The following is a 115,343-nucleotide window of genomic DNA, read 5'->3' as shown; positions in this document are numbered from 1 at the left end:
TCCAGTTAATAGTGCGGGCCGACCGGATCTTTTCCGCCGCGTTACAACGGCTGCATAGGGTGCTTCAGGAGATGAGTTTCTTCCGTAACGAGTGAGCCAGCATCAGCCCGAACGTTTTCTCCCGAAGATGACGTTCGAGGATACCGTGAAGCGGGCGACCTGGATCGGACATGCCGGTGATCGTGCCGTCGGGTAAGCTATTGAAGCATTCATAGTCGCATGCGCGTCTAGGAGGCGAACTGGGCAGACAAGCTGATTACACCGGTCGCGGTCACCGGCAGCGCGCTCATGAGCTTCCACTGAACGGCATTGATCTGGCCGGTCGACAGCAGGACATTAACTATATCGACTGCGCCAGCCTCTCGACTGCCGCGCGATATGGACCTGCTTCGCGATGTCATTGCGCTGTCGGACAAATTGAAGCGTGACTGACGCCATCTGTTTGCTACGATTATGGCTGACGGAAATGGCAACGCGATCGCTGCCGCTGGCAAAAATTCGATGCCACCATTTGGGGATCCGACGCAACATGCCGAGTGCGGGAGGCTGCGCTCGCTGCGCGCAGTCATTCGCCGGCGCAGTCGTTGAGGAGCACGTTCTATACGAACTTGCAAACGTGCGCCATGTGCTTGAGCGCCATCTATTGGCGTAGAAAATGGGGCGCGTGGTGTATGCGATGTTGGAAACGCGGTTACTTGTGATTACCGAGAATTTAACGTTATCGTTCTCGTGGCCTTGCAGAGAAGTTTCTGCAGCAGGTCAGCGAGCGGCAAGGTGATCGGCTCGCTGATCGAAGACGAAGCGGCTGTCGTGCATGTATATTCAAGCGCTAGCATGCTCGAGTGTTTGCTTCGCGCGGACACCGGTCAACCCTATGGATATTAAGCAGGCAACGCAAAGATTCCCACTGCCTCGCGCAATCCATCGACCTGATCTTTCAGCGAATGCGCCGCTGCTGCGGCTTGCTCGACCAGCGCCGCATTCTGCTGCGTCACCTGGTCCAATTCGCCCACGGCCCGGTTAACCTGTTCGATAACCGCGCTTTGCTCGCGAGAAGCGTTACTGATTTTATTGAGGATCTCGTTCACGCGGCGTACCGATGTCGAAATCTCCGTCATGGTCGATCCCGCATTCGTCACGAGCGATGCGCCTTCCTGGACTGTATGCGTCGAGGTCTCGATCAATGCCTTGATCTCCTTGGCCGCCGTCGCCGAGCGTTGCGCGAGACTCCGCACGTCGGACGCGACTACTGCGAAACCGCGCCCTTGCTCGCCTGCGCGCGCGGCTTCAACTGCCGCATTCAGCGCAAGGATGTTAGTCTGAAAAGAAATTCCATCGATCACGCCGATGATGTCGCCAATCTGCTTCGAGCTCTCGGTGATGCGCGTCATGGTGAGGATCACTTCCTCGACCACGCCGCTGCCGCGTTGCGCCACGTCAACTGCCTGGCTCGCGAGTTTTGCGGGCTGCGTCGCGCTCTCCGAGTTGTGCTTCACGTTCGCGGTCATCTCGTCCATGCTCGATGCCGTTTGCACCAGCGCGGCGGCTTGTTTTTCCGTGCGTTGCGACAAATCGGTGTTGTCGGCAGCGATCTCGGACGCGGCCACGTAGATGTTTTTGGCGCCGCTGCGCACGCGCGTGAACGTATCGACAAGACCTTTCTGCATTTGGCCAAGTTCGTAAATCAAGCTGGTTACATCGCCAACGACCGCCTGGACGACCTTGGTCAGGTCGCCGCGAGAGATGCGTTGCGCGGCGTGTACAGCGGTCGCCGGATCACCTCCAAGCTCGCGCTTGATGCTGCGCAAAATCATCATCATGACCAGCGATGCCAGCCCCAGCACGCCGGTAATAGCGAACCGGTGCCACGAGCTTGCCCGGAAAGCATCGTCGATGTCGTCCGTGTACATGCCCGTCGATATGTACCAGTCCCACGGCGCATAGTGTTTTGCAAAACCCATCTTGCCTACGGACTGTCCGCTGCCCGGCTTCGCCCACAGGTAGCTCACGAATCCGCCGGCCTTCTTATTACCTGCTCGCCGGCCGGCTTATTACCTGCTTTCGCGATGTCGAGGAAAAGCTTGTTGCCGCCTGAGTCTACAAACGAGGACATGTCCTTTCCGACCATCGCGGGCTTGAACGGATGCATTAGTATGATCGCGTGCGAGTCGCTCACGGAGATATAGCCATCGGGCCCATATCGCGCGGCTATCAATGAGTCGAGCGCGAGACGCTTTGCTTCGTTTTCGCTCATCATCTTGTTTTTAACGAGGTCGGCGTAATGCTCAGTCGTCATATAAGCCTCGTCGATCAAAGTGCTGAGCTGGTCGCGTCGATCATTGATCATGGAGGTGCGGTTTTGCCATGCTCCAAGGATGCCGATCGCGATCAAGCCGAGCCACAACATGGCGATCACCGACGCCAGTTTCCTATTCAATGTCATATTTTTCATTTGCCGCCGGCAGCCTTTCACAAAATATGTGGGATTGATAGCGTCATGGGCGCACACACTAGACTACATCGTCCGAGGCTGTTCCCCATTACGGCAGTTCGTCATGGGACTAGAAGCGCACTCGGATGCCAGATTCCAAAGCTGTTTGGCTATGTGATGATGAGCGCGACAGACTGTAGATCTGCGCATACGACGCCGATCCCCCAGCTCGCTGAAATATCGCTGCGGCAAATAGATCGGTTTTGACGCTCAGCGCATAATCTAGGCCGATGTTGACTTGTTGATAGTGTGGCTTAATATCAGTTGAATACTTGCCCCATGTGTACAAGTAGGCCGCGCCAACCAGCAAAGCGGGGGTAAGGCGCTTGGAAATCCCAAGTTCGGCGTTCTCAAGCCGCAGGGAAGACGCGTCGGCATAATTGAACAATACGTCGGTGTAATTGGCGTTGAACAGCACCGTACCAAGTGCATATGTCGCGCCGGCGCCAATGATCCGCTGCTGTAACACTGCGGCCTCGTTCAAGCTTTTTACGAACGGCGAGGAGAGACCGTAATTTGAAGAGTCCACCGCACCATTGGCGTTTGCGGCCAGCGCCGGCCCACTCATTTCGGTCATTGCCACCGCCATCTTGAGCGGTCCGTTCTGATAGGTTGTCCCGCCACTGTATGCACGGTTTTGTGCGAAGTTATCAGCGTTCGAAAAGGCATATTGCGCAGCAAACGACAAGCCGCGCCAGCTCGGACTCATATAACGTGCGGAGTTATTCAGGCGCACCGTGAGATACATATTGTCGTTGTCGCCGATGTGCGTACCTATTGAGCCAAACGTATTGCCGGACTCCGAAAATGACATCTGTGTGGACATCTCATCTGGCTGGCGGCCTAGTGTAACTGTACCCAGTCGCGCGTCGGACAAACCCACATATGCGTAACGACCAAACATTCGGCCGCCCTGACTGAGGCTACCATTTGTTATTGAAAAACCGTTCTCCAACCGAAACACCGCTGCAAGCCTCCCCCCCAAGTCTTCGCGGCCCAACAAGCCCCAACGCGGCAGCTGATAGGTGCCACTCGCAAGTGCATACTGCCGGTTGCCGCCCGAGTTACTCGCGTACTGCAGGCTGGTCGAAATGATACCGTAGAGGGTAACGCTACTTTGAGCTTGTGCATGACTGGCACCCACCATAATCAGCGCTGCAGCCGCTCGAACCACGTTACTTATACGTCGTGTACGAACCATTTTCCTTCTCCTTGAGGGAGTGTTCGCCTGAATTTTTTTAATCGGTCGGCGACCTTACTAAACAGCTTTTATGTTGATTCGGGGTACTACCTATTTGTGGTAGTTACATTCCTCTACTAATCGACACCTTACGGCCATACATAAAAAGCACTACGGTCCCAAATCCGCACCACGCTTTGGGCTCGGTTCCGCGCAGAACTGTAGAGCCGAGTGACTGCAAGCGCAACTGCAGCGGACCCGCAAGCACGCATGCAATCTTTCCAGTAATTAGGGTTTTGCTTTTTTCAAACGGGTGCTTGTTCGTCTAAGAACGCCTGCACCGCAGCGAACACTTGCCAGCGGTTTTTTTCCATCAATACCGAGTGGGTGCCCTCGCCAATCTCCACCCAACGCCTGTAGGGTGCGTTAGTGAGCTTGGAAAACACAGTGCGTGACATCTCGATTGGGCAATCACGATCCCAATCGGCATGCACAATCAGGACTGGCACTCTAATCTCCGCAGGGTTATAAAGGGCCTTGCCGGCAGCCCAGTACTCACGGCTGTCTAACACCGTGCCATTCGGCGCCCGCAGTTGGGTCGCCCCGTTCGTGTCACCAGGCGTGGGCTCGGTGAAAGTGGCGTCGGCCCAAGTGTTAAACCACGCAGTGGGCAGCAAGGTCCCACGCGCGTGCTCAGGTACCCCGTTTAGCCAGCGCGCGCGCGCTGCAGTCCGCTGAACCACGCGATAGGCCCCCAGCGGACCACCGCTGTCGGCCATGCTAGGTCCCTCACGCAGCCACTGAGGAGCAAGCAGCGTCAGTTTATGGACACGGTCGTTGTTCTCTGCGGTATAGCTCGCCATTAGCGTGCTTCCCCACGACCAGCCAATCAGGTTAATCCGCATCGCCCCGGTGCGCGCCTGAACATAAGCCACAGCAGCGCCTACGTCGCGCACTGCTATCGATGTACGTACCGCCGGCGGGTTCTGTTCAGCCGGTTGGCTCATCTCCGCCGGGCAGTCCGAGCGGCCATAGCCGCGCACGTCGACCAGATACGTGTCATAGCCTTTTGCGGCAAGTTGGTCCATCCACGAGACGCCATCGAGACGTAAGTCGAACGAGGTCGAGGCCGGGTAGGTTGATCCCGACACAAAGAGTAGGATCTTCTGACTGGGGAAGTGTTTCACATCATCGCGCCGCTTATTACGCACGAACAGCCGAACGTTACTGGTGTCACTTTGAATCATTGTCTCCTCAGAGACTATGTTCGTTATAGTGGCAAATGGCATATAGCGCTCCTTTGTATTTAGATAAAGGTCCAATCGAACAGATCACCACGCCGGCTGACGTTGCCAGCCGAACTGTTGCCGAAATGACTGGTGAAAATTGTGGTTCCGTGCTCCAGCGCATACTCCAGCAACCATTGCCGCGACACTCTCGCCATTGCAGGATCATCGCAAAAGCGGCTGTTCCAGTTGGGTTGGAACACTTGTAGCGGCTGGTGCATGATGTCGCCGCTAAAAATGCCGCGTCCCCCGTCGCTCACCAATTCGATCGAGATGTGCCCAATACTGTGGCCTGGCGTCGGATGTATGCGTAACTGGTCACCCACGGCGGCTGTCCCATCGATGATGTCTGCTTGCTGGCTTTGGATTACCGGCAAAACACTGTCCTCGAATACGTTCGCATTAAAGCCGCTCTCGCCAACCGTTCGGCTCCAGAAATCGTACTCAGCCTTGGAAAAGATGTACCTGGCATTGGGAAAGGTCGGAACCCAACGCCCATCCACAAGTTGTGTATTCCAGCCGCAATGGTCCACGTGCAGATGCGTACACATCACATAATCAACCGATTCCGGCGATACCCCGGCCTCAGCCAACCGCTCGAGAAACGGGTAATTTTGTTGATGAAAGCGCGGCAATTCGGGGCGGTTCTTGTGATTACCACCACAACTGTCGATCAGGATGGTGTGATGGCGCGTCTTAACCACCCAAGTGTGAATGCTGGCGATAAATTTATGTTGAGCCTCATCGAAACAGTCAGGCACCATCAGTTGTCGATGGGCAGCCAGCACTTCCGGATCCCAATCAGGAAACAGGAAGTCGGGCGCGAACCCAGCACCGTGTTGCTCCACGACCCGAGTTACCGATGTGTCGCCGAAATGATGTCCAAACATAGATGCAAATTCCTGTCGTTTTTAAAAGCGACTGCGTGAAAAAAAACCGGCCGGCCTCTTTGCCGTCCCGGCACCAATCTCTGGGAAGGCTGCTGACCTAGATCCGTGACACGAGCGCTTCTTTCGCAAGCGAGTGTTGCGAAGGCAGGAATAGCAATGCAACAAAGAAGGTCACCCCCACTACAGCCACCGTGTACCAAACGCCGCCATAGATATTGCCCGTGCTGATCTGGATCGCGGCCGAAATCGCGGGCATTAACCCGCCGAATAATCCGTTGCCGACGTGATAGCTGAATGACACCGAGGTATAGCGAATCCGAGCAGGAAAGAAAGAGGTCATTGCCGAGGCGAGCGGCCCAAAAATCATTCCGGCGATGCTGCTCAGGCACGCCAGAATCAAGATAATCATCGGGTAGTTCATTGCGCTTTTGTCGGCATGCGCCGGGTAACCGGCCCGAGTCAAAGCGCGCGTCAGACGTTCACCAAAGGCGCGAGCGTCGGACTGCTTACCGGGTACAGCCAATGCAATTACCTGGCCTCCGACGTAGACGATTGCGACGCTTCCTGGTGCCGCTGCACGGTTCGAGTAAGGTGCGCCAGTGCGCACCAACGCGTCTTTGACGATGTCGCACCCCGACGTGCGTTTGGACCTACCTATCGGATTAAACTGAAGCGAGCATTCTGCGGGGTCGGCCACGACTAACACTGGCACGGTTTGCTGAGCTACGTACAGCGCGGGGTTTGCATAAAATGTCAAAGCCTTATAAAGCGGTAAGTAGGTCAGTGCTCCGAGCAGGCATGCACCTACGATGAAAGGTTTGGTGCCGAGTCGGTCGCTTAGCTTGCCGCTCCATATAAATGACGGTAGCCCGAGCATCAGTGCCGTAAGTATCACGAAGTTTGCGATCTGTACGTCGACCTTTATAGTGTTAACGAGAAACACAAGTGAATAAATCTGCGCGCCGACCAGCAGGACGCTTTGCGGCGCTACCATTCCAAACATGGCGATCAAGATGCGGCGCGCATTTGGCCATTGGCCAAGAGTCTCCCGGATCGGCGCCTTGGACAACGTGCCTTGCCGCTTCATCTCGAGGAACATTGGGGACTCCTCCAGCTTTAGCCGAATCCAAACAGAGATTGCTAGCGGCACGATGGAGATCAGAAAGAGCACTCGCCAGCCCCATATCGCGTATTGTTCTTCGGTAAGCAGCGTCCGAGTGCCAAGCACCACCAGCACCGACAAAGCAAATCCCAGCGTTGCCGAGATCTGCAGCCATGCAGTGCTTGCTCCGCGTTGGCCAGCAGGTGCATGCTCGGCAATATAGGTAGCAGCGCCTCCGTATTCGCCGCCTAAGGCAAGCCCCTGCAGCATGCGCATTCCAGTCAGCAGCGATGGTGCGAGTATGCCCACCGTCGCATACGTGGGCAGCAGGCCTATCGCGATTGTGGAACAGCCCATGATCAGAATGGTAGCCAGAAAGGTATGTTTGCGACCAACCAAGTCCCCAAGGCGCCCGAAAAACAAGGCGCCGAACGGCCGCACCAGGTACCCCGTAGCAAACGTCAGGAGCGCAAAAATTTCGGCCGATGCGGGATTGTTGTTGGAAAAGAATTTGGTAGCTATGACCGAAGCTACAGAAATATAAAGGAAAAAGTCATACCATTCGAAGATGGTGCCTACCGTAGCTCCTATAATTACTTTTCGCTGGTGGCCGATACCTCCAATCTTTCCTGTCGTGCCCGCATCACTAACCTGGCTCACTTGTATCCTCCTGTCTCAAATTCTGTTTCAATGTGGGGCCGATGCTAACTAGCTATTTTTTTTCAGAGAAATCGAAAGTCATGATGGGGGCATAACCGGCATGAATATCACACGGTATAACCTAGCCCTGCTTGCTTCCCTGAGCGTCATCCTCGACGAAAAGAACGTGACGCGCGCAGCGGCCCGACTGGGGATCAGCCAGCCCGCCTTGTCGGCACAGCTGGCGACCCTCCGCGACATCTTTGGCGACTCTTTGCTTCTGCCGGGCACACCGGGCAAGGGCATGGTGCTCACGCCGCGTGCGGATCATTTGAGGGAGCCGCTACGTCAGGCCTTGCAAGCGCTCGAACGCGTGATTAGTACCGAGCCCGGCTTTGATCCAGTCTCCGCGCAACGGGTATTTACAGTGGGGGCCAATGACAATGCCAGCGCCATCGTCGCACCGCCGTTAATCCGGATGATCGGAGAGGCGGGTTATGCAGGGATACGGCTTGCGTTTCGCACTATTGATTTCAACCGACTTCCCGAGCAAATTGAGAGCGGTGAGATCGACGTGGCGCTTGTATCGCGCGTGCTTCCGAGCGCGTCGCACGTGCCGTTGCTCCAGGAAGAGTTCAGGATGGCACAGCGCAAGGATCATCCACGTGGCACCGAACCACCTTCGCTAGAAGAATACGCCGCGTTGACGCATGTGATCGTCTCCGGCGACGGCGGCAGCTTTCGCAGTGCAATAGACGACTTGCTGAAGGAACTAGGCTATGCGCGCCGCGTTGGGATGTCGGTCCAATACTATAGTTTGGTGCCGCTGATTCTGCAGACCACCGACCTAGTGTGTACCCTGCCGGCACTTTTTCTCGCGCGCTACGCCGGGTCGCTGTTATCCACGCCACTTCCGTTCGAGGTCAATAAATTTCGGTTGTACGCGACTTGGCATCCGCGCTTCAACGAAGACCCCGGTCATGCGTGGTTGCGCAAACAAATTGATTTGTGTGTAATGATCTAGACACAATGTATTGGACCTGCTGTACCTCAAGCGACGCGGGTTAAGCTTGAGGCTCCGAAGAACCGAAGGCTCAGAGCCGCAATTGAGGAGAGCAGGTCGTGAAGAAGTTTAGCAAGTTCGTTGGGATGGATGTTCACAAGGCGACGATTGCGGTTTCTGTAGCCGATGCGAACGGAGGTGAAGTTCGCTATGTTGGGGAGATTGCCAACACACCGGAGGCGATCGAAAAGCTGGTTCGGCAGTTGAGAAAAGGAGACGCGCATCTCTCGTTTTGCTATGAGGCAGGCCCATGCGGATATGGAATCCAACGGCAGCTCAGTGACCTCGGCTGGGATTGCCAGGTTGTCGCACCGTCTCTTATTCCAAGGAAAGCAGGCGAACGGGTCCTTCGGTGCTCGCGTTGTTGATGGCGGCATCAATGCGCCCAAGGCGCTCGATGGTGAAAGCGACCAGACGCTCGACATCCGCTTCATGGCGCACGTCGGCACAGAAAGAGGAGCGCTCCACCCAGTCCCTGCACCGCACGCGACGCGATCAAGACGAGCGGCGTACCGGCAAGCCGCCCGCGAGCAATGCACCACCATACAACGGCAGTGCTGCGATAAACGCGCGACGCCGGCCAAACGCATCGCCGAGTCTGCCGCCGAGTAGCAACAGGCCACCTAACGCCAGGGCGTAGGCGCTCACCACCCATTGCAGGTGATGCGGAAAAAGGCCAAGCTGCTTTCCAATCGAAGGCAACCCGACATACACAATGTTGTAATTCACCGCGATGAAGAACTGGGCGGTCGCGAGCACCGCGAGCGTCAGGGCGGGATAACGCGGGTGCGTGGTCATGGGGGACCTCGTGGGTCAGGCTGCGTCGGTTTCGGTGACGGCGATTGGGTAGTCGATATAGCCGCGCGCATCGCCGCCGTAGAAGGTGGTGCGATCGTACGGCGTGAGCGGAAGGTCATCGCGCAACCGCGCCGGCAGGTCAGGGTTCGAGATGAAGTGGCGGCCGAAAGCGACGAAGTCCGCGTCGCCGTTGCGCACAATCGCCTCGGCACTGGCCCGGTCGAAGCCGCCCGCCGCGATGATCGTGCCGTGAAAGCGCTTGCGCAGATGTTGGGCGGCGAGCGGCGGCACATCGGCCTTGACGGTTTCGGTGCCCCTGATGCGCGGCTCAACAATATGAAGGTACGCGAGCCCGAAGCGGTTCAACTCGTCTGCGACATAACCAAAGGTCGCTTGCGGGTTACTGTCGTGCATGGAGCCATAGGTTCCGCTCGGGCCGATGCGCACGCCGACGCGCCCCGGTCCCCACTCTGCCACGGCGGCTTCGGTAATCTCGAGCAGAAAGCGCGCGCGGTTCTCAATAGGGCCGCCGTAGATGTCGGTGCGCAAGTTGGTGCCGTCCTGCAGGAACTGGTCGGGCAAGTAACCGTTTGCGCCGTGGATCTCGACGCCATCGAAGCCGGCTTCTCGAGCGCGCTGGGCACCTTGACGGAATTCATCGATAACGCCGGCGATTTCGTGCGTTTCCAGTGCTCGGGGCATGGAGAACGGCACGGGACCGCTTTCCGCATACGCGTCGCCCTCCGCTTGCAGCGCTGACGATGACACGGGCGCCGCGCCATTCGGTTGCAGCAACGGATGCGATTGGCGACCCACGTGCCAGAGTTGCAGGAAGATCAGGCCGCCCTTTGCATGAACGGCGTCAGTGACCTTTCGCCAGCCATCCACTTGCGCCTGGGTATAGATGCCCGGCGCCTTTGCGTAGCCATATCCGCGCGGTGAGACGGGCGTTGCTTCCGAGACGATCAGGCCGCCATCGGTCGTACGCTGAGCGTAATACGCTGCCATCAGGTCATTAGGGACGTTGCCATCGCTTGAACGCATGCGTGTGAGCGGCGCCATCACGACACGATGCTTGAGCGAATACGGGCCAATTGCAGCGGCTGAAAAGAGTGAGTTCATGACAGGCTTCCTGGTAAGTGCTGAAGAGTTGTCCTTCGGTGAACGGACTATGGGCGTCAAATCCTTCGAGCGGCAGACCGGTAGCGGCGATATCATTCATTCCCGGAGGGAATAGCCTCACAAGCTGGTGTCACAAGCGCACGCACATCATCGAAAGAGGAACAGCATGGACAGACTGACAGCGATGGAAACATTCGTAACTGTGATCGAGGCGGGATCGTTCTCAGGCGGCGCACGGCGGCTCAACGTCGGGCAACCGGCGGTGTCGAAGTCGATCGCGCAGCTCGAGGACCGGCTCGGCGTGCGTTTGCTGCTGCGTTCGACGCGCGGATTGTCGCCGACGGATGCTGGCCAGCAGTTCTACGAGCGCGCTAAACGGGCAATAGAAGAAGCGGATGAAGCGGAGAATGCGGCACGTGGCTCAGGCGCAAGCCTGTCGGGGCGTCTGCGCATTTGTGCGGCTGTGACGTTTGCGCGGCTGCATATTGTCCCTTCCATGAAGAGTTTCTTGTCAGCGCATCCTGGTCTAACCATCGAAGTGATCCTTGATGACCGAAACGTCGACCTGATGGAAGAAGGTATCGACGTGGCGCTGCGCATGGGTGCGCTCGCGGATTCGAGCATGACCGCGAAAAAGGTGGGACAAAGCCGGCGCCATGTTGTCGGCACGCAGGCTTACTTCGACGAAGCCGGAACGCCCGTGGTGCCCGCGGACCTGATCGCACATCAGGCCATCGTGTATGAACAACGCGGTGGCGGGACGGCATGGTCGTTCAAGCGCGATGCGTCGGAAGTGGCGGTGGCCGTTTCGGGACGCATGCACGTGAATGCGGCCGAAGGCGTACGCGCGGCGGTGCTCGCCGATATGGGCGTCGCGATTACGTCCGAATGGATGTTCGCGCCCGAGTTGGCAAGCGGCGCGGTGACTGCTGTTCTTGAGGACTGGGAATTGCCGCCCGTGGATTTATGGGCGGTTTTTCCGACGGGGCGAGTCGTTAGCGCCAAGGCGCGAGCGTTCGTCGCTTTTGTCGAGGCTACACTCGCCGAATAGGCTATTGCCTAGGTCACTGTAGGATACCTTCGCCTTGCCGTGCGTCGGTGATCAAGCCTAGCGTGATGGCCGAAAATGGTTAGCGCTTGCTTGCATCTAAAATCGGCGTTGATTTCAGCGATTCAGCGAGCCTCAGACGAGCGCCTTGCCGATCGATGCGCCGCCATCCACATACAATGTTTGACCGGTCATGAAGGCCGCATCGTCGGACAAAAGAAATTCGATGGTCGCGGCGATCTCATCGGGCTTGCCGAATCGATTCATTGGAACTGACGCAAGGTATCGGCGTTCACCGGCGCTTCCCGGACGATTGTTGACGCGAAACAGCTCTGTCTCGGTCGGACCGGGCGATACAGCGTTGACCGTGATGCCCGTTGTCGCCAGTTCCAGCGCCCATGATCGGGAGAAGCTGACGAGCGCCGATTTTGCTGCCGCATACGCTGTACGTTCGACCATGCCGAGCACGGTCAGGCTTGATATATTGACGATGCGGCCCCAACCCTGCGACTGCATGTGCGGGAGAAGCGCCTGCGCTGCCTGCACCGCCGGATGCAGATTCAATGCAAGGACTGCGTCAAGATCATCAAGCTCAATGCTTCCCAAAGCTTGCGGGCGAACGAGACCGACGTTGTTGACCAAGCCATCGAACTCGTACTGCCTGATCAGTTGCTTCAAGGCTTTGTCGGTGGCAGTGTGATCCGACAGGTCGACGGGGATCAGCTCACCGGGAAAGCTCGGTTCATCCCCGTGACGCGCCAGGCCGACAACTGTGTGGCCGTTGCGGGAAAGGCGCTCTGCCAACGCCCGGCCAATGCCCTTGCTTGCGCCAGTAATCAGGAAAGTACGGGATGTCATGTTCGCCCTTTTTTAAAAGATGGTCCGACGCTCATGGGCACGAGCGTCGAATACGCTTGTCTCTTCGTTCAGAGGGCCGCGCCAGCACGGGTACGCAACGCCGGCAACATGTCCTGCGGCTCCGGCCGATGCGTGTAGTCAGGATTGACTTCGGAATACAGAATCGTGCCTTCCTGGCCAACTACGTAGCGAGCAGGCATGGGTAGCGTCCAGCTGTCGTCGCCGTTGAAAGCCGGCAGGTCGTTCTTGAGCAGCTTGTACAGGTCGACCAGATAGTCTGGCAACGCGAAACGGATACCGAAGGCTGCGGCGACGTCGTTACGTGTGTCGCTCAGGATTGGAAAGCTCAAGCTGTTTGTGCGAACGGATTTACGGCTGTTAACCGCGTTCTGCGGCGAGATCGCGACGAGGCTTGCACCGACCGCCTTGAATGCCGGCAGCGCTTCTTCGAGGGCCTGCAATTCGAGATTGCAGTACGGGCACCATACGCCACGATAAAAACTGATGACGAGCGGCCCTTGCTCCAGCAGTTGAACTGATGAGACCGGGTTGCCTTCGGGATCCAAGAGTGTGAATTCGGGCGCGGCGTCGCCTGCCTTTAACGCACGGCCGGCCTGGCCAGAAGCGATCAGCTCGGCCGTGGCGCGAGCCATGATCGGATGAATCTCCGCGGGGGCGAAGAAGGGGGCCTTACCGGCCTTGAAGTCCGCCTTGAAGGCGTCGAGTTTCGCTTGGAGGGACATCACTTTTCCTTGAATTGAGTGACGGCGGGAGCCTGGGCTCCTGCGCTTGAAGATCAGGCTGCGACCGCAACCGGCTTGGTCCACTCGTTGCCTGCCATGAACGCGTCGAGCTTCGTGTGGACAATGTGGTTCGTGTAGTTGCTCATCACCTTCGTCGCCACGCCGAGTACCACTTCCAGCACGTTCTGACGGGTGTATCCGGCTGAAATGAACGTGGCGACGTCGGCATCGGCGACAAAACCGCGTTCGCGAACAACAAGGGTCGTGAAGCGATGCAGCGCTTCGAGCTTTGCATCAGGGATTTCAGTGCCGGCGCGAAGCGCAGCGATGACGCCTTCGTCCACCTTGATCATCTTGGCAAGCGTGGTGTGCCCTGCCATGCAGTAGTGGCAGTTGTTCTCGAAGTTAGACGTCAGATACACGACTTGCTGTTCATGCGGCGTCAGCGTGCTTTTAGAAAACAGGTCCCACAGCGCGGAGTAACCGGCGAGAAGTTCCGGTGATTCGGCCATGTTCGCTTGCAGGTTCGGAACGAAGCCGAACGCGCCCTTGACAGCGTCAAGAACGGGTTTCGATGCTGCCGGAGCGCTTGCGTTCGTATATACGGTGAAGTCGGTCATTTTTTTGTTCCGGTGGGTAAGACGCTGGATTGCGTATGGCTGATAGTGTCTTAGCGATCCGGAAATAAGAAGGCGGCCCGCGTTCATAACAGTCATTCCCGTGGGGAATGGTCGGCGAGCGTTAATTGGGGAAACCTTGACAACTGCGGATGCCGAACGGCTTGGTGGGTGTTTTCGCCGAGGGCGACACTTATGCCGGAAAGCGAGTTGCGACGGCGTCGCTTTGCGACTCGCGCGGGCATGTCCCACGAAAACAGTTCGGGCGACCCAGCCGCCAAGTGACGCGTTCAATGGATCCGGCTCGCGGATAGTTTGCGCTGACTTAGAACCTGCCTTTGGCGATAAAACGGATAGGTTCGAAAGTCCGTTATCGGGGACTGCGAATGTCTCTAGAAGGTCGTCAAGAGGCATTCGCTCTTCCTGACAACAGCCGTTCGACAAGTTCGCCTCGCGCTGAAAAACAGAACTGCGGATGCGTAGCAGACCACGCTGTTGAGATAAGCCGGGCGGGCTCAAAACTGAAGCGCAACACCAAAGCGTATAAGGTGTTGTAATGCACAAAGCGAATCAGTACGAGCAGTTGCAAGCCGAGGAGCGTCTAGAGATCGCAAGCCTGCGTCAACGGGGCTCGAGTATCCGGGCCATGGCCCGCATACTCGGACGCTCAGCCTCTACCCTCAGCCGTGAACTGAGGCGCAATAGCTCTGTGCTCGGTTATTTCCCAGCGGCGGCGCACGCGCTCAGTTCGGCCCGACGAGCGGACACGGTCACCACGCCCAAGCTTGGGCCTCACAGCGCCTGCTGGAGGGTCGTCCTCACGCTGCTCGAGTGGCGTTGGTCACCTCAGCAAATCTCTGGAGTTCTCAAGCGTATGTTTCCGACCGATCCAACTTTGCAGGTCTCGCACGAAACGATTTACACGACCATCTACGCTCACCCAAGCGGAGAATTACGGCGCCAACTCATTGCTTGTTTGCGTCGTGCTCACCGCGCCCGTATGTCGCGCACGCGGGGTAATGATCGCCGCTGGCAAATTCCCAATATGGTCAGCATTCACGTGCGCCCACCTGAAGTCGAGGATCGCGTTATGCCCGGGCACTGGGAGGGCGACTTCATCAAAGGCGAAGGCAATCGCTCCTCAGTTGGCGTGTTGGTGGAGAGGACCAGCCGTCTGGTACTGCTGGCCAAGATGCACGATGCCACAGCCGAATCTGCGCTGGCCGGCTTCTCGGCCAAGCTCAACTCGATTCCCGAACACTTGCGTCAAAGCTTCACTTACGACCAGGGGCGTGAACTCTCACGACATCAAGAACTTGCCGCTCAAACTGGCGTGAACGTCTAATTTTGCGATCCACATAGCCCGTGGCAGCGCGGAACTTGTGAAAATACCAATGGCCTGTTGCGCGAGTATTTGCCCAAAGGCACCGATCTTTCCGTGCATAGTCAGGCAGACCTCGACATCATTGCCGACAGCTTGAACAACCGACCTCGTTCCACACATGCGTTTCATTCTCCCTTCGAGGTATTCGCCGCGACGCTACAAGCAGCGGATCTAGCAACGTCATCTAAACATTAACCTAGCTGTTGCACTTCGACTTGAGACCGCACTCGAAGGGGTTCGACTTTCTGGGGCAGAACGTTCGGAAGTATCGTAACAAGCTGCTTATCAAGCCATCGAAGAAGAACGGTCATGCGTTTCTGAGGAAAATTCGCTCGATCATCAATGAAAACCGGACGGCCAAGCAACAGAACCTGATTGGCCTGCTAAACCCGGTGACCAAAGGATGGGCGGACTATCATCGACATTTCGTCTCCAAGAGAGTCTACGCGCGCGTCGATTCAGAGATATGGCGGGCGGTGTGGCAATGGTGCTGTCGCTGGCATCCCAACAAGGGACGTCGATGGATCAAGCATCGTTATTTCGATGCATTGGAAAACGGGATTGGATCTTTGCTGCGCAAACGGGTGAGTAACGCCCAGATGGCAAGCCAACCGTGACGACGCTTCGTTATGCGGCAGAGATACCCATCCGGCGGCACATTAAAATCAAAGCAGAGGCGATCCCTTTCACCCGGCTTGGGAAGGTTACTTCGAAGATCGTCAAGGTTTCAAGATGTTCAACTCGCTCATGGGTCGGAAGAAGTTGATTCGGCTTTGGCCTGCTCAATAAGGCATCTGCTGTGTCTGCGAACAACGCATAACCAAAGACGCAGGCTGGCACGTTCACCACATCGTCCGTCGTGTTGACGGCGGAGGTAGGGGTCTGGGGAGCAATTAAACAGGGAAGTCAGTTAAGTCCGGCGAACTCACCTGACGTAGAGTTCGAGGGCAATGTCCTGTCGAGGCCGCGCTATGTCCCTTCTGGCTGATGAGCGAGAGTCCAGTACACGGTTGGGCGGGAAACCGAAAACAGCTTTGCTAGATCTGCAACTTTCAGCGATACATGGCGGGGAAATTCGAGCGCGATCTGACGCCGATAACGCGTGCTGCGGGTGGTTTCGACGCGTATCTAAGGGCAGTTCACGACGGTTGTTTATCAAGTCCACCACTGATCATCTTGCGGTTGCAAGTGCGCTAATCGTGGGCGCCGGGCGCCCGACCCGGACCCGCAACGCATTCCGCTTAACACGCAGCGTCTTCTGCGCTGATTCTTTCATTTTTCTTTTTTATCCAAATAAGAGATTACTGAAATTATGACGGGCCTTATGGAAACGCTGATCAATGCGTCTGCGGTCCGCATTAAGGACGACGCATGCTGCAATTGTTAATTGACGAACAAATTCGAAGGTAAGAAGAGAACTGCGCCCGTATTTGGGCCTTATTTCCTCCATTTTTCACACACTTGACGGATTGCTCCCGTGCGTCGACAGCAGCTGTTTTTTTGCGATCACCAAATTCGCGAGCGCAAACAGACTGAACAGTTGCGCGGTGTTCTTGGCCAGTCCTTTGTAGCGAACCTTGCGATGACGAAACAGGTTCTTCACGACATGAAACGGATGCTCGACTCGCGCGCGGATCTGTGCCTTGGTGCGTTCGAGCGCGATCACCAGGTCCTTCAGCGGACCTTCTTGCATCGCTTTGATCTTTCCGAGTTTGGCAGCCACGCGCCAATTCACCGTCGCGCCCTTCATCTCGTCGCGTTTGTCTACTCCAAGGTAGCCCGCGTCGCCGAACGCGTCTTCTTCATGCCCGTGCAAAAGGGCGTGGGCCTGCGATACATCCGACACGTTGGCCGCCGTGCCCACCACGCTATGTACAAGTCCAGAATCGGCGTCGACTCCGACGTCGGGTAGCGGCAGCGCATTGCTGCGCCACCGCCCCCTAAGAACCGGACGTGCGGATCGCCCCGCATCCGGCTCAAGCCATTCCCCAGCCCCGATAGTAGGACCGAGCAATCAATCATCGATCACGGCTGCACGACGAGCAAAGTAAGACGACCACGCAGGATCAAAGGGATTTGCCTGCCCACGTATCTTCACGTGGCGAACAATTGAAATCATCGTGGCTCGGAACAACCGAATTACGCCGCGATCTGTAGTCCGCGCCGTAAATGCCCAAGTACGATTTCCCTCTACCCTGAAGTATCTGTTCTTCACCCACCCCGTGCCTTTATTGGGATGCCGACGCATTGCCCATTTCCATAAGAGGCGCCAAATGTGAGCATCTATCGACGTGAAGCGAGACTTGGAAACCACATGACGGTGATACATGGCCCAACCTCGAATCACGGGGTTGAGTTGTAAAATAAGATTCGTCTGTGTGGAGCTTCTGTTCTGCTTCACGATTTCCCTAACCTTTTCCAACAAGGCTTTCACGTTCTTGTTGGCCGGTTTGATGAGCAGCTTACCGCTGTACTTACGTACATTCTGCCCAAGGAAATCGAACCCATCGGCGATGTGAGTGACTCTGGTTTTCTCTTCCGAGAGTTCCAGACCCCGAACGATCAGGAACTGCTTGATCGCAGGGAGTACGTTTTGTTCCAGAATCTCTTTCGATACTCCGGTTACGACGAAGTCGTCAGCATACCGATTGACGTTGACTTTGACTTTGCGGCGCGCGCGTGGCGTCGGCCCTATGCTGGCATCTACTGCCGCCTCAAGTCCGTCCAACGTCATATTTGCGATGACCGGCGAGATGATGCCCCCTTGCGGAGTTCCCGCCTCAGTCGCGAACAGGGTGCCTTTGTCGATAAACCCGGCCTTAAGCCATCGCCGTAAGACCACCTTATCCATTGGTATATGTTTGAGGATCCAGTCGTGGCTAAAATTATCGAAACAGCCACGGATGTCTCCCTCTAAAATCCACTCTGGCGACTTGCGCTTTGCCAGCGTAGTAAAACAATATTCAATCGCGTCGGCGGTCGAACGTTTGGGCCGAAACCCATACGAGTTTGGATCCGCCAAGCTCTCCGCAATGGGCTCCAACGCGAGCTTCCATAGCGCCTGCATGGCTCTGCAAAGCATGCGGGGAATTCCTAACGGACGCTTCTTGCCGTTGCTCTTTGGGATGTAGATGCGTCGAAGCGGCAACGCACGATAACCGCGGTGTTGCATCGCCTCCATCCCTTTCCATTTGGCCGCCGGAGTTGGCCAAATCTTGCCGTCAACTCCCGGCGTTCTCTTGCCGCGATTTTCTGTCACCCGTTTCACGGCTAGCATTTTGCCGCTATGCGAGCGGGTCAGCAGACGCTGCAAGGCACCTACTTTGCCCCATCTGCCTTCCTTGGTTGCCTGAGCGATACGTGCCTGGAGTCGTTTCACCTCGTCCTTGATGCGAGGCCAATCAGCCTGACTCCACATCCTGGTGGGGCGCGAGGGTGCACCAGCGCCGAGCGACGTTGCTTGCGCAGTATCGTCGATTGCCGTCATCTGCTTTCCCTCGTATAACGATTGATCAAGTTCTCTCGCCATGAATGACCACACGGAAGTCTGCCCGCTTTCGCGTCCGGCCATCGTGCAGCCGGTATCCATCCCATTACAGGAGGGCGTTCGCTTTTTCCGCAATCCTTTACCCGCAGCACCAACAGCGTTCCTTGCGGTTCGCCTGCCGTCGCCGGCAGCACTACGGGCTTACCCTGTTCCGCAAGAATTTCAGAGCGGGGCGGACCCCTCCTATCCGCCGACGGCATACTGTCCATGATGGCTCAGCCCACAGAGGCCATACCTTGCCGCGTGCCATTTTGGCTCAAGCCTGTCAGCACATTTGGCTTGTTCAATGATGACGACGTTTGTAGAGGTTCACTTATGTTGGTCGTTACCGCTCGTTCCTAGTTCCTCACCGCCCTTGTGCTGGCAGATTCTGCTTCCCCTCGCGGGTCTGCGTACCGATAATATCGGTGGTTACATTGTCCCCAGAGCTTCACACCGAGCCGTTACCAGCTCCGCATGTCTGGGTAGGAAACGGCTGATGGAACAGCCGGTTCAATCGCAACGGATCACGTTACGTCGAACAGAAATTCAAGCGACTTTCAGGTCGCACATGGGCCTTCATGCCAAAATGCCACTCGTTTCCCTTCTTTGTCTGGTGCATCTCCGGGTCACGGCTCTTCTGAGCGTTCTTGGTCGACGGCGGCGCTTCGATGATCGTCGCGTCGACCAGCGTGCCTTCCTTCATCATCAGTCCGCGCTCACACAGCGAGATGCCGATCTCGTCGAACAACTTGCGCGTAAGCTCATGCGCGATCAGCAGACGCCGGAATTTCAGCAGCGTAGTCGCGTCGGGCGCGTTCTCGACAGCCAGATCAATGCCGGCGAACGCGCGCATTGCAATGCTGTCGTACAGCGCGTCTTCGAGAGCTTCGTCCGACAACCCGTACCACTGCTGAAGGAAATAGATTCGAAGCATCCGCTCAAGGCCAATTGGTGGGCGGCCTCGCTCGCCCTTCGGATAGTACGGCTCAATGACCGACAGCAGTCGCGACCACGGCACCACCTTTTCCATCTCGCCCAGAAAGCGTTGGCGCTTGGTCACGCGTTTCTTGCCCGCGCTTTCCGCTTCTGCAAAACCGATTTGCCGCTTCATCGTCGTGGGTCCATTCCGTGAAGTTCCTTCTACAACGTCCACGGCTATGCCGTCGATGACCACTCAGTGAAATTAATCAGTGTTTCCTTAGAATTCCCATTTTTGAGATTTAATGACGGCTGCTTGTGTAGTAGACTAACTTCACTATTTGTTGCGAGCCGTCCCCATGTCCACGTCAGACCGCGCCTTCGGTGCCCTTAAGTTGTTCACGCTTGAAAAACCGTCCTGGACCGCAGAGTAAATAGCCAACGCGATGGACGTCTCGCCTGCGACGGTCTACCGGTTTATTCGCGCGCTTGAAGAGGCGGGGCTTATCGCGCCGACCGGGGCAGGCGTGTATACGCTGGGACCGGCAATCATCTAGCTCGATCGTCAAATCCAACTAACGGACCCATTGCTGTCTGCGGCCGCTCCCGTCATGGAGGACTTACGTAAATATGGACCTGACGGATCGGCCGTTTTGCTGTGCTGTTCATTCGGCGAAACTGTTCTCTGTATGCGTCAGGTCTTCACGGCAGGCCCTCAGCCGCTGGTCAGCTACGAGCGCGGCAGGCCGATGCCTCTTTTTGCCGGGGCCACGTCCAAAGTTATCCTAGCAAACCAGCCACCGCGCTGGCTGCGCGCCCTTTACGAGAGTCACCGCGACGAGGTGTCAGCGGCGAATCTCGGAAACACGTTCGAAGAATTTCGTCGCGTGCTTGGCAATATTAAAAAAGCGGGCTACGCGATCACGCGGGCCGAGATCGATCGTGGGCGAATAGGCATCGCGGCACCGATCCTAAATGAGGATCGCCGCGCAGTAGGCAGTTTGAGTTATGTCGTGAGTGACGAGGTTGAAATGCGGGCGTGTCAACGGCTCGCGACGATCGCGCAAAGCGGCGCGCAAGAAATCGAGGCGACTCTAAATGCTGGTGGCCACGACAACCCGGGAGAACAACGGCGACCGCCCGCCGGTAGCGATCTGAGTTTGAAAGCGACCGTTCCGGCCGATGCCCTTCTCAGTTCAGATTAACGACGGCCGACAGCTCGTGCAAACCGCGACTGCCCGAATCATGACCATCCCGGCCGCTCTACAGGCATTGCGTAGCCTGCGCATTATTAGATGTGCTCGCCGGCGCCATTTTTACGGCCATCGTGGCTTCGCCTGGCAACCGTGATGTCTTAACAGCACGAATGCAAGCGCTGCTATCCGGCCAACAGCGCGGAGTACTCGCGGCGCTCATCGCCCTCATTGCGGTGGGCCGTCGTCAGGCGCTCACCAGCACCGCACCCACGACTGCCTTGCGTGAGTTCGCCGATTCGCTCATAGAAGCCACTGTCAACTACCAGATGACGAGCGATGTGACGGCGTTCGCTCGTAGCTTGTCGACTTGTGCAGCCGCGGCGAGAACCGATCCGCCGGGGTCGCCGAGAGCAATTAACGCGAGTTGAATGAGATGGACGCTCCCCACCTAACGGGTATTTGAGGTTAAAGGCACCGCCGCGACGGAATTGCAAAATAGGAAGATCATATTAGTTTCGCCGGTTAATCAAAGGGGATCCGTCATGACACATACCGCCGTTGGTGTGGATATCGCAAAGAACGTGATGCAAGTTCACTGGGTTGATCCTCGGACTGGCGAGGTCGTAAATCGACCGGCGGTTTCAAGGGTGAACTGCAACAGGGGGTCAATGTTTAGAGCTTGGAGGTCGGCTTGCTGAAGCAAGGGTCGCAGCGAAGACCTCGAATGGGGAATGGAACGCGTGAGTGGCGCGCGGGCGGCTGTTCAGGCTGTCGGCGATCGCGTCGAGTTCGTTCTGACTGTAGACCGATAGGTCCGAGCCTTTAGGCAAATACTGGCGCAGCAACCCGTTGGTGTTTTCGCAAGTACCGCGTTGCCAGGGACTGTGCGGGTCGCAAAAGTACACGTTCACGCCGGTGGCGGCGGTGAGTTCCTGATGGCGCGACATTTCTTTGCCTTGGTCGTAAGTAAAGCTTTGCCGTAACGGCGCCACAATCGAATTGAGTTTGGCGGAGAAGCCCGCTAGCGCTGACGCGGCGGTGGCGTCCTCCATCTTGGCAAGCAGCACCAGACGGCTGGTGCGCTCGACCAGAACGCCGACAGAGGATTGGTTGTTCGCACCCTTGATGAAGTCGCCTTCCCAGTGACCTGGCAGTAGTCGGTCTTCAATTTCGGGCGGTCGCACGTGGATACTGACCATGTCGGGAATCTGTCCGCGCCGGTCTGTGCCCCGAGTGCGTGGCATGCGCGTGCTGTGGCCGTGGCGCAGGCAGGCAATGAGTTGGCGGCGCAGTTCACCGCGCGGCTGAGCATAGATAGCCGTGTAGATGGTTTCGTGCGAGACGTGTTGGGTCGAGTCGGTTGGATACATGCGCTTGAGTGTGCCCGATATCTGCTGGGGCGACCATTTCCACTCAAGCAGGGTGAGAACAATGCGCCAGCAGACGCCTTGCAGGCAAAGCTTGGCGGGGCGGCGGGACGCACTGCGGCGTGCGCTGCTAAGCGCTGCAGCGGGCACCGATGCGTAGCCAACAGAAGAGCTGTTTCGCATTAGCTCACGGCTGATAGTTCCCGGTGAGCGCCCGAGTATGCGAGCCATGGCTCGCATACTTGAACCCTGCAGATGCAAGCTTGCAATGGTCAGGCGTTCTTCAGGTTGCAGTTGCTGGTATGAAGTTTTTTCGGGCATTGCGACACCTTATACGAGACAGGTGTTGCAGTTCAAATTTGAGGCCGCCACCGATAAAGCGAGCTGCTTTTCTCGAGTATTTTGCCAATCGCTCGCCCTGTCTGAATGAAATGAACGCGTCCCACCCCGTGAGCCAGTAAGCGGAGGAAGGTGGATCCTCATGGGCTAATGGCATCGATACGCCCAAGGTGCAAAATGCGAGTTTTCACAAGCAACCGGAGGATCCAATCATGAACTGTACGGCAGTGGGTGTGGATATCGCCAAGCACGTGTTCCAGGTGCATTACATCGATCAGGAAACTGGAGAGATAGTGAACAAGCCGATCAAGCGGGCGCAGTTTCTCGAGCACTTTGCAAACCGTGCTCGTTGCCTCATCGGAATGGAAGCGTGCGGTGGTGCGCACCACTGGGCCAGGCAGCTTGTAAAGATGGGCCACGAGGTCAGACTGATACCGGCGGAATTTGCCAAGGCGTTTAACATTCGCAACAAAAACGATGCTGCAGACGCACGGGCGATCTGGCTGGCCGTGCAGCAACCAGGCAAGCCGGTAGCGGTGAAGACCGAGACGCAGCAAGCGATGCTTGCACTGCACCGGATGCGTCAGCAGCTCATCAAGTTTCGCACGATGCAGATCAACAATCTGCGTGGGCTATTGACGGAGTACGGCGAGGTAATGGGCATGGGTCGTGGGGCTCTGGACAAGGCGATTCCGGGGTACTGGCGCGGGTTGCCGAGCGACTGCCTGCGGTGGTGATCGACACGCTGCGCGAGCAGTGGAACGGGTTAACGAAACTCGATGAGCAGGTTGCGCAGATCGAGCGTCGGATGCGCGAGTGGAAGAAAGAGGATAAAGCGGTCAAGGCCATCAGCGAGATTCCTGGCGTGGGACTGCTGACAGCAACCGCAGCCGTCGCGATGATGGGCGATCCGAAGGCATTCAGTTCGGGCCGGGAATTCGCTGCGTGGGCCGGTCTCGTCCCAAAACAGACGGGGTCAGGCGGCAAGATAAACTTACACGGCATATCGAAGCGCGGCGATGCGTATCTGCGCACACTGTTGATCCACGGTGCACGAGCAGTATTGAGGCATGCAAAGGAAGCCGGTACGTGGGTCGACCTAATGATCAAGCGGCGACCGAAGAATGTCGTGATCGTGGCGCTAGCCAACAAGATGGCGCGGATGATCTGGGCGGTACTGGCCCACGACAGGCCGTACCAGAAGAATTATGTGAGTGCGAAGCTCGCCTGATTGGCGCACGTGACATCAGAGATTAACGTTTAACCCAGAGTGAGCGTCAAAAGGTTGCGCAGCAATCGAGTGTGATGACTAGTCAGGTAGGACCTGGGACTCGCTAAACCTGTATCCCAATCCGAGCTTCGAGCTCGTTGCCTGAATGAGGAGCGAGTCAGCGAATTTCATACGGGCCCGCGGCGGCAGTACCGGCTGCATGAAGGCCGGATAGAGAGCTGCAACCCATCCTGTCAGCCTGAACACACGAAAACTGTTGCAAAACGGGACGCGTTCATAGAGATTGGTATGGAGTCGTGTAGCGGGTCACAGCATTGGGCGCGACAACTGGTCCAGATGGGTCACCAGGCAAAGTTAATGCCGGCAAAATTCGTGAAAGCATTCAATATTGGAAACAAAAACGATGCTGCCGACGCACGTGCCATATGGATGGCAACACAGATGCAAAGCAAGCCTGTGGCAATAAAAACGGAGGCTCAACAAGCTGTCCTAGCGTTGCATAGGATGCGGCAGCAGCTCATCAAGTTTCGGACGATGCAAATCAATAGTCTGCGAGGCTTGCTCACCGAGTACGGCGAAGTCATTGGCACCGGCCGCGCTGCTTTGAACAAAGGCATAATCGGAGTTTTCGCCCGACTATCAGATCGGTTGCCTATGATGTTGATCGACACGCTTCGCGAGCAGTGGAACGGGGTTGATGAGATCGATCGGCAAGTCGCGCAGATTGAACGGCGCTTACATGAATGGATGAAGAGCAACGAGGCCGTCAAGGCGATTGCAGCCATCCCGGGCGTCGGATTGCTTAGCGCGACGGCGGCGGTGGCGACGATGGGCGACGCAGGGACATTCAGGTCCGGCAGGGAGTTCGCGGCTTGCCTTGGTCTTGTTCCCGCGCAAAGCGGCTCCGGAGGCAAAGTGGCGTTACTCGGCATAAGTAAGCGAGGCGATACCTATCTTAGAACTTTACTCGTGCATGGCGCTCGAAGCGTTATCTATCATGTCAAAGAACCCGGGTTGTGGGTGGAACAGATGAAACTACGGCGTCCACTGAATGTCGTCATAGTAGCCATGGCAAACAAATTGGCTCGAATAATATGGGCTGTGCTGGCCCATCAAAAGCCTTATCAGAAAGGTCACGAGAGCGTTCGACCCATCTGATCACCGTGTGTAAAGGCACAATACTGTAGGAAGGGATGGAGTGTCCAAAGTTGCGGCGGTATTTGAGTGTAATGACAGAGCAGGTCGGACCTGGGATTCACCAAGCCTGAAAAATCGTTTGAGTCACTGAGCTCGTGAGTTGAATGAGGCGTGAATCCGCGAATTTCATAGGGGCCCGCAGCGAAACAGGCTGCAATAAGGCCGTATGTAGAACTGCAGCCCATCCTGTCCGTCACGCACTAAAAGGCCTGGCGCAAAGGGGGCGTCCATGTAGACGATTTTAAGTCGTTCGGAGTGTGCTTAACAATGTCAACTCGAATCAGCGCTTCCTTGCTGTACATGGTTTCCGGATTGACAGAATTCCGTCGAACGACGCATCCCTCACTGCATGCGCCCCTTTCCATACTGTCGCGATGTCGACAAGCCCGACGCGACGATTGGTTTGCGCCTGTAGCACACGCACAAGGTTCGGGTCGGTCATCGGGGTGAGCGGATGATTGCGCATGCCGAATTCACTCAACAGCGCATCACCGACGTACAGATATCCTTTATAAAGTCCGCTTGCTCTCCGGGAGCGCTGGACACGCGATCACGAAGTCGACGTTTAAGGCATCAGCGAGCGCATCTGCGACCGGACCGAGTTTGCCTTGGGGGGGTGAATCGAACGTTGAGTCGTACTTGAAAAAAAGCTGTTCGCACCCTGCCATTTTCAGCCACTCGAATGTTTCCAGTGACTCCCGGACCGCATGTTGAGGGTCGACCGTGCGGGTTTTCAACGCATTACAATCGCGTCCGTGTCAAAAAGCGCCATGTCAGCGGGCACGCCGATCGTCTGCACTGTACGCATTCCACCACGCACCAGCGTGGTGGAAAGATCCGTCCCACCGATGAAATCATCAGCGATGCAACCAAGTAGTGTCTTGCTCAATTTCGTCTCCCTAACTGTCTACCTGCCTTATCCCGCAGCGAAACCAAAAAGCTTCGTTGCGTTATCGACCAGGAGCTTGTGACGCAGTCCACTATCCGGCGCCCAGCGTTTGACCAAAGAAAAATTGCGCCCTTCGTCTTCTGCTCTAAACGCCTCGACGTCGGTCGGCTTGGCGTTAGCCGGCCGTTCGCTGCCTCCGGTATGCGGCCAATCACTGCCCCAGATGACTTGATCGGGTGCGCCCTCCACCAGGGTCCGGCCAATCGCAACGGTATCAGCATAGCCAGGCCCAAGGAGCGAGATCTGATAAGGACCTGACAACTTCACGAAGACCTTTCGAGATTGCATTAGACCGATTAGCGAAGACATACCTTCCTGCTCTGGTCCATCCGCACTCTTCGCCAATCCGAAGTGATCAATGACGACAGCGTGAGGCTGTGTTTGAATGCGTGTGGCAAGCTCCGCAATGATCGGCAATGCCGCGTAAATCTGGATGATGAGATCGCGGTCATCCAGAGTCTGAACCGTCTCTTCGAGGCGGGAAATGGCGCTGTTGAAGTTGCGGTCCTTCCCCACCTCGAGATTGATTCGAACGCCGACGACTCCACCACCCATCAAATCGTCTAGTTGTTGCCCTGAAAACCCTTTGTCGATAACGGCTACACCACGCGCGTCAGGGCCCAACTGTTTTAGGGCATCGAGGAGGCACGCGTTGTCAGTGCCATAGACACTAGGTTGCACACACACCGTGAACCTTGCTTGAATTGCCGCGTGGAATTTCCTTAAGTCCTCACCTGTAGCCGAGGCCGGGGTGTACCGTCGCTTGGACGAATAGGGAAACTTCACCGGGTTGAAGATGTGGCAATGGGAATCCACAACATTCGCCGGCACCTTGAAGCTAATGGGCGACATGTGCCCCAGTTCTTTGCCCATGACTTTCTGAACACCCATTAGCGATGTTGCACCGAGTACCGCACCGGAAGCAATTAGCCATTGCCGGCGATTGACCATGCCCCGTCTCCTGAGCTTGCTTCCCCGGAGGGTCAGCCATATTTTTGATAGTTCTTGTCGGCACCTAAACGCCGCGCCCGCCCCTGCTTCTAGCCAGCGATGACCTTCGCTACTTCGTCGCCAAACGCCTTACAACCAAATTCGCCGCCTAGGTCAGGGGTGCATGTCTTGGGGTTTTCGAGGACCTTGTCGACCGAGGCATCCATTGCTTTGCCAGCCTCAACAAAAGCCGGCTTGCCGTGGTGCTCCCCCATCCATTGAATCAACATAGCGACAGACAGGATCATCGACACCGGATTTGCGTTGTCGGTGCCTGCAATATCCGGGGCCGAGCCATGTTGTGCCTGGGCACAGCAATGCGTGTCGCTTGCCATCACGGACCCGGCCAAACCGAGGCTGCCCGAGAGTTCGCTCGCCAGGTCGCTGATGATGTCGCCGTAGAAATTGGTTGCAACCAGAACATCGAATCGCTCCGGACTACGTACGAGATGTGCCGTCGACGCATCAACCAGCAGGTCATCGAGCTGGACTTCGGGAAAGTCCTTGGCGACCGCGCGCACGCATTCAAGGAACAAGCCGTCCGTCATGTGAAAGCTATTTGCTTTATGTATTGCCGTGACTTTTTTTCCGCGCTTCATTGCCAGTTCGAACGCACGACGCGCAATACGCTCGCTGCAATGACGCGTGATCTTACGCACCGAGAGTGCCATGTCCGGGCTAGGCATCATTTCTCCCCAGCCTTTGCTCATGTTCCGATCCGGATAGAACCCTTCAGTCGCCTCACGCATGATGACAAGATCCATGGTCTTGCCTTCGCGCATGTTCGACGTCAGAAATGGGCGAGTGCGAGCCGGCCGCACATTCGCATAAAGATCCAGCCCAATGCGAAAGCCCGCCGACACATTACGGCCGCCCTTTTCTGGAACGGGATAGTCGGCGTGAGATTGCGTACCGAGAATGATGCCGTCGTAGGTCTTGGCCTTTTCGAGCACTTCTTCCCGAAGCGTGGTGCCGTATTTTTCAAGGCTGACAAAGCCCACTTCCTCGAAGTCGAAACTCAAACCCAGACCGAACTTCTTGTCGGCAGCCTTCAGGACTGCCATGGCAGCTGCGGTAATCTCCGGGCCAATGCCGTCGCACGGCAAAACCAATATACGCATTTGATTCTCCAGAAAAGTTGGCCTTACATCAGAACAGCAAAGCATTTATCATGAAGTAATTGTACTTTATATCCTCACGATACAATCTAGGGGTTTGTGCTTACCCACCCAACAAACCATGCCAGACGCGGAGCTGGCGATCCTGCGCTTGAGGAGAATTCATGCTGAAAAGACCATGCAAACCGGACTATCGCAACCGATTGAAAAACCGTTTGCCTTGAGCCGACCCGACAATAGATCGATGTTGAAGCCGACTATGCTGTCATTGTCCTCATTCAAGGCAAAGAGCACGCGATTGTCCTGAGCGAGCGCCAAGAAACGAGGCGTTCGACCTTGCGATGTAGTGACTTCAAGAAAACGTAGTCATCCCGACGAATCGTCATTTTCGAACGCAGCAATACTGTCCATACCGCGGTTCGACGCGCCAATTTCGGATGCACGGTTGTTGCCGGTGAACGTATCAGGCAAGGTTGATAACACCTGCAAGGGATCCAGGTTGCCACTCAATTCATCGTAGCGATACGCGGTAACGGTTGAGTCAAGTTCGTTCACCGGATAGACAAACGGCGCATGAGGATGAAACGAGGCATGTCGCGGCCCGGATCCGTTGCGGGCAACGGCAAACGGCACGGCCGCAGGTTCCGGTTTTCCGTTAACAAAACGGAATACGTTGGTTCGATCCGTACCCTTGTCCGGCACGATCACAAATCGGCCGGCGGGATCGAACAAGTTGAAATGCGGCTTGGATTGCCTTTGTTCAACACGATGCGGTCCGACGGGACCTTCGATCTCGACCAATTGAGAGAGCGACTCCAATCGGCCATCGGCTGCGACGGGTACTACTGCAAGGCTTGCACCAATGTGATTGGACACGACCAGATAGCGCCCGGAGGGATCGAAGGCAAGATGCACCGGGTTCTTTCCTCCTGTGCTTTGTTGATTTAAGAATGTCAACGTGCCGCTATCGTGATCGATGGCAAAGGCACTTAGCTCGTGCTCGTCCCCGTGAACGGTGTAAAGAAACCGCCCATCCCGACTGAGCGACAGAAACGAGGGGTTCATGAGGTCTTCGACGACCTGCACGAGTTCAAGCGTGCCCCAGAGCGAATCGAGCCTGAAGACGCTAATTCCCTTTCCGCGAGCGTTGCGTTCTTTGGAGGTACGCGAACCAACATAGGCATACATGGCATCGTCCAGTCAGCATCAATGTTCCCCTCGTCCTATGCATTTTCCCAATGCACTCCGCTGGACGCGGGTTGAGCAGATATTGTATTTTACAGTTTAATGATGCAACAAGAACGGCATCGGAGTCGGCGATCTTTTACGCGTCGAACAGGCCTGCAAACTTACGTTTCCGGGCCAATCGGTATGAGGCGTTTCGATACGGTTGAGCCCTTCGCCAGCACCGACGTCTCATCGGCTTTTCGGTTCTGCACTCCGTCGCCTGGCTTCTTACGTCCGACAATGAGAATGACCACGCCGCTCAATGCGAGCCACCCGCCAAGCGCGGCCAATGCCCAGACATACGAATGCGTCGCCTCGCGAATCCACCCGGTCATGTAGGGACCGACAAATCCGCCGAGATTGCCCACTGTATTGATAAAAGCAATACCCGCTGCTGCGGTTGAACCGGAGAGCATGGCTGCCGGCAACGTCCAGAACACCGTGTTGGATACCCAAAGGCCTGCCGCAGCAACACAGAGGCCGGCCATGGCAAGCCACGGGTTGCCTGCGATGGCCGCGACTACGAACCCAGCGGCGCCCAGGAATGCGGGCAACGCAATATGCCACTTCCGTTCCCCGGTTTTGTCGGAATGTCGACCGATAGCGATGCTTGCCAGCGCAGAGAAAACATAAGGCACCGCAGACACAATTCCCGCTTCGACCGTACTTAACGACCCAAGGCTTTTGACAATCTGCGGCAGCCATAAAGTGATGCCGAAGAACGCAAGCAAGACGCAGAACTTGGAGAATGCGAACGCAAGCGTGGGACCATGAGTGAACACGTCCGCCACGCGAACCGGGCTGCCCTTCTTACCGTCCTTCGCTCGCATTTCCTCGCCTATCTTGTTGATTAACCAGTCTCGCTCATCCGTCTGAAGCCACTTCGCGTCATGGGGTCGCTCGGTCAACCAAAACAAAGTGACAAGCCCAATGATGACCGCTGGAATTCCTTCGATGATAAATAGCCATTGCCACCCGGCGAAACCGCCAAAATGATGTGAATAGTGCAAGATGGTTACCGAAAGCGGACCACCTAAAACAACCGAGATCGGATTCCCAAGCATGAACACAGTGATCGCTTTCCCGCGTTCCTCGGCCGGGAACCAGCGCATCATGTAGAACAGCAAGCCTGGAAAGAAACCGGCTTCAGCTACTCCAATTAATGCGCGCAGCGAGAATAATGTCCACGCGTTAAACACGAAGGCCATCAACGTTGCCAGGATGCCCCAGGTGATCATGATTCTCGCGAGCCAGACGCGTGCTCCCACTTTCTGAAGAATCAGGTTGCTTGGAATCTCGAACGCAACGTAGCCAACAAAAAGGATCCCGGCTGCTAACCCATAGACGCTTGGACTTAGCCCCAGATCCTTGTTCATCTCCAGAGCTGCAAAGCTGATGTTCACACGATCCAGAAAATTGATTAAAAACATCAATATCATGAACGGAATGAGCCGCCGCGAGACCTTGCTCATTGTCCTCTGATGAATCTCCGACTTCATGTCATCTCCTTGCATGTATCTTGGCTTTCCCGTTGCACACGGGGCAAGCCAGTTTAGAAATAATGCTGGACGCCGACGGCGATCACGCTTTGGTGATTGGTTGCCGCATCGGTTGGCGAAAGGCTGTAGATCTGCGCGGCGTAGCCATGCTTGGCACGTTGATAGTCGCAGGCCAGATAAACATCGGTTGTCTTGGAAAAGGCATAGTCCGCCACTGCTCCTACCTGGTTTCGCGTTCCTTTCAAAATGACGTTCTTCGCCTCGTTGTTGGGCTTTGAGTAGTAGTACGCAGCAGCTAATGAGAATGCGGGAGTGATGAGGTACTGCGCACCGAACTCGACCGTATCAACACGATCGCCCCTCGCGGTCCATTCCGCGTTGGTGTACACCGCCGCCAATCGAACCGGACCGATGTGATAGCGGGCTCCGCCACCGTAGACCCGATAGCTGCTCGAAGCGTCGGCTTCCTTGAGGTTGGTCCAGGCGGCAGCGACTTGCAGGTTGCCCTGCGCGTACTTGACGCCGGCACCCTGGGTGCTGCCATTTGAAAAAGCACCGGCTTGGCCGCCGAAACCGTAAATCCCGCCCAACGAGAAGCCACCGAGCGACGCGCTGCTGAGCTTGACCGAGTTATCGACGCGCGCACCACCGATCCGGTCGAAGTCGGTCGTACTGCCGTTGTTTCCAAGGAGAGCGTTTGCCGTCCCGGGGCGATGCATGTAAGACGTCGCATAGTTTGATGCGGCGATCGGCGCCAGGTCATACATGAAATCGTACTGGCGTCCCAGCATCACTGTTGCCCATGGCGACTTGATACCGACCCAGGCCTGGCGTCCAAAAAGTCTCGTGACCGCGGCTGTCGCCATGGCGCCGGTAGTGCTGGTTGTCCCTTGCCCGAACGTGCCATTGTTCGCGCTGAACCCATCTTCGAGTTGGAACACCGCGCTTAAACCGCCACCGAGATCCTCTAGTCCTTTGAAGCCGAAGCGATTGCCGTTAAAGATCCCACTCTGCTCCTGAGCTTGAGCGTGGCCGCCCACATTGCTCGCGTAGCTGATGCCAACATCCACAATTCCGTACAGCGTCACACTGCTTTGCGCGAATACGCTCGGTGCCATTGCGCATCCTATTCCTGCAACTACCGTGACCGATAACTTCTTCATCGCCGCGTCTCCTGTACTTTGTTGTTGCTGTTTTGTGTGCCGCTCGGTCAAGTGTTTATATCAATTTGTATCTTATTGACTCACGGTACAATTATCGACGTGATTCTTTACCTGGAATCTGCATCCGAGGTGGCCTCAGCGCTACGGCAGATATTTTCGCCAGATGCAGATCGGCTGTGCCTCACAATGTATCTAAATGCGATGAAATACAATGTAAGCGACAAACTTATGAAATGTCAGTCTCGTTAACCCGCAATGATGCAGCTGAAGTCAGGCGTGACGTAGCGCGTGGCAACCGGTGATTGAGATTGGTATCGCCTAGCGAAAGATCGGCGAAATTGGCCGACAAGGCGAGCTCGTGGAACACCGAATACCCGTTTCAGTCCAACTTCATCCGGCGCGTAGCCGGGCTCTACGCAGGTGTAGCGACTTGGCTCATAAATGCGCTTCAGGCTGGAGGCGATGACTCGCCTCTTGTTCCTCTTTTGCTTCCGCCCGAGCTTTGATCTTGCTCACAATGTCCAGATGCCGCCGTAAAAACGCAGCGGCATGATCCCTTGCTCCGCTTTCGATCATGTCAAGCAGTTCCAAATGCTCCTGACATTGCCGGATCAGCCGCGGCCGGTCAGTCGCTGCCTTGTACTCCATGAACCGGCGCAGCTGATTTTGCCGCTCAATGGCTTCGATGAAGAAACGGTTTCCCGAGCAACGCACCAGCATCTCGTGGAACTCCGAGCCATTCTTGAACAGCATGGACCTGGACAACTTGAAGATGTCGCCTTCCAGCATTTCCTGCTGGATCTTGCGCGCCTTCGCGAACGCGGCTTTGTCAACGCGGAAGCCCGTCTCCATGAGCGCGGCAGGCTCGATAGCCATCCGGAAACGATAGCTCTGTATATGCGCTTCGGTGTTATGCAAAAAAGGATTGATACGCCATCCCTGGCCCGGCTTTCGAGCGATCATCCCTTCGTTCGACAGGCGCGAGAGAACCTTGAGCAATTGGCCGCGCGGGATGTCGTACTTGCGCAGCAAAGCGGCCTCATAAAACTCTTCTGCGATATCGCCGTTTAGGCAATCGTCTGAAACGCGCAAATAGAAATCTTCAAGGGGGTCGACACCGAAGGGCAGTTTGCCGATGTCGATCCCATGCGCGTCGACCGCAAGAAAAATCCCGCGATTCGGCTCTTTCACCACGATTCCGAACGTTTCCAACAGCGCGAGCCCTCGCCTGACAGGCGTCCGGGAAAGCCCAAGTTCCGCCGCAAGGGCTTCTTCGCGCAGATGCTCGCCCGCAGGAAGCGCGCGAGTTCTCGCGATATCAATAATTTTTGCCGCCACTTGGTCGGCCAGGGCGCTAGTTGTCTCGTTTTTCATCGTAGAACAATTTCAGTGTTCACTGATAATTACCACAAACAGGGCTCAGATACGAGTCTCGCCATCTTCTGGCTGATATTTTAGCCGAGGGGGCGAGAGATAACATGGGCCTGCATCGGGTCTTCCCCGAGCCCTAAAAGTCTCTTAATGTACTAAAGTGCAATTAAATACAATTTAAGGTCGCTTCCTTATGACTAAACCAACACGTGTTTCATTGATCCACGCGACACCGCTCGCCATCGCCCCGATCGCCGAAGGTTTTAAGCGACTGTGGCCGCAGGCGAGCGTTTTCAACATCTTAGAAGATTCGCTCACGGCAGACCTCAAGGCGGCCAACGGAAACATCGCAGCGCTGGTCACGCGATTTTCTGCGTTAACGCGCTACGCGGTCGATTCCGGCGCGGATGGTGTCCTGTTTACCTGCTCGGCGTTCGGCCCTGCTATCGATGCGGCACGAGCGGGAGTCTCCGTGCCGGTTCTTAAGCCGAACGAGGCAATGATTTCTCAAGCGCTCGAACTGGGCTCGAAGATAGCGTTGATCGCGACCTTCGCTCCTTCTATTGCACCAATCACGGCGGAATTCGAAGACCTCGCACGACAAGCTTCAAAGACCATCGACTTGCGGAGTATCTGCGTGCCTGAGGCATGGGCAGCGCTGCAACAGGGCGACGCCGGAACACATGATCATCTGATCGCCCAGGCTTCTGCTGAAGCGGTGGATTGCCACGTCATTTGTTTCGCCCAATTTTCAATGACTAGCGCTTCGCCTGCTACACAAACCGCGTCGGGCCGACCGGTCCTCACCACTCCGGATAGCGCCGTGGCGAAGCTGAAAACGCTGCTCGCACCACACAGCTACTGATTCGAATTGATTCGAGCGTGCGCCCAAAATGCTATCAGGAGACAGTAGTGAGCTTTTCAATCCGCAAAGCGGTGAGTCCGCTCTATATTCAAGTGCTCATCGGGGTAGCGCTCGGTATCGCATTTGGTGCGATCGAGCCGAAGCTTGGCGTCGAAATGAAAATCTTTGCCGATGCGTTCATTAAGCTCGTCAAGATGATTGTGGCGCCTGTAGTCTTTGCGACGGTTGTCACCGGCATTGCGAAAATGGGCGACATCAAGACAGTGGGCCGCGTTGGACTAAAATCGCTGATCTACTTTGAGGCAGTGACAACCGCAGCGCTCGCGATCGGTTTGATAGTGGCTCACATGATGAACCCCGGCGGCGGCATGAACGTCGATCCGAGAACCTTGGACACCTCATCCGTGGCCGGATACGCAAAAGTCGCCAGGGATCAGACCGTTCAGGATTTTTTCATGCGCATTATCCCGGAGAGTTTCGTCGGCGCATTCGTGCACGGAGAGATTCTCCCGGTCGTCTTTATTGCGGTCCTGTTTGGTCTCGCGCTTGCCAATGCAGGAACAAAGGCAGCACTGCTTGTGAATATCGTCGATGAATTTCTTCACACCCTGTTCGGCGTGGTCGGCTTCATGATGAAGTTCGCGCCAATCGGCGCTTTCGGTGCGATCGCTTTTACCGTTGGCAAATACGGCCTTGGCAGCTTACTTGCGCTGGGGCATTTGATGCTGGCTTTTTATGTCACTTGTTTGATATTCATCTTCGTTGTGCTGGGGACAATACTGAAACTCTGCGGAATCAACGTCTTCCGCTTTCTCGCGTACTTGAAAACAGAAATATTGATTACGCTCGGCACATCGAGCGCGGAACCCGCCTTACCTCGCTTATTGGAGAAACTCGAGCGAATGGGATGCGGAAAATCGATCGTAGGCCTGGTAGTGCCAACCGGTTATGCGTTCAATCTGGATGGGGTATGCATCTACCTGACCATGGCCGTCGTGTTCATCGCTCAAGCCACGAATACGCACTTGACGCTGGGCCAGGAATTGGTCGTGCTTGCAATGGGGCTGTTTACGTCGAAAGGCATGAGCGGCGTTCCGGGCGGTGGATTTATAGCGCTCGCCGCCACCCTTTCCAGCGTCCACGTTCTGCCTTTGAGCGCCATTGCCCTGCTGGTCGGCATTGATCGGTTCATGGGCGAAGCGCGGTCAGTGACTTCCATTATTGGCAATGCGGTCGCCGCCGTGGTTATCGCAAAATGGGAGCATGCATTCGATCCGTCAAAAATGCGTGAGGCGCTTTATCATCAGAACGATGTGGAGGCTGAATTTTCTGATACATCAGTACCCGGAACGCCAATTCAATCGCCCATACAACGCGACATTGAGAGCCACGGCGTTGTGTCCGAAAAACCGCTTTGATAGTGTCGTCCGAAATAGCAACGTCAGGCTACGCTGCAAAAGTCAGAGGCTTCTCCAAATCTGGGACCCACCAAGTCTTGCCCTTGAACGGCGTCGCAGCTTAAAAGTCGGACGCGCTAAACTGCAGGTGCTGACGACTCGCAGAGAACGACAGTGTGGCGCGGTGCATTAATGGACAACAGTTGCCTGCTTTGATACAGGTGTCGATACCAAACCCAAAAACGGTAGTCTTCGGAGCGTGCGACCAGCAAAACTGAACTACCGTAGACGGGTGCAGTCAAATCCGGAGGCAGGGTTAGGCATCACGTTGGCAGCGATCGTCACGTTTCCGCTCTGCGTAGAATTGCAGCGGTTCCGGCATTTCTCGCATTTTTAGATCCCCGTTTAGCACGGCGACCCGAACCTGAACGAGCAGGTGCGCACCTTTATTGGTCCAGCGCATCTGCCGCTTCTTCGCACAGCGCAAGCTCACGATTTCATTGACCGCCGATTCCGCGATGCTGCTGATTGGCATGCCGCGCTGATAGCGCCATCCGTAGTTGACTATGTATCGACCGTGGACTCCAGGTACCAATACGTCCCACGGAGATTCCACCACAACGCCATGTGCGCCGAGTCTTCAGGTACAAGTCCGAACATGTCATGAATTTGCTTGAGCCTTTCGACGGCTTTGAAACCCTTGCCGTGCCATGTCAGCCATTCGGCGCGTGTCAAGGTACTTGTCGCCTCAGTCATGCAGCCAAAGGCTGTTTAAGTGTGGCGTGCGAGGCTATCGTGACGACTGACTCGCGCTCCGGATTGAGGGTGACGGCGCCGATTGGTGTCCAGTCTCGAGTGCAGCGTGACCAGCGTGCCGGGTTGCGTTCCCGCGCCTGGACATACACCTCGTGACGCGCCGCGAGGATCACGTGATCCTCGCCGTCGTGACGCTGCGCCGGGCTGACGTAGCGGATGCTGCTGTGGCGGTGGTCGAAGTTGTACCAATGCACGAAGTCGCTCGCCCAGTCGCGTGCAGCATTGAGATCGGCGAAGCCCGTGTTGGGGAACTCCGGGCGGTACTTGGCCGTGCGGAACAGCGCCTCGGCATACGGGATATGTGATCGATCACATATCCCCTACGCAGAGTCGCTGTTCCGGACCTGCAAGTACCGGCCCGACTATCCACGCAGGCCGTTCGGCAGCGTGGATGAGGCCCGTGCCTGGACGCAGAAATTCGTGCGTTGGTACAACCAGGAGCACAAACACAGCGGCCTGAAATTCGTCACGCCGGCGCAGCGCCACAACGGCGTAGCCGCCGCAGTGCTCGCGCAACGTGAAGCCGTTTATGCAGAGGCCAGGCAGCGCAATCCACAGCGTTGGTCCCGATCGACGCGCAACTGGAAATTGAAGGATGAAGTCTGGCTCAATCCGGAGCGCATGCATCTGGAAGAACTAAAGCAGTCCGCTTGAAGTGACGCGACAACTACGTTGACAACCGCCGCTAGCCGCACTCGTACTCTGACGTCGATCGCTAAGACTATGTGGCCTGGACTTGCGTAAGCCGACTTAATTTTGTCAACATTGTGCGTATAAAAGCGTCAATTCACATTTTCAGATTAAATTCCGGATTCTTGCCCTGGGTTTCCCCTAAGATCCTATTGGGCGAAAGCAAGGGACAGAGCCTTATCTTCGACGCTTTGCGTGATGTTCCAGAGAGTGATCGCCATGCGCCCTACTTTCCGGAACAGAGTTGGATTTCATATAGAAACGGGGCCGCAAGCAACAAACATTTACCCCGTGTTGACAAAGCATCTTTGATGGTCTTCGACAGACTTACCAATTGCTTCGTTATACGAATTACCTCGTAACGGTAGAGCCGGATGCGAACATCGCGTGATGCTCGCGGTTGTTCTACGTAAAAATGTGGGATACAGGTTGTCCAAAAATGAAAAATTATCTGTGTTATGAATAACGGTTACGTTTGATACGGTAATATCACTGTTCGGTATTTCCGCATTATTCGCGTCGGAAAATGCCGTTTGCTGCATGCCGGATTAGGCCGCTTAAGCTCTAAATTTGAATATCAAGCCGCTCCGATTCTCGCTCGGCCCGCTACGCCAGATGCGTGCTATCCGCATGGTGATACACGCCTACTAGCGATGACAATTTAAATTGTTGCCCCCACTGACTTCGGGGTTTGCAATGAACGCCAACTGACAGATTTGCGTCGCACTGATGCGAATTGATAGAATCATGTCGGTCCGAGTGGGCATAAATCTGTCTACATGGACGCCCCCCTTTGCGCCAGGTCTTTCAGTGCGTGACGGACAGGATGGGCTGCAGTTCTACATACGGCCTTATTGCAGCCTGCTTCGCTGCGGGCCCCTATGAAATCCGCGGATTCACGCCTCATTCAACTCACGAGCTCAGTGGCTCAGACAAATTTTCAGGCTTGGTGAATCCCAGGTCCGACCTGCTCTGTCATTACACTCAAATACCGCCGCAACTTTGGACACTCCATCCTTTCCTACAGCATCGTGCTTTTAAACTTGGTGTCAGATGGGTCGAACGCTCTTGTGACCCTTCTGATAAGGCTTTTGATGGGCGAGCACTGCCCATATAATTCGAGCCAATTTGTTTGCCATGGCTACTATGACGACATTTAGTGGACGCCGTAGTTTCATCTGTTCCACCCACGCCCCGGGCTCTTTGACATGATAGATAACGCTTCGAACGCCATGCACGAGTAACGTTCTGAGATAGGTATCGCCTCGCTTACTTATGCCGAGTAACGCTACCTTGCCTCCGGAGCCGCTCTGCGCGGAACAAGACCAAGCCACGCCGAGAACTCCCTGCCGGACTTGAACGTTCCTGCGTCGCCCATCGTTGCAACCGCCGCCGTCGCGCTAAGCAATCCGACGCCCGGGATGGCTGCAATCGCCTTGACGGCCTCATTGTTCTTCATCCATTCATTTAAACGCCGTTCAATCTGCGCGACTTGCCGATCGATCTCATCAACCCCGTTCCACTGCTCACGAAGCGTATCGATCAACATCATAGGCAACCGATCTGATAGTCGGGCGAAAACTCCGATTATGCCTTTCTCTAAAGCAGCGCGGCCAGTGCCGATGACTTCGCCGTATTCGGTGAGCAAGCCTCGCAGACTATTGATCTGCATCGTTCGAAATTTGATGAGCTGCTGACGCATCCTATGCAATGCTAGGACAGCTTGTTGAGACTCTGTCTTTATTGCCACAGGCTTGCTTTGCATCTGAGTCGCCATCCATATGGCACGTGCGTCGGCAGCATCGCTTTTGTTTGCAATATTGAACGCTTTCACGAACTTTGCCGGCATTAACTTTACCTGGTGACCCATCTGGACCAGTTGCCGCGCCCAATGTTGTGACCCGCTGCACGACTCCATTCCTATCAGACAAGGCGAGCGGTTAGCAAAATATTCGAGAAAAGCGGCTCGCTTTATCGGTCGATTCACGACCTCGCCAGTCCGAGGATCAACCCAGTGAACTTGCATCACGTTCTTTGCGATATCCACACCAACGGCGGTATGTGTCATGACGGATCCCCTTTGATTAACCGGCGAAGCTAATATGATCTACCCTATTTTGCATTTCTGTTGCGGCAGTGCCGTTAACGTCAAACACCACGTTAGGTGGGGAGCGTCCATATCATTCAACTCAAATCGCCCCCCATTGCTGTACATGGATTCCGGATTGACAGAATTCCGTCGAACGACGCTACCCGACGCATGTTGAAAGACCCCCGCGAGGTAAAGGTCGGTCCGCTTGGATAAAAAGTAGCACGCCCCCAGCGCTGCCTGATGGTATTGCACACTGTTCACGCCGTACCCCTTCGTAAAGTCATAGGCAATTCTAAAAAGCAAGGCAGGGATAACCTGATACTTTAAATTGAGTTCACGTTGGGGAATTTCGCGGATCCGCCTGTATATTCAACCGGATTCAAACCGACGCCAGCCTCGCCCCTCAATTTCTTGAATTGCGTGTTGCTGTAGGTCCCACCGATTGTCGCCGCCCCGATCGTATAGGCTCCCCCCGCTGCAAATACTTTTTGGCTCTTCGCGGACGCGTATCCGCTAATCACCACATTCGATCCAAAATTCGAACCGGTGGCGCTTGACTGAGCGCTGTTGCCAACAGCTGAAAAATTCGGGTCGATGATGTCCAAATAGCCTATGCCTAGCGTCAGCGGGCCTTGAACATAGCCCGCCCCCAATGACCATATCTCGTTGCGCGAGTACTGACCGGCGATTCCGCCCAAGCTATACAAGCCGCCAAATTTCAGGCCGGAATAGTTTGCGCTCGTGTATTTAATCGCATTATTGATGCGGTTCGAGTTGTTCATGTTGTCGAGGTCGCCAGGGTGCGCGGCAAAGTAGGTTGCCCACTGACTCCCGGCTTCCAGGCCACCGATATAGTCGACGACCGAGTCGTACTGACGACCGAGCGTGACGGTGTCATAGGGACTTGACAAACCCACATAGGCGGAACGGCCGAACTCGTCTCCCGCTTGGGATAACGAACCCTTCATCACGTTAAATCCATTCAGTCAACGCGAAATAGAGCTCCACTTCGAATTCCGATAATCGAGCGGGCAGGCGATCCTGTCCAAAATGACGAAATTCCAGGCCTGGCATCTCCGCCTCCCGTCAAGGTGGCGCAACCTGTAATCGGGGGGCGGTTATGTCATCGCAGACGCTTTTTGAGCATTTGGACAAAAGTCGGAACCCCTTGGCAGCCTATAAATTAAGGTGCTTCAGAGAAAACCGCCAGATTTAGCACGAAAAGGACGAATACCCCATGATCTCGACCAGCATACAGGAAAATACACACCCGCCGCCTTTAATGACTCCGGGCGCGGAAATGCCCCCTTCAGTCCGCTAAGAAGACCGGACTCCGGTGACGTCTTTCCCACTATCTACGCAGCTAGCACAATGCGCGGCGCCATCATGGAGACCGTCCTGCACGACGTGCCGGTTCCGGCTTCAAGATACATACACGATATTGAGCGTGATCTCGTCTCGAACCTTCACATGAGTTCGATCGAAGTACAGGAGCTCCGTCTAATAAACCTCACCTCGGCCGGTTTGCGGACGGCAGGTCTGAAGCATTCGGAGCTGTTCGATGGCAACAAGCAGGACTACCCACGCACGCGTGAATGGGCGGCGTGGTTCTGGGCGCACTATCCGGACGCGCAAGGTCTTATCTGGATATCGAAGCAGGATAACTAGTCGAAGGCGGTCATGTTGTTTGGTGACCGGATGAGCGAGCCTATTGCAGACCTGGATAACTCGTCGCACATCAGGGACAACGAGAATTTGATCATCGAACTGCTCGTGGAGATGGCGCTTCGGTGTCGCCGACCGCGTAGATAGCCCGGCTTTCGCTTACCCGCTCATATCAGGACGCCGCCAATGCCCGCAATGCAAACCGCTTCAGCTTGCCCGTCTCGGTGCGAGGCAATGCGTCAATAAACTCGATCGCGCGCGGATACTTATACGGCGCGATCTGTTCCTTCACGAAGTTCTGCAACTGGACCACGAGCGCGTCACTCGCTACAAATCCTGCGCTAAGAACAACAAATGCCTTGGCAATTTGTCCGCGCTCGTCATCGGCCACGCTAACCACGCCGCACTCTGCCACCGCTTCATGTATCAGCAGCGCGCTTTCTACTTCCGGGCCCGAAATGTTATAGCCCGCCGAGATAATCATGTCGTCGGCACGGGACTGATAATAGACGTAACCATCGCCATCGATTCGCACTGAATCGCCCGGAAGATTCCATCCATCGCGGACAAACTTATGCTGCCGCGGGTCGCTCAGATAACGGCAACCGGTCGGACCTTTGACCGCGAGCATGCCGACCTCGCCAATGGGCACGGGCTGCATATTGTCATCCACTGCCTGCACTACGTAGCCTGGCACAGCGCGCCCGATCGCCCGGTCGCGCGCCTGCGCTTCGGCGGTCGACACGAAGATGTGGATCATTTCAGTGCTGCCAATGCCATCGATCATTTGCAAACCCGTGGCTTGCCGCCAAAGCTTGCGTGTGGCGTCGGGCAACGCCTCGCCCGCGGAGACACTTTTTCCGAGCGTCGATAAATCAAAACGCGAAACAAGTCCCGCCATTTGCCGATAGAACGTCGGTGCCGTGAACATGATGGTTGCGCGAAAACGCTCGACCACTTGCAGCAGCGTCTCCGGCGTCAACTTCTCGATCAATACCGTCGATGCGCCTGCGCGTAACGGAAAGCACAACAAGCCACCCAGCCCAAACGTGAACGCGAGCGGCGGCGTGCCGCAGAATATATCGTCGGCGGTGGGCTTTAGGATATGGCGCGGAAACAGATCGCCCATCGCCATCACATCGCGGTGAAAGTGCATGCAGCCCTTCGGCATTCCAGTTGTGCCGCTAGTGAACGCGATCAGGCAGACGTCGTCCGCAGCGGTATCGACCGCTGTATAGTCGGCAGGTTGAAGCGCGGCGATGGTATCGACGGAATCGGGGCCATCGTCGTGAAAGAGCTTTGTTTGCAGTAGGTTTTCGCAAAAGTATGTGCTCGATGGATCGCTGCATTGCGTGAGCTCATCGACCAGACGCGCGTCGCATAGCGCCGCCGAGACCTGTGCTTTATCGATGATCTGCTTCAGCTCCTTGGCACGCAAAAGCGGCATGGTGGGCACCACCACGAGCCCCGCCTTTAACGACGCAAGCCACGCGATCGCCATGTGCAGCGTGTTCGGTCCGCGCAGCAGGATACGGTTACCCGGCACCAGTCCCATCGCTCCGGTCAGCACGTGCGCGGTCTGGTTCACGCGCGTCCGCAATTCGCTATAGGTGGTCGCGTGCGGAGCGCCATCGAAGTCGGACCAGATCGCAGGTCGCGCGCCCTGCTCGCGCTCCGGATGGTCATCGATGATCCGGTCGAGCAATTCGACCGCGCAATTCAGGCGCACCGGATAAGAGACGTCGGGGTTGTCGAGCAGAAACTCCGGCCATTCGCTGGACGGCGGCAGGTTGTCGCGGGAAAACGTATCGACGTGAGCCGATAATTCCATGATGAGCTCCGAGTACAACGAAGTAAGCGACTAGCTTAACGACAAGACAAGCGGCGTTAGTCAATCCGGAATAACGGCGGTGGCTTCGATCTCCACCTTGGCTTCGTCTTCAATGAGCGCGACCACTTGCACAGCGCTCATCGCGATGTCGTAATTGCCGATCAGTTCCCGAAACGCACTGCCTACGTCCCTCAGCGCAGCGACGTATTCACGCTTGTCGATCACGTACCAGGTTAAACGCACAAGATGTTCCGGGCGCCCGCCTGCCGCGTCGAGCACCGCAACTATGTTGGCCAGCGCCTGGCGCGCTTGTGCTGCGAAGTCGCTGCTCTGGAAGTGGCCTTGCGCGTCCCAGCCAATCTGTCCTGCTACGAAGACCTGCGTGCCGCGCGCGGCAACCCCATTTGCATATCCGCGCGGCTTGACCCAGTTGGCTGGGAGCAATGCTTTTTTCATGACCGCGTCTCCTTGAGTTCGTCCTTAAGTTCGTCTTTTACTTCGGCTAGCGCTGCGGGGTTGAAGCGCGTCAACGCGGTGCGTATGTCGTCGGGAATATCGATCGACGTTCCGGATTCAAGCGAGGTTGTCACCAGCACCTGACGCGCAATAAAGCGCGTTTCACCATGCAACCGTGCGTCAATCACAATGCCGACAGAACGAGCACCAATCCGATCAAGTGTCAGCGACAGCACAAGCGTGTCGCCCATCTGACTTGGCTTTGAAAACGTGCAATCGAGCTTCACGATCGGCAGGCCGACGCGGCGCTTACTCATCATCGCCCCGTAGTCGATGTCGAGTGCTTCGTTGAACCAGTCCTCGACAAGCGCGTTGGTCATCACAAGGTACTGCGGGAAAAATACGATGCCGGCAAGGTCGCAATGCGAAAAACGGACGCGCACCGGCCGCTCGAAATGGGTCGATGTTTCCATCACGCGTTCCTTGCCGCATGCGCCTTGAGCAGGTCGCGCCCGACAATCAACTGCTGCACTTCGGTCGCGCCTTCATAGATGCGCAGCGCGCGGATCTCCCGATACAGCTGCTCGACCACCGCACCGCTTTGCACGCCGCTGCCACCCCACAATTGCACGGCCGCATCGATAACCTGCTGAGCGCCCTCGCTCGCATGCCACTTCGCCAGCGCAGCTTCACGCGTAACCGATTTACCGGAATCTCGCATCCACGCCGCCCGATAAACAAGCAACGCGGAGCTGTCGATAGTGAGCGCCATGTGCGCCAGTTTCGCCTGCGTCAATTGAAAGTCGCCCAGCGTCTGCCCGAACATCTTGCGCGACGCCGCGCGTTCGATCCCTTCGCTCATGGCTCGCCGCGCGAAGCCTAGCGACGCTGCCGCAACGGACGTGCGGAAGATGTCGAGCGTGCGCATCGCAAGCTTGAAACCTTCGCCGCGATTTCCCAATAAAGCGGTTTGCGGCACGCGCGCGTTTTCGAACGAAAGGCGCGCTAAAGGATGCGGCGCGATCACATCGAGGCGCTCGGCAATGCGTAGTCCTGGGGTAACCGCATCGACGATAAATGCGCTGATGCCACGCGCGGCCGCCGCCTCGCCGGTACGCGCAAACACCACGTAAAAGTCCGCGATGCCGCCGTTTGAGATCCACGTCTTCTCGCCGTCGAGCACATAAGAATCATTTTCCTCACGCGCACTGAGCGCGAGCGCCGCAACGTCAGAGCCGGCGTCCGGTTCCGTCAGTGCAAACGCCGCGATAGCCTCGCCGCTTGCCACCCGCGGCAGATAGTGCTGTTTTTGCGTTTCGTTGCCGGCAAGCGAAATGGCGCCAGATCCAAGTCCTTGCATCGCGAGCGCGAAGTCCGCGAGACCACTATGGCGGGCAAGCGTTTCGCGCAGCAGGCAAACGGCGCGCGTGTCGATGGTGTCGCCGTATCCGCCATAAGCCGTGCCGCCTACGCCATAACGCAACCAGCCAGCCGCGCCGAGTTCACGTACAAGACGACGGCAGATTGCGTCGACGTTCGAATGATTGGCATGCGTATCACCGAGATGTTTCGATGCCCACGCGTCAACACGCGCGCCGAGTTCACGATGCCGTTCTTCGAAGAACGGCCAAGTGAGGGCATCGTGGAAAGCGGGAGATGACGTTTGGGGATTGGCCAACTCAGTCTCCCTCGAACACGGGTCGCGTCTTCGCAGCGAATGCGCGATACGCGCGCCCGAAATCATTCGTTGCCATGCAGATAGCCTGCGCCTGCGCTTCGGATTCGATGGCATCGTCGATGCTCATGTTCCACTCCTGATGCAGCATCTTCTTCGTGATGCCATGCGCGAAGATGGGTCCCGATGCAAGATCCAACGCGAGCGATTGCGCTTCGCGCAAAACGTCGTCGGGTTCGCATAGACGGTTATAAAAGCCCCATGCGAAACCTTCGTCGCCACTTGCGGAACGTCCGGTGAAAAGCAGTTCGGCCGCTCGTCCCTGACCAATGATGCGCGGCAAGATCGCGCATGCGCCCATGTCGCAACCCGCCAGTCCCACACGGGTGAACAAGAACGCAAGCTTGCTTCGCGCAGTGCCCAGGCGCATGTCCGAAGCCATCGCGAGGATTGCGCCCGCGCCCGCGCAGATGCCATCTACGGCCGCAATAATCGGTTGCGGGCAATGGCGCATCGCCTTGACGAGGTCGCCGGTCATGCGCGTGAACATGAGCAGCTCGGGCATGGGTAGATCGACAAGCGGCGCGATGATGTCGTGCACGTCGCCACCTGAGCAGAAGTTGCCTCCGGCGCCATGGATGACGATGCTCTTGACATCGGTGGCGTAAGCAAGCTGGCGGAACAGGTCGCGCAACTCCGCATACGATTCGAACGTCAGCGGATTCTTGCGCTCGGGCCGATCAAGCGTGATCGTGCCAACGCCTTGCTCTACGGCCCAGCCAAAGTGCTTCGCGCGATAGTCGCCAAGTGTGGTGCGGTTACCGGCAAAAAGCGAGTTGGTTGCGTCGTTCATCAACTGTCCGTTCATCGAACGTCTCCGTATTTAATTGGGTCGTCAGGCTTCACGAATCCGTGCGCTCGCGCAAGTGCTGCTTGAGCTTGCCCAGCTTCTGATGCATGCGTGCCTTGTCCGACAGCGGCAAGCAGCCGAACAATTCGACGACCCATTGTTCATGTGCACGCGCCATCCGATCGAACGACTCGCGGCCATGCGCGGTGAGGCGCACGGCAAACGAACGGCGGTCGTTCGGATCGGTATCGCGCACGACAAATCCTTCCTTCTCCAACTGGTCCGTGAGACCCGTCACGTTGCCGCCGGTGACCATGAGACGTCGCGAAAGCTCGCTCATCTTCAGGCCTTCAGGATGGCGCTCGAGTTGCGCCATCATGTCGAAGCGCGGCAGCGTGGTGTCGAATTCGGCGCGCAGGCGGCGGCGCAGTTCAGCCTGCACAAGATTGGTGGTGGTCAGCATGCGCAGCCATAAGCGCAGTCCCATGTGACTGTCGACACCGGTACTCATCTCAAGGTCGACAACGTTGCCGGTGGCCTTGGACTTTTCGGGCGCGGCAGTTTTAACCGTCCGGGCAGCAGGCTTGTTCACATTACTTCTCCACCTGAAATGGAAATGGTCTGACCGGTAATCGATCGTGACTCCGGCAAGCACAGCCACAACGCAGAACTGGCGACTTCATCCGGCGTCACGAAGCGACGTTGCGGATTCGATCGCAGCAGTGCTTCGCGTGCCTCGTCCTCGCTACGTCCGGTCTGCGCAACGATCTTTTCTATCGACTGTTCGAGTAGACCTGTTTCCGTATAACCGGGACACACGGCGTTGACGGTCACACCACGCGTGGCAACTTCCAGCGCCAGCGAACGCGTCATTCCGATCACTCCATGCTTGGCCGCGCAATAGGCGGCAACGTACGCATAACCGACCTGACCCGCAGTACTCGCTACGTTGACAATGCGCCCGCTGCGACGCTCAAGCATTGCGGGCAAGACCTCTTGCGTGCAGAGGAACACGCCTGTCAAATTCACATCAAGCATGCGTTTCCACAGCGTGAGATCGGTCTTTCCGAACGGCGCTGCTTCGGCTTGTCCGGCGTTATTGACGAGGATGTCGATAAACCCATGTTCGCGCGCAGCAGCAAACGCCGCGACGACGGAATCGGCGGACGTGACATCGACGCACTGCACATGAACGGTTCCCGCTTCGCTCAGGACTTCAGCCTGATAAGCGAGACGCGCCGCATCCCGGCCCATCAACGTGACCTGCGCACCGGCGCTCACCAGCACATGCGCTACTGCAGCGCCAATGCCGCTTCCGCCGCCTGTGACCACGGCGCGCTGGCCTGTGAGCGGCTTCGTATTCGTGTTCATCCCTGTGTTCATGCTTCGCCCTCCGCATGCTGCGCGCGCTCGCGTTCATAACCTCGCTCGAGTTGCGACTTCGCGGCGAAATATTGCTTGGGCCAGGCGATATCGACGTAACCAATCTTCGCGGCCTGATCGAGCGTCCACGAAGGATTGGCAAGATGCGGACGCGCCACCGCGCAGAGGTCGGCGCGACCCGCAGCAATGATGCTGTTCACGTGGTCCGCTTCCGAGATCGCTCCGACCGCGATGGTCGCAATGCCTGCTTCGTTACGCACGCGATCCGAGAAAGGCGTCTGGAACATGCGGCCATAGACCGGCCTCTCTTCCTTGCTCACCTGTCCCGACGATACGTCAATCATGTCCGCGCCTGCCTCCTTGAATGCTCGTGCGATCAGCACGGCGTCGTTAGGCGTGATGCCGCCCTCAACCCAATCGTGCGCCGAGATACGCACCGAAATGGGCTTGTCCTTGGGCCACGCTGCGCGGATCGCGTTGAACACTTCGATTGGGAAACGCAGACGGTTTGCGGCCGAACCACCGTATTCATCGTCGCGTTGATTGGTAAGCGGAGAGAGAAAACCGGACAGCAGATAACCGTGGGCGCAGTGCAGTTCAAGCCAGTCGAAACCAGCGCTCACCGCAAGCTCGGTTGATCGCACGAACTGCGCCTTGATCTCTTGCAGATCATCCGTGGATGCTGCGCGCGACCATTGACTGATGCCTTTCAAATACTGCTGCCGCGACGCCGACACGATAGGCCAGTTGCCCTCATCGAGTGGCTTGTCTATTCCTTCCCAACTGACGCGCGTGGATGCCTTCGCGCCGGCATGACCCAACTGAATGCCAATCATTGCATCGCTCTCACGATGCACGAAATCGACAATGCGCCGCCACGCGTCACGTTGCGCGTCGTTGTACAGACCGGGACATCCCGGCGTAATTTGGCCTTCGGGCGAGACGCAGGTCATCTCGGTCATCACCAATGCCGCGCCGCCCATGGCGCGCGCGCCTAGATGCATCAAATGGTAGTCACCCGCAATGCCATCGACCGCCGAGTACTGGGCCATGGGAGAGACAACCACGCGGTTCTTCAACGTCACGCCGCGCACGGTGAAGGGCGTAAACATTGGCGGGACGGAACGCTTGCTGCTGTCTATATCGAGTCCCGAACGCTGTGCGATCCAGTTTTCAAACTCAGCGAGGTACGCGGCATCGCGTGAACGCAGGTTTTCATGAGAGATGCGCTGCGACCGCGTGAGCAACGAATAAGCAAATTGCTCCGGTTCGAAAGACGCATAACGGTCCACGTTTTCGAACCATTCGGTGGAGTTGCGCGCGGCGTTCTGGATGCGCAGGACATCGACGCTGCGTACGTCCGTATAGTGCTCGAGCGCGGCGGGAAGATCGCACGGATGCGCCGCCATGCTGTTCGTCAGTTCGATTGCATCTTCAAGCGCGAGCTTGGTGCCGGAGCCGATCGAGAAGTGCGCCGTGTGAGCGGCATCGCCCATCAGGACCACGGGCGTCACGCTGCCATCGCCATTCGTGCGGTTATGCACCCACCTTTCATTCACGATGCGCGGAAACCGGATCCATTGCGATGAGCCGCGCAAATGTTGCGCGTTGGACTTGAGGGAGTGGCCATCGAGGTACTTGGCGAAGAGCCGTTCGCAGAATGCGATGCCGTCCTCCTTGCTCATTTCATCCAGGCCGGCTGCACGCCAGACCCGCTCGGGCGCTTCCACGATAAACGTCGACATGCGGTCGTCGAAACGATACGCATGCGCCTGGAACCAGCCGAATTCGGTCTTCTCGAACGCGAACGTAAAGGCATCGAAGAGCTTTTCGGTGCCGAGCCAGACGAAGCGGCAATCACGCAAGTCGATGTCGGGCTTGTAGGTGGCCGCGTACTTGGTGCGCACGATGCTATTGGCGCCGTCGCACGCAATGATGAGGTCGGCGTCGTAGGTTTCGTCGCTGGTCACTTGCGTTTCGAACACTAGCTTCACGCCAAGCGCCTCGGCACGCTCCTGAAGAATGTTCAACAGGCGCTTGCGGCCGATGCCGCAGAAACCGTGTCCGGAGGAGCGCTGCGTGCGGCCGTTGATATGGATGTCGATGTCATCCCAATGATTGAATGCATCGAGAATGGCTGCCGCGCTTGCCTCGTCCGCACGCTGCAGGTTGCCGAGCGTCTGGTCGGAGAACACCACGCCCCAGCCGAACGTGTCATAGGGACGATTTCGCTCCACTACCGTCACGTCGTGAGCGGGATTTTGCTTCTTCATCAGCAAGCCAAAGTACAGACCCGCGGGGCCGCCACCAATACAAACGATGCGCATAGAGCGCTCCAGGCTGAAGAGTCAGTTTTAATTTAGGCCTATATAGTTTAGGTGTCAAGTACATTTGTGAATTTTGGTGGGCGAGCGTCTGACCGAGAGATGACGGCGCGCAATCTAAAACGCTTGCACAACAAATGTTGTTATCACCGAGATATGCCGCTAAATCCTGCTTAGAGGGCCATCACACAACGCTCGGCGGCCGGTCGGCATTTCAACTAAAGTTGTTATCTAATGAGCGGTTTCAACCAAAACTGTTATCTACTAGTCGCGAATCTTTCAATTCGATTGCTGGACCAGCCAAGCGACTTGTTGTAGGTCAGAAGGCCGGTTCCCCGTCCAGCAAGCGCCCGAACGCAATCTAGATCCACGCGCCGGTGCACATGCGCCCACGCCATAGCAGTAGTAACAACTTTAGTTGAAATCTATTAACAACATTAGTTGTGTGAACGATGAAAATTGCGAGGATAAAAGACCAATTTCAATGCTATTAAGATAACTATCCTTATCCTAATAGCAGTTCCTTTACGCTAAACTCGTGCTTATGGAAATGCACGAACCTTTGATATATCCCCAATTATCGGGACAAACTAACGATTTGCCCGGTGACGACGCACTTGCCGCCTTGCGATGCTGGTATGAAGGTGTGCCCACACGTGAGGCGGTCGTTCGTTACCTTCCTCATCGGCTCACCCACGGCACATCCGCACGCGGCGTGCTAAGTATGATTCGGCGTCAACTCGTACGTTGTGCCCTCGCCCGCCATCGCGACGACCTTGCCAAACTCTTCGGTCACCGTACCGCCGAACGCGTCAAGCACGCACGGCTTGTTGCAAAGGGCATCGAGGCCCTTCGGGTCGCAACTCTGGCGATACCTTCGATCACTGACGACATTGCCCGCTGGCTGCCGCCTCGCGCTGTGCACGCGCTTCACGCTCACGGCATCACGACGCTCGCCGAACTCACGCTTCGCATCCCGCGCCGCAAGCAATGGTGGACGGTGATTCCGAAGCTCGGACAAGCCAGCGCCAAACACATCGAAGCGTTCTTTGCCGCCCACCCAGCGCTCACCGATCGCGCCCGTGCATTGATTAAGTCCACCGGCTCGCCCATCGTGGTGCCATGGGAGAACGTGCGCCTTCCGCATGAAATCGACGGATCGTGTGGCGTCTTCAGAGCACCGCGAGAAAGCTGCGCGCTCGACGCGAACAATGACTACGACGCAGTGCAAACGTGGTTGTCGCTGCACGAGTCGCCCTCGACGCAACGCGCCTATCGGAAGGAAGCCGAGCGACTCATTCTGTGGGCGATCGTCGAACGAGGCCGGGCACTCTCTTCATTGACCACCGAAGATGCCATTGCTTATCGCACATTCCTGCGCCGGCCCACGCCCCGTGATCGATGGGTCGGTCCAACGCGTACGCGAACTTCGTCACAGTGGCGGCCCTTCACGGGCAACCTGGCGCCGCGCTCGGTGGCCTATTCGCTGATGGTTCTAGGCGCGCTGTACCGATGGCTGATCGAGCAACGGTATGTGCTGGCGAACCCGTTTTCTGGTGTGAAGGTGAAAGGTACGGAGCGCGCCGCGCTCGATGCGTCGCACGCATTCACAGAAGGCGAGTGGCAACTGTTGCGCACCGTTGCCGACGGGCTCGAGTGGTCGTATGGCTGGAAACCTGCAGCGGCCCAGCGGCTGCGCTTCGTGCTGGACTTCGGCTATGCCACGGGGTTGCGCGCAAGCGAGCTTGTGAACGTGACGCTCAAAGACATCCGCACCGATGCACATGAAGATCATTGGGTCGAACTCGTCGGCAAGGGCCAGAAAGCAGGAAAAGTGGCGCTGCCGCCCCTTGCTCGCAGGGCGCTGGAACGCTACTTGGTGGAACGCGGCTTACCCGTCTCCCCAGAGCGCTGGACCCCCGGAACTGCGTTGATTGCCGGCCTGAATGAAAGCGATCGTCAAGGGCTGAGCACCGTGCGGCTGTGGGCGATTATGAAACGGTTTTTTGAGACGGCAGCGGCCCTGATCGAGGCGGAAAAACCGGCATTTGCGGTAAAACTGCGGCTGGCCGGCCCGCACTGGATGCGGCATACGCACGCGACCCATGCGCTCACACGCGGCGCGCAACTGACATCGGTTCGGGATAATCTGCGTCATGCGTCTATAACGACAACGTCCACCTATCTGCACAGTGACGAGGTGGAACGGGCTCGACAGTTCCGGGATGCATTTAAGGCGGTCTAGTCCGCATTGTTCAATTCAAAGCCTATTCTATTTATGCCGCTCAACCCACAGTCCTCGCTCACCAGGCTCTTCAATGCGCCCATCAGATCCGGAGCGCTCATATGGATCGGCGTGCGGCCCGAGCGGCGGTTGGTCATGCGCCCGGTCGATGAAACCATGCTAGACCCGCACGTCGGGCTGGAAAGCGATCACTACAGTCGCGATTCGGGAAAACGGCAAGTCACCCTCATCCAGGCCGAGAGTCTCGCGGCTATCGCAAGTCACCTGGGACTGGAAACGCTCGCGCCAGAGGTTCTCCGTCGCAATCTGGTGACGCGCGGCATTAATCTGTTGGCGTTGAAAGACCGCAAGTTTGGCATCGGTGATGCAATGCTCGAGATGACAGGCGAATGTCATCCCTGCTCGCGTCTAGAGGAAACGCTTGGCGTGGGCGGATATCACGCGACGCGAGGTTTTGGTGGCATAACGGCGAAGGTCCTAACAAGAGGGCGCATAGGCGTAGGCGAAGCCATCGCGCGTATCGACGAGTGATTCCTCAGCCGCTTGCCTAGGAGTGTCGTATTCGCGATCATTGAGCTGTATGCCAGCAACGTCGAAGGGAAAAGACAATTTTGATTTGCTGGCGGGCTCAGCACTCCGAGACGTGAGCCCTTCTCCGCCTCTTTCTCTCGCTTAGCCCGACCGCATTGCCAGCTCTTTGATGACAAATCGCCGCTGCCGACACGTCCCATTGTTCCTGTGATGAAGACACCAGCCGACCAGACCGTTAGTAGAGTTTTTTGCCCGGCTTTTTGGCAACCGGTTTCTATGATGGCCGTGATCGACCCTCAGCTGCCGCTCGCACTGAAGCGACGCCGATGGCAGGTTTCGGATGTAGACGGGTCGCTCGTCTTTTGCATAAGCCGAACAAGCGACCGGGCTTACTAACTGCCATCCGATCGCATCGAATCAGTTTTGGCAGCCGCAGCGTTTGAATTTATCTTCCAGGCACGACGCAGGATCTTGCGCCACCAAAATGGCCGAGGGTCAGCGAGCATGCTCAGCGCTCGGGAGTAGTCAAGAACCGGCCCTGGCGTCCACGCCATCGTTAGAGCGCGCTTGCGGATCTGGGCAGCAACCCAAAGTTCCGGCGTAAAGAACAGCCGCACGAAGGCGCCCCAACCAACGCTATTGCCATATAAGCGCCCGACTGCACCATCAAGTGCGGCCTCAAGCGCGTATGCAACCGAACTCGAACAGTTCCGATGAGTAAGGTTGTATGTCGTATTTTGCCGGTAGTGATCCCAGAACGCTTGCAGTTTTGCAGGGTCATAGTTGCGAATGCGAACCCGAATGGTAGGGGACACCACGCTTTCGATTCGTATGGGTAACTTGGCTGAAATACCCCCGCAACATTGTTGTCCGGCGTCACGCGTAGCAGCCTTGAGAATTCATCGGGAGACCGGTCTATTTCCGCCGCAGGATAAAGTCTCACATAGACACCTTCGGGTGTCTCCAAAGCTGCATGACCTGTCGAGATCACTCCGTTCTTATCCACTGCTGCAATATAACGATCGATCACCGGATAGTTCCGTGGTTCACCTTTGGAGGAACCTGTCGGGGTCCAGACATGCACCGTGAGAGCATCCTCGCCATCAAGCGGTGGACCGTCCCATGCGGTTTGATTAGACGCCGGCAGGACAGTGGACGGCACGGCTGCTGGACGTAACATGGACTTGTTTGAAGTTGCGAAGGCCGGATTGCGCACCATGTTGCGAACACGCGCGCCCACAAGCAATGTATTCCCACCAATAAACACAAAGAGCGCGGCAAGGCACCATGGCATTGTTCCGTAGTAGTGTGTCGGATAGGGTTGATAGACAGAGATCGCAAATAGTATTTCCAGTACTCCCCATGTAAATGCAGCGCGCCATCGACGATGGCGAATTACCCACGCGGAAGTACATTGCAGCACACCATCAGCAAGAAAAAACGTGCCGGATAGCATCGCGAGGATGAAATCGCCGTGATGGTGCCCCGCGAAAATGAGGACGGCCGCAAGCATCATTGCCGTTCCTCTTACAAAACGAAGAACGCGCTGCCCTCCAACGCCGACCGATGCGGCCGCCATCGCGATAAATCCGTCAATCAGCAGAAACCAAGCGAGAGGCGCGAAAGGGAACGAGATGGCATTGTCCAGTGCATCAATAAACAACCCGATCCCGACCAGAATCCAAATCACGCCGAGCACGAGGAAAACCGGCCAACGTTTCTGATCAAATTCACACCTAGAACCAGCAGCACCAGTCGAAACATGAAGACTTTTCTCCACGAAGATGTCAGTCTGGAGTCGAAAGCACGCTCGCTAGGCGCCGCCAGAGTTAGCCCACCCCTTCATAAGCTAGCAATTCATGCACATACAAGGTCGCACTCGCAATGGCTGTTCTCGAAGAATATCAGACGCCTGTGCGTCACCCTTCCTCGCTCGGCGGTGACCGCCTGCGGCCGGCCAAGCGTGCGCTTGCCGGCCGCCGTCGTTCAGACTTCCGTCTGCTCGGCCATCTCGAGTGCATCGTCTACCTCGATCCCAAGGTATCGCACGGTGCTTTCAATTTTTGTATGGCCCAACAGCAATTGCACGGCGCGCAGATTCTTGGTGCGTCGATAGATCAACGACGCTTTCGTGCGTCGCATGGTGTGCGTGCCATACGCGCTGTCATCGAGTCCGATCGACGCGATCCAACGATGAACGATTCGCGCATACTGGCGCGTCGAGACGTGCGCCGAAGCATGCAGCCGACTTGGAAACAAATAATCGGCAGGCTTTAATCCCCGCGCCGAGATCCAGGCAGAGACACGGCGGGCTCAAAATTGAAGCGCAACACCAAAGCGTATAAGGTGTTGTAATGCATAAAGCAAATCAGTACGAGCAGTTGCAAGCTGAGGAACGTCTGGAGATTGCGAGCCTACGTCAACGGGGTTCTAGTATTCGGGCCATGGCCCGAATACTCGGGCGCTCGGCCTCTACCCTTAGCCGCGAGCTCAGGCGCAATAGCTCAGTGCTTGGTTATGTCCCAGCAGCGGCGCACGCACTCAGTTTGGCCCGACGATCCAACAGTGCGGGTGCGCCCAAACTCGGGCCTCACAGCGCTTGCTGGAGGGTCGTCCTTACGCTGCTCGAGTGGCGTTGGTCGCCTCAGCAAATCTCTGGAGTCCTCAAGCGTATGTTCCCAAACGATCCGACTTTGCAGGTCTCGCACGAAACGATTTACACCACTATCTACGCCCACCCAGGCGGCGAACTACGGCGTCAACTCATTGCTTGTTTGCGTCGTGCTCATCGCGCCCGTATGTCGCGTACACGGGGTAGTGATCGCCGCTGGCAAATTCCAAATATGGTCAGCATTCACGTGCGCCCACCTGAAATAGAGGATCGCGTGATGCCAGGGCACTGGGAGGGCGACTTCATTAAAGGCGAAGGCAATCGCTCCTCTGTGGGCGTGTTGGTGGAGAGAACCAGCCGTCTCGTGCTGCTGGCTAAGATGGACGATGCCACAGCCGAATCTGCACTGGCTGGCTTCTCTGCCAAGCTCAACTCGATCCCCGAGCACTTGCGTCACAGCTTCACTTACGACCAGGGGCGCGAACTCTCACGGCATCAAGAACTTGCCGCTCAAACAGGCGTGAACGTATATTTTTGCGATCCACACAGCCCGTGGCAGCGAGGAACTTGTGAAAATACCAACGGCCTGTTGCGCGAGTACTTGCCCAAAGGCACCGACCTTTCCGTCCATAGTCAGGCCGACCTCGACGTCATTGCAGACAGCTTGAACAACCGCCCTCGTGCTACGCATGCGTTTCATTCACCATTTGAGGTATTTGCCGCGACACTGAAAGCAGCGGATCTAGCAACGTCATCTAAACATTAGACCAGTTGTTGCACTTCGACTTGAGACCGCCCACTTTGACGGGTCTGCTCCGTGATTTCAAACTGCACCGGTCTATGTGTTTTTTGCTGCATGAAGGTCGCGCGAGCTACGACATGACCTCCCATGTAGACGTCCTGCACTTGCAGTCGCGTCAGATCGCACGCGCGAAGCTTGCTGTCGATCGCAAGGTTGAAAAGCGCCAACTCGCGAGCGTTGGAAGACATCTGGAGCCTCGTCCGAATTGCCCAAATCTCACGGAGCTTCAACGGCGGCTTCTGACCGGTCAGCCTTCCCTTGTTCCAAGGCGCCCGGCGGGCGTCGGAGGAATTAAGCGTTTCCATGACAAACTCCTCTTCAATGAAGGGAGCTTGATTCTGCGCCTTGGGAATGGTCACCCGTGCGCGACGTGACCGGACGCACGGTGGCTGCGATCAGCGTGACCGGCACCAGCGAGTACACCGACGAAACGCTGACGAAGCAACTCGTGTCGGTGGTGCGACGCGTCGCGCGGGCGATCAGCGAGTGGCTGGGCGGGCGGCAGGAAACAGGCGGGCGCGGCCGGGCGGGCGGCATTCGCTTACATCAGGCGAAGCACGATTCTCTGAAGGAGGGCCGGCAGATCGCGCCGCGCGTCCACCACGAGGTGAATGAAAACCATGTCGCCTCGCACCTGATAAATGACTCGGTTCTTGCCGGAAAGGACCTGAGGAAAACCGTCTTCGAGCACGCCCTCAAGCTCGCAGGCAAGTGCCCGGTGTCGGGGAATCGGCGAATCTGCTGGATCACATCTTGAATCCGCGATGACGTCTGTCGCCACGTGTCCCATCCAACAGCCCGGACAAGGTAGCTTCGCAGTTCGTCGACGCTGATTCGACGCTGATACGTGCGCTCGGCAAGATCCGGTACGACAGCAGCGGAGGCTGCATTACCGAATGCTTTGCCGGGCGGTCGAGCGCGTTGAGTTCCGCGAAAAACTCGTCGCCGTCGATATGATCATCGCGCTCGATCTGCTTTGGGCCATATAGACCATTAACGGACCGACGACACGGGACCTGTTACCCCACGCTGCGTGCAGGCGCCGGGGGACGTCAGACCACCAGTTCGATCAGCGACGGCCCCGCCTCCGCAAGGCTCTGAGCAAGCGCCTTCGAGAACGCGTCGAGCGTATCCGCGCGGCGAGCCGGCACCCCGTGGCCTTTCGCGAGCGCCACGAAGTCCAGATCCGGACGATCGAGCGACAGCATGTCGAGCGCGACGCGCCCCGTCACCCGGCCGCCCATTTTGGCGAGTTCGCCGCGCAGCACGTTGTACGACCGGTTCGCCAGAATCACGACCGTCACATCGAGCTGCTCGCGGGCCATCGTCCACAGCGCGGGCAGGTTGTACATCGCGCTGCCGTCGCCGACCAACGCGAGGACCTTGCGCTGCGGCGTGGCAATCGCCGCGCCGATTGCCACGGGCAATGCGTAGCCTAACGACGAGCCGACGCTGTTGAGCCAGTCGTGCGACGCGCCTTCGCTAGTGGGTGGAAAAAAGCCCCGGCCCAACGACACCGATTCGTCGACCACGATCGCCTGTTCCGGCAAATGCGCGGCGATCACCGCGGCGATGCCGTCCGAAGTGGGGCGACCCATATCGGCAGGCAACGCGGGTGGCCGCCGCGCGGCAACATGCGCGGGCGGCAAGGTACCGGCATCGAGTTCATGCGCCAGTGCTTCGAGCGCCGCGTCGAGCGAATCGTCGGCCGATGCGAGCGTGACGATTTCGCAATCGGGCGGCGCAACCAGACTCGGCTTGCCCGGATACGCAAAGAATGCGACCGGCAGTCTCGCGCCGGCCAGTACGATCCGCCGCACCCCGGCCAGTGCGGCCACTGCCGCGTCGACGTCGAACGGCAGACGACCCACTTTCACACGGCCCGCGCCACGCGCCATGCGCGCGTTTTGTCCTTCGGCGAGCAGTTGGCAGCCGGTTCGCGCGGCGATCCGCCCTGCCCATTCGAGTGGTTGCGCGTGCAACGCATCACCGCCCAGCAACAGCACCGTGGTCCCCGCCGCGGCCGGCTCGCGAAGCGCGCGTGCCGCCTCGACGACGGCGGCAGCCGACACCTCGGAACGGGGTGCCGGCGCCGGCGCGCGGCGGACGCCGGCGGCTTCGCCCCACGATGCATCAGCCGGCAAGATCAAGGTGGCGATACGTCCCGCTCCTTCGCGCGCGGCGCATACGGCAGCAGCGCCGTCCGCCGCGACCTCGCGCGACGACGCCGACGTCCGTACCCAATGCGACATCGGCCGTGCAAGACCGGCAATGTCTGCGGTCAGCGGCGCGTCGTGTTCTAGATGGTAGGTAGCATGCTCGCCGACGATGTTGACGATGCCCGACCCCGCCTTCTTCGCGTTATGCAGATTGGCGATACCGTTCGCGAGGCCCGGCGCGAGATGCAGCAGCGTACAGGCAGGCTGCCTGCGCATCCGGAAGTAGCCGTCGGCGGCGCCCGTCAGCACGCCCTCCGCCAGACCGAGCACGCAGCGCAGCGTGCCGACCCTGTCGAGCGCGGCGAGAAAATGCATCTCCGAGGTGCCGGGGTTTGCAAAACAGGTGTCGACGCCGCTCGCGAGCAGCGTGCGCACCAGACTCTCCGCGCCGTTCATTTCAGACTTCATGTGCTCATTTTCCATAAATTGGCCTGTATTGATGTGCATGGCCCATTGCAGCCGCTAAACGGCCTCGACCGCAACTCAACCTCCCCGTATCGCGCGAGCGCCGGCCCCGCGATACCGCCGGGGCGCACAATACTCACCACCGATCCGCGGCCGGTCGAACGGATCTCAGCCGCAAGCGCGGTGATGCCTTTCGGCGCGTCGCTGGCGAAAAAGTCCACCGCGACAAAGCCAGCTGCAAACAACGCAGCAGACGAACAACCTGAACGTAGCACGCAGACACTACGCGGAGCGCGATCGCGCAGGGCACCGCGGAACCCGCACCGTGGCCCGTCAGAAAGCGCAGCGCAGTCAACTCGGGCACGATGACTGCAGAGAACGTCAGAAAAGGGCAGATGCCAAAGAACCGTGTCGCACTGTTCAACAGGGCGGCTAGCGTTAGGGCGCCACCGATGCGGCGTCCCATGGGTTTCATGACTCTCCTCAGGGCGCGACGCGTCGCTGTCTCGAATGGTTCGATGGCTACGTGGCCGACAGCAGATGCGTTTCGAAACACACCTTGCATGTGGGCTACATCGAGATGATCATCGGGTTTCAGCTGGACGGCAAATCACATTAACTCACGCCGGCGTGAGTTAAGTTCACGGCAGCGGCGGCTCAACGCAACGGAGAACTCACGCCTCGACGATTGCGCCATGCTGGGCGCACCCCCCAAAAAAACACGCAGTTCTTAAGAACCGCGTGCCTTAAGATATCCGACAGGCGGAAGACGAAACGCCCACCGCCATTCGCCATAATGCTTACATCTTGACCACGTCCAGCAGCGTCTTCTTGCCTGCCTTGTAGCCGTACAGCGAGATCACGCCGTGCTTCAGGTCGCCCTTCGAGTCGAACGTAGTTTCACCAATGACGCCTTGGTAGTCGGTCGCCGGCATAGCCGCCAGGATCTTCGCCGGATCGGTCGAGTTAGCACGCTTCATCGCGTCGACGACGATGTACACAGCGTCATACGTGAACGGTGCGTAGATCTGGATCGGCTGACCGAAACGCTTCTGATACTTGGCGAGGAACGCCGGGCCGCCAGCCATCTTCTCGAGCGCCATACCGGCTTCCGAGCAGACGATGTTGTCGGTTGCGTCACCCGCCAGGTCAGCCAGCTTGTCGGTACACACGCCGTCGCCAGCCAGCACCTTCGCACGCAGGCCGAGCTGCCTGGCCTGCTTCGCGAACGGGCCGCCGGTTGCGTCCATACCGCCGTACATGATCGCGTCCGGGTTTTCGCCCTTGATCTTCGTCAGAATCGCGCGGAAGTCGACAGCCTTGTCGTTCGTCGCGTCATGCGACATCACGTTCAGGCCCAGCGACCTGGCGGTCTTTTCGAATTCGTTGGCGAGACCCTGGCCGTAAGCGGTCGAGTCGTCGACGATCGCGACGCTCTTCAATTTCAAGCCCTTGACGGCGTAGGTAGCCAGTGCCGGGCCTTGTTGCGCATCGGTCGCGACGACGCGGTACGTCGTCTTGAAACCTTGTTGCGTATAAGCCGGGTTCGTTGCCGACGGCGAAACCTGCACGATGCCCGCATCGCTGTAGATCTTCGAAGCCGGGATCGAGGTGCCCGAGTTCAAGTGACCCACCACGGCGACGACCTTATCGTCGACCAGCTTCTGCGCAACTTGCGTTCCGGTACGCGGGTCGCCCGCATCGTCTTGTGCATCGAGTTGCAGCGTGATCTTCCGGCCACCGATGATCAGCCCCTTGGCATTGATTTCCTCAACCGCCAGACGGGCTCCGTTTTCGTTGTCTTTACCGAGATGAGCAATGCCGCCGGTAAGCGGTGCGACATGGCCGATCTTTACGACATCGTCTGCGACCGCACTCGTTGCCAACGACGTTAACAACATGGCCGCGACGCTGATCGCCAACGGTTTTTGAATCTTGACACGCATATAAGTCTCCAGTTTCAGTCCCAAAAAGCAACGTAATCGCCCGGTACATCGATTCCTTCTCATTTCTCCGGGGCTCTTTGGACGATCACGCTCCTTGTATCGCTTATGCACTTGACCAGCGTGTTAGCCCGGTCGATTAGAACTTGTGACGGATACCGAGGCTGACGAGCTCTTGCGAAGTCGAATTTGACGGATAGTCGTAGTCCCCCACAGTCGCCGTTGCGCCCGTGCCCGATACCCTCTGGTAGGCACCGACCAGGTAGACGTCTGTGCGCTTCGACAGGTTGTAGTCACCGCCAAGGGATATCTGGTTGTACGATGCTGACGAACCGTTGCCCGAACCGTGCATGAACGTATAGCCCAGACCCAGCAATGCGGCCGGCGTCAGCCGGTAGTTCACAAAGCCCGCACCGACGTTGTAACGCTCGGTCGCCTTGAATGACGAGAGCGCATCCGGCTTGTACTGTGCGTTGCTGTAACGCAGACCAGCCGCGATCGGGCCAACAACGTATTGCGCGCCGATCGAAGCGATGCCGATCGACTTAGCCGTTTGGTACGGCAAGTTAATCGAGTTGAACGTACCATCCGACGTGCCACCCCAGCCAGCAGCGCGAGCGGCCGGCGTATTGCCGTTGTCCATACGGATGTAGCCCGCCGCAACGCTGAACGGACCGCTTGCGTACGTTGCTGCGCCGGACCAGGTTTGCCCCGAACCCGTCGAGCCTGCGATGCCGCCAAAAGCGTACATCGCTTCGAACTGGAAACCCGAGTACGTGTTCGACGCGTACTTGATTGCGCTGTTCGTACGCGAGCTATTGTCGTTGTTATCAACGTCGCTCGGTGTCGTGAACGTCGGACCAAAGTAGTTGTCGGCCGTGATCGGCTGAACCAGGTCGACGACCGGGTCGTACTGGCGGCCGATTGTGACCGTGCCAAATTGATCGCTTTGCAGGCCGACATATGCCTGACGGCCGAACTCGAGGCCACCCTGACCCAGCTTGCCGTTGTTTGGGTTGAAACCATTTTCCAACTGGAAGATCGCCTTCAGGCCACCGCCAAGATCTTCTGCGCCCTTCAGCCCCCAGCGGTTTCCCTGCAAGTTGCCTGCGATCAAACCCAGGAAGTTCTGGTTGCTCGCGTTAGCGTTGTGCACATACTGAAGCGACTCATCGAGCACGCCGTACAGGGCGACGCTGTTTTGAGCATGTGCTGCACCTGCTGCTCCCAGCAGTGCCAGCGAGAGGCTAGACAGTGCGAATTTTTTCATTCCATTTTTCCTGGTGAGTGGTTTCGTTGTTGCGGGGCGGACGATATCTAAGATTAAATAAACAGGACAACTTATAAAAAATCGTCTCTTAAAAATCACATTGACCCAAAATACCTATGTAGAAATTTCGCTAGACTCCGCTACGAACCTTTTGCGGTACTGTCGCGACAAATGACATGGATACGATATGATCAATATGAATAGGAATACCAATATTTAACGTTCGTAGAATTCGTTGACACAATCAATATGGAACGTCATTTCGTGCCACAAAAAAAACCGTCTATCAACTTTGGATAACTTTCCACTCCCCGCATCATCCCCTCGACGGTCACCTTGTCGTACTCGAGCACCGTCATGCGGTCGCACAATCTTCATCACCAGTTCAACATCCCGTTCAAGCAGGGAAATCGTGCGCCCGTCGCTGCGAATCTTGTTGAGCAAGCACGTGAGCGAGCCGTGCCCGGTGAACGGCACATAGCGTCCGGCCGTCGGGCTCATCTCGCTTGGCAACTATCATCGACCCACTGCTTGATAAGCATTGAGCGTTGTTGGGCGGCGGCGGTTCTTCATGACGGGAGGCAGCGTAGGCCGCATTTACGGCATCGAATGCGTCGACAGACGTGCCGTCCGGCACCGTGGCGAACAGGGTGCTGTTTGCCAGGTTCGTGGCGTCGAGTCGACGGCCATTACCTGTTTTCCGCCATTCACCGCCGACAGAAACCGCGACTGGGAGCAGAGCCTGACGCTCCATTGCGATCCTCATATTTTCGCCTCCGCCGTCCGGCTAGCGCTGCGACTTTTAACTACGACCTATCGGAACCTGTCTCCAAGTCATCGCGATGTAAATTCGCTGTTTGACTGCCCCATAAATCCGCAGGCAACCGAGCCTTTGTTGAGTTTGGTCGGCGAAACGGAGCGGCTTTCACTGGTAGTGAAGTCTTAGGCAATCACACGTGGCCGACAATCGAGAAAAAATCACACCATGCGCGTAAATCTCACACCTGCCGTACGCCGTCGCTGCCAATAACCCGGCGCCGCTCGATCAGACCAGTTGAAGCGACGGTGGAAGGGATACAGCGACCCTCCCCGACAATGCATGCGCGGGTATACCGCAAATCGAACATGCGTCCGATCAGCCAGGATCGCAGACGAGGCTGGCACTCCTTCAGCGTGGCACGATCGTCGACAACAGCCACTTGGCTTGATAGGTTCACGGTAGGACGAGCGGGCAGATATTCACGACCCGTAGCACCGCTCCCGCGCTCTCCTTAAGGACTTCGCCGCTGCAGCGGCAGCCGATACATCCCGCCAGCCGCACGACTCACACGCCGTCTCCCCCGCGCCCCCGGCAACAGCATGTCAACCTCGAGGCTCCAGACGCAAACCTTTTGTCACGCCTGGCCCTGAAATCACCTCATCAATTCGTGCAATCGAAGCTGGCGGCGGAGTTGATATCGCCTGTACCCTTGTATTTCGGATACATCGGATATAAACACATTAGCCGGGTGCGACTCGGCGTATTAGCGTCGGTCACGACCAGGTTTCCTGGGGCATTGTTCGACTCAACCCAGCCTTCCAAAGCCTCAAGTACGGGCAATCCCCCGCTCGCATTGAAATCTCCCGCCCCATGGGCAAAGCCGGGAATAGTGTAAAAGCGGAGGAACCCGTCGACCTTTTGCTGACCGAATTTTTGGACTAGGGAATTGTAGTAGTTGACGGAGCCTTGATTGGAGATGAGTTCGTCGGACAATCCATGAACGAGGATCCATTTTCCCTTCGCCGTGAACGGCTGGATATCGGTGGTCGTTGCATCCAGCATATTCGACAGTTCCTAAATTCGGCTGAGATACTGGCCCGGAGCAAGTGGATCAAAGTTCAGCGAGTTGGCATTCGGATCACCCAAAATCAAATCTCTGACTAGTGCATCGGCACCGGCTGCCATAGAGCCGAGAGCCAGGTCATTGGGTGGAACGGGAAACGCCGGGGAAGCCCCGAGCCCGCCAATAGCAAAGTTAGTGGAAAGGTTGAAGCCGGGACTGCTATTGATTCCGTTGTTGAGTACATACGGAAGATTGACTCTGGATTGCATGGTATTCACAGTCGCGATCCGAGCGTCCGACAGACAGTTGTCGCCCGTATCGGCTCCGCCTGGACATCGAAGACTGGAGGGCACGAAAGTACATGCACCGAGATTGCTTATTATGCCGTCCGCAGCGCCATCCAGGCTATCGCATGCGGCCAGTTCGCCGTTTTGCAGCGTCGTCAATTTTCCCCGGGGTTAAAAATCCCACTTCACCGTTGCCACGCAGCGCGCGGGCGAACAGCTTCCAGGACAGAAGTGTTGTCGAAATCGATCTATGGCTTTTGACGTAACGCTCCGGCAAAGCGGCCGGCAGTTTCAGGTTGAACCGGACGAGCCGGTTCTGAGCGCGGCGCTGCGCCAGGGCATCGGGCTGCCGTATGGCTGCAAGAACTGCGCATGCGGCTCCTGCAAAGTCAGTGTCGTGCAGGGCGAAGTCGAGCAGGCGCCCCATTCGTCGTCGGCCCTGTCGAACGATGAAAAAAACGCGCGGAATGGCGCTCTTCTGCTGCGCGACCGCGCAGACGGATCTCACCATCGATGTGCGCGAGGTCGCGGGCATCGGCGATGTGCAGGTCAAGAAGTTGCCCTGCCGCGTGAATGCGCTGGCGAAGAAGGCGGATGACGTCGTCGAACTCAAGCTGCGGTTGCCCGCCAACGAACGCCTTCAGTATCTTGCCGGACAGTACATCGAATTCAATCTGAAAGACGGCAAGCGCCGCAGCTATTCGATGGCGAGCCCGCCGCATCACGAAGGCCCGCTCGAACTGCATATCCGCCACATGCCCGGCGGCACATTCACCGACCACGTATTTGGCGCGATGAAGGAGCGCGACATCCTGCGCTTCGAAGGGCCGCTCGGCACGTTCTTCCTGCGCGACGAATCCGACAAGCCCATCGTTTTGCTCGCCTCGGGCACAGGCTTCGCGCCGATCAAGGCGATCATCGAGCATGCCGTGTTCAAGAACCTCAATCGTCCGATGACGCTCTACTGGGGCGGCCGCCGCAAGAAGGACCTGTACATGATGGAACTGGCCGAGCAATGGGCGCGCGAGATTCCCAACTTCAAGTTCGTGCCCGTGCTGTCCGAGCCGGACGAGGATGATGCCTGGACCGGCCGCAAGGGCTTCGTTCATCGCGCCAGGGCGAAGGCGGCGTGATCCCGGCGACGCGCGAGTTCATGAAGCAACTGCGCGCCCTGACCAAGCAGCACAACCTGCTCTTGATCGTCGATGAAGTGCAGAGCGGCTGCGGCCGTGCAGGAACGCTCTTCGCGTACGAATTGTGGGGTATCGAGCCGGACATCATGACGCTCGGCAAGGGCATCGGCGGCGGCGTGCCGCTCGCGGCGCTACTTTCGAAAGCGGATGTCGCCTGCTTCGAAGCCGGCGATCAGGGCGGCACCTACAACGGCAATCCGCTGATGACCGCAGGGGGGTTTTCGGTGATTTCGCAGCTTGTCGCGCCGGGCTTTCTCGAAGGCGTGCGCGAACAAGGCGACTATCTGAAGGAGCAATTGCTCAAGCTTTCCGACGAGCGCGGCTTCGAGGGCGAACGCGGCGAAGGCCTGTTGCGCGCGTTGCTTCTCGACAGCGAAAAGGGACCGCAGATCGTCGAAAAAGCGCGGCTGATGCAACCGGATGGCCTGCTGCTGAACGCCGCGCGTCCCAACCTTTTGCGCTTCATGCCGGCGCTCAACGTCACGCGTGACGAGATCGATCAGATGTTGTCGATGCTGCGTTCGGTGCTCGATTCGCTGTGATTATTCGAACGTTCGATGCAGGCGATCGCGGCGCCGTGATCGCTCTGTGGCGCGATGTGTTTCCCGAGTACGCGGACGCATCGCGGCCGCAGCGCGATCCTGCCTTGTCCATTGCCAACAAGATGACGACGCAGCCGGAACTCTTCTTTGTCGCGGTTCTCGACGATGTCGTCGTCGGCACGGTGATGTGCGGCTATGACGGGCATCGAGGATGGGTGTATTCGCTTGCGGTGTCGTCCGCGCTTCGGGGGCGCGGCTTCGGGCGTGCCTTGATGCTTCATGCGGAAGCGGCGCTTTCTTTGCTCGGCTGTCCTAAGGTAAATTTGCAGATTCTTTCCGGTAAAGCCGAGCTTCGGGGGTTCTATGAGAAGCTGGGATATCGGGTCGATGAGGTTGTCAGTTTGGGGAAGAGGTTATAGGGTTTTGGTGGCCTTCTTATTATGGTGATTCAGCAGCACAAGAGAGGCGCCTCCCACAAGAAGACGCCCCTCGAAACCAACCTCACTCTCCGAGATACGCAGCCCGCACCTTAGGATCATCGAGCATGGTCTTAGCGTCGCCGGACATGGTGACAGTTCCAGAATCCATCACGTACCCGCGATTAGCGGCCTGCAAGGCAAGACGTGCATTCTGCTCGACGAGCAAGACCGTCAGGCCTTCCTTGGAAATCTCCCTGACGACCTCGAAGATTTTCTCGACCATGATGGGAGAAAGCCCCATCGAAGGCTCATCGAGCAGAAGCAATTTCGGGCGGGAAAGGAGCGCCCGCGCCATGGCCAGCATCTGCTGCTCGCCACCCGACAGCGTTCCCGCATACTGCGATGCCCGTTCCTTCAAGCGGGGAAAGAATCCGAACATCCGCTCGGTGTCCTTTTGAATGCCATCCGCGTCATTGCGCAGATAGGCACCCATCTGCATATTCTCCAGAATCGACATGCGGGCGAAGATGCCACGACCTTCCGGCACCATCGCCAGGCCGCGCTTGAGCAACTCGTGCGTCGGCACGCCTTTGATCGACTGGCCCATGTACTCGATGTCCCCCGCCGAAAACGGCTTGAGACCGGTGATGGCCTTCATGGTCGTAGTCTTGCCGGCGCCGTTCGCACCGATCAGCGTCACGAGTTCGCCCTGCCCGACTTCCAGATCGACACCCTTCACCGCCTGGATACCGCCGTAGTTTACTTGCAGACCTTTGATCTTCAACATCGCGCTTGGCGTCGCCATTAGTGCACCCCCGCACCCAGATATGCCTCGATCACCTTCGGGTCCTTCTGCACGTCCTGCGGCAGACCCTCGGCGATCACCTTGCCGTAATCGAGCACCGTCATGCGGTTGCACAATCCCATCACGAGCTTCACGTCATGTTCGATCAAGAGAATCGTCTTGCCATCCGAACGAATCTTGTCGAGCAGACGCGTAAGCTCGACCTTCTCGGTCGCATTCATGCCAGCCGCGGGTTCATCGAGCGCAAGCAGTTTCGGATCGGTCGCCAGCGCCCGCGCGATCTCCAGACGACGCTGGTGGCCATACGACAGATTGCGCGATGTGTAATCGGCGTATTGCAGCACGCCCACGTATTCGAGCAGTTCGAGCGCGCGTTCTTTGATCTCGCGTTCCTCGCGACGCTCGCTCGGCGTCTGGAAGACCGCACCGAGCAGACCGTGTTTGGTGCGCACGTGCCGGCCCACCATCACGTTCTCGAGCGCGGTCATGCCGCCGAACAGACGGATGTTCTGGAACGTGCGCGCGATGCCCGCCTTTGCCACCTGATACACCGCCGTCGGCGTGTAGTTCTCGCCATCGAGCTTGAACTCGCCGGAATCCGGCGTGTATAGCCCGGTGATGACGTTGAAGAACGTCGTCTTTCCCGCGCCGTTCGGACCGATGAGGCCATAGATTTCGCCTTCACGTATTTGCAGGCCGACATCCGACAACGCCTGCAAACCGCCGAAGCGCTTGTTCACGCCCTTTACCGACAGGCGGATTTGTTTCGTATCGCTCATGTGTGATATTCCCCGCCCTTAAGCACGAACCGGCTTCTTGTTGCCGCGCTTCGCAATCTTCGCGATCTTGTCCTCATGTTTCGCGGCCGGCCATAAACCTTCAGGACGACGCAGCATGATGACGACCATCGCAAGACCGTAGAGCAACTGGCGGATGACTTCCGTATCGACGATCTGATGACCGAAGATGGCGTTCTGCAGCGGCGTCATGGTTGAGCGCAGCACCTCGGGCAGAATGGCGAGCAGGAACGCGCCGAGGATCACACCCGGGATGTGGCCCATGCCGCCCAGCACCACGCACGCCAGTACGACGATCGATTCCCACAGCGTGAACGACTCCGGCGACACGAAGCCCTGAAAGCCCGCGAACATCGTGCCCGAGAGGCCGCCGAACGATGCGCCCATCGCGAAGGCGAGCAGCTTCACGTTGCGGGTGTTGATGCCCATCGCCTTTGCGGCGATTTCGTCCTCGCGGATCGCGGCCCACGCGCGGCCGATGCGCGAGTGCTGCAAACGCGTGCAGACCCAGATCACCAGCAGCGCGCCGAGCACGAACAGGTAGTAGTACATGTACACCGACGGGAACCTGAAGCCGAAGAACTCTTGCGTCTGCGACAGGTTGAAGCCCGCCACCGTCACCGGATCGATGCCCGTGATGCCCTTCGGACCGTTGGTGATATTCACCGGACGATCAAGGTTGTTCATGAAGATCCGGATGATTTCCCCGAAGCCGAGGGTCACGATCGCGAGATAGTCGCCACGCAAACGCAGCGTCGGTGCGCCGAGCAGCACGCCGAAAGTCGCCGCGACCGCCATGCCGATCGGCGCGATGATGAGGAACGGCAGATGAAGTCCATTCGGCGCGAGATGCGCGATCCACTCGAACTGCGACGTCAGTTGCGGCGACGAGAGGAGCGCCGCGACATACGCGCCAACCGCATAGAACGCGATATAGCCCAGGTCGAGCAGGCCGGCGAAGCCGACCACCACGTTGAGGCCGAGCGCAAGCATCACGTAGAGCATCGCGAAGTCGAGCACGCGAACCCAGTAGTTGCCGCCGGCCGCGCCGATGACAATCGGTGCAGCGATCACAAGGATTGCGACGACGATGCCGACGATCAGCGTCTTGGTCGCGTTCTTCTTGGGGATGAGCGTCGTGGACGGCTCAATAGGTTGAATCGAAGTCATGTTGTTGTTCTCCCTTAAGCGCGGTCCGCGACACGTTCGCCGAGCAGACCCGACGGACGGAACACGAGCACGATAATCAGCACGATGAAAGCGAACACGTCCTGATAGTTACTGCCGAAGACGCCGCCCGTCAGGTTGCCGATATAACCGGCGCCCAACTGTTCGATGAGTCCGAGCAGCACGCCGCCGACCATCGCGCCCGCGAGGTTGCCGATACCGCCGAGCACCGCCGCCGTGAACGCCTTGAGGCCTGGAATGAAGCCCATGTAGAAGTGCGCGTTGCCGTATTCGGACGCGATCATGACTCCGGCCAGCGCCGCCAGGGCCGAGCCGATCATGAAAGTCGCGGAGATCACGAAGTTCGGGTTCACGCCCATCAGCGACGCGACGCCCGGGCTCTCGGCGATGGCGCGCATCGCGCGGCCGAGCTTGGTCTTGTGCACGAGGAGCAGCAGGCCGCCCATCACCAGGAAGGCGACCACGATGATGACGATTTCAGTCATCGAGATCACCGCGCCCGGATTGTTCTCGCCCGCGGTGATGACGTTGATCGGATCGGTCGGCAGAAGCTGCGGAAACGCGAGCGGGTTGCGGCCCCAGATCATCATGGCGAGCGTTTGAAGGAGAATCGACACGCCGATGGCAGTAATCAGCGGCGCGAGACGCGGCGCGCGGCGCAGCGGCCGGTATGCGACCTTCTCGATGGTGTAGCCGACCAGCGCGCAGACCACCGCCGCGATCACGAGCGCGATGGTCAGCATGACCGGCCCGGGAATGCCCGGCATGTGATTCTGCATGACGCCGATGGCGGACAGCGCGACCATCGCGCCGACCATCAGCACGTCGCCATGCGCGAAGTTGATGATGCCGAGAATCCCGTACACCATGGTGTAGCCCAATGCGATGATGGCGTAGACGCTGCCAAGCACCAGACCGTTGATGATCTGCTGGATGAAAATATCCATGTAAAGCTCCTTAGCCCCGTGCGATCGGATTACGCCTTTATCACCGGCCGCTAAACCGGTGTGAAGCGAAATCTGAAGCAGCACCGCGCGTACTTTGCAAAAGACCGGTAAGGGTTAATCGACCGGGTTAATCGACCGATGCGCGCCTGCCGCCGGATGAGGCAGCGGGCGTTCCCGGACGAATACGAAAACGGCGCTCTCGATCAGGCGCCATGGAACCGCAAATGCCAGACCATCACTGCTTCACGACGTCGAGAACGTCCTTCTTCTTGTCCTTGAAGTCGAAAAGCGTGATGGTGCCCGCCTTCAAATCGCCCTTGTCGTCGAATGCGATATGCCCCGTCAGACCGTTGAAGTCTGTCGTGGCGATCGCCGCGAGCACCTTGGGCGCTTCGATGGAGTTGGCGCGCTTCATTGCGTCGACGATCACGTACACGGCGTCATACGTGAACGGCGCGTAAATCTGCACTGGCGGCACTGTCAGGTTGTTGGAGATGTGGCGGTAAAATGAAGCGATGAAGAAGACGAAATCGCTTTATCATGGCCATCGTTTCCTTGCTATCGTCATCAGCCGCGCCGTTCGCTGGTACTTCCGGTTCGGCCTGAGCCTGCGCGACATCGAGGAGTTGTTGCTCGAGCGTGGTGTCCTGGTCACGTACGAAACGATCCGTTCCGGCGGCGACGGCTGATACTCCTGAACTCGCTCAGGTAAAGCACGGTTTCGTCAAAGCAGCCGCTCGCGTAAACAATAGCGCCGAGAACAGCCACCAGCCAACCCGTAGGCGCGAACGCCAGATGTGTGGCTTTCGCGATGCGCGTCGCACGCAGGCATTTCTTTCATGCTTCGGCCCGATCCGTTAGCACTTTGCGCTTCCAAGACATGAGATGAACGCTGCACGTCATCGAGCCATACTAAAGGAACGCCTCGGCACATGGCATGGTTGGACTGTCTCTGTCGCAATCGAGACAGTTATCTGATAAGGATAACTACACGTGTGCCGCACAGTTCGCCTACAGCCGCCAACTTGACAACGCCCCTGAATCTCGTTTGCCATTGCCTCAAACCGAGGCCAACCAGCCGTACTGATCCGCAACTTCACCCTGCTGGATGGCAATCAACTGTGAGCGAAGCTGTTGAGTGACCGGCCCTACGGCGCCGTCGCCGACGCGGATCTCCTTGTCCTCGTAAAGAAGCGTTCCAACGCCCGCAAGAACGGCAGCGGTACCCGCCAACGCGGCCTCACCGTGGCGCGCCCACTCCAGCATCTCGTCGACTCTGACAAGCCGCTCTTCTACAACATAACCCTGATCGCGGGCCATCGTCAGCAGAGAGTCTCGGGTGACGCCGTGCAGAAAAGTACTGTCAAGATTGCGCGTGAGCAAGTGTCCGTCACGGACCAGGATGAAGTTCGCCGCACCGGTTTCTTGAACTTCGCCGCGTGGGCAGAACAACACCTGGTCGACGTCGTATAGCTTGCGCGCTTCTCGCGTCGGTCCCATCGCCGAAGCATAGTTCCCCCTGTCTTTATCATGCCCAGGTGGGGAGCGGTGCGTTGATGCTTATCGTCGACGTAGATGCGCAGCGGTTTCGGACCGCCCGCGAAGTAATCCCAAACGGGACTCGCGATGACGATCAGGCTCGCTTCAGTTGGCGGGGTCGCGGCCGCACCAAGTCCGGCCATCGTGCCGAACAACAACGGCCGAATGTACAGTGCTCCGGGTGCTTCGGGAACACTGGTGCGGTTGCGGTCAATCAATTCGCGAATCATCTCCGCAAGCTGCGCCGCATCGGGCTCCGGCAAGGCCAATGCACGTGCGCTCTGGCGCATTCGCTCGATGTGACGATCCATTCGAAAGACATTCACCTTCCCATCGCGTCCCCGATAGGCCTTGAAGCCCTCGAAACAGCTACTGGCGTAGTGCAGCACATGCGCGGTGGGGTGAATAGGGATAGTGCCCGTCGGGCGCAGATCGTGATTGCCCCAAGCGCCGTCGCGATACGTCGCGACGGCCATATGGTCGACAAGTACTGTTCCAAAGGCAGGACGTTCAATGGGCGCTTGCTGAGAGATTGAATTCATGTGTTTGATCGCTAGATGATGAAACTACCGGTGCCCTCGACCGCCGCAGCGGCGACGTGGACGTATAAATCTTGTCGCTCATTCCCTCGGTCCAGTGAGATCCTTGATTGCATTACTTCCGGCGATGCGCCCGAAGACTAGTGCGCGTAAGACAGCCACGGCGTTCGGCGCCGTGCCATGGAAATGACCAGTGATTTCTCCTGCCGCGTAAAGTCCGCGAATCGGTCCATGCGAGGCGAGTACTCGAGAGTCGAGGTCGGTCGCCAGGCCACCAAAGGTATACACAAGAGCGCCGACGAGCGGGAAGGCGAAAAAAGGCGGTCGGTCTAGCGGACGAGCCCAGTTGGACTTGCCCGGAGTAATCCCGCTGTCGAGAGGCCGTCGCGGCGCGAGGCTTCAAATGTCGCTTGCTCGCCCGTGCACGCTTCGTTGTACCTCGCAATGCTTTGCTCTAGCGCAACGGGTGGAATTCCAGCAAGCGATGCGAGGCCGGATATCGAGTCCGACTGCAGAGGAGGCACGTCGGAGCGAATCGCATTTTCGTAGCCGGCCACTTCATGCAGTTTGGAATCGAAAATCGTCCATGCCACACTTTGCGGCTTCTCGAAATGGATCGTGCGCGAAAGCTGCTCCCAAGTTTCATGGACGAGGCCTGCGCCTTCGTCGAAAAACCGGTGCCCCTCGACGTCAACGACGATTCCAAACGGGTACACGATAACAAGCGCCGCGGGCCGTTCGCTTCGCGGGTCGACGGGCTCGATGTGCATGCCGTTCCAGTCGCCTGAGGCGACGGCACCGGCGTCAAGCCCCATGCGGATGCCTTCCCCGGAGTCGTGGGCCGTGCCGGGGGAGATCATTCGCAGGGTTTCGCCGAGAGGCCCGAAGTGAGCGCGCAGCATGGCGGGATCACCCTGGAATCCGCCACTGGCGAGAACCACCGCCTTTGCGGCGAACCGGCGACCATCGACTGTCTCTACACCTTCAACCGAGCCCGAAGAATTCATAACTAGACGTTGGGCTCGGCATTCATATACAAATTCGACGCCTTTTTTAATAGCTGACTCTCGCAGCGCCTCGACGATCGCGGCGCCGCGTCCGACCGGCTGAATGCGGGTCGGCCACCCCTTCAGAAAATAGTCCATGGTCTTGAACTGAACGCCATGCTGCACGGCCCAAGCCAAAGTGTCAGGCGCCTGTTCCGCAAGTTTTCGAAAGTAGGAACGATCGCCGCGCCCCCCACTCGCGGCCATCATGTCGTCCTCGAATCCCGGCGCTACCTCATCCACGGAACTCATGCGCATGTTGGACGGACTCCACCGCGTATTGCCTCCTGCCACGTCGGGAGACATGCGTTCGAGGACTACGACTCGAGCATTTGAAGCGCTTTCCGCCGCGCTGATCGCAGCTGCGAGGCCGGCGGCGCCATGGCCTATCACTAGAACGTCATACATGGTCAATTCATCCTGATGTTGGTGTAGCCATCGGCAGGCCAGCTTGTGTGGGCGCCGGCTCGAGCTGCCTCACTGCCGTGCGCGGCAGGTCACCCGGGCGCATGGGCTTGATCGCCGGGGCGAGCGTATCGAAACGAGGCAGCTTTCATTGGGCGAAGTATTGGGCAGGTGTGTTTCGCCGACAATCGATCAAAAATCACACTGCGTGAGTAGAAATCACAGGGGGGGCGGGAGTAATATTGGACAGGAGTAACATTGGGTGCTTCGGCCCTTTAACATCGATCGCTCGTCATGTCTCGAAACCTGCCACCCCTTAACGCCGTTCGTGCTTTCGAAGCGGCAGCACGCCAAGTGAGTTTTACAAAGGCTGCGAAGGAACTGCATGTGACACACGGGGCGATCAGCCGCCAGGTTTCGCTCCTCGAGGGCTGGCTGGGTACGTCGCTCTTCAGGCGTTCAGGTTCTCTGCTGTCGCTGACCGACGCCGGCCGCGTCTATGCCGCCGAGTTGACGTCCCTATTGGACCGGCTGACAGTCGCTTCGTCCAACCTTCACGATGGTGCAACTCCGAGCACCCTGATTGTCAACGCACCGCCTACTTTCACGATGCGCTGGCTTCTTCCTCGCCTTTCAACCTTTCAGCGACTATGTCCTAAAGTCGAGATCCGGTTGACCACGTCATTGGCGCCGCCTGATTTCGCGGAGCATGGTTACGACATTGCGATTCGTGGGGCGCACGCGCCATCGCGCGGCTGTCGATCAGAAGCTTTCATGTCCGAACTCATTGTGCCGGTTTGCCATGTCGACCTTCTGGATAAGGGGCAATTACGCCAGCCAGCGGATCTGGCGCGGCAAACCCTGATTGCCTATAGCACTGAGCTGTGCTCGTGGGTGGACTGGCTTAGCGCCGCGGATCTCCCCAACCTTCGAGGCGCGACCGTACTTCAATTCGAGCAGATGTTTTTTGCCCTGCAAGCTGCCGCCGAGGGATTGGGTGTTGTACTGGTACCGTTATTTCTGGTACTTGACGACATTGTCGCGGGGCGACTGTGCGCGCCTTTTGGACTGTTGGCGGCGAAAAGGCGTAGTTACTATGCCAACGCCTCCCACGCGAGCGCCAATAATCGCGTCGTGGACGACTTTTTCGACTGGCTGCTGCGGGAGGGGCGCGGAACGGAGACGTCGACTGATACATGGTCAAAGGAGCAGGGTTGGCTTGCGACTGCCGACTGACTTCGGCGGTGTCACTATCGTGCGTCGGCCGCAAGGTTGACTCAAAGAAGTCGGCACTCCTGGGCTCGATAGCGTGCGCACCGTTCAATCGTTTGCTTTGGCAAACCCAACTCGATCGCATTCCAGATCCAACACGCCGCTGACGGTGCAACCGGCCACGCCAAGGCATGGGGGTTGCCGCCGACTGGGCGAAGGAGTGCTGCCGGTGGATAGCCGGCTAATGCACCGGCAGCAAGGTCACACTTAAAGCTGACCCTGACACACATATTTGACGTGCATGTAGTCGTCTAATCCGTGAGTCGATCCCTCGCGGCCGTACCCAGATTCTTTTACCCCACCGAATGGCGCAGCTTCCGCCGCAAGCACGCCTTCGTTGATGCCGACAATGCCACACTCGAGAGCGTCCGTTACCCTGGCAATGCGGCGAACGTCAGTAGTGTAGAAGTAGCCGGCGAGGCCGAATGGTGTGTCATTCGCCGCTGCGATAACCTCCTCTTCCGACTGGAAGGTCGTCACCGAGACCACCGGCCCAAACGTCTCTTCCCAGCTGCATTCCATTGAATTGTTTGCGCCGACAAGGACGGTCGGTAGGTAGTAGTTCGGTCCACCCATTTCTTCGGTCGGCAACCTTCGTCCGCCACAGACTATCCGCGCCCCGTTCGAAACGGCATTTTGAACGTGTCGGTCGATCTTCTCGATGGCGCGCACATTGATCATCGGTCCGATCTGTGATCGGGGGTCGCTCGCGGGCCCGACATTCAGGGAAGAGACGCGGCTCACAAGAAGGTCAACGAATTCTTCGTGAATCGTTGCCTGCACATAGACTCTGTTCGGGCAAACGCAAGTCTGTCCCCCGTTGCGAAATTTGGCGGCCATCAGGCCATCAACAGCGGCCTCAATGTCGGCATCGTCGAAGACGATAAAGGGTGCATTACCGCCGAGCTCCAACGAGAGCTTCTTCAGCGTCGCGGATGATTGCGCGGCGAGGTGTTTCCCAACGGGTGTGGACCCCGTGAAGGTGATTTTGCGGACTCGTGCATCGTTGAGCCACACATCCACCACCTCCGGCGTGCGCTCCCGCGACGCGGTCACTATGTTTAGGACGCCGGCCGGAACGCCAGCATCCTGAGCGAGCTTTATCAACGCCAGTGAAGTCAGCGGCGTGTCCTCCGCCGGCTTGCACACAACCGTACAACCTGCAGCCAGCGCCGGCGCAATCTTACGAGCGATCATTGCCGCGGGGAAGTTCCAGGGGGTGATCGCTGCCACCACACCGACCGGTTCCTTCAGCGCCAGCATTCTCCGCCCGGGTTGCGGCGACGGAATCACCTCGCCGTTGGCACGAGTCGCATCCTCAGCGAACCACTCGACGTAGCTCGCGGCGTAGACGACTTCGCCACAACCTTCGGCGAGAGGTTTTCCCTGTTCACTGGAGATGAGTTTGCCGAGTTCATCCTGATTGGCAATTATCAGATCGGCCCACCGCTTGAGAATCATCGAGCGTTGCTTGGCGGGGACCGCTCTCCATGACGGAAAGGCTGCGTAGGCCGCATTCACAGCATCGAGTGCGTCGCTCGACGTGCCGTCTGGCACCGTGGCGAATACGCTGTTGTTTGCCGGGTTCGTGACGTCGAGTTGACGACCGTCGCTTGCTTGCCGCCATTCACCGCCGACAAAAAATGCGGCCGGGAGCAGATCCTGGCGTTCCATTGTGATTTTCATAATTTTTTCCTCTGCCGTCCGGCAATCGCTGCGATTTATAATCACTGCCTATCAGCCCCCCTCCAAACCGTCGCAATGTAAATTCGCTGTTTGACTGTCCAATAAATCTTCGGGCGACTGAGGCTTTGATCGGCAGGTTTATGTTGACTGGAATTGTGGGCCGTGCCATTCGCTTTGCAAGCCTAGACACAGGCGTTTGCGGCCGTAATCAGCGTGGCCCCGCCGACGATCTGGCCAGCGACGCAAGGGCGCGGCCAGATCCCCGGCACGAATGTGCGAAATGAAGCGGTTCTCACTGGAAGTGAAGTCTTAGGCAAGCATCCCTTGCCGACAAGCTAGAAAAAATCACACGATGTCCTTAAGCCTCACGCCTGCCGGACACCATGGATGCCAATAACCCGACCACCGCACGGTCGGCTCTGGTGCGTTGATGCGATTCGCGACAAACAGCGGGATGAAGGCTTTTCGCATCAACCGTCGCGTGCATCGCGTGCGCCGGACCAGTTCCGTGCATGGGTTGCGAAGGCGTTGTCAAGTTGGCGGCTGTAGGCGAACTGTGCGGCACACGTGTGGTTATCCTTATCAGATAACTGTCTCGATTGCGACAGAGACAGTCCAACCATGCCATGTGCCGAGGCGTTCCTTTAGTATGGCTCGATGACGTGCAGCGTTCATCTCATGTCTTGGAAGCGCAAAGTGCTAACGGATCGGGCCGAAGCATGAAAGAAATGCCTGCGTGCGACGCACATCGCGAAAGCCACACATCTGGCGTTCGCGCCTACGGGTTGGCTGGTGGCTGTTCTCGGCGCTATTGTTTACGCGAGCGGCTGCTTTGACGAAACCGTGCTTTACCTGAGCGAGTTCAGGAGTATCAGCCGTCGCCGCCGGAACGGATCGTTTCGTACGTGACCAGGACACCACGCTCGAGCAACAACTCCTCGATGTCGCGCAGGCTCAGGCCGAACCGGAAGTACCAGCGAACGGCGCGGCTGATGACGATAGCAAGGAAACGATGGCCATGATAAAGCGATTTCGTCTTCTTCATCGCTTCATTTTACCGCCACATCTCCAACAACCTGACAGTGCCGCCGAGCCAGCTTTCCAACAATGCAACCTGGCGGCTCACCGCGCCGTGCGTGACGTTCAGTTCCGTGGCGGCCTTCGTGAAACTCACGTGCCGGCCGGCAGCTTCGAAAGCCCGGACTGCGTTCAGCGGAGGAAGTTTTCTTGTCATGGTGGAGAAATTCTGTCGACCCGCCCATCAAGGTCGGGTCAGTTTTTCTCACAAGGCGTGATGTTTCGTCAATTGCGTCAAACCACGACGGCGACGACACTGCCCGTATTCCCGAGAGAGGCTTGTCTTCCCGCGGACGCATTCGAGGAGCAAGAGTGAGACAACCCGAACCACGCGTGCAACCGCACGCGCACCAATATCCGGGTCGCCCCGGACATCAACACCGGCAAACCAACAGGAGACGACGCACATGAAGGCGGCTCCTTTTGACTATTTTCGCGCACGCAGCGTCGATCACGCGCTCAGCCTGCTCGCGCAGCACGGCATCGACGCGAAACCGATCGCGGGCGGCCAGAGCCTCGTGCCGATGATGGCGTTACGGCTTGCGCGCCCGGCAGTGCTAATCGATATAAACTGGCTCGCCGAACTCAAGCAGGTCGAGATCGGCGCCGAACGCGTGGTAACCGGCGCGGCGCTGCGTCAACGCGATATTGAAGACAACCGCGCGCTGCACGCGGCAGTGCCGCTCGTGCGCGATGCGCTGCAATGGGTCGGCCACGTGCAGACACGCAATCGCGGCACGGTCGGCGGCAGTCTCGTGCATGCCGATCCGTCGGCTGAGTTGCCGCTCGCGGCCACGGTGCTCGGCGCGAAATTGCGCCTGCGCAGCGAGGCCGACGGCGTGCGCGAAGTCGACGCGTCCGAATTTTTCCTCGGCCCGATGTTCACCGCGCTCGGCGAAACCGAATGTCTGGTCGAAATCGAATGGCCGGTATGGCAAGGTCCGGGCGTGTTCACCGCGTTCGACGAAACGGCGATGCGCCACGGCGACTTTGCAATGGCCGCTGCCGCCTGTCAGCTGCAATTCGATCCGGACGGTATCTGCGTGCGCGCGGCGATCGGACTCGGCGGCGTCGACGGCACGCCGCTCGCGTTTCCGGCCCTCGCGGCGCAACTATCAGGAAGGCGAATCGATGAGCGCATCGCACGTGAGCTCGCGCACGCGGCCGTCGAGCAGGCGTCGCCCGGCTCGGACCTTCACGCGGACAGCGACTATCGGCGCCACCTCGGCGCCGTGATGATGACGCGCGTCCTGATGGACGCGGCGAGCCGCGCCGGCCGCTAAAGCGCCCGCCCCCAGAACGAGGAGACCTTTTCATGTCCAATACGCTCGTCCCTGTCGAGATCAAGGTCAACGGCGTGATCCAGCCGCGCATGGTGGAACCGCGCACGACGCTGGTCGATTTTCTGCGCGAGCATCTCGCGCTCACCGGCACGCACGTCGGCTGTGAGCACGGCATCTGCGGCGCCTGCTCGGTGCTGCTGAACGGCGACCCGGTGCGCTCCTGCTGCATGTTCGCCGTGCAGGCCGACGGCATGTCCGTCACTACCGTCGAAGGTCTGGCGCCGGAACGCGGCGCGCTGACGAGAATTCAGGATGCGTTCTGCGAAGCGCACGCGCTGCAATGCGGCTATTGCACGCCGGGCATGCTGATCGCGTGCCACGGGCTGGTCGCGAAGCACCCGCACCCCGACGAGGCGCAGATTCGCAATGCGATCGACGGCAACCTTTGCCGTTGTACCGGCTACCAGCAGATCGTCGACGCCGTGAAGCTCGCGACGCGCTCCGAAGACGCCGTCGCCGCGGGAGAATCGAATGTCTGACGCCAAAGGTTTCCGGTATATCGGCAAGCATAGGCGCGCCGTCGAACATCGCCGCTTCGTGGTCGGCGCGGGGCATTATGCGGCGGACGTGCAATTGCCCGGGCTGCTGCATGTAGCGATCGTCGCGAGCCCGTACGCGAGCGCGCGGATCGTGTCGATCGACGCGTCGGCCGCACTGGCGCTGCCCGGCGTGCATGCAGTCGTGACAGGAGACGAACTGAACGCGGCCACCGACCCGATGCTGCCGGGCGTCGATGCGCCGCAAGTCACCCGTTATCCGCTAGCCAAAGGCGTCGTCCGCTATGCGGGCGAATGGGTCGTAGCCGTGGTCGCGGAAACGCGCGCGCTCGCCGAAGATGCGAGCGAACTGGTGATGGTCGAATACGAGGCGACGCCGCATATCGTCGACCCCGAAGCCGCCACGCGCGACTCCGCACCGCTCGTGCATCCGGCGCACGGCTCCAATGTGATCTTTCAGCGCAAGTTCGTGTGGGGCAGCGTCGACGAGCACTTCCGTCAGGCGGCGCACCAGTTGTCGTACCGGGTGCGTTGGGCCCGCAGCTCGACGGTGCCGATCGAGACGTTTGTCGTGGCGAGCACGTGGAACGACGCAACGCAGATTCTCGATGTGTGGGCGTCGATCCAGATGCCGAAATTCCCGGACCAGCTCGCCAAGTGTCTGCGACTGCCGGGCAACGGCGTGCGCGTTCACTTCGACGTCGACGTCGGCGGCAGCTACGGCGTGAAGCGCGGCCTGAAGCATTCGATTCTGGTCGGCTACCTCGCCCGCAAGCTCGGCCGTCCCGTTCGGTTCCTCGAAGACCGCATCGAAAATATGCGCGGCGGCGACATGCAGGGTCCGGACCGGATCTTCGACGTGACGCTCGCGTTCGACCGCGACGGCACGATCCGCTCGATGCGGATGCGCGCGCTCGACGACATCGGCGCGTATTCGGGCCGCTCGCCGCTGCAGCTCGGCAAACCGGTCGGCGCGATCGTCGGGCCGTACCGGATTGCCAGCGTCGAGTACGAAGCGATCTCGGTGTTGACGAACAAGACGCCGCAGGAAGCCGTGCGCGGCTTCGGCCAGGCGCCGACGAACTACGCGATCGAAACCGGCATCGACAAGGTGGCGCGCTTCCTCGGCATGGACCGCATTGCGTTGCGCCGGCACAACCTGATCGGCAAGGAGGAGTTTCCGTATCTGATTCCGAGCGGCACGCACTACGACTCCGGCGACTACGTGACGGTGCTCGGCAAGGCGCTCGACGCCGCATCATTCGACCGGCTCGTCGAGCAACGCGATGCATTGCGGGCCCAGGGGCTGCTCGCCGGCATCGGCGTGTCGACCTGTCTGGAACCGTCGGGCGGCAATTCATCGTTCGAGCCGTTGTTCAATCCGAAGAACGAAACCACCACGTGGATGGATTCGTGCCTCGTGCGAATCGATCTCGCTGGAACGGTCACCGCGCTGATGGGCACGTCGACATCGGGTCAAGCGCATGAAACGCTGGTCTCGACCGTCGTCGGCGAGATCCTGCTGCGGGAGCCGGACAGCATTCGCGTGCTTCATGCAGACTCGTTGAATGCGTTGCCTTCAAACAGCCCGGTCGGCAGCCGGATGGCGATCATGCTCGGCGGCGCGGCCGCTGGCGCAGCGAAAAAATTGCGCGCCAAACTGCTGCGCATCGCCGCGCACAACCTCGGACTCGACGAAGCGCAACTGACGTATCAGGATGGCGTCGTGGTGGCCCGCGACAACCCCGAGCGGCGCATCGAATGGGCGCAACTGGTGGAAATCGCGCACCGCAAATATCACTGCATGCCCGAAGGCATGGAGCCGGGGCTGCAGGAAAAGTTCGTGTGGGAAGTGCCGACCGGCGGCAAGATGCCGACCGAAGACGGCCGGGTGCAGATGTACCCGTGCCATTCGTTCGAGTCGCATGTGAACCTCGTGAGCATCGACCGCGAAACCGGCAAGGTGAAGATTCATCGCTACGTCTGCGGTCACGACTGCGGCGTGATGATCAGCCCGGACGTGGTGCACGGCATGACGTATGGCGGCATCGCACACGGACTAGGCGCGGCGCTGATGGAAAAGTTTTCGTTTTCCGATGACGGGCAGTTGCTGTCTGGCACGTTCATGGATTACCTGCTGCCGAGTGCGCAGGAAGTGCCGCCGATAACGATCGTCGACCATTGCACCCCGTCGCCGCTGACGGAATTCGGCCAGAAAGGTTCCGGCGAAGCCGGCTACCTCGGCAGCCCGGCCGCGATTGCAAGCGCCATCAACGATGCGCTGGCGCCGGTCGGCGCGTCGATCGACTCTCTGCCGATGACGCCGCAAGCGATCTGGCGCGCGTTGCAATCGGCCGCATTGAAATTTCAGGAGGTGAAATGATGAGCGACGTCACTCTACGCCGCGTACGCGGCCCGGCCGGCGAAATCGCGGTCCATGTTCAGGGCGACGCCGGTGCGCCGGCGATCGTCATGACGCATTCGATCCTGTCGTCGAGCATGATGTGGGAAGCGCAGGCCGCATTGCTGCAGGCGCAAGGCTGGCGCGTGATCCGCGCCGACACGCGCGGGCACGGCGCATCGCACGCCGGCACCCCGCCGTGGACGATGGACGACCTGGCCGCCGACACCGTCGCCGTACTCGACGCGCTGAAGATCGAGCGCGCGCACTACGTCGGTCTGTCGCTAGGTGGAATGAGCGGATTCGGCCTCGGCATTGCCCACGCAGATCGGCTACTGAGCCTCTGTCTGTGCGACGCACGCGCCGACGCGCCCGCCGCATTCGCCGCGCCGTGGGACGAACGCATCGAGATCGCACGACGCGACGGTTGCGGCGCGCTCGCGGAGTCGACCACCGAACGCTGGTTCGGCAAGCCGTTTCTCGAGGCTCATCAGGAACTCGCGGCGCGCTTTCGCAGCACGGTTGCACAAACGTCGACCGAAGGCTTCACCGGGTGCGCGCGGGCTATCCAGAAGCTGGACTATCTCAGCAACGTCGCACGCATCGGCGTGCCGACGACGCTGATCGTCGGCGCCAACGACGGCCCGCTGCCGCAGGCCATGGAGCACATCGCGTCGCTGATTCGCGGCGCGCGGCTGGAAGTGATTCCAGACGCCGGCCATCTGCCCAATATCGATCAGCCCGAGGTATTCAACGACGCGCTGCTTCGGCATCTCCAACGCGCGCAAGACGCGCAACATGCCGGCTGACGCAAACGCACGACGCGGCGCGGGTGCAAGCGCACGCCGCGCCGACCTTCAACCCCTTACGCCCGACACTACACCCATGAACGAACAGATCAAGATCGAGCAGGATGGCCGACTCCTTCGCATCACGCTGAACCGACCGGAGGACAACGGCATTTCCGACAGCATGGCGGCCGCCCTCGTGGATGCCGTCACCAACGCGCACACGACGTCGGACGCCGTGCTCCTGCGTAGCGGGGGCCCCGACTTCTGCACCGGCCGCGTGCGCGATGCCGGCGCGCCGCCGCCTGCCGCCGAAGCGTATGCGCGCCGTCCGGAATACGACGCGATCTTCAACAGCTACAAGGCGATCCGCGGCGCGCAGGTGCCGGTCGTTGCCGCGCTCGAAGGCCGCGTGATGGGTTTCGGCACCGCGATCGCTTCGCTGTGCGACGTATCGTTCGCGAGCGACACGGCCACGTTCAACATCCCCGAGATCACTCACAATGTGATGCCGACGATGGTCATGTCGGCGCTCTACGACCGCGTGAACCGCAACGCGATTCTGTGGATGGCGTATTCGGCGCAGTTCATCAATGCGCAGCGCGCGCTGGCCTATGGTCTGATCAGCACCGTCGTGCCGGCCGCCAGCCTGAACGACGAGGCCGAGAGCTTCTGCAAGGTTCTGCTCGGCCGTCCGCGCCCGGCCATCCTCGGCCTCAAGGAATATCTGCGCGTGGCGCCGCGCATGGACGAACAGGGTGCGATCGACTACGCCCGCAGCCTGCATTCGATGGTGAACACCGCCGCCGCGATGAAAAAGCACGCGTGAGGCCGTCATGGAAATCAACGGCACCCAGCTCATTCCCGCACCGCGTGCAGAAGTATGGCGTGCGCTGAACGACACCGCTGTCCTGAAACAGTGTCTGCCCGGCTGCGAATCGGTCGAAAAGACCGGCGAAGGCGCGTACCGGCTCGTCATGGCGGTAGTGATCGGACCGCTGCGCGCACGCTTTAACGGCACCCTGCGGATGACGGAAGCTAATCCGCCGCAGTCGTGCGTGATGGTGTTCGAAGGTCAGGGCGGCGCGGTCGGTTTCGGCAAAGGCTCGACGAACGTCACGCTGACCGAAACGTCCGCCGGCACCGAACTGACCTACTCGGCCCAGGCGCAGATCGGCGGCAAGCTCGCGCAGGTCGGCTCGCGCTTGATCGACAACGTTGCGAAGAAGATGTCGGATGACTTCTTCGCGGCGTTTCGCAAGCAGCTGGCGCCGGCTACGGCGGCCGAAGCGCCGGCCGGCCCGGCTGTGCGGGCCGCGTCGGGATCCGCATCCACGGCCGGAACCGAACCGGCCCAGGCATTTAACGGCAACAACGGCACTGGCGGCGGCACGAAGGCGCCCGTTGTCGTGCCGCAAGCCGAAGCCGCCCGTGCTGCCGCGGCCACGGCTACGCCGCCACGCGCGGCTCCGTCCGCCGCTGCGGCAGCCAACGGACCGTTCGTCGTCCCCGGATGGTGGCTTGGCGTCGCGATGCTCCTCGGCGTATTTGCCAGCTTCGCCGGCGCGCACTGGATGCATTGACGCCCGGGACCGACGCGATGGACCGCATGGACGACGCCGAGACGGCAGTACTGAACCGCGCGCTGCAATGGGCCGAAGAGCGCGCGGTGACGCTCGTAACGGTGGTGGCGACATGGGGCTCGTCCCCGCGCCCGCCCGGCTCGCTGCTCGCCATCCGCGACGACGGCCGCTTTTGCGGCTCGGTGTCCGGCGGCTGTGCCGAATACGATCTGGTGGACACCATTCGCCAGCGGGCCGGCACGCCGTCCCTCCCGGAAGTCGTCACGTATGGGATGGCGAGCGAAGAGGCGCGCCGCAATCGCATTCCGTGCGGCGGCACGCTGCAACTGGTGATCGAACCGGTACGCGACGCAAACAGTCTGCGCGAGGTGTGCGAGGCGATCGGCCAGCGACGACGGGTGGTCCGCACACTCGATATGGCGAGCGGCGCCGCTACCGTGCGCGAGGCCCGCGGCGGCGACGCGATTGGCCTCACCGACGCCGCGTTCCAGATGGTGCACGGGCCCCAGTGGCGCGTGTTTCTGATCGGCGCCGGCGAGCTGTCGCACTACTTCGCGCTGCAGGCCCGCATGCTCGGCTACGACGTGACCGTGATCGACCCGCGTGACGACTACGTCGCAAGCTGGACGCTGCCCGACGTGCCGATCGTCAGCGGCATGCCTGACGACGTGCTCGGCGCTCACACGATCGATGCACGCACTGCCGTCGTCGCGTTGACGCACGATCCCGTTCTCGACGACCTGGCACTATGGGAAGCGCTGAAGTCCGAAGCGTTCTACGTCGGGGCGCTCGGGTCCGGCGCCACCAGTGCGCGCCGTCGCGAGCGGCTCGCCGCGTTCGATATGACCTGCGCGGAGATCGACCGCCTGCACGCGCCGATCGGACTGCCGATCAACAGCCGTACGCCGCCCGAAATCGCCGTTTCCATCGCCGCGCAAATGACCGCGATACGCAATCGCGCAGGCGCCATGCCGGCCAAGCGCGTGACGACCTCCGTCGGTTCGTCCACCGCCGCGCCCTCCTGTGCATTCGCGTAACAGATACCGCGCGCAGTGCATTCACAGAAAACGACCAACGACGCCTTTCCATCTTGAATTCCGCTCCTTCCCTCCGACTGCCCATCTACCTCGACTACTCCGCGACCACGCCGGTGGACAAGCGCGTCGCCGAGAAGATGATCCCGTATCTATGCGAGCATGTCGGCAACCCGGCGTCGCGCTCGCACGCCTATGGCTGGGACGCGGAACGCGCGGTGGAAAACGCGCGTGAAGAAGTGACCGCGCTGATCAATGCCGATCCCCGCGAAATCATCTGGACCTCGGGTGCCACCGAGTCCAACAATCTCGCCATCAAGGGCACCGCCGAATTCCTCCGCAGCCGCGGAAAGCACCTGATCACCGCGAAGACCGAACACAAAGCCGTGCTCGACACGATGCGCGCGCTGGAGCGCGACGGATTCGAAGTCACGTATCTAGACGTACGGGAAAATGGGCTCGTCGACATCGACGCGCTGATCGCGGCGCTGCGCGCCGACACGATCCTCGTGTCGCTGATGCTGGTGAACAATGAGATCGGCGTCGTGCAGCCGGTCGAAGAGGTGGGGCGGCTCTGCCGCGAGCGCGGCATCGTCTTTCATATCGACGCCACGCAGGCGCCGGGCAAAGTGCCGATCGATGCGCATGCTCTCAACGCCAGTCTGATGAGCATGACGGCGCACAAGGTTTACGGGCCGAAGGGCATCGGCGCGCTGTTCGTGAGCCGCAAGCCGCGCGTGCGCGTTGCCGCGCAGATTCACGGCGGCGGACACGAACGCGGCATGCGTTCCGGCACGCTCGCGACCCATCAGATCGTCGGCATGGGCGAAGCGTTCCGGCTTGCGAGGCTGCAGATGGCCGAGGACAACGCGCGTATCGCCGGTTTGCGCGACCGACTGCTTCAAGGCCTCGAACCGATCGGGCAGACCTTTCGCAACGGTGACCCATCGCGCTGCGTGCCGCATATCGTCAACATCAGCTTCAACTTCGTCGAGGGCGAGTCGCTGATCATGGCGGTCAAGGACCTGGCCGTATCGTCCGGGTCGGCATGCACTTCGGCATCGCTGGCCCGTCGTATGTTCTGCGCGCGCTCGGGCGCAGCGATGAACTGGCCCACAGTTCGATCCGCTTCAGCATCGGGCGGTTTACCACCGCGGACGAAGTCGACTACGCGGCGGCACTACTGCGCGACAAGGTTGCGCGACTGCGGGAGATGTCGTCGTTGTGGGAGATGCATCTGGATGGCGTGGATATCGATACGATCGCGTGGGCAGCGCATTGACGATAGCGCAGGAACTGCGCGTCTACGTTAGACCAAAAGTCAGCCATGAATGAAGGAAGGAAGGAGAGACAAAAAAAGATACTGCAAGCCTAACAGCATTGTGGCGGCTGATGAATAGCTATGAGGTCCGTTGACGCCTAGCACGCGGCGTATGGCAGAGAAGCCCACGAGGGCAGGCATGAAGGTCGGGCGTGCCAACCGAAGGTCCGTTATCTGGGCGGAGCCGACGTTCGAATGCCCGCTTGAGAACGCGGTCGAACGTCCGTAGATGGCCGGTCCGTGTCTGACGGCAATCGGCGGCACCCGATCCACAAGGGACGATCGAGCTTGCCAGGAACGGACATTCGCGACTTCGCTCGACTACGTGTTGACTTGCGACGTGAGGCTTGCGGGATCGCGAACCACCCACTTCAAGTCACGGCCTCCGCTGCAAAAGTCCTTGAGCCGTCATCGCCAATAAGAGTCGCTCAGCGCCGATAGCAAAGCCGGCACCCTCTTGATATGCACCACCGCCCACCACTTGCTGTTGCGCTCCGAGTTCCGTACAACGCATCTCGAAACCCCGACCGTTTAGATAATAACTGAGGCCTCTGCGGGCCGAACCGTCGATTTGATATCGGAGGCCAAGCGAATCGAAAAAACCGGTCGCTATCTCCTGGCTACGTTCAACCGCCGATTTCGCATCGGGGCAAAGATACTCAAATCCCAGTTGGGAGAATTCGCGGTAGCGGCCGGCTTGCGGTCGCTCATAGCGGTAACACCGAGCAATATAAAACAACATCCGCTCCCGTCGGCCGCCCAACAATTCGGTGCATCGCTCTTGGAATAGTGCTGTCGCCTCAGGAATTAGGCAGCAAGCCCGTCCCTTTTTATCTGGAAATGCCCACATCTGGCCGATAACTTCGCTGCCGCCGGCCTTTTCAATGAACGTGTCTTGCGACCACAAAGCCGGGACAATCGCCTCCTCTGCTCCAACGTTAATGAAGATAGCTCTGGAATTGCGTTTCCAGAGCGCGAATTTGCGCGGCTTCCTTGCCAACGACAAAACGTGTTCCGCGAATCATAGTCATGAGAATCCTCTTGTGTGCTGGAAATAAAAAAAGGCGCCTTAGGCGCCTTGGTCGTTGTGCATGGAGCGGGAAACTGCCATCCCGAATCTCCTGCTATGGACGTAACGAACCACGGCGCATCGAACGACGACCGTGATGGTGGTGACACTTGATTGACACGTTACGAATTTCCATAACGTTGATCTTGACATACAAACTGACGTCGTTGCAACTGACGATTTCGGCATCGATGTCGACCTTCTCAATGTGGCCGCTTGCGGGCAAACACTGAACCGACGGTGCGGCCTGCAGCTTATCGTTTCGTTACCGGCGCAGGTAGACCCATTTCGGCCCTCGCAATTACCCGGGAACGAACCGTCAAACGAGCATGCCGGGAACGCACGAGGCACCTAGATCTGCTCAGCCAGTTGTGAGGAATTGAATCATTTCATAAGCCAACGCATCTGGCTCTTCCAGCATCATCATATGGCTGCTTTCACGTACCGACAGCATGACCTGGCAGGAATCCTTTAACGCATCGGATTGCTGCTGAACCCCGAGAAAGTATGCTTGAAGCATCTTTCTGTGCCACTCGGGCAGTTGCGGCGGTAGGCTCAGCCGATTTGCGCGAAAGATAAGGCTCGGCGAGGCAACCGAGCGGACCAAATCGAAGAAGCTGCGGTCATTGAGAAACGCTCCATACAAAGCGCGAATTCCCCGTATCGCCCCAATGTCCGTCCGGAATGAATAGCTATCGTTGGCGATAGGATTCAGCGTACGCCTCATAATCTCTGCACTATCGGCCGGCGACAGGCCGTAGGAATCGATTACGGTTTTTTGAAGCTTAGCTACTGCCTTGCTCGTCAAGTTTGGTTGCGGCTGCACCCAGCCGGCCCGCGCCCGCTCTTGATAGGTTGCCGCTTCTACGGGAGAAAGCCCGACATACTCACTGGCAAGTAGCGCAAACCCATCCAGATCGATTACGTGGCTAACATCGCCATACCGCGATGTATATAGGAATGCTAGGACACCTCCGAGTGAATGGCCAGCGATTGTAATATCGGCAGTCGAATAGCTTCGATGCACGGCCCTTATGTCTTCCAAAATAAGATCAACATTCCATTCCCCCGACTCGGACAAGCCGTGGCCGCGCAAATCCAAAGTGATGACGTGCCGTATTGACGTCAATAAACGCGTCATTGGGTTCCAATCATCGGCAGTTCGTCCCGCTCCATGGAGCAATAGCATGACCGGCCCGGTTCCCCCGTGATCTTGGACGGCGAGTTGTAGAGAACCGGACTGTACAAACCTTTCAATTGACTGTGTCATCGCTCATTGTCGATTTGCCACTGATCGACTGTCACCAGTATAGATTTGCTTGTCTAATGGCCGTTCTTGGCCGCTGTCTGCCTGACGCTGATCGGCGGCACGCTACCAAGATCGGAGCTTCCTGCTATCCACACCGGGTATCGGGTCACAATTTTTGCGTGCCGAGCGAGGCTCCAAGCACTTTTTCAATCGCTTGAACCAAAGCAGGCCGAAACATCCGGTCTGTAGTAAAACCTGCAACGGAGATACCCGGGTTAGGCGCGTAATAGACGGCGGTCCCCCAGAAACCAAGGTGGGAAAATACTTCGTGACCGCCTATAGCGCCAGCAGAAACTCCTCCCCGGTAAGCTTCGGAACCCTCGTGAGGGCCGGCCCGCAGCATCTCACACAAGGTTCTCGGCGATTCAAAAATGCCACCTTCGAACAGGTTCTGCATAAATGTTGCCAGATCACGTGCCGACATCATCAGGCCGCCTCCACCGTACAAGTCCATTGTCGCGTTGATTTGGGTGACATCAATCCCATCCAGGAATTGACGCGCAGCTCGGTTGGCTTTCAATGGCCGGGGCTCGACCACTTCCCACCATGTCGAGTCCATACCAAGGTGGTCGAAGCGCATCTCGCGTCGAACAACGTGAGCGAGCGGTTCTCCCACAAGTCGCTCAATAATGTCTCCCAGAAAAATGTATCCGGTGTCTGAGTATAGGTACTGAGCCCCCTTGCTATTACCCACAAATATGCGGGTTTTTGTTAGCCTATAAAAATTAGCACTACTACGTTATGAAATGAATAAGAACGAGTCTCAGAGACAACGATCGCAGCCCGAAGAAGGGTTGCCGTCGGATGAGGAGGATTGGCTGAATCGCGAAAGCGCCCAAGGCAATTTCCGTGACCAACGACTGAAGAAACGCTTCAAAATGTTGCTAGACCGTCTATGGAAGGGTATGGGCGAAACCATCCCCTTGGCTTGTGTTGACTGGGCCAACACCAAGGCGGCCTATCGATTTCTGGACAATGACGGCGTAAGCGAACAGGACATCCTGAGCGGTCATTTTCAGGCAACGGCGCAGCGCTTTGCAGTGACCGAAGGGCCGGCTCTTGTGCTTCACGATACGAGCGCGTTCCTGTATGAAAGAGAGCACCCCGAACTCATCGGTTACGCCAGCAATACGATAACCGCCGCCGAACGGCGAGGCCGTCCCAAGCCAAGCTCCCAATGCGGCGTCCTGATGCATTCGAGTCTGGCGGTTACAACAGACGGATTGCCGCTCGGGCTGACGGCCATCAAATTCTGGAGTCGGAAAGAGTTCAAGAACACGACGAAGTTGAAGCGCAAGGTTAATTTCACGCGCGTACCGATCGAGAAGAAAGAGAGCTACCGCTGGCTTGAGAACCTTCGGCAGTCCACGGCACGACTCGGCGATCCGGATCGCTGTGTACATATCGGTGACAGGGAGAGCGACATCTTTGAACTGTTTTGCACTGCCCGCGAGGTTGGAACGCATTTTTTGGTGCGCACCTGCACTAACAGGTTGGCTGGCGACGGCGGACATACCGTTGCGGACGAGATGTCAGAGGTGCGGGTCAAGGGATTGCATCGGATCGAGTTTCGCGACTCCAAGGGGTGTCCCCAGCAAGCGCTTCTGGATATCAGATATCGGCGCATCACGGTCTTACCGCCCGTCAGCAAGCAGCGGCACTATCCGGCACTCAAGCTGACCGTTATTCATGCGCTGGAGCGAGGCGAGCCAGTGGGTCGACCACGTATCGAATGGAAGCTGCTTACAGACCTGCCGGTGAACTCACGTCCCGAGGCGATCGAAAAGATCGACTGGTACGCGATGCGTTGGAAAATAGAGACGTTCCACAAGATCCTGAAGTCCGGCTGCAAGGCTGAAGAGTCGCAACTGCGCACCGCAAGCCGGCTGACGAACCTGATCGCCATCTTCTGCATCCTCACATGGCGGGTCTTCTGGCTGACCGAGCTCAACCGCTGCGCGCCGGACGCGCCACCCCAAACGGCGCTTACACAAACAGAGACCGACCTCGTCGAGCGGCTCGTCAAAGATACAGCATGCACTGCACAGGCGCCTCCGCTGTCACGCAGTCTCATCAAGCTCGCGCAACTCGGCGGTTATCTTGCGCGCGCTAATGATCCCCCACCGGGCAACACGGTTATCTGGCGAGGTATGCATCGTCTCATGGACATCCAGCTTGGATATTGGCTAGGGCGTGGAAATTGTGGGTAATCGCAAGACTGAGCCCCAGGTTTACCTTGCGGGGGAGCACTCGCAACAGCAAGGCGCACCTGTTCTTCACGCGTCCACTGGTGCTCAGGATTTTCAAGTACCGTTTTGATGTAATCGTCGTCGGCATGGTCGCAGAGCCCGGCGCTGTGATTTAAAAGATTCAAGACTGTGATCGACTCCGTATAACCACGAGTGGTCAATAGGGCATTCAAGAGCGGCGAACATAACGAATGAATGGTCGCATCGAGTTCGATCCTTTTTTGCTCCCACAATCGATATACGGTGGCCGCAACAAGTGTCTTGGTGTTACTAGCAATTCGGAAGGGCGTGTCGCAGGTTAGAGGCTCTGCAAGACCTTGATCTGCCCAGCCCGTCGCTGCGCCCCATGGCCGAGCAACGGCCTTTCCGGTAACAAAAAATGCAGTATCTGCCCCGGTTGCGGCAAAAACGGACGTAATTGTTTCAGGACTCAATGTCGCTCCCGTTCGGTACGTTAATCTGCGTTGGCCTTTGCACCTTTCATACACATGCTGACGTGAACGGCTAAAAAATGAACGAAAGGCAATTCACTAGATTATGAACAATCACAGGCAGCAAGATCGATCCGCTGTTTATCGCGAGAAGTGCCAGCAAAGTGCCAATAACTGCTGTAATCACAAATGCTAGCCAATCGAAACCGAGACGAAACTCCGTGCTGAATGTCACCGCGTGCACTAGTCCGAAGAGAATCGACGTAACCAGGACCGAACCTAAAATGACCCATCGATCATCGCCTTGTGTTACCCGTCGACCCGCAACAAGAGATCCCAGGACGCCGGCTCGGAAGACGGTTTCCTCATCGATCCCGGGCATGGAGGCTTCATAAAAAACTGTTTCCCAAGTTGGAGTGTGGTTTCCTCCGCCTGTTGCCACGTTGACTAAAACCGAAGTAAGCAGCAGTAAAGCGATGAAAGCGGTACTCACACTCCCGGAGCCGGGACGCTGCCGGAAGGTAACAAATCGACGGGCGGCGTCGCCAGCCTTGAAATTGAAAACGACGAGATAGGTAGCGCAAATACTGAGCAACTTGCCCATCCAGTTCCAGTGTCCCACTCTCAGCGACGGCAAGGCGAAAGGAAGGAGGAGAAAAACACCACTGATCAGAAAGATGACAAAGGCCATCGCAAGATACTGCCATTGCGATTTCGTCATCGGACGACTCAGCAGCATCGCGATGAGAGCGGTGACACACCCGGAAAGCCCCAACGTGGCCGCACGCGGGAGAAGATCTACCATAGATTTTATAACGGCGTGGTGTCTCGGACACCAATGATCGCTGTTTCAGAAACGCCAATATTAGGCGAACAAAAATAGCCATTCGATGGTTCAGACGGTCGGATCCAGAAAAAGCGCCTCAAAACACCGAGCAACAGAGTGAACCGGGCAGCTACGAATTACCATATGCCCCGAAATGCGCGGGTACCGGGGCCATACGCGTCGGCGCATGCTCGTAGTCGACCCACTTCGGCCCGTCGATGCTTCCGGAAGGAGACATCGGAGATCGTACGTGAGCGTTAGTTTCTTCCCGCCCAGCGCGCTCGGAGAGGAGGTCAAGCTTGCGTCCGCAGCCACTCATGTAAAAAACGAGGCAAAATTCGAGGCGTGCTGCATTGATAAAACAGGAAGAAAAATGGTCCGTTCCAGCTTTCTCTTCGCTGTCCTTAAGTCTCGGAACCTCACTGGCGCATCCCGCCGGTTTTCATTCATTGAGATTCCGGGCAACGGGTCACTTCAGCCTCTAAAAGGTGCTGTTTGGTATCTGTGCAATCAACTGCCACGCAAGGGAGGTTGGGCCCGTCCGTGCTGTTTGTTGCCAAGGATTGTCCAGTCACGGGCGATAAACTATCGCTTGTCGTTATATCCCATGGTTTCCTGCTGCCGTTGGGAAATGTTGCTCATCCGCCCGAGGGATGGACGGGGCCTGAGCCCTATACGCGCTTCCTACTTTCGGCGTTCGATCGGTGGATTGAGTTGGACGGCGCCGCCCCGAGAATCCGGCTGTTCGAGACACTCATCCGCGGCCATCTCGGACAGAAAGCGCATCTCGATGCACTTGGCGGCGATCTCGGGGCGCTATGTGTCGTCGAGACCAACGGTGCCATCGGCATCAGCGACGTGATCCGCTTTTGCGGCGGCACTGTTGCAAAGGATGGCATCACAGTCTATGACACACCGTTTTCCGAGCACGCTTCGAGCCTCGGCGTTGACCTCGTGCAGGACCCGGCGCCAGCTTGTAAGCGCTGCAGCGAGTTCGCTGCATGCGGAGGTGGTTACGTACCGCATCGGTTCGACGGCGTAAACTTTCAGAACCCGTCGTTGTATTGTCAGACCCTCTTCGCGCTTTCCCGGCGTGCAAAGCAAACGCTGATGGATGCGCTTCCGCCGTCAATGATCCGTGAGACCTCAACATGAACGATCTCGGGGCTGCACTGTTCGAGCAGTTCTCGCACCCGGGCGCCAAAGTCAGCGAAGGGCTATTCGCATGCATAGCGGGCGCCTACGCCAACGTAGCGATTGCAGAGACCATTGTCGAGCCTCTGCCGGTAAAGTTCCATGACATCGACGGCCAGCTTGACGCCGCGCTTAACGCTTGGATCGAGCGAGACAAGTCCTTAGGCGACGTCTGGCGACTGAGTCTCGCGAAACTCGGACGTTCCGTACTGGAGCGCAACAAAGAGGATCAGGCGGAGTGCCTTGGGAGAACGTGTTTAGATATAGCATCGCAACTCGATGGCTTCACCATTCGTTTCAGCGCATCGAGCGGCCTCCCACTTTGCGTCGCCGGCTACGTGTTCCGGCCAAGCGAAACAATTTTCGCCAGAAAGAGTGGCGAGATCCTCGAACTTTGGTTTGGTGGACCTTCACCGCGGCGTCGTAGTCGATGGGCAAGGCGCCCCTCCGCGGCGCCTTTCTCGTTTCGAAAACATCCAGATTATTCCTACCGACAGCACGGCAGGCGACATCTGTAGAAAGTCGAACCAGTGGATCACCATCGATTGGGATACGATTGGCGAGTCGGACCGCCATGTGCTTTTGGATGGTGCGTGCGCGCTGCTGGCGCAAGCGGCGCCCGAATACGCACGCTGGGTAACTCGCGTGCTGAACTCCATCGTTTTGTTACCGCATCTCGCAAACCGGTCTTGCAGTGGAAGCTGGGCGGACGCGTCTGGGACGATTTACATGACGGAGCCGGTCTGTGCGCTCGAGGCTGCGGAGATTCTCGTGCATGAATCGTCCCACCAGTATTTCCATATGCTTGAGAAGGTGGGTTCCTGCCTTAAACCCGGCTGTACCGAGATGTATTTTTCTCCGCCCGTTCAGAAGGAACGGCTGCTGGACCGAATTCTCATCGCCTATCATGCATTCGCAAACGTATTGATCATGTACTTAAAAGCATTCCGCAACGGTTATGGCGATCAGTACACCGTCAACCGTTTCAACGCCTTCGTCTCCGATGTGGCGGTACTGGAAGGATATCTGGCGCGGAGCGACGGCTTATCGGACATCGGTCGGTCGATTTTCGAGCCGTTGCGCGGCGCGCTAGCTGAAGCCGACGCTGGGCACCAGTCGCATGTCCGCCCGCAAAAAAGTTAGTCTAATCTCGTTTTTCTATCGAACTGAATTGTGGTTATGTAAAGCCTGCCGGGATCAAGGCCGGACCGAAGATTCGATGTATTGACGATTCCCACCATCATCCAATACAGCCGACAAATCGCCGCCCAATCGATTTTCACTAACGTCCCCATTCGCGTGAGCACTGGACAACCCGTATCGCGTTCCGCCGTGCTTTCATAATGGTTGTTCTAACGTCTGGCTGCCTGCGTCACTAGTGACTTATCGTCCTGTGGACCAGGACAACGTTGAACAACCCTCAGCAACACCTGCCAATCGAGGCGTTACTTGAATGTCTGGTAACTGCAGCGAAGGTGACGTTCGAATGTCTGCCCGAGAGCGAGGCCGGACGGCCGGACATGGCCGCCTGCTGCCCGACGCATCAGGCACCTCTCGACCCACAACTGCCTTTCGACCCAATGCGAGGGCTATGGCCGGTTGCAAGGGCGGAACGGCCATTGGCGCGGTCTGGTCGTCGATGAAGCCTGAGCGATAAAACGTCCTTGTACATATAGGCGCTGCCTCGGCAGAGGCAGAAGCGCCGCCTGAGGCGCTGCGTTCAGAGGAGTGTAAAATGCCGCCGGGTTTTCGGATTGGGTACGAATCCTTGCCCGATTGGGTGAAACTTCGGAACCGGCGCGATCGTCGCGGGATATCCATTGATGAACACCTTCCTGCCACGTCACCTCCACGGAAGAGGCAGAGGTCACAATTCCCGTCTGCCCAGCCATAACAACAATAGCGTCTGACGCAACTATGCCGATAAGCAAAGTCGACAAGAAAACCCTGGAAGAAGCTGCGCTTTCGGCATTCGCGGGGAAAATGAGAACGCTTAGCGAAGGGCTCGAGTTCCGCAACGAATTCGGCCCGCTAGCTACGGTTTTCTGGGGCCGACTGTCAGCTGGTGTCGACGTAGAGATCACCCTTGCCGACAACAGACTTCGGAGCGCTATAAGCTAGATATTGTCCAGCGATGGTTGAAGCGGGAATTGCGCGTTCTCAACGCGCAGAGAGTCGCTCGTAGTGAAAACAGCAATCTACCCGCGTATGGTTTCCGCTTCGCTGATGCGACTGAGTTTCTGCGAGGGTGTCGTTCCGTTCGACTTGGAATTCTTCGTGAAGCTTTGCTTACTGAGTTGCATGACCTCAGCAGGCTTGAGACTCCGGAGGAGAGGCAACGTTCTCGCCTTGAAGGGGACCGGTCTGCACTGCGACCCGTGCGCCATCAGGCCGTCATCGACCTTGTCCGAAAGGCCAAGGTCAATATCTCGCGCTGGTACATGCGAATGGACGGTACCCCGGCCGTAACTCCGCGAAGCAATCCTCCCTATTGCTATAACTGGGCCTTTGGAGGCATTGAGGAGCCCGCAGTTGGCTTCTTCTGGTTTCAGTCCATCACGTTCGCTGCGGACACGCTGGAAATCCAAGCCAATCTTCGGGAGTGGGCGCTCAAGCTGGAACGCTTCGTCGCGACGGAGCCCAATGAGAAAGCACGCGATCGAGCGCGAAGCCAGGCGAAGCGGGCACGTCAGTTGGACGAATTGTTGCGCGACGCTGCCTCCGGCGACGGCATCCTTCGCGTAATTGTAGTTGAGGGAGATATGGCCACCGAAGAGCGGATGGGGCGTGAGTCTTCGGTGGTCCGTTTGCGGCATCTCGATCCTGAGCCGTGGCGCATCGTGAGCTACGACAAATTGAATGGCGCATGTATCCTGCATCGGGGCAAGTCGGAGAACGTCAGCACGGAATCACCTGCCAGCCATGCTGGCGAAGCACCGGCATACGAGGACCAGCACGGCACCCCCGGCACGGACGTGCCTGTCAGGGGTGCAGTGACGGGTTCGGTTTTCGTACGTGACCCGGCGGTTCGTGCCAGTGTGCTGGAGCGCTCAAACGGCCACTGCGAGTATTGCGATACGCCAGGATTCCAAACGAGAAATGGACGGCTGTACCTCGAAACGCATCACGTCATCCCTCTTTCCGAGAATGGTCCAGACCGGATCTGGGATGTCGCTGCGCTATGCCCGAATCATCACCGCGAGGCCCACTCAGGTGAACTTGCGCCTGCGATCAGGACGGCGTTGCTCGCAATGCTAGACGATGCGTTCCCACCTGAGTTCCAGGACAGCGAAGGCTCAGACCTCGTAGTGACGCACTCGAACTGACTGAATCGTCCGGTAAGCGAAGCTCCTCGCGGCAGCCGTGCCGGCCGCAGCCTCGGTGGCAATATGAGCGGAGGCAGCGATGACGTCGGTGCCGCACTCGATCTATGTATCGGCCGGTAGTCGATCCCTGATGCCAAACTGCAGCCGCTCAAATTCGCAATCAAGCGCTAGTGCAGAGCTGACGTCTGAGTGACTGAGTGAAATGGCGATCGAGGGTCGCTTGGTGGCCGGGCACCGTCTCATAAGACTGGCATGACTCGCCCGCATCTTTCACGCCTGCGAACGACAGCAGGCGACCCCTTTGGGCACTTTCCAGAGGTCTGATCCGGGTGCACACCCCAAGTTTTGACTACAGGTGCGGTGGCATCGGCACCTCCTCGACGGTACACTTTGTCGGTGCAACTTAGTGGTGCTGAACTAGCAATCGGGGACCGACAACTCGCTTCAGGCCCACCATAAGGTTGCGAGGAGCCTGCCCCATGCTTCTCGCCGACAGATATGGCACTAACCTAGAGCTACAAGCATTCGGAAGTTAATGACCCCCTCTAAGAAGAAATCGAAGCCGAAAGCGCCTCGCGGCGGCAGCGCGAAACGAGCGCCCGCGACGTTGCGATCGACGAGCGGAGCCGGGTTCGAGTTCGAGGACCTGATAAGCGCGTGGCAGTTGGTGAAGGCCCTGGCAGGTGAGCAGGCACCGGGTATCGGCGGCGTAGTCACGCAAGTCCAAGCCCAAGTCTCGACCTTGGGGTGGCACATCGACGACCTGCTGCTGACGGCCCAGGCCACCACCGCGCGGCGGCGGCTTGCGATCTCGGCGAAAGGCAATTTGCAGGTGACTGCGACCGGCCTCCCCGCTGACTTCGTGACGCGTGCTTGGGAACAGTGGCGTGCCCCCCAGGGGCCGTTCAATCGCGCGGCAGACGGGCTGGCCTTGGTCACGCTCGGCACCCATCAGGCGTTCGAGCCGGCGTGGCGCGAAGTGAAGAACGCGCGCAGCGGCACGGATACCGCGCTCGCTATGAGCCGCATCCGCAGCAACAAGAGGCAGTCGGTCATCTTCGACAGCGTCCAGAAGCCCGGCGGCGCGTCCGACGAGGAGGCCATAGAGCTCATTGGCCGTCTGCACGTGCTGCCGACCGACTTGCAGTTCGCGTACTCCGAGAACGAGACCCAGGCCATCGCGCAATGCCGTCGCTTGCTCGCGTCCGTCTGTGACGACGAAGCGCGGGCTCTTTGGAAGGGCCTCATCAACGTCGCGAAGGAGGTGCGCCTTCGCAGCGGGACCATCACCGTCCCGGACCTGTTGTCCTCGCTCCGGGGCCAGTTCGGCCTCCGCCATCATCCGGACTTCGAACGTGATTGGGAGACGCTCTTCAACATCACCGCGGACCACAAGGCTCGGATAGAAACGGAGTTACCGTCTGGCTACGCCGTCCCGCGGACAGCGGAGAAGGCATCGCTCCAGGCAGCGGTCGCCGACCACTCGGTCACGGTGGTTTTCGGGGAGTCGGGCTCAGGCAAGTCGGCGCTGGTCAAGTCGATGTTGGACGGCGCGTACCCGTCCTGGAACCAGGTGTGGTTCGGTCCGGAAGAACTGAAGACGGCGCTTAGCGCCGCGCGCCGCGGCGCCCTCCCTCTGACGCACGAACTCTCGCTGGTGCTGAACGTCACGGTGAAGCCGCAGAACGTGCTGGTCATCGACTCTGCGGAACGCATCGAGGCCGGCGAGTTCGTCGTCATCCGCCAACTGCTTCAAGCTATTTTGCCGAGTGACGGCGAAGAGATCGAGGGGGCGTGGCGGGTCGTCATCGTCACGCAGACGCAAAGTTGCGTCGAAGGCGAAGAGACGATACTCGGTGGGCGGAAAGCACATCTCGTCGAGGTCGAAACGCTCAAGAGCGATGCTGTGAAACTGGCGCTTCTGCCTTCTCCCACCTTGGGCTGGTTGGCCGCGCATGACGACACCATCGCGGCGGTGACGAACCTGCGGACACTGGCGTGGGTCATAAAGGCGGGTGCGGCGCTAGGGTCGAACGCCGGTGGACTGGCGTCTCACACCGCCATCGCCGACCGCCTATGGAAGTATTGGACGAAGGACCGCGCCGACGTGCAGGCTTTGATGATGCGCCTCGCCCAGCGAGAAGCATCGTTCGAGCGCAGCTTCGCGCTGACCGACTTAGCGCCGGCGGACACGGCGACGCTCACGCAGCGGCCCGACGAGCTTCCGCTGCGCCTGAACGAGCGAACCAACCGCATCGAGTTCGAGCACGATCTCGCGGCGGATTGGGCGCGCTTCCAGTTCCTGAAGCAGATTTGGACTGACACGCCGCAGTGGGCCGCCCTGGCCGGCAATCCGCTTTGGACGAACGCGCTCCGGATGCTGGGCCAGTTCTTGCTGCGACAGCCGGCCGAGACTGGCACGGCTTGGGACGTCGCCTTTGGACCCGCGGAAGCGGCGAATTACGAGCTGGCGGGCGATATCCTCCTTGACGCGCTCTGCCTGGACCCCGACGCCGAACGCTTCCTCACCGAACGCGTCGACTTCCTGCTCGGAAACGGCGCGAAACACTTCACGCGGCTGCTTCTTCGCTTCCACCACATCGCGACGGTGCCGACCGGCGGCGGAATGGGACTGAGCGCGCCGATCGGCTTGTACATGGAAGCGCAGTACCGCTCGATTGTCTTCGGCCGTTGGCCGCCCGTTCTCCGCTTCCTCATCGCGCAGCGGGAGCGACTGGCTGGACTGGTTTCAGCCGCTCTCGCGAAGGTCATTGAGACCTGGCTGACGAAGACGCCGCATACGCTGAGCAGCGGCAAACCGATGCCTTTCCGCGCGGAGATGGCGGAGATGGCGCTCGCCATGGCTCGGACCGTGCAGGTCGAGAAGGGCCACGGCGTGATGTACGTGACACGTGAGCCGTTGCTGTACACCGCATCACTGGCTGGCGCGGCCGACCTGCCGACCGAGGTCGGGAACTGGGCGCTCGAACTCGCGGGACGCCGACAGGTCGACGCTGACGTCAAACGGCGCATCGCCGAGGTTCAGCGACAGAAGGCGAAGGCGCACGCGGAGCGTCTGAAGACCGATGCCGAATACAAGGCGCGGCACAAAGAGCGGAAGCAGATGCCGCTCTCCCTCGGGTCGAGCCGCGAGCGATTGCCGCCTTGGCGGCTAGGGGCCAGCGACAAGGTCGACGTGGATTTCCGGACCGCCTGCATCAAGGAAAACGGTATCCAGTTTCTGATGCGTGCGCAGCCTGAGCTCGCGGCCGAAGTCCTGCTCGCGCTCATCATCGAAGACCAGCCGGAACGGGAGTACGGGGCCATGCGGTTCGAAATGGACCTCGGCCTCGATTACCCCCGGGACGCGTACCCGACAGCCTTCTGGAAGAGCCCGTTCTTCCCATTCTTCCAGTTGGCCCCGGAAATGGCGCTCACTTCGCTCATCGCGCTGGTGAACTTTTGCACGGAGCGCTGGGTGAGCGAGGTCATGAACGGCCAACCCGGCGGGGCTCCCCGGGTTACGCTGCAATTTGCGGACGGGTCGGAGAAGACCTTCCCTGGCTGGTGGCAGGTATTCGATTGGCCGCAGTCCAATGAGATGCGCAACGGAAACCTGTTCTGCGCGCTCGATGCATTGGAGCGCTGGCTTACGCTGCGGCTCGACGCGGGTGAGGACATCACCGCTGATATCGAGAGAATACTCCGGGATGGAAACTCTGCGACGCTCGTCAGCGTCCTCCTCAACGTCGCCAAGTACCGGCCGTCGCTGCTGACGGGGCTCCTGGCGGCCCTGATTACTTTCCCGAACCTGTTTTATTGGGACAGCGTTCGCGTGAAGCAGGTTGGCTACAACTTTATCGGGTGGAGCTGGCTCCAAGGCGGCCAGATGATGTTCGACTTCGCGCGTGATTGGACCCTCGCGCCCCATCGCCAGCAGAAGTTCCTTGATGTCGTTGTCGAACTCCTGTTGGCCGACGGCGACGTTGCGCGGCGTCTTCAGGCGTTGTTGCGGACTTGGGCGCTGCCTGAAGATCCGAAGGAGGCGTTGGAGTTCAAGCTTCTCTTCGCCGCGCTCGACCGGGCCAACTATCAGACCGTCACCGACCCGGCGACGGGCGCGGAAACCAAGGTCCTCGTGTATCCGGACGAACTCCGCCGCGAGGTGTTGTCGTGGCAGACCGACAGCGCGCCAACCCTCACGTACCTTCTCGTGCCGGACCGGTGCGAACGGAGGCTTCGGGGCGGCCCACCGCTCGCCGAAGATGAGGCCTCGGACCTCTTCAATCTGCTCCAAGAGTGTGACGCCGGACCGGAGGGCGAAGATGAGGACGCGAAATCGAAATGCCGTTTCGCTGCAGCCAGCACGCTCGTCGCATTGGGCGGCGCTTGGCTCGCCCAGAACCCCGAAGCGCGGAAGCACGCGCTCGAAGTCGTGCGCGCCGGTGTGGCTGCGGTCGCGTCGACGGGAGAAGAGATTCGCCGGCGGCGCATGGGGAGCCTTCGCGTCGAGCTGAAGTTCGCCGCCTACGCGGTCATGCACCTGTGGCTCGCCGATGGTAGTGGCGTTCAGGAATGGGAGACCGCCGTCCTGCGCATTCTGACTAGCGGCGACACGCGAGCAACCGCCGCTGTGGTCCGCGTCGCCTACGCCAACCGAGAGCAGCTTGGCCCCGCGTGGTGGCGGCTGCTCCGCGCCGGGCTCTTCTGGTCTGGCCTCATCCTGCTCGCTCCGCACCACGGCGATGGCGACGATGCGGAGCGCTCTTGGAGTGTGTGGCTCGCGCGGCTGCGGCGCTTTCCACTCCGCGGACCGAACGCGACGCCGGATGAGCTCGATTTCAAGCGTATCGTCGCGGGCATAGAACGTTTGGACTTCCAGCGCCGCACGCGGCTCTACAATGCCGGCGACCAGACTTGGCGCGGAAAGCCAAAGCGCGAACGAGGCGGTTCGCTAGACGGTCACATTCTCGAAGTCCTGTTTAACTGGCTCATCGAAGGCGGTGGCAGTGGCGACCGCGATCTGGACACGCGCTTGGCGCTGCGCATCTGGGATTATGACGCCACACGCGCCAAGGCGCGCGAGAAGAAGCATGGCGAGTACGATTTGCCGAGCCAGAACCTCGGCTACGACATCCTTCTGAAGCTCGGAGTCCTGTCGATCGTGGCGCCCGCAGGGGAAGAGCGCGCGGTTTGGGAACCTGTTCTCGCCCACGGTCCGGCCGCACACAACGCGCTGCAGCACTTCATTCACAGCTTGTTTCTGCGCCTCGGGAAAGGTGACGACCCTGTGGCATTCGAGCGCGTCTGGCGGGCTACCGCGGAGTACGGCCTCGCAGCCGATTGGTCTCAACCTGGCCTCTGGTTCTACGGCGAGCGCCTGATTTGCGATTTGCTTGGCTTCGGGAACGAAGACGCCTTGTCCCGGCTGAACCCGGGCGCGGCTCTGCGGATGAAGGAACTCTACAAACGCTGGGCCGCTGTGCACCTGGCTCGCGACGAAGAATGCGTCACCCGTTTCTGCCACTTTCTGACGACAAAGTTCGGAGCCCCACTTCGACTTGACGGACTTCGCTGGCTCGCCGCCATGCTGAAGGAACACGAGTCCTCTAGTCGCTGGCACCGTGAAGGTACGGGCGACGCATTGGTGGCGCTGGTGGCGGCGGCATTGAGTTCCGACGCGCAGGCCCTGTCGCAACACCCTCAGGCGCGACAGGCGCTTGTCGAGATAGCTGCTGCACTTGCAGCTATGAATATCCCAACCGCCCTGGCTCTCCAAGAGCGCATTAAGCAGTTGCGATAGCGGTCGAGAATAGGTATCACCTGGTCGGAGTGACGAAAGTTCGTTCGCCGCTCCAATTTCAATGTCTGCCATTGGCCGACCTGTACCCGACGCGGCGGACCGTCATCGACCCACATCGGTCCTTCATATTTCTCGATAACGGCCATCCCCGACAGTGATATCTCAGATCTTGCGATGCCTTCAGAAAGGGAAGGATTTGCCGTTAAGCGGTATGCACAACACCGAAAATCTACGTTTGGATAATGACAAATTTCCGTGACCCCATGGTTCGTTCGGGTAGAGGAACCCGGCTTTTAGCGCTGCGAATATATGTACGCGAAGCGTTAGGCACAGGGGCAAGACCACTCGGAGTGGTGGCTGCCCTTTTAGTAGCACTCGCGCTGTTTCTAACGACGTGGCACCATGCGATAGTTCCGGCATTCAAGGTGAACGTGACGTCGCCGATCCCACCGATACGTCAAGCAGTTGTGACTATCGATAAACTCTCGTGGCTTAGGCCTGGCCCCAAAGGCGGCTTCTTAATGAAGCAGTCATTCGTATTTCGCGTCGAAGGGCAAGACGTAGAATATCCCGCGAGTTTTCATGCGAATCCAGGCGAATCAATAAAGGTTTTTTACGTGGTTGACCGGCAAGGAAGGATTTTCGTAAAAGGTATAGCCCAAGTAGATTAGCTAATTTTAGAAACGATTTTCCATCGACTGTCAACGATCTAAGTCACGGTATTGAAGGACCGCTCGTGGCCGGTTGAAGACTTTTACCCGTTTAAGGCGCGCCCGTGAATTGATGATCGCCATCTGACGCTTCGTAGGAGTTTTCGTTCTATCTTACCCATCCGCTGGCACCATTCGATCGCTTTATTTCGTAGCTTGTGGCACAGCATGAACGCTTGCCATCCGTTCTGGTTTGCCTTCAAACTCCGTATATTGGATCTCGACAGAGTCCCCGACCTTTACTGGCAAAGTGCTTAAACCACCGACGTAGCCGTGAGTGACCTGAACCGAAATTGATTGGCTCTGGCCACCGTATTTTCTGAAATTCCGGGTCACTGAGACCACCTGCCCAATCTCAGTGACCGTAGGCTGCGTCTCCCGATTGCGCGTCACTTGACCAGGAAGAATCAAACTTGCGTAAGCAAAAAAAGCCAAAGTGGCCACGACTAAGAAGACCGCGCACTTGTTCCGCCGCAATACGCCAAGATAGATACTCAAAATAGAGAACCGAATTTGCTTGCTCATTTGCTTTGGACCGAAGACGTCGACTTATCGGATAACGGTCCACGGGGCCCGAACTTTAATCTTACGGTCGGTTTGTAAAAACCGACCTCGGCGACACGGGCGTGATTGTCGACGGTTCAACCCACTCCGTCGAATAACGCTTCTCGGCCGGCAATGGCGCTTTTCCTCGTTTTGGCCGGAGATGGTGGGGATTATTGCCTTGTGGCGGAACCGAAGAAGCTTTCCCAACCGCCATCTTCAATATCCAGAAGCATTGCGATAGAGGCACGGACTTCGTTCATACGCCTCTCGACATCCAGGCGCGACGAAAACTCGCGCGCACCCAATTGCGTTGTCTGAACCTCAATAGCTCCGGATGAGCCGTCAGGACCGAGTTCTAAGAACGCCTTTCCCCCTGACCATCGTGAGCGAACCCAACGGACTGTTTCGATATTGATAGGCGTGGCCCGAACTCGTGCATCAACAATCCATCTTTCGGTATTCATTGATCGAGGACTGCCAGAGAAAACACATACTTCTCTCGATAGAAGACCCAGCAAGCCCAACACGCCATAGAGGGCTGCGGCAATCGTTGGGCCAGTACCGGACAAGATTTGATGCCGTCGTAATTCAGCAATCAGCAAAAAGCCCAACAGAAATAGGCAAAGTTTCGGCATCATTGTTCCTGTTCTGCGTTCCACAGTAATCAACTTGTATTCCATCTCTCGTACGAGTCATTGAAGGCTTGATATTGTCGGCAAATGGTAGTTGCAGTCGGATTGTCAATGATTCTCATCGTACAGTTGAGCGACCGCTTGTAGCCGTTAGTGTCCATCGGCGGTACCGCTATGATGGCCGCCGCTGCCACCATGGCCGCCTCCTCCGCAATGCTCCATACCGCCGGGACCGCACACGTCGTGAAAAGTGAAATCTACATTGCCATTAAAGCAAGCGGCGGCGATCTCAGACCGTACAGCAGCATATTTCTCCCGGAAGCCCACCTGAGCTTGGAATGCCTCGAAACCGCTTTGGTCGGCGAACACAGCAATGGCGTATGACATATAAGCTCGACTGAGCCCGTTTCGTTCTACCGTTTTCTGCACTTGAGCTGGCGTATAAGGAACGCCAGGAGACGCGAGACCATAGTCGCTTTGCAATAACCCGGGCAAACGGGCTAAGTATCTTCGAATTGCCCGTCTTTTAAAGATTCGTTCGCACATCGCAAGCCTTCACATAGAAAAACGCTGGGTATGGAATGTCAACCATGACACCACTGACGAACGCGAAAAGGCACCTCGCCCGTAAGAAAGAGTCTGTCGACACTGCATAACGGCGCTCAGCCAAAATTCTTGAGGCGCGGCTTAGCGCCGCTGCAATGTCGAAGATTTTACTGTTATTAACGAATGTCGATTCTGGCCGACGGCACCTATGGAAAATTTCTCATTACCGTACCAAGCGACACCCATTGCTGCGGAAGCTCCATAATTTTGTCCCCGGCAGAATGGTAAATTTCAACCTCGTGGCAAATTTCGTTCAAAACGTGCAAAAGAACCGCGATCGGATAATCGCTGCAACCAACATATCCCGCGAGGCCCGCAGGCACCCGACTCGAAACTACGGCGGGAACTCGATTCAGCACATGAAGTGCAAAGCTTCCATCGCTATCGAGCGTATCGACGCTTACCAAGCAGTCCTTTAGTTGAAGTCGCACCGCTTCGCAGCCTTCGAATTCCTCCATCATCAATCGATTCAGAAGTTCCCTTTGCCAAGCTTCGGCCTGCTTAAATTCTGAATTCATTGCACGGTATATAGGTGGATGGACTGTTGCGAGAGTCTTCGCTTCCATTGTCGCGGATTTAGATGCCGTCGTCGAATGACCGCTCATGGCCGAACGCGGTCAGACGCTGCACAATCGGAGTGTTTCTCAATTGAGGTCCGCGCGGGTGCTGAGGTCGACCGGTCGCGCTCTGTCATACCTCGCTCCTTTTAAGCAGGTAATCGAGACCGCCGACCCGGAACCAGCGATAGCCATAAGGCTCGAGCACCATCGTATGGCTTCCGCGATCATCTGGTGTACTGTGTTCGTCGGAGAGCAGATTCACCAACGTAGTTTCGTCCGCGTTCGAGCCGAACTTAAATTTGATCGTGCAGGCTGCGCCACCAAAGTTATGAAGGCACAGGACGGCGTTATTGCGCCACTCATAGCGTATGCCGAGAACCTCCGTTCTCGCAATTCGCAGTATTGAAAAGTCGCCCCAGCTTATTTCCGGTAACTCGCGACGCATACGGATCAGGCGCTCCATCCAGTTAAGAAGGGAGTTCGGGTCGCGCCGCTGGCTCGCGACATTTACGCGCTCGAAACCGTATGGGCCACCCGATATCACACGCGAAACCGGCTTACTACTTTTCGTGAAGCCACCTTGCGGTTCGCCTGACCATTGCATGGGTGTACGCGCGCATTCGCGCTCGGGCAAACGCAAATCGTCGCCCATGCCGATTTCGTCACCGTAACGGATCACCGGTGTTCCTGGGGACGTTAGCATGAGGCTATACGCTAGTTCCAAACGCCGGCGATCGCCGTCTAGCATCGGGGCAAGCCGCCGCCGGATGCCTCGGTCGTAGAGCTGCATGTTGGGATTCGGTCCGAATGCATCGAACACGGCGTGACGTTGATCGGGCGTCAGACGTCCAAGATCAAGCTCGTCGTGATTGCGCAGAAAGACGCCCCATTGAGCGGTTGCGGGACGGGGCCGGGTCGCCAACAGCGCCTTCTTAAGTGGTCCGGTATCGGCGCTTGCAAGCGCATAAAAGGTGGTCTGATTGACCTGGAAATTAAACATCATCTGCAGACGATCACCATCGTCGCCAAAATAACCGAAGTCGGTATCTGGAAGAACGTTGGCTTCGGCAAGAATGATCGCGTCGCCTTTGCGCCATTGCAGGAACTCTCGAAACGTACGAAGCATGCCGTACTGCTCGACCGGCTGGCGCACGGTCGCCCCTTTAGTGGCGATGACAAAGGGCACGGCGTCCATCCGGAAACCTGACACGCCCAGTTGAATCCAGAAACCCATGATCTTCAGGAGTTCCGCCTGAACGTGAGGGTTCGCGGTGTTCAGGTCCGGCTGGAAGTCGTAGAAGCGATGAAAATACCAGAGCCTTGCTTCTTTGTCGTAAGTCCAAGTCGACTTCTGGACGCCAGGGAAGACCACGCCGTCTTGGGCGTTAGTTGGCTTCTTCTTCGACCAGACATACCAGTCCCGATACTTCGATGCGGGATTGCGCCGAGCGTCCTGGAACCATTCGTGCTGATTCGACGTGTGGTTCACGACGAGATCGATCATTACGCGCAGACCGCGTTGCCGGCACGCATGTGTGAACTCGGCGAAATCGCCGAGCGTCCCGTAGCGCGGATCGACGTTGTAGTAGTCGGCGATGTCGTAGCCATTGTCGCGGCATGGTGAAGGCTGGAACGGCATGAGCCAGACGGTCGTCACGCCCAGGCCCTGCAGGTAGTCGAGCCTGCGGATCAGGCCCTGCAAGTCCCCGATGCCGTCGCCGTTTGCATCCATAAAAGTGCCAACGGACAAACAATACACAATCGCGTTCTTGTACCAGAGGTCGTTTACCATGCGCGGTGGTATCTATTATTTATAAAGTGTTGAGGGGGCGAAATGGCCGCATTGGCTTGGTGGCAAAGGGGTGTCATCTATCAAGTGTATCCGCGATCCTTTCAGGACGACAACGGGGACGGTGTCGGCGATCTGGCTGGTATTACACGGCGGCTGCCTTATCTCGCGCAGCTCGGCATCGAAGTTGTCTGGATCTCGCCGATCTATCCATCGCCAATGGCCGACTTTGGCTATGACGTGTCGAACTACTGCGACGTCGATCCGCTGTTTGGCTCGCTCGACGACGTCGATATTTTGATTGCGCGAGCGCATGCGCTAGGACTCAAAGTTCTGCTCGACTATGTGCCGAATCACACCTCGACGCAGCATCCGTGGTTCATAGAAAGCAGGTCATCGCGCGACAATCCTAAGCGCGACTGGTACCTGTGGCGCGATCCGGCACCGGACGGCGGACCGCCAAACAACTGGTTGAGCCGAATGGGCGGCAGCGCGTGGCAACCTGATCTTGCCACGGGTCAATCGTATTACCACGCGTTTCTCAAGGAGCAGCCAGACCTCAACTGGCGCAACCCCGACGTCCGGGAGGCCATGCTTGCCGTGCTGCGGTTCTGGCTTGACCGGGGCATCGATGGATTCCGTGTCGATGTCCTCTGGCTGTTGATCAAGGACGCAGCCTTTCGCGATAACCCGCCCAACCCGGACTACAAGGGGGGAACCCGGGCATCACGCGCTGCTGCAGACCTACACCGAAGACCAACCGGAGGTACACGATATCGTCCGGTCGATGCGTGACACGCTCAATCGCTACGGCGAGCGGCTACTGATCGGTGAGATCTATCTCCCTGTCGAGCAGCTCGTCACTTATTACGGACATGACGGCGATGGTGCGAACATGCCTTTTAACTTCGCCCTGATCACTGCACCGTGGAACGCTTCAGGAATCGCTGCCTACATCCGAGATTACGAGCGGGCACTGCCTGCCGGCGCGTGGCCGAACTGGGTGCTCGGCAATCACGACAACCCGCGTGTAGCGACCCGTATCGGCCGGGAACAGGCACGCGCGGCGGCGGTTCTCCTGCTCACGTTGCGGGGTACGCCGACAATTTATTACGGGGATGAGCTCGGCATGGTGGACGGCGTGATCCCCTCCGATGCCGTACAGGATCCGGCAGAGCTGAGGCAGCCGGGCATTGGCCAAGGGCGCGATCCCGAACGTACGCCGATGCGCTGGGACGCGTCCGCAAACGCTGGATTCACGAACAGCGCGCCCTGGCTGCCGATCGGTGACGTGGGATCGATCAACGAAGCGTCGGAGAGTTTGGACGATGCGTCAATGCTTTCTCTTTATCGGCGGCTGCTTGCATTCCGACGTGCGCACCCGGCCCTCGTGGCGGGAACCATCGACCGCGTTCAGGCGCTGGGCGACGTCCTCACCTATGAGCGATGTCTCGGTGAGGATCTTTTGTATGTCGCGCTGAACCTGGGAAATAGTGAGTCCCGGATCCCCATTCCGTCTGGTGCGATTCTGCTATGCACCGATCCTTCGTGCGACGGAACGGTAGTGCGTCAAGACTATGCACTGCGCGCCGGCGAAGCCATCATCGTGCGCGCAGACAACCAGGGACGCGAGCATTAATTGGCATAGCACCGGCCTTCTTTGTCGAGTGTCGACGTCAGCAGGAAAATCTCTGTGGATAAATGAGTAAGTGATCGACGCAAGAAAAATTGTTATTGCGTGACCCAAAGCCGATGCTTCACGCCAAGGCGCGCGGCAACTCGCTTGTCCGATCCCGTGCAATAGTTCACGAAGAGCTTTGAGGACTAGCCAATCTCGACTTGCACCGGGATGCCTTGGTTCCAACGTCCAGACGATGTGCCCGTCAAGTCTGAAAACGTCTAAGCGGGCGCGCCAGAAAGCGCCGGCGGGAAAGAGTAATGGCCATCGACTTCATAGTTATGAAAACACGAGGACTTCCCCTGCAAGCCAACAAATTTTGTGTTGGTCCAATTGCCGAAAACCAGCGTTTCGAACCGCTCCGGATTTCGAAGGCGGCTCCGGTCTGTAAGAAAACGGAGCCATGAACAAGTCGCACAAGGTTTCACAGGAGTCCCGCGAGCGCGCCGTTCGCATGGTGCAGGAGGACCGCGGAGAGTAACCGTCGCTTTGGAGTGGAGTCAATTGCACCTCAGATCGGCTGCGTGCCGCAAATCCTGTTGGTATGGGTCAAGCGCGAGGAGGTTGAAACGGGGCGCCTGAAGGCGTGACCACGACCGAGACCCAGCGCGTCAGAGACCTGGAGCGCGAGGGCAACGAGTTGCGGCAGGCAAACGAGATCCCGAAGTTGGCGAGCGCTTTTTTTGCGCAGGCGCAATTCGACCGCCGACTCAAATGATAAGGGTTTTCGTTGACGCGCAGCGCAGAGCGTTGAAACGCTTTCTTGTGGCGCCCGGCCTACCCGTCTCGCCCGAGCACGGACGCCTGGAACCGAGAGACCGGAGTTCCGTATCGGTAATCCGGTGCTCGAGATGACAGGCGAGTGTCATCCATGCTCGCGCCTCGAGGAAACACTTGGCGTAGGCGGGTACCACGCGACGCGAGGTTTCGGTGGCATCACGACGAAGGTACTCAGGCGAGGCCGCATAGACTTAGGCGACGCCATCCTGCGCATCGACGAGTGATTCCCCTGCGGCTTGCTTAGGAGCGTCGCACTCGCCCTCATCGATCTGTACGCCCGCAATTGCAAAAGGAATAGGCAATTTTTGATTTGCTGACAGCCTTAGCAACCCGCGACGGGAAAGCCCTTCTCCGCCTCTCTCTCGTCTAGCCCAATCACATTGCCTGGTCTTTGATGACAAATCGCCGCTGTTGGCACGCCCCTGGTTCTGTCACGATAAAACCGTTCGACCAGACCGTTAGTAGATTTTTAGCCCGGCTTTGCGCGCCCGATTTTTCTAACCGACCGTAAGCGACCCTCAGGCGACATTCACAGTCCTCGGAAGCGGTCACTGGCAACCGAAACACTGCCTTTAATGTATGGCCGCCGGTCTAACGTTCTCTAGCCCTTTTGCCCCTATGCATCTGAGGAATAGTGAACCAGGTCTCTTGATTGACTCGGCGGGAAAATGGTAGCGCAAGCTCAGATTGGAAAACTCAAAGTTGTAGTCAATCGAAAATTGCCCATCGATCAAACGTTCTGCAACGCGAGTTGCACTTGTTCCTGAAAATTGCCCCCTTACTGCCATATGATCGTCGCCTGTTGGCAGAACACCATAGCCGTCGGCGCCACTAACATCGGCTGAAGTTAGGATCAGCCGTTGAGAGGTGGCCAATGGTTCGGCGACCCAAAAACGACTTGACATGCTGGCGCAATTCGGGAGCCCTTGTTTTCCTTGGACGCATTGATCGCTAGGAGCATCAATTTCAATCCCAAGCTTCTTGAACCTCCCCTGGTGGTCTACGGCCATCATCAACCGGCATACGTCGCCGCTTCTGCGGATGTCCTTAGAAAACGATGCGGCTACATCAGCATCGAGGATCTCATGAACGTTTTCATGAGCTAATCTGGCTGTAGCTTCATTAGCCGATATGACAGGGTGCGGGTCCAAAGAAACGTGCACCCCTTTTAGCTCTCTTATAGTATCGGGCCGATCGCCTGTGCGAAAGTTTGGGCTGAGAATCAGGAGGTGCGTATCATCAAGCCATCGAAAAAGAATGCTCGGATCGGGCTCAGCAAGATCAATTTCAGTCTTCGAACCTCCATTGCGTTTTTCCACGACGATAAGTCCCGTCGCGCAACTTCCACTGCAACCATCGACCATAAAGTTTTTAGCGACTAGCTGACCGTTCGGCGATCTGTCGGAGCTAAAAAGTTCTTCAACCGGCGATAGGAACGTGGAGTAACCCACAGCCAGAAGAAAAACTACAACAAGAACGGTCACTATTTTTGTCACTGAGTTTTTTGCGCTTTTAACCATTGCCCTTAAAAACAGTAAAATATGTGGCGCGTTCATCGAGAGGTCTCTTGGATGTCGTTGACCTTGTCGCAGGCGGCAATTACCGATTGAAATTACGTAGCTCCGGTAACAACAGTTACTTATAAAGTGGCAACTGCGGCAACGACTGAAATAATAGCGTGTTCGTTCGCCCCGACATATACGAGTTGTTGATCGTCATTTGCTTGATCTTACCGGACAACCCCGGCTACGAATTCGTTGGATTGTCAGCAAATGAAGTCCTTTGTCGAACGTCTCGAAGTGGCCGGACGGTGCCCGTCGCTATTTCGGGCCCGCGAATCGCCGTGCCAAGAAGCGATTGTGATCGTCAAGCCATGTGCCGGTTGCGGGGATCGTGAAAGAAATGTCCTTCAACTCCCGGTGTACCCGGGTACTCGCACAATTGGATGTCGCGCTCTGCCTTTTTCGCCGCTTCGTATATGTAACGGCTGACTTCGACTGGCACTAGCGAGTCGGTGGGAAGTGCTGAACGAGCAACGGACCTTTCACGTGCGCCGCAGCTTTTTGAAGTATGTTCAAGCCGACGTCAGCGCGCTGGTACCAAGGCCCGTACCCTGGATTATCGTCGCCGCATAACGTTGTCTTGCTGACGCCAACAGGGCAACAACTCCGCCGTGGGAAATTCCTGTCATCGCGAGTCTGTCTTTATCAACGTCATCGCGACTAAGCAACCAAGTTACAGCGGCCTCTACATCCTCGCTACGACCTGCGAGGAAATCCATGACGCCTGTTGGACTATATAAAACATCAGATAAACGAGGTCCATCCGACCCGGCATAGCCACGCCCTTCGGGAATAAGGATTGGGTAACCAGATTGTTCCGCCCATGACTTCCAGTGCCAGCCGTCACCGACAATCTGCGGCTCTTCGCAGTGGTCCTCAAGTTTGTCGTCTTCGTTATACCAAACTTGAGATCCGTGATTCCACACGACCGCTGGGAACGGTCCGCTACCGGCGGGGCGCACTAACCAGAGACGGTGGCGGCCCTCAGTGACGTTGATCCAATGTTCCTCAATCACAGCTGATGGCTTGTTCAACGATCGACTCCGCTATTGTAAGGATTATGCCTACCTAGGTCCGTTGAGTCTCCGATCGGCGTTAGAGTATTGCATGTCAGCGTCACGTGGATGTCTGGGGAATCTGCTCATTCGAAACCCGTAAAATCGTCGACGATCCAACCGGCAATGTCGAAGGTCTGCTTCTGTTTAGGGTTGTAGGACGCCTGCCCTGATCCGCGTGCAAGCGAACTCGCGCAGAAGCCGGCGGGCAGGCGTCCTACAAGCCCCAAGGGAGGAAACCGCGGAGTGCTCCGATGTGATCGAAACGTTCACTGCTATGGCGATTTATCAGGGCGGATCGTGCGTGGGATAGATTGAAACGCGGATGACGGTGAACCGAAATCGGCAAGATCGTGGCAGCGACAGTGCAGCGTATTGCTATGCGGAGGGTTTGACGAGCGCCAAACTGCTCGTTTGGTGCGATGCGCGCAAGCGTCTCCTATAGGCTCTCGTTGGCGAAGAGCCGACAGTCGATCGGTGCGCGCTGACATGATGGCGCTCATGCGTAGGCTCGCTCAACCGGTGGCGCCCGGATAGGTCTGCTACGTTGCAGTATGTCGATGATGATCATCGGCGAACCGCAGTGCCGGCAAACAAAGGTTGACGGTACTGCGGCTGTGGCTACGACGTCGGCATTGGTTTCGATAAGGGCAGGCACTACGCCAAGCAACTCGCGTATCTTCGCGAGATTCTCGCGCCGCGAAGGGTTCGCGAGCAGACCGTAATGACGGATGCGGTGGAAGCCGCCCGGCAGCACGTGCAGCAGGAACCGTCGCACGAACTCATCGGCTTCGAGTGTCATGGTCTTGTTGCGTGTGCGTCCATTCACACGGTAGTCCTTCCAACGGAAGGTGACTCCGCGTTCGTCGAGCGCGACCAGGCGTTGGTTGGAGATCGCGACCCGGTGCGTGTAACGCGACAGATAGGCGAGCACTGCTTTGGGTCCCGCAAATGGGCGTTTGGCATACACCACCCATTCACATGCTCTCATCGGCGCAAGCCATTGTGCCCCCTGCGTCACAATAGTTGTCGCCTCTGAATTTTCTTAGTGAAGAGATCAGAGGTGGTAGATTGAAGACGAAACAAACGTATTCAGCCGAGTTTAAAGAGCAGGCGCTTGCGAAGGTCCTAAACCGCGGAAGCCGTACAGTCGGATCCGTGGCCGACGAATTGAACATGAATGCACTGACCTTAAGGAAGTGGATGAGAGGTAGCGCCACGGCAGGTCGGAGCTTGGACTCCGGACACGCAAAACGTCCAGAAGACTGGTCGCCGGAAGAGCGACTGGTGGCTTTGCATGAGAGCCATGGGTTGGTCGATGAAGCCCTGAACGCGTGGTGTCGCGAGCGGGGTTTGTTTGCCCATCATCTTGCGCAGTGGGGTGCGGATTTTTGCGTCGCCGGCAGGGCTGGCCATCGCCAAGAGAGCGCTCAGGAGATCCGTGAACTGAAGCAGGCCAATATGCAACTTCAGCGCGAATTGAACCGTAAGGAGAAGGCCTTGGCTGAAGCGGCAGCGCTGTTGGTGCTGCAAAAAAAGTATCGTGCGTTGTTCGAGGACGAGGCGTCATGACCGCCCTTGAAGATCGCAAAACAGTGATCCGTTTGATCGGCGAGGCCACCTCGGCCGGGGCTCGGCAAGCACCTGCGTGTAGCATACTGGGATTGAGCGAGCGTACTGTGCAACGTTGGCTGTGCGGTGAACCTGACTCGCTCGATGGGCGCTCGACGCGACACTATGAACCGTCCCATAAGCTTTCTGCTGATGAACGCGCGGAACTGCTGGCCGTGGCGAACTCTGCCGAATTCGGGCATCTGCCGCCCAGTCAAATCGTTCCCCGGCTGGCCGATCAGCAACGCTACATTGCCTCGGAATCAACCTTCTACCGCGTCCTGCGAGACGAGAACCAACTCGCTCACCGGCGCAGCGAGCGGGCGCCCCGCTCGTGCCGCAAGCCACGCGCTGTCATGGCCGATGCGCCGAACCAGCTTTACAGCTGGGATATCACTTACCTGCCTTCAGCGATTCGCGGGCAGTACTTTTATCTCTATCTATTTATGGACGTGTTCAGCCGCATGATCGTCGGCTGGCAGGTCTATGCCGAGGAGAGCGGTGCCCAGGCAAGCGAGGTCCTCAAGGATCTCTGCGCGCGTGAGGCGATACAGCCAGATCAAGTCATTCTGCATTCCGACAATGGTGGCCCGATGAAGGGCGCCACGATGCTGGCTACCTTGCAGTCCCTGGGCGTCATGCCGTCATTGAGTCGCCCGGGAGTCAGCAACGACAATCCTTATTCAGAATCGCTGTTCAAAACGCTGAAATACCGTCCGGCCTATCCGCTCAAACCGTTCGACACATTATGCGCCGCGCGCGATTGGGTCACCGAACTGGTGCGCTGGTACAACCATGAGCATCGCCACAGCGCGATTCGCTTCGTCACGCCAGCCCAGCGTCACCGAAATCTCGACCAAGACATCTTGAATCGTCGTGCAACCCTCTACGAGAGCGCTCGACAAAATAATCCGCTGCGATGGAAAAGCCAAACGCGCAACTGGCAACGCATTCATGTGGTCCATCTCAATCCGGATCGCGACGACAAAATCAGCGCCGTTTCGCAACCCCGTAACCAGGAGCTAAAAGCAGCTTAAATCTCATGCGTCGAGGCGACAACTAGCTTGAAAACTTCCGTTGTGTGAAGGCTGTGAAATCGTTGAGCTCGGCGTATTGGCCGAAGAAACGCAACTGACCCCGGCGACAGGTGGCCTCCAGCTCTTCGAGGAAGCGTCTGCAGAACAGGCGCGAGAGTACGCGCACTGGAAGGAAGAAACCTGGCTTGCAAGCTAGCCACCGGCTTCGGTCCGGCGACAACCCACCACCGGGAACGATGCCATGCACATGGGGATGATGCGTGAGCGCGGAGCCCCAGGTATGCAGGACGAGCGTGGCGCCAATCTGTGCCCCGAGATGCTTCGAATCGGCCGCGATAGTGCGCAACGTCTCGGCTGCGATATCGAACAGCAGCCCGTAGATGACGGCCTTGTTGTAATACGCAATCGCGCTGATCGCAGCCGGCAGCGTGAAGACGACGTGGTAGTACTCGACGGGCAGGAGATCTGCCTCACGCGCTTCAAGCCATCGGCGCGCAGCGGTAGCCTGGCACCTTGGACAATGTCTATTGCGACATGAGTTGTAGGCGATCACGACGTCGGCGCACCCTTCGCAGAGCAGCACGTGCCCTCCCAGCGCCGCGCTGCGGCACTGTTCGATCGCCGACATGACCTTCAGTTGTCCCAGGCTCAGG

At 58.0% G+C, this 115,343-nt stretch carries 84 protein-coding genes and 28 pseudogenes (2 of these 112 only partly in view); 43 read left to right on the top strand and 69 right to left on the bottom strand.

All coding sequences use genetic code 11. From position 1 onward, the window contains the following. Positions 1-95, top strand: the 3' portion of a protein-coding gene (locus AXG89_RS32170) for a LysR family transcriptional regulator (protein ID WP_062174670.1). The gene continues 826 nt to the left of window position 1, outside the view; 95 of the gene's 921 nt are visible here — the last part of the coding sequence; its start codon lies off the left edge, out of view; it ends in the stop codon at positions 93-95. A gap of 132 nt (positions 96-227) precedes the next feature. Here AXG89_RS32170 and AXG89_RS42545 read toward each other — a convergent pair whose 3' ends face one another. From AXG89_RS42545 to AXG89_RS32140, 6 genes and pseudogenes are all read right to left on the bottom strand, one after another. Next, positions 228-401 carry a hypothetical protein gene (locus AXG89_RS42545; protein ID WP_162916187.1) on the bottom strand — a complete coding sequence of 58 codons (174 nt, stop codon included), beginning with the start codon at positions 399-401 and terminating at the stop codon, positions 228-230. Positions 402-881: 480 nt separating this feature from the next. Next, positions 882-2,443: pseudogene (locus AXG89_RS44110) on the bottom strand (methyl-accepting chemotaxis protein). 118 nt (positions 2,444-2,561) lie between these two features. Beyond that, a complete protein-coding gene (locus AXG89_RS32155) occupies positions 2,562-3,692 on the bottom strand; it encodes a porin (protein WP_062174668.1) in 1,131 nt (376 codons plus the stop codon). Between the two features lie 284 nt (positions 3,693-3,976). Continuing rightward, positions 3,977-4,918 (bottom strand): alpha/beta hydrolase, encoded by a 942-nt coding sequence (locus tag AXG89_RS32150; RefSeq protein WP_218778192.1) that lies wholly within the window; start codon positions 4,916-4,918, stop codon positions 3,977-3,979. 59 nt (positions 4,919-4,977) lie between these two features. Further along, positions 4,978-5,847, bottom strand: a complete 870-nt coding sequence (locus AXG89_RS32145; protein ID WP_062174665.1) for an MBL fold metallo-hydrolase — start codon at positions 5,845-5,847, stop codon at positions 4,978-4,980. Positions 5,848-5,944: 97 nt separating this feature from the next. Further along, positions 5,945-7,609 carry an MFS transporter gene (locus tag AXG89_RS32140; protein WP_236873569.1) on the bottom strand — a complete coding sequence of 555 codons (1,665 nt, stop codon included), beginning with the start codon at positions 7,607-7,609 and terminating at the stop codon, positions 5,945-5,947. 100 nt (positions 7,610-7,709) lie between these two features. On the opposite strand from AXG89_RS32140, the gene AXG89_RS32135 reads away from it, so the two are divergent. Both AXG89_RS32135 and AXG89_RS32130 read left to right on the top strand, forming a co-directional pair. Next, a complete protein-coding gene (locus AXG89_RS32135; RefSeq protein ID WP_062174663.1) occupies positions 7,710-8,612 on the top strand; it encodes a LysR family transcriptional regulator in 903 nt (300 codons plus the stop codon). Between the two features lie 98 nt (positions 8,613-8,710). Then, positions 8,711-8,998: pseudogene (locus AXG89_RS32130) on the top strand (IS110 family transposase); the annotation flags it as partial. A gap of 148 nt (positions 8,999-9,146) precedes the next feature. Here the strand turns inward: AXG89_RS32130 and AXG89_RS32125 are convergent. Then, a complete protein-coding gene (locus tag AXG89_RS32125; protein WP_062174661.1) occupies positions 9,147-9,449 on the bottom strand; it encodes an MFS transporter in 303 nt (100 codons plus the stop codon). 15 nt (positions 9,450-9,464) lie between these two features. Next, positions 9,465-10,571 carry an alkene reductase gene (locus AXG89_RS32120; RefSeq protein WP_062174659.1) on the bottom strand — a complete coding sequence of 369 codons (1,107 nt, stop codon included), beginning with the start codon at positions 10,569-10,571 and terminating at the stop codon, positions 9,465-9,467. A 166-nt stretch (positions 10,572-10,737) separates the two neighbouring features. Here AXG89_RS32120 and AXG89_RS32115 point away from each other — a divergent pair, with 166 nt between their 5' ends. Beyond that, complete coding sequence (locus AXG89_RS32115) at positions 10,738-11,622, top strand: LysR family transcriptional regulator (protein ID WP_062174656.1); 885 nt, start codon at positions 10,738-10,740, stop codon at positions 11,620-11,622. Between the two features lie 132 nt (positions 11,623-11,754). Here AXG89_RS32115 and AXG89_RS32110 read toward each other — a convergent pair whose 3' ends face one another. The 3 genes from AXG89_RS32110 to AXG89_RS32100 all read right to left on the bottom strand — a co-directional run bounded on the left by AXG89_RS32110 (position 11,755) and on the right by AXG89_RS32100 (position 13,840). Beyond that, positions 11,755-12,477 (bottom strand): SDR family oxidoreductase, encoded by a 723-nt coding sequence (locus AXG89_RS32110; protein WP_062174655.1) that lies wholly within the window; start codon positions 12,475-12,477, stop codon positions 11,755-11,757. Between the two features lie 68 nt (positions 12,478-12,545). Then, positions 12,546-13,220: a peroxiredoxin-like family protein gene (locus tag AXG89_RS32105; RefSeq protein ID WP_062174653.1), complete on the bottom strand. Its 675-nt coding sequence runs from the start codon at positions 13,218-13,220 to the stop codon at positions 12,546-12,548. A gap of 53 nt (positions 13,221-13,273) precedes the next feature. Continuing rightward, positions 13,274-13,840, bottom strand: a complete 567-nt coding sequence (locus AXG89_RS32100) for a carboxymuconolactone decarboxylase family protein (RefSeq protein ID WP_062174651.1) — start codon at positions 13,838-13,840, stop codon at positions 13,274-13,276. 553 nt (positions 13,841-14,393) lie between these two features. On the opposite strand from AXG89_RS32100, the pseudogene AXG89_RS32095 reads away from it, so the two are divergent. Beyond that, positions 14,394-15,416: pseudogene (locus tag AXG89_RS32095) on the top strand (IS30 family transposase). 8 nt (positions 15,417-15,424) lie between these two features. Next, positions 15,425-15,838, top strand: a complete 414-nt coding sequence (locus AXG89_RS32090) for a group II intron maturase-specific domain-containing protein (protein WP_062174649.1) — start codon at positions 15,425-15,427, stop codon at positions 15,836-15,838. 836 nt (positions 15,839-16,674) lie between these two features. On the opposite strand, the pseudogene AXG89_RS32085 reads toward AXG89_RS32090, so the two are convergent. From AXG89_RS32085 to AXG89_RS32070, 3 genes and pseudogenes are all read right to left on the bottom strand, one after another. After that, a pseudogene (locus tag AXG89_RS32085) lies at positions 16,675-17,124 on the bottom strand (transposase); the annotation flags it as partial. A 111-nt stretch (positions 17,125-17,235) separates the two neighbouring features. Then, on the bottom strand, positions 17,236-18,708 hold the full coding sequence (gene ltrA, locus AXG89_RS32080) for a group II intron reverse transcriptase/maturase (protein WP_062174895.1): 1,473 nt from the start codon (positions 18,706-18,708) through the stop codon (positions 17,236-17,238). Between the two features lie 607 nt (positions 18,709-19,315). Beyond that, positions 19,316-19,861: pseudogene (locus AXG89_RS32070) on the bottom strand (IS5 family transposase); the annotation flags it as partial. Positions 19,862-20,114: 253 nt separating this feature from the next. Between AXG89_RS32070 and AXG89_RS45105 the strand changes: the two are divergent. The 3 genes from AXG89_RS45105 to AXG89_RS32060 all read left to right on the top strand — a co-directional run bounded on the left by AXG89_RS45105 (position 20,115) and on the right by AXG89_RS32060 (position 21,292). Continuing rightward, on the top strand, positions 20,115-20,225 hold the full coding sequence (locus AXG89_RS45105; protein WP_442861774.1) for a hypothetical protein: 111 nt from the start codon (positions 20,115-20,117) through the stop codon (positions 20,223-20,225). A 54-nt stretch (positions 20,226-20,279) separates the two neighbouring features. Beyond that, on the top strand, positions 20,280-20,873 hold the full coding sequence (locus tag AXG89_RS32065; protein WP_236873568.1) for an IclR family transcriptional regulator domain-containing protein: 594 nt from the start codon (positions 20,280-20,282) through the stop codon (positions 20,871-20,873). Between the two features lie 161 nt (positions 20,874-21,034). Then, positions 21,035-21,292, top strand: coding sequence for a hypothetical protein (locus AXG89_RS32060; RefSeq protein WP_162916184.1), 258 nt, complete (start codon positions 21,035-21,037; stop codon positions 21,290-21,292). A 237-nt stretch (positions 21,293-21,529) separates the two neighbouring features. On the opposite strand, the gene AXG89_RS32050 is transcribed toward AXG89_RS32060, so the two are convergent. Further along, entirely contained in the window at positions 21,530-22,552 is a 1,023-nt protein-coding gene (locus AXG89_RS32050; RefSeq protein WP_062174646.1) for an IS30 family transposase, read from the bottom strand. A gap of 230 nt (positions 22,553-22,782) precedes the next feature. Here AXG89_RS32050 and AXG89_RS32045 point away from each other — a divergent pair. Beyond that, a pseudogene (locus AXG89_RS32045) lies at positions 22,783-23,801 on the top strand (IS110 family transposase). Positions 23,802-24,083: 282 nt separating this feature from the next. Continuing rightward, positions 24,084-24,959: pseudogene (locus tag AXG89_RS32040) on the top strand (IS110 family transposase); the annotation flags it as partial. Positions 24,960-25,338: 379 nt separating this feature from the next. Here the strand turns inward: AXG89_RS32040 and AXG89_RS32035 are convergent. The 7 genes and pseudogenes from AXG89_RS32035 to AXG89_RS32005 form a co-directional block, all read right to left on the bottom strand. After that, a pseudogene (locus tag AXG89_RS32035) lies at positions 25,339-25,887 on the bottom strand (four-carbon acid sugar kinase family protein); the annotation flags it as partial. 27 nt (positions 25,888-25,914) lie between these two features. Beyond that, positions 25,915-26,898 carry an amidohydrolase family protein gene (locus tag AXG89_RS32030; RefSeq protein WP_062174640.1) on the bottom strand — a complete coding sequence of 328 codons (984 nt, stop codon included), beginning with the start codon at positions 26,896-26,898 and terminating at the stop codon, positions 25,915-25,917. An 89-nt stretch (positions 26,899-26,987) separates the two neighbouring features. Further along, positions 26,988-28,058 (bottom strand): isocitrate/isopropylmalate dehydrogenase family protein, encoded by a 1,071-nt coding sequence (locus AXG89_RS32025; RefSeq protein ID WP_062174638.1) that lies wholly within the window; start codon positions 28,056-28,058, stop codon positions 26,988-26,990. A gap of 159 nt (positions 28,059-28,217) precedes the next feature. Further along, a pseudogene (locus AXG89_RS32020) lies at positions 28,218-29,243 on the bottom strand (lactonase family protein). Positions 29,244-29,404: 161 nt separating this feature from the next. Next, the gene (locus tag AXG89_RS32015; RefSeq protein WP_062174636.1) at positions 29,405-30,781 is read right to left on the bottom strand and encodes an MFS transporter; all 1,377 of its coding nucleotides are present in this window, start codon (positions 30,779-30,781) and stop codon (positions 29,405-29,407) included. A gap of 53 nt (positions 30,782-30,834) precedes the next feature. Then, positions 30,835-31,944 carry a porin gene (locus tag AXG89_RS32010; protein ID WP_082771692.1) on the bottom strand — a complete coding sequence of 370 codons (1,110 nt, stop codon included), beginning with the start codon at positions 31,942-31,944 and terminating at the stop codon, positions 30,835-30,837. A 435-nt stretch (positions 31,945-32,379) separates the two neighbouring features. Then, the gene (locus AXG89_RS32005; protein WP_062174632.1) at positions 32,380-33,318 is read right to left on the bottom strand and encodes a GntR family transcriptional regulator; all 939 of its coding nucleotides are present in this window, start codon (positions 33,316-33,318) and stop codon (positions 32,380-32,382) included. Positions 33,319-33,508: 190 nt separating this feature from the next. Between AXG89_RS32005 and AXG89_RS32000 the strand changes: the two genes are divergently transcribed. Both AXG89_RS32000 and dctA read left to right on the top strand, forming a co-directional pair. Continuing rightward, on the top strand, positions 33,509-34,180 hold the full coding sequence (locus AXG89_RS32000) for an aspartate/glutamate racemase family protein (protein WP_062174630.1): 672 nt from the start codon (positions 33,509-33,511) through the stop codon (positions 34,178-34,180). Positions 34,181-34,227: 47 nt separating this feature from the next. Further along, a complete protein-coding gene (gene dctA / locus AXG89_RS31995; protein WP_086386546.1) occupies positions 34,228-35,598 on the top strand; it encodes a C4-dicarboxylate transporter DctA in 1,371 nt (456 codons plus the stop codon). Positions 35,599-35,893: 295 nt separating this feature from the next. Here dctA and AXG89_RS43790 read toward each other — a convergent pair. The 3 genes and pseudogenes from AXG89_RS43790 to AXG89_RS31980 all read right to left on the bottom strand — a co-directional run. After that, positions 35,894-36,145 (bottom strand): annotated as a pseudogene (locus tag AXG89_RS43790) (hypothetical protein); the annotation flags it as partial. Continuing rightward, positions 36,142-36,312 (bottom strand): hypothetical protein, encoded by a 171-nt coding sequence (locus tag AXG89_RS31985; RefSeq protein ID WP_162916183.1) that lies wholly within the window; start codon positions 36,310-36,312, stop codon positions 36,142-36,144. The gene AXG89_RS31985 and the pseudogene AXG89_RS43790, both read right to left, overlap by 4 nt. A 17-nt stretch (positions 36,313-36,329) precedes the next feature. Next, positions 36,330-36,689, bottom strand: a pseudogene (locus AXG89_RS31980) (integrase core domain-containing protein); the annotation flags it as partial. A 22-nt stretch (positions 36,690-36,711) separates the two neighbouring features. Here AXG89_RS31980 and AXG89_RS31975 point away from each other — a divergent pair. Continuing rightward, a pseudogene (locus tag AXG89_RS31975) lies at positions 36,712-37,047 on the top strand (integrase core domain-containing protein); the annotation flags it as partial. Positions 37,048-38,132: 1,085 nt separating this feature from the next. Here AXG89_RS31975 and AXG89_RS31970 read toward each other — a convergent pair. From AXG89_RS31970 to AXG89_RS31965, 3 genes and pseudogenes are all read right to left on the bottom strand, one after another. After that, positions 38,133-39,151 (bottom strand): annotated as a pseudogene (locus tag AXG89_RS31970) (IS110 family transposase). A 39-nt stretch (positions 39,152-39,190) separates the two neighbouring features. Further along, positions 39,191-39,478 (bottom strand): hypothetical protein, encoded by a 288-nt coding sequence (locus AXG89_RS45100; protein ID WP_442861773.1) that lies wholly within the window; start codon positions 39,476-39,478, stop codon positions 39,191-39,193. A gap of 20 nt (positions 39,479-39,498) precedes the next feature. Continuing rightward, positions 39,499-40,143, bottom strand: coding sequence for a porin (locus AXG89_RS31965; protein ID WP_062174623.1), 645 nt, complete (start codon positions 40,141-40,143; stop codon positions 39,499-39,501). Positions 40,144-40,363: 220 nt separating this feature from the next. On the opposite strand from AXG89_RS31965, the gene AXG89_RS31960 reads away from it, so the two are divergent. After that, complete coding sequence (locus tag AXG89_RS31960; protein WP_162916181.1) at positions 40,364-40,843, top strand: RES family NAD+ phosphorylase; 480 nt, start codon at positions 40,364-40,366, stop codon at positions 40,841-40,843. A 169-nt stretch (positions 40,844-41,012) separates the two neighbouring features. On the opposite strand, the gene AXG89_RS31955 is transcribed toward AXG89_RS31960, so the two are convergent. Genes AXG89_RS31955 through AXG89_RS31920 form a run of 8 tightly spaced genes read right to left on the bottom strand, consistent with a single transcriptional unit; the run spans position 41,013 to position 49,362 of the window. Then, complete coding sequence (locus AXG89_RS31955) at positions 41,013-42,671, bottom strand: AMP-binding protein (RefSeq protein ID WP_062174620.1); 1,659 nt, start codon at positions 42,669-42,671, stop codon at positions 41,013-41,015. 60 nt (positions 42,672-42,731) lie between these two features. Continuing rightward, positions 42,732-43,127 (bottom strand): RidA family protein, encoded by a 396-nt coding sequence (locus AXG89_RS31950; protein WP_062174618.1) that lies wholly within the window; start codon positions 43,125-43,127, stop codon positions 42,732-42,734. Beyond that, complete coding sequence (locus tag AXG89_RS31945) at positions 43,124-43,600, bottom strand: acyl-CoA thioesterase (protein ID WP_062174616.1); 477 nt, start codon at positions 43,598-43,600, stop codon at positions 43,124-43,126. Before AXG89_RS31945 ends, AXG89_RS31950 begins: the two co-directional genes overlap by 4 nt. Beyond that, positions 43,600-44,805, bottom strand: a complete 1,206-nt coding sequence (locus tag AXG89_RS31940; RefSeq protein ID WP_062174614.1) for an acyl-CoA dehydrogenase family protein — start codon at positions 44,803-44,805, stop codon at positions 43,600-43,602. Before AXG89_RS31940 ends, AXG89_RS31945 begins: the two co-directional genes overlap by 1 nt. Position 44,806: 1 nt before the next feature. Beyond that, positions 44,807-45,655, bottom strand: coding sequence for an enoyl-CoA hydratase family protein (locus tag AXG89_RS31935; protein WP_062174894.1), 849 nt, complete (start codon positions 45,653-45,655; stop codon positions 44,807-44,809). A gap of 49 nt (positions 45,656-45,704) precedes the next feature. Further along, the gene (locus tag AXG89_RS31930) at positions 45,705-46,244 is read right to left on the bottom strand and encodes a MarR family winged helix-turn-helix transcriptional regulator (protein WP_062174612.1); all 540 of its coding nucleotides are present in this window, start codon (positions 46,242-46,244) and stop codon (positions 45,705-45,707) included. Further along, positions 46,241-47,023, bottom strand: a complete 783-nt coding sequence (locus AXG89_RS31925; protein WP_062174610.1) for an SDR family NAD(P)-dependent oxidoreductase — start codon at positions 47,021-47,023, stop codon at positions 46,241-46,243. Before AXG89_RS31925 ends, AXG89_RS31930 begins: the two co-directional genes overlap by 4 nt. Positions 47,024-47,031: 8 nt before the next feature. Next, the gene (locus AXG89_RS31920) at positions 47,032-49,362 is read right to left on the bottom strand and encodes a bifunctional salicylyl-CoA 5-hydroxylase/oxidoreductase (RefSeq protein ID WP_062174608.1); all 2,331 of its coding nucleotides are present in this window, start codon (positions 49,360-49,362) and stop codon (positions 47,032-47,034) included. Between the two features lie 541 nt (positions 49,363-49,903). Between AXG89_RS31920 and AXG89_RS31915 the strand changes: the two genes are divergently transcribed. Together AXG89_RS31915 and AXG89_RS31910 are read left to right on the top strand one after the other, a co-directional pair. Next, the gene (locus AXG89_RS31915; RefSeq protein ID WP_062174606.1) at positions 49,904-51,604 is read left to right on the top strand and encodes a site-specific integrase; all 1,701 of its coding nucleotides are present in this window, start codon (positions 49,904-49,906) and stop codon (positions 51,602-51,604) included. Between the two features lie 135 nt (positions 51,605-51,739). Next, positions 51,740-52,135 carry an MOSC domain-containing protein gene (locus AXG89_RS31910; RefSeq protein WP_335672008.1) on the top strand — a complete coding sequence of 132 codons (396 nt, stop codon included), beginning with the start codon at positions 51,740-51,742 and terminating at the stop codon, positions 52,133-52,135. Positions 52,136-52,527: 392 nt separating this feature from the next. Here the strand turns inward: AXG89_RS31910 and AXG89_RS31905 are convergent. Then, positions 52,528-53,899: pseudogene (locus AXG89_RS31905) on the bottom strand (HdeD family acid-resistance protein). A gap of 222 nt (positions 53,900-54,121) precedes the next feature. Continuing rightward, positions 54,122-54,439, bottom strand: a pseudogene (locus AXG89_RS31900) (tyrosine-type recombinase/integrase); the annotation flags it as partial. Between the two features lie 50 nt (positions 54,440-54,489). On the opposite strand from AXG89_RS31900, the gene AXG89_RS31895 reads away from it, so the two are divergent. Next, positions 54,490-55,512 (top strand): IS30 family transposase, encoded by a 1,023-nt coding sequence (locus AXG89_RS31895; RefSeq protein ID WP_062174602.1) that lies wholly within the window; start codon positions 54,490-54,492, stop codon positions 55,510-55,512. Between the two features lie 2 nt (positions 55,513-55,514). On the opposite strand, the pseudogene AXG89_RS31890 reads toward AXG89_RS31895, so the two are convergent. Beyond that, positions 55,515-55,853, bottom strand: a pseudogene (locus tag AXG89_RS31890) (integrase); the annotation flags it as partial. Positions 55,854-55,909: 56 nt separating this feature from the next. Between AXG89_RS31890 and AXG89_RS43785 the strand changes: the two are divergent. After that, the gene (locus tag AXG89_RS43785) at positions 55,910-56,305 is read left to right on the top strand and encodes a hypothetical protein (RefSeq protein ID WP_062174600.1); all 396 of its coding nucleotides are present in this window, start codon (positions 55,910-55,912) and stop codon (positions 56,303-56,305) included. Positions 56,306-56,600: 295 nt separating this feature from the next. Here AXG89_RS43785 and AXG89_RS31875 read toward each other — a convergent pair whose 3' ends face one another. The 5 genes from AXG89_RS31875 to AXG89_RS31845 all read right to left on the bottom strand — a co-directional run bounded on the left by AXG89_RS31875 (position 56,601) and on the right by AXG89_RS31845 (position 63,654). Next, a complete protein-coding gene (locus AXG89_RS31875) occupies positions 56,601-58,163 on the bottom strand; it encodes an acetolactate synthase large subunit (RefSeq protein WP_062174892.1) in 1,563 nt (520 codons plus the stop codon). A gap of 809 nt (positions 58,164-58,972) precedes the next feature. Then, a complete protein-coding gene (locus tag AXG89_RS31865; protein ID WP_062174596.1) occupies positions 58,973-60,118 on the bottom strand; it encodes a branched-chain amino acid ABC transporter substrate-binding protein in 1,146 nt (381 codons plus the stop codon). A gap of 136 nt (positions 60,119-60,254) precedes the next feature. Next, on the bottom strand, positions 60,255-61,385 hold the full coding sequence (locus AXG89_RS31860) for a porin (RefSeq protein WP_062174594.1): 1,131 nt from the start codon (positions 61,383-61,385) through the stop codon (positions 60,255-60,257). Between the two features lie 1,420 nt (positions 61,386-62,805). Then, entirely contained in the window at positions 62,806-63,207 is a 402-nt protein-coding gene (locus tag AXG89_RS31850; RefSeq protein WP_062174590.1) for a tannase/feruloyl esterase family alpha/beta hydrolase, read from the bottom strand. 12 nt (positions 63,208-63,219) lie between these two features. Next, positions 63,220-63,654, bottom strand: a complete 435-nt coding sequence (locus tag AXG89_RS31845; RefSeq protein ID WP_082771686.1) for a tannase/feruloyl esterase family alpha/beta hydrolase — start codon at positions 63,652-63,654, stop codon at positions 63,220-63,222. Between the two features lie 91 nt (positions 63,655-63,745). On the opposite strand from AXG89_RS31845, the pseudogene AXG89_RS31840 reads away from it, so the two are divergent. From AXG89_RS31840 to AXG89_RS31830, 3 genes and pseudogenes are all read left to right on the top strand, one after another. Beyond that, positions 63,746-64,610: pseudogene (locus AXG89_RS31840) on the top strand (CDP-6-deoxy-delta-3,4-glucoseen reductase); the annotation flags it as partial. Then, positions 64,610-65,230 (top strand): annotated as a pseudogene (locus AXG89_RS31835) (aminotransferase class III-fold pyridoxal phosphate-dependent enzyme); the annotation flags it as partial. The pseudogenes AXG89_RS31840 and AXG89_RS31835, both read left to right, overlap by 1 nt. After that, complete coding sequence (locus tag AXG89_RS31830; RefSeq protein WP_062174588.1) at positions 65,227-65,649, top strand: GNAT family acetyltransferase; 423 nt, start codon at positions 65,227-65,229, stop codon at positions 65,647-65,649. The pseudogene AXG89_RS31835 and the gene AXG89_RS31830, both read left to right, overlap by 4 nt. A gap of 82 nt (positions 65,650-65,731) precedes the next feature. On the opposite strand, the gene AXG89_RS31825 is transcribed toward AXG89_RS31830, so the two are convergent. From AXG89_RS31825 to AXG89_RS31805, 5 genes and pseudogenes are all read right to left on the bottom strand, one after another. Continuing rightward, on the bottom strand, positions 65,732-66,454 hold the full coding sequence (locus AXG89_RS31825) for an ABC transporter ATP-binding protein (RefSeq protein WP_062174586.1): 723 nt from the start codon (positions 66,452-66,454) through the stop codon (positions 65,732-65,734). Next, positions 66,454-67,233 (bottom strand): ABC transporter ATP-binding protein, encoded by a 780-nt coding sequence (locus AXG89_RS31820; RefSeq protein ID WP_062174584.1) that lies wholly within the window; start codon positions 67,231-67,233, stop codon positions 66,454-66,456. The genes AXG89_RS31825 and AXG89_RS31820 overlap by 1 nt, the downstream gene beginning before the upstream one ends. 18 nt (positions 67,234-67,251) lie before the next feature. Further along, positions 67,252-68,421 carry an ABC transporter permease subunit gene (locus AXG89_RS31815; RefSeq protein ID WP_062174577.1) on the bottom strand — a complete coding sequence of 390 codons (1,170 nt, stop codon included), beginning with the start codon at positions 68,419-68,421 and terminating at the stop codon, positions 67,252-67,254. A gap of 14 nt (positions 68,422-68,435) precedes the next feature. After that, on the bottom strand, positions 68,436-69,386 hold the full coding sequence (locus tag AXG89_RS31810) for a branched-chain amino acid ABC transporter permease (RefSeq protein ID WP_062174575.1): 951 nt from the start codon (positions 69,384-69,386) through the stop codon (positions 68,436-68,438). 235 nt (positions 69,387-69,621) lie between these two features. Further along, positions 69,622-69,858: pseudogene (locus AXG89_RS31805) on the bottom strand (branched-chain amino acid ABC transporter substrate-binding protein); the annotation flags it as partial. A 43-nt stretch (positions 69,859-69,901) separates the two neighbouring features. Between AXG89_RS31805 and AXG89_RS45095 the strand changes: the two are divergent. Beyond that, positions 69,902-70,057 (top strand): annotated as a pseudogene (locus AXG89_RS45095) (IS6 family transposase); the annotation flags it as partial. Positions 70,058-70,445: 388 nt separating this feature from the next. On the opposite strand, the pseudogene AXG89_RS31795 reads toward AXG89_RS45095, so the two are convergent. The 3 genes and pseudogenes from AXG89_RS31795 to AXG89_RS31785 all read right to left on the bottom strand — a co-directional run bounded on the left by AXG89_RS31795 (position 70,446) and on the right by AXG89_RS31785 (position 72,918). Next, positions 70,446-71,467: pseudogene (locus AXG89_RS31795) on the bottom strand (branched-chain amino acid aminotransferase). Between the two features lie 78 nt (positions 71,468-71,545). Next, positions 71,546-71,752, bottom strand: coding sequence for an FAD-binding protein (locus AXG89_RS45090; RefSeq protein ID WP_442861782.1), 207 nt, complete (start codon positions 71,750-71,752; stop codon positions 71,546-71,548). A gap of 41 nt (positions 71,753-71,793) precedes the next feature. Next, the gene (locus AXG89_RS31785) at positions 71,794-72,918 is read right to left on the bottom strand and encodes an FAD-dependent oxidoreductase (protein ID WP_062174571.1); all 1,125 of its coding nucleotides are present in this window, start codon (positions 72,916-72,918) and stop codon (positions 71,794-71,796) included. 291 nt (positions 72,919-73,209) lie between these two features. Between AXG89_RS31785 and gcvA the strand changes: the two genes are divergently transcribed. Further along, complete coding sequence (gene gcvA / locus AXG89_RS31780) at positions 73,210-74,151, top strand: transcriptional regulator GcvA (RefSeq protein ID WP_062174569.1); 942 nt, start codon at positions 73,210-73,212, stop codon at positions 74,149-74,151. A gap of 243 nt (positions 74,152-74,394) precedes the next feature. Here the strand turns inward: gcvA and AXG89_RS31775 are convergent, their stop codons facing one another. The 3 genes and pseudogenes from AXG89_RS31775 to AXG89_RS31765 form a co-directional block, all read right to left on the bottom strand. Beyond that, on the bottom strand, positions 74,395-75,873 hold the full coding sequence (locus tag AXG89_RS31775; RefSeq protein ID WP_062174567.1) for an NAD-dependent succinate-semialdehyde dehydrogenase: 1,479 nt from the start codon (positions 75,871-75,873) through the stop codon (positions 74,395-74,397). Between the two features lie 889 nt (positions 75,874-76,762). Further along, a pseudogene (locus tag AXG89_RS45085) lies at positions 76,763-76,918 on the bottom strand (IS6 family transposase); the annotation flags it as partial. A 42-nt stretch (positions 76,919-76,960) separates the two neighbouring features. Next, positions 76,961-77,107: pseudogene (locus AXG89_RS31765) on the bottom strand (LysR family transcriptional regulator); the annotation flags it as partial. 250 nt (positions 77,108-77,357) lie between these two features. Between AXG89_RS31765 and AXG89_RS31760 the strand changes: the two are divergent. From AXG89_RS31760 to AXG89_RS31725, 8 genes and pseudogenes are all read left to right on the top strand, one after another. Beyond that, positions 77,358-78,233, top strand: coding sequence for an FAD binding domain-containing protein (locus AXG89_RS31760; RefSeq protein WP_062174561.1), 876 nt, complete (start codon positions 77,358-77,360; stop codon positions 78,231-78,233). 32 nt (positions 78,234-78,265) lie between these two features. Then, entirely contained in the window at positions 78,266-78,772 is a 507-nt protein-coding gene (locus tag AXG89_RS31755) for a (2Fe-2S)-binding protein (protein WP_062174559.1), read from the top strand. Then, complete coding sequence (locus AXG89_RS31750; RefSeq protein ID WP_062174557.1) at positions 78,765-81,173, top strand: xanthine dehydrogenase family protein molybdopterin-binding subunit; 2,409 nt, start codon at positions 78,765-78,767, stop codon at positions 81,171-81,173. The genes AXG89_RS31755 and AXG89_RS31750 overlap by 8 nt, the downstream gene beginning before the upstream one ends. Beyond that, on the top strand, positions 81,170-82,000 hold the full coding sequence (locus tag AXG89_RS31745; protein ID WP_062174555.1) for an alpha/beta fold hydrolase: 831 nt from the start codon (positions 81,170-81,172) through the stop codon (positions 81,998-82,000). The genes AXG89_RS31750 and AXG89_RS31745 overlap by 4 nt, the downstream gene beginning before the upstream one ends. A 76-nt stretch (positions 82,001-82,076) precedes the next feature. Beyond that, positions 82,077-82,808: an enoyl-CoA hydratase/isomerase family protein gene (locus AXG89_RS31740; protein ID WP_162916180.1), complete on the top strand. Its 732-nt coding sequence runs from the start codon at positions 82,077-82,079 to the stop codon at positions 82,806-82,808. Between the two features lie 7 nt (positions 82,809-82,815). After that, positions 82,816-83,562 carry a CoxG family protein gene (locus AXG89_RS31735; protein ID WP_069638479.1) on the top strand — a complete coding sequence of 249 codons (747 nt, stop codon included), beginning with the start codon at positions 82,816-82,818 and terminating at the stop codon, positions 83,560-83,562. A 26-nt stretch (positions 83,563-83,588) separates the two neighbouring features. Then, a complete protein-coding gene (locus AXG89_RS31730; RefSeq protein WP_069638495.1) occupies positions 83,589-84,599 on the top strand; it encodes an XdhC family protein in 1,011 nt (336 codons plus the stop codon). A 53-nt stretch (positions 84,600-84,652) separates the two neighbouring features. Continuing rightward, positions 84,653-85,878, top strand: a pseudogene (locus AXG89_RS31725) (IscS subfamily cysteine desulfurase). 415 nt (positions 85,879-86,293) lie between these two features. On the opposite strand, the gene AXG89_RS31720 reads toward AXG89_RS31725, so the two are convergent. From AXG89_RS31720 to AXG89_RS31710, 3 genes are all read right to left on the bottom strand, one after another. Further along, the gene (locus tag AXG89_RS31720; protein WP_062174891.1) at positions 86,294-86,917 is read right to left on the bottom strand and encodes an ATP phosphoribosyltransferase regulatory subunit; all 624 of its coding nucleotides are present in this window, start codon (positions 86,915-86,917) and stop codon (positions 86,294-86,296) included. 430 nt (positions 86,918-87,347) lie between these two features. Then, on the bottom strand, positions 87,348-88,127 hold the full coding sequence (locus AXG89_RS31715; protein ID WP_062174551.1) for an alpha/beta fold hydrolase: 780 nt from the start codon (positions 88,125-88,127) through the stop codon (positions 87,348-87,350). 274 nt (positions 88,128-88,401) lie between these two features. Continuing rightward, positions 88,402-88,989, bottom strand: coding sequence for a serine hydrolase domain-containing protein (locus AXG89_RS31710; RefSeq protein ID WP_062174549.1), 588 nt, complete (start codon positions 88,987-88,989; stop codon positions 88,402-88,404). A 52-nt stretch (positions 88,990-89,041) separates the two neighbouring features. On the opposite strand from AXG89_RS31710, the gene AXG89_RS31705 reads away from it, so the two are divergent. Beyond that, complete coding sequence (locus AXG89_RS31705) at positions 89,042-90,505, top strand: IS4 family transposase (RefSeq protein ID WP_062174547.1); 1,464 nt, start codon at positions 89,042-89,044, stop codon at positions 90,503-90,505. On the opposite strand, the gene AXG89_RS45080 is transcribed toward AXG89_RS31705, so the two are convergent. Beyond that, positions 90,391-91,032, bottom strand: a complete 642-nt coding sequence (locus AXG89_RS45080) for a serine hydrolase domain-containing protein (RefSeq protein WP_442861781.1) — start codon at positions 91,030-91,032, stop codon at positions 90,391-90,393. The two genes, AXG89_RS31705 and AXG89_RS45080, sit on opposite strands and share 115 nt — an antisense overlap. Before the next feature lie 16 nt (positions 91,033-91,048). Next, entirely contained in the window at positions 91,049-91,696 is a 648-nt protein-coding gene (locus AXG89_RS31695; RefSeq protein ID WP_162916178.1) for a CPBP family intramembrane glutamic endopeptidase, read from the bottom strand. 636 nt (positions 91,697-92,332) lie between these two features. Between AXG89_RS31695 and AXG89_RS31690 the strand changes: the two genes are divergently transcribed. The 5 genes from AXG89_RS31690 to AXG89_RS43780 all read left to right on the top strand — a co-directional run bounded on the left by AXG89_RS31690 (position 92,333) and on the right by AXG89_RS43780 (position 102,124). Further along, positions 92,333-92,956, top strand: coding sequence for a hypothetical protein (locus AXG89_RS31690; RefSeq protein ID WP_062174543.1), 624 nt, complete (start codon positions 92,333-92,335; stop codon positions 92,954-92,956). Beyond that, the gene (locus AXG89_RS42535; protein ID WP_162916177.1) at positions 92,953-93,513 is read left to right on the top strand and encodes a hypothetical protein; all 561 of its coding nucleotides are present in this window, start codon (positions 92,953-92,955) and stop codon (positions 93,511-93,513) included. The genes AXG89_RS31690 and AXG89_RS42535 overlap by 4 nt, the downstream gene beginning before the upstream one ends. A 58-nt stretch (positions 93,514-93,571) precedes the next feature. Next, on the top strand, positions 93,572-94,138 hold the full coding sequence (locus tag AXG89_RS31685; RefSeq protein ID WP_162916176.1) for an aKG-HExxH-type peptide beta-hydroxylase: 567 nt from the start codon (positions 93,572-93,574) through the stop codon (positions 94,136-94,138). A 1,007-nt stretch (positions 94,139-95,145) separates the two neighbouring features. Further along, a complete protein-coding gene (locus AXG89_RS31675) occupies positions 95,146-96,321 on the top strand; it encodes an HNH endonuclease (protein WP_162916175.1) in 1,176 nt (391 codons plus the stop codon). Between the two features lie 535 nt (positions 96,322-96,856). Continuing rightward, on the top strand, positions 96,857-102,124 hold the full coding sequence (locus AXG89_RS43780) for a hypothetical protein (RefSeq protein ID WP_062174535.1): 5,268 nt from the start codon (positions 96,857-96,859) through the stop codon (positions 102,122-102,124). Positions 102,125-102,978: 854 nt separating this feature from the next. Here AXG89_RS43780 and AXG89_RS31660 read toward each other — a convergent pair. The 5 genes from AXG89_RS31660 to AXG89_RS31645 form a co-directional block, all read right to left on the bottom strand. Beyond that, a complete protein-coding gene (locus AXG89_RS31660) occupies positions 102,979-103,359 on the bottom strand; it encodes a hypothetical protein (RefSeq protein ID WP_062174533.1) in 381 nt (126 codons plus the stop codon). 191 nt (positions 103,360-103,550) lie between these two features. Next, complete coding sequence (locus AXG89_RS42530) at positions 103,551-104,060, bottom strand: hypothetical protein (protein ID WP_162916174.1); 510 nt, start codon at positions 104,058-104,060, stop codon at positions 103,551-103,553. A gap of 102 nt (positions 104,061-104,162) precedes the next feature. Continuing rightward, positions 104,163-104,558, bottom strand: a complete 396-nt coding sequence (locus AXG89_RS44470) for a DUF6559 family protein (protein ID WP_335672007.1) — start codon at positions 104,556-104,558, stop codon at positions 104,163-104,165. A 206-nt stretch (positions 104,559-104,764) separates the two neighbouring features. Beyond that, a complete protein-coding gene (locus AXG89_RS31650; protein WP_162916172.1) occupies positions 104,765-105,223 on the bottom strand; it encodes a hypothetical protein in 459 nt (152 codons plus the stop codon). Positions 105,224-105,308: 85 nt separating this feature from the next. Beyond that, the gene (locus AXG89_RS31645) at positions 105,309-106,970 is read right to left on the bottom strand and encodes an alpha-amylase family protein (RefSeq protein ID WP_062174528.1); all 1,662 of its coding nucleotides are present in this window, start codon (positions 106,968-106,970) and stop codon (positions 105,309-105,311) included. A 42-nt stretch (positions 106,971-107,012) separates the two neighbouring features. Between AXG89_RS31645 and AXG89_RS31640 the strand changes: the two are divergent. The 3 genes and pseudogenes from AXG89_RS31640 to AXG89_RS43770 all read left to right on the top strand — a co-directional run. Beyond that, positions 107,013-108,606, top strand: a pseudogene (locus AXG89_RS31640) (alpha-amylase family glycosyl hydrolase). Positions 108,607-109,231: 625 nt separating this feature from the next. Beyond that, positions 109,232-109,363: a hypothetical protein gene (locus AXG89_RS45075; protein WP_442861780.1), complete on the top strand. Its 132-nt coding sequence runs from the start codon at positions 109,232-109,234 to the stop codon at positions 109,361-109,363. Positions 109,364-109,469: 106 nt separating this feature from the next. Next, positions 109,470-109,649 (top strand): annotated as a pseudogene (locus AXG89_RS43770) (MOSC domain-containing protein); the annotation flags it as partial. A 348-nt stretch (positions 109,650-109,997) separates the two neighbouring features. Here the strand turns inward: AXG89_RS43770 and AXG89_RS31635 are convergent. The 3 genes and pseudogenes from AXG89_RS31635 to AXG89_RS31625 form a co-directional block, all read right to left on the bottom strand. Beyond that, positions 109,998-110,981, bottom strand: a complete 984-nt coding sequence (locus AXG89_RS31635) for a hypothetical protein (RefSeq protein ID WP_162916171.1) — start codon at positions 110,979-110,981, stop codon at positions 109,998-110,000. A 518-nt stretch (positions 110,982-111,499) separates the two neighbouring features. Beyond that, positions 111,500-112,021: an alpha/beta hydrolase family protein gene (locus AXG89_RS31630; protein ID WP_082771680.1), complete on the bottom strand. Its 522-nt coding sequence runs from the start codon at positions 112,019-112,021 to the stop codon at positions 111,500-111,502. A 520-nt stretch (positions 112,022-112,541) separates the two neighbouring features. Further along, positions 112,542-113,051, bottom strand: a pseudogene (locus tag AXG89_RS31625) (IS91 family transposase); the annotation flags it as partial. A gap of 62 nt (positions 113,052-113,113) precedes the next feature. On the opposite strand from AXG89_RS31625, the gene AXG89_RS45070 reads away from it, so the two are divergent. Both AXG89_RS45070 and AXG89_RS31620 read left to right on the top strand, forming a co-directional pair. After that, a complete protein-coding gene (locus tag AXG89_RS45070) occupies positions 113,114-113,614 on the top strand; it encodes a transposase (protein WP_062172171.1) in 501 nt (166 codons plus the stop codon). Then, entirely contained in the window at positions 113,611-114,690 is a 1,080-nt protein-coding gene (locus AXG89_RS31620; RefSeq protein WP_062172173.1) for an IS3 family transposase, read from the top strand. The genes AXG89_RS45070 and AXG89_RS31620 overlap by 4 nt, the downstream gene beginning before the upstream one ends. A 46-nt stretch (positions 114,691-114,736) precedes the next feature. Here the strand turns inward: AXG89_RS31620 and AXG89_RS31615 are convergent. Beyond that, positions 114,737-115,343 (bottom strand): annotated as a pseudogene (locus AXG89_RS31615) (IS91 family transposase) (its annotated part continues 71 nt past the right edge of the window); the annotation flags it as partial.

The organism is Burkholderia sp. PAMC 26561 (assembly GCF_001557535.2).
In the GTDB taxonomy this organism is placed as follows: domain Bacteria; phylum Pseudomonadota; class Gammaproteobacteria; order Burkholderiales; family Burkholderiaceae; genus Caballeronia.
This window is presented reverse-complemented; position numbering and strand designations above follow the sequence as displayed.

Excerpts from the sequence above, each read along its gene's own strand:
- AXG89_RS42545 (WP_162916187.1), bottom strand. The coding sequence starts at position 401 with ATGACATCGCGAAGCAGGTCCATATCGCGCGGCAGTCGAGAGGCTGGC.
- AXG89_RS32155 (WP_062174668.1), bottom strand. The coding sequence starts at position 3,692 with ATGGTTCGTACACGACGTATAAGTAACGTGGTTCGAGCGGCTGCAGCG.
- AXG89_RS32150 (WP_218778192.1), bottom strand. The coding sequence starts at position 4,918 with ATGATTCAAAGTGACACCAGTAACGTTCGGCTGTTCGTGCGTAATAAG.
- AXG89_RS32145 (WP_062174665.1), bottom strand. The coding sequence starts at position 5,847 with ATGTTTGGACATCATTTCGGCGACACATCGGTAACTCGGGTCGTGGAG.
- AXG89_RS32135 (WP_062174663.1), top strand. The coding sequence starts at position 7,710 with ATGAATATCACACGGTATAACCTAGCCCTGCTTGCTTCCCTGAGCGTC.
- AXG89_RS32125 (WP_062174661.1), bottom strand. The coding sequence starts at position 9,449 with ATGACCACGCACCCGCGTTATCCCGCCCTGACGCTCGCGGTGCTCGCG.
- AXG89_RS32120 (WP_062174659.1), bottom strand. The coding sequence starts at position 10,571 with ATGAACTCACTCTTTTCAGCCGCTGCAATTGGCCCGTATTCGCTCAAG.
- AXG89_RS32115 (WP_062174656.1), top strand. The coding sequence starts at position 10,738 with ATGGACAGACTGACAGCGATGGAAACATTCGTAACTGTGATCGAGGCG.
- AXG89_RS32110 (WP_062174655.1), bottom strand. The coding sequence starts at position 12,477 with ATGACATCCCGTACTTTCCTGATTACTGGCGCAAGCAAGGGCATTGGC.
- AXG89_RS32105 (WP_062174653.1), bottom strand. The coding sequence starts at position 13,220 with ATGTCCCTCCAAGCGAAACTCGACGCCTTCAAGGCGGACTTCAAGGCC.
- AXG89_RS32100 (WP_062174651.1), bottom strand. The coding sequence starts at position 13,840 with ATGACCGACTTCACCGTATATACGAACGCAAGCGCTCCGGCAGCATCG.
- ltrA (WP_062174895.1), bottom strand. The coding sequence starts at position 18,708 with ATGACGGCAATCGACGATACTGCGCAAGCAACGTCGCTCGGCGCTGGT.
- AXG89_RS45105 (WP_442861774.1), top strand. The coding sequence starts at position 20,115 with ATGGACGTCTCGCCTGCGACGGTCTACCGGTTTATTCGCGCGCTTGAA.
- AXG89_RS32065 (WP_236873568.1), top strand. The coding sequence starts at position 20,280 with ATGGAGGACTTACGTAAATATGGACCTGACGGATCGGCCGTTTTGCTG.
- AXG89_RS32060 (WP_162916184.1), top strand. The coding sequence starts at position 21,035 with ATGCAAGCGCTGCTATCCGGCCAACAGCGCGGAGTACTCGCGGCGCTC.
- AXG89_RS32050 (WP_062174646.1), bottom strand. The coding sequence starts at position 22,552 with ATGCCCGAAAAAACTTCATACCAGCAACTGCAACCTGAAGAACGCCTG.
- AXG89_RS32030 (WP_062174640.1), bottom strand. The coding sequence starts at position 26,898 with ATGGTCAATCGCCGGCAATGGCTAATTGCTTCCGGTGCGGTACTCGGT.
- AXG89_RS32025 (WP_062174638.1), bottom strand. The coding sequence starts at position 28,058 with ATGCGTATATTGGTTTTGCCGTGCGACGGCATTGGCCCGGAGATTACC.
- AXG89_RS32015 (WP_062174636.1), bottom strand. The coding sequence starts at position 30,781 with ATGAAGTCGGAGATTCATCAGAGGACAATGAGCAAGGTCTCGCGGCGG.
- AXG89_RS32010 (WP_082771692.1), bottom strand. The coding sequence starts at position 31,944 with ATGAAGAAGTTATCGGTCACGGTAGTTGCAGGAATAGGATGCGCAATG.
- AXG89_RS32005 (WP_062174632.1), bottom strand. The coding sequence starts at position 33,318 with ATGAAAAACGAGACAACTAGCGCCCTGGCCGACCAAGTGGCGGCAAAA.
- AXG89_RS32000 (WP_062174630.1), top strand. The coding sequence starts at position 33,509 with ATGACTAAACCAACACGTGTTTCATTGATCCACGCGACACCGCTCGCC.
- AXG89_RS31965 (WP_062174623.1), bottom strand. The coding sequence starts at position 40,143 with ATGAAGGGTTCGTTATCCCAAGCGGGAGACGAGTTCGGCCGTTCCGCC.
- AXG89_RS31955 (WP_062174620.1), bottom strand. The coding sequence starts at position 42,671 with ATGGAATTATCGGCTCACGTCGATACGTTTTCCCGCGACAACCTGCCG.
- AXG89_RS31950 (WP_062174618.1), bottom strand. The coding sequence starts at position 43,127 with ATGAAAAAAGCATTGCTCCCAGCCAACTGGGTCAAGCCGCGCGGATAT.
- AXG89_RS31945 (WP_062174616.1), bottom strand. The coding sequence starts at position 43,600 with ATGGAAACATCGACCCATTTCGAGCGGCCGGTGCGCGTCCGTTTTTCG.
- AXG89_RS31935 (WP_062174894.1), bottom strand. The coding sequence starts at position 45,655 with ATGAACGACGCAACCAACTCGCTTTTTGCCGGTAACCGCACCACACTT.
- AXG89_RS31925 (WP_062174610.1), bottom strand. The coding sequence starts at position 47,023 with ATGAACACGAATACGAAGCCGCTCACAGGCCAGCGCGCCGTGGTCACA.
- AXG89_RS31920 (WP_062174608.1), bottom strand. The coding sequence starts at position 49,362 with ATGCGCATCGTTTGTATTGGTGGCGGCCCCGCGGGTCTGTACTTTGGC.
- AXG89_RS31915 (WP_062174606.1), top strand. The coding sequence starts at position 49,904 with ATGGAAATGCACGAACCTTTGATATATCCCCAATTATCGGGACAAACT.
- AXG89_RS31910 (WP_335672008.1), top strand. The coding sequence starts at position 51,740 with ATGCGCCCGGTCGATGAAACCATGCTAGACCCGCACGTCGGGCTGGAA.
- AXG89_RS31895 (WP_062174602.1), top strand. The coding sequence starts at position 54,490 with ATGCATAAAGCAAATCAGTACGAGCAGTTGCAAGCTGAGGAACGTCTG.
- AXG89_RS31875 (WP_062174892.1), bottom strand. The coding sequence starts at position 58,163 with ATGAACGGCGCGGAGAGTCTGGTGCGCACGCTGCTCGCGAGCGGCGTC.
- AXG89_RS31865 (WP_062174596.1), bottom strand. The coding sequence starts at position 60,118 with ATGCGTGTCAAGATTCAAAAACCGTTGGCGATCAGCGTCGCGGCCATG.
- AXG89_RS31860 (WP_062174594.1), bottom strand. The coding sequence starts at position 61,385 with ATGAAAAAATTCGCACTGTCTAGCCTCTCGCTGGCACTGCTGGGAGCA.
- AXG89_RS31850 (WP_062174590.1), bottom strand. The coding sequence starts at position 63,207 with ATGCTGGATGCAACGACCACCGATATCCAGCCGTTCACGGCGAAGGGA.
- AXG89_RS31825 (WP_062174586.1), bottom strand. The coding sequence starts at position 66,454 with ATGGCGACGCCAAGCGCGATGTTGAAGATCAAAGGTCTGCAAGTAAAC.
- AXG89_RS31820 (WP_062174584.1), bottom strand. The coding sequence starts at position 67,233 with ATGAGCGATACGAAACAAATCCGCCTGTCGGTAAAGGGCGTGAACAAG.
- AXG89_RS31815 (WP_062174577.1), bottom strand. The coding sequence starts at position 68,421 with ATGACTTCGATTCAACCTATTGAGCCGTCCACGACGCTCATCCCCAAG.
- AXG89_RS31810 (WP_062174575.1), bottom strand. The coding sequence starts at position 69,386 with ATGGATATTTTCATCCAGCAGATCATCAACGGTCTGGTGCTTGGCAGC.
- AXG89_RS31785 (WP_062174571.1), bottom strand. The coding sequence starts at position 72,918 with ATGTATGACGTTCTAGTGATAGGCCATGGCGCCGCCGGCCTCGCAGCT.
- gcvA (WP_062174569.1), top strand. The coding sequence starts at position 73,210 with ATGTCTCGAAACCTGCCACCCCTTAACGCCGTTCGTGCTTTCGAAGCG.
- AXG89_RS31775 (WP_062174567.1), bottom strand. The coding sequence starts at position 75,873 with ATGAAAATCACAATGGAACGCCAGGATCTGCTCCCGGCCGCATTTTTT.
- AXG89_RS31760 (WP_062174561.1), top strand. The coding sequence starts at position 77,358 with ATGAAGGCGGCTCCTTTTGACTATTTTCGCGCACGCAGCGTCGATCAC.
- AXG89_RS31755 (WP_062174559.1), top strand. The coding sequence starts at position 78,266 with ATGTCCAATACGCTCGTCCCTGTCGAGATCAAGGTCAACGGCGTGATC.
- AXG89_RS31750 (WP_062174557.1), top strand. The coding sequence starts at position 78,765 with ATGTCTGACGCCAAAGGTTTCCGGTATATCGGCAAGCATAGGCGCGCC.
- AXG89_RS31745 (WP_062174555.1), top strand. The coding sequence starts at position 81,170 with ATGATGAGCGACGTCACTCTACGCCGCGTACGCGGCCCGGCCGGCGAA.
- AXG89_RS31740 (WP_162916180.1), top strand. The coding sequence starts at position 82,077 with ATGAACGAACAGATCAAGATCGAGCAGGATGGCCGACTCCTTCGCATC.
- AXG89_RS31735 (WP_069638479.1), top strand. The coding sequence starts at position 82,816 with ATGGAAATCAACGGCACCCAGCTCATTCCCGCACCGCGTGCAGAAGTA.
- AXG89_RS31730 (WP_069638495.1), top strand. The coding sequence starts at position 83,589 with ATGGACGACGCCGAGACGGCAGTACTGAACCGCGCGCTGCAATGGGCC.
- AXG89_RS31715 (WP_062174551.1), bottom strand. The coding sequence starts at position 88,127 with ATGACGCGTTTATTGACGTCAATACGGCACGTCATCACTTTGGATTTG.
- AXG89_RS31705 (WP_062174547.1), top strand. The coding sequence starts at position 89,042 with ATGAATAAGAACGAGTCTCAGAGACAACGATCGCAGCCCGAAGAAGGG.
- AXG89_RS31695 (WP_162916178.1), bottom strand. The coding sequence starts at position 91,696 with ATGACGAAATCGCAATGGCAGTATCTTGCGATGGCCTTTGTCATCTTT.
- AXG89_RS42535 (WP_162916177.1), top strand. The coding sequence starts at position 92,953 with ATGAACGATCTCGGGGCTGCACTGTTCGAGCAGTTCTCGCACCCGGGC.
- AXG89_RS43780 (WP_062174535.1), top strand. The coding sequence starts at position 96,857 with ATGACCCCCTCTAAGAAGAAATCGAAGCCGAAAGCGCCTCGCGGCGGC.
- AXG89_RS31660 (WP_062174533.1), bottom strand. The coding sequence starts at position 103,359 with ATGAGCAAGCAAATTCGGTTCTCTATTTTGAGTATCTATCTTGGCGTA.
- AXG89_RS42530 (WP_162916174.1), bottom strand. The coding sequence starts at position 104,060 with ATGGAATACAAGTTGATTACTGTGGAACGCAGAACAGGAACAATGATG.
- AXG89_RS44470 (WP_335672007.1), bottom strand. The coding sequence starts at position 104,558 with ATGTGCGAACGAATCTTTAAAAGACGGGCAATTCGAAGATACTTAGCC.
- AXG89_RS31650 (WP_162916172.1), bottom strand. The coding sequence starts at position 105,223 with ATGAGCGGTCATTCGACGACGGCATCTAAATCCGCGACAATGGAAGCG.
- AXG89_RS31645 (WP_062174528.1), bottom strand. The coding sequence starts at position 106,970 with ATGGTAAACGACCTCTGGTACAAGAACGCGATTGTGTATTGTTTGTCC.
- AXG89_RS31635 (WP_162916171.1), bottom strand. The coding sequence starts at position 110,981 with ATGAACGCGCCACATATTTTACTGTTTTTAAGGGCAATGGTTAAAAGC.
- AXG89_RS31620 (WP_062172173.1), top strand. The coding sequence starts at position 113,611 with ATGACCGCCCTTGAAGATCGCAAAACAGTGATCCGTTTGATCGGCGAG.